The sequence below is a fragment of the Nakamurella aerolata genome, assembly GCF_013002705.1.
GTDB classification, from domain to species: Bacteria; Actinomycetota; Actinomycetes; order Mycobacteriales; family Nakamurellaceae; genus Nakamurella; species Nakamurella aerolata.
The window spans coordinates 401,383-516,725 of record NZ_JABEND010000002.1 but is presented as its reverse complement, the minus strand read 5'-3'; the positions used below and the strand labels follow the sequence as shown (position 1 = coordinate 516,725).

The following is a 115,343-nucleotide window of genomic DNA, read 5'->3' as shown; positions in this document are numbered from 1 at the left end:
GGACAACAACAGGAGCAACGGGCGGGTGCGCCCGCGACATCCGGGGCCGGGTGGCCCGTCGAGAAGCGATCCGAAGGACGGAGGCGGCGCGGCCCGGCGAAAGGTTCGACGGCCCGCTGATGTGCTGCCCCCGGGTGGCCGAGGCCAGGATCGTCGCGACGCTCGGACTCTATGCCGGATTCGCCGACGACGCACCAGCTGCGATCGATCGCCGAACGGTACGGCGGCAACGCCGCGTTGATGACATCAGCCGAACAGGGCATTGCGGGAGCGCTGCCTCAACCGATCGCGCCAGCGCCCGGACGGGTGGACGCCGTGTTGCGCACCGTCGGTGACCCCGGCTCCCCATCGCGATTCAATGGAGTGAAGTTGCTCAAAGAGCGGCTGAACGTGTCAGAAATTTACATCGGCGAGCTAGTCAGCTCGGTCCGGATCAACCGGCAAGCGCCTGCTGAATCTGATCGGCGATCAGCTGATGCCCCGCTGGTTGCGGATGCACGTCCTGTTGACTGCAGGCGAAGGTCAGCGTGCAGATCCGGGCGACCGGCACCGGGAGCGTGCCGATACCTTCCACCGGCTGTGTGTTGCCCATCGGCTGGTAGCCACCGAACGCCGCGGTCAGATCGACGAACCTGGCGTCGGCGGCGGCGTAGGCACGCTGCAACCGCGGGTTGATCTGGTCGCGGAAGACGCTGATGCTGGCCGTCGCCACCGCTCGGTTCCCGCTGGGATACACCCCGAGGAAGACATCCGGATAGGTCAAGCCGACGATGGTGACGTCCGGACCGGCCGCCGCGCGCAACTGGCCGACGATGTCGGCAAGGTTGGTCGACATGGCGGCCAGCTTCTCGTCCAGACAACGCTGGGCCGTGGCCTCGACATCGGTCGGCACCGCGGTGGCGCTGGATGCGGTGCCCATCGCCGACACCGCCCCGGTGAAGCAGGGTTGAAAGTCGTTGCCGCCGATCACCAGGGTGATCAGCTTGACGGCGCCGGGTCGCTGCCGGATCAGCTCCAGCGCCGCGGCCAGCTGCGGGGTCGAATACCGGGGCGCGCCAGGACCGAGCAGGTTCGGGTCACAACCGTTGCTGCTGCGCATGTCTTGGGTGGTCGCGCCAGAGCAGGCCAGGTTCACCAACTCCACCGGATTGCCGGCATCGGCGAGCGCTGCGGTGAGTCGGTAGGCGAACCCGTCCCTTGTGGTGCCGAAGCCGCCCTGTGGCAGGGGCCGGTAGCCGGCGCCGTAGGAATCGCCGAGCGAGAGGTAGACGTCGGCCGGGCCGGCCCCGCCGCTCGATGCGGGGCCGGGGCTGGCCGCACCGGTGCCGGTCGGTCCGGACGGCACGATGCCGGTGCCGCCCGCGGTGGCACTGCCGTCCGTGGTGGCACTGCCGTCCGTGGTGGCACTGCCGTCCGTGGTGGCCCTGCCGTCCGTAGTGGCACTGCCGCCCGGCGAGCAGCCGGCCAGCACCGCAAGGGCCAGCGCGGTGAGCGTCGCGGTGACGGTGCGCCGTCCCCTGCGCCGGCGGGCCGTCCGCTGAGGCGGCTGAGGCGGCGGTTGCGGTGTCGCCGCCAGCACCGTTGACCGCATCTGTCACACTCCTGCCGCTGGTTGGCGATTGTCTTCTCGCCCGGCCGACCCGATGCGGGCCTGGCGAGGCGGGGAACCCCCGCACCGGCGCGGCGGAACTGCGGGTCGCTGAGCGCGCGACCGAAGCGCCATGGTATGCGAAAATGGTAGGGCGTCCGATGCCGTGCGGGTGAGCTGCGACCGGCATGGCCCACCCGGGTGATCAGCACGGTGCCCAGCGCCGGTGCGTCGCACCGTGCGAGGCACCGCCGCGAGCTAAAAGACACACGGGGCCAGCAACAGTGGAGGGGAGCGTGGCGCACACATCGCCCGAATCAGCGACGGCGGCCGAGCAGGTGCCGGCGTCGGGGTCTGCCGACGCCGCCGTTGAGTCGGCGACGACGCCGCCACTGCCGTCCGACGCCTTCCCCGGCGCCGACCCTGCCCTCACCCGGCCCCGCCCGGTGCCGAACGCCGGCCTGCTGGCGCGGCTGCGCGACAGCGACCGGGTGCATGCGCTGCTGCCGACGCCGCTGGCGCTGGCCGCCACCGACCTGGTGTACGGGCTGGCCACCCGACTGCTTCCCGGTCGCCGGGCCGCGGCGGAGAACGCCATGCGCGCGGTACTGCCGCCGGACACCCCGGCGCCGGAGATCGCCCGGCTGGCCCGAGCCCAGGTGCGGGCCCTGGCCCGCGGCTGGGAGCTGTACTACCGACCGAAAGCCTTGCAGCGCATACCGATTCACGGTCTCGACCACCTCGCCGAGGCCCGCGCCAGCGGTCGCGGCATCATCATCTCGTTCGTGCACTACGGACCGGAGATGGCCTGGACCATTCTCGGTCGGCACGCACCCATAGTCGCCGTCAACGGCGACTGGGTCACCGAGGCCGTGCCGGACGGATTCGCCGGGCTGCAGGTGGAGAAGAAGCGCAGCATCTTGCGCCGCAACGGATTCGGCATCGCCTACTCGGGTGGCTCGGCGTCGGTGCTGCTGCGAGCGCTGAAGGCCGGCGGCATCATCATGCTGGCGATGGACCTGCCGGGCAAGCGGGTGACGCGCTACCTCGGCCGCGATGTCGAGATGGTGGACGGCACCGCACGGTTGGCCGGGCTGGCCAACGCGCTGATTGTGCCGGGAACTGCGCTGCCACGGGGACGCAGTTGGTACCTGCAGCTGTTCCCTGCGCTCGACCCTGCCGATTACCCGGACACCGGCGCGCTGCATCAGGCGCTAGCCGACGTGCACGACGCCGCCGTCTCCGGCGCGCCCGAGCACCTGAACAATCCCATCCGTCCCGGCATGTGGGCCAGGGCGACCGAAACCGCTTGGCTGCGAACATGATTCAACCGAAGCGCACGCAAAACAGCACCACCGACAACACCGATCACGGCGGGCCGACGCGGGGCAGCGCCGCGCGGTGGCGGCGGCGCCGCACGTCCGGCCGCGTCGCCGGGCTGAGTCTGGCCGGCACCGTTGTCACCCTGGTGGTGACCGCGCTGGTCGCGGCGGCCTGTTCCAGTGGCAACGGCGCTGCCCCGGCAACCGCACCGGAGAGTCACCGGGCGATCGGGGCGCTGCAGAACGGGCCGGCCATTCCCGGCCAGCAGAACGCGCCGGCCGCTCCGCCCGCCCAAACCCCAGCACAGACTGCCGCCTCGACAACGCTGGGCGAACCGACCTGGACCGGTCAACAACCGGCATCGCCACCGAGCAGCCTTTCCGAGCTCAACATGGCCCCCGGCCAGGGTTTGCACGTCGGGCTGACCATGTTCGCCGCCTGGCGGGACTGGGAACGGCTCGCCCCGTTGGCCAATGCGGCGGCGTCCACCGGGGTCAAGTGGATCAGAGTCGACATCGGCTGGTGTTCGCTGGAAGAGCGTGGTCCCGGCATCGTGTCCGGCTGGTATCAGCAGCGACTGGACACCATTGTCGACACCTTGCGCGGCAAGGGTTTCAACATTCTGATGACGGTCGGCTGCACCCCCACCTGGGACGGTCAACGCACCTATCACAACTTCCCCAACACCCCTGCGCAGTTTCAGCGCGCCATGGGCTACCTGGCCAACCGCTACGCCGGCCGGGTGCAGGCCTGGGAGATCTGGAACGAACCGGACTGCACCGAGCCGATGTGCACCAAGGTCACCGCAGACAGCTACCTTCCGGTGCTGCGGGCAGGCTTTGCCGGGGTCCGCGCCGGCGATCCGGACGCGCTGGTGGTGTCCGGCGGGATCAGCGGCAACGACGTCGGCTGGGTCCTGCGGCTCTACGAGCTGGGCGGCAACGCCTACTTCGACGTACTCGCCACCCACCCGTACATCGACCCGACCACCGGAGCGCCGGAACTGCCTGCCGCCCAGAACATCTACCGGATCAACCAGGTCGCCGCGGTGCGGCAGGTGATGGAGCAGAACGGTGATGCCGGCAAGCCGATCTGGTTCACCGAGTACGGCTGGAGCACCCCGACCGGCGGCGACCGACCCGGCGTCAGCGAGACCGTGCAGGCCGACTATCTGCGCCGCTCGGTCGCGGTGATGCAGCAGTATTCGTATGTCACCGCCGCGTTCTGGTTCTGCCTGCGCGACCGCGACGACTCCACTCCTTACGAGAACTCGTTCGGGCTGCTGCGCGTCGACGGAAGCCAGAAGCCGGCGTTCAGCGCCTTCGCCGGCGCCCTTTCCCAGTTCGGAGTCGCATGAGCCGCCCGGTAAAAGCGTTGCTGGTCAACGAGAACATCGGCGGCCACGCGACGGTGCACCACCACCTGCGCACGGTCGCCGCCCAGCGCGACGACATCAGCATCAGGATTGTCGAGGTGCCGCCACCCAATTTGATCCGCAAGCTTGCCGCCGCACCGGTGCCGCTGCTCTCGCGTTGGGACGCCGATGTCCGCCCGGTCCGTTACCAGCTGGCGCAGTCGGCGTGGGTGGCAAGGATGCTGCCCCGCTGGTTGGCCGAAGAGCCGGCCGACGTGGTGCACCTGTACACCCACAACACCGGATTGCTGGCCGGGAAAGCGTTGCGCGGCACGCCATACGTGGTGACCCTTGACTCCACCAACGCGCAGAGCAACCTGCTGCATCCGATCCGCCCGACCACCAGGTTCTCGGCGCTGTCCACCCCGCTGGTGACGCCGTTCGAGCGGCGGCTGTACCGCGGCGCCGCGCGGGTGGTGGCCAACAGTCGCTGGGCGGCCGACTCACTCACTGGGCACTACGGCCTCGACCCCGAGCAGATCAGCACCCTGCCGATGGGCGTCCCGCTGCCCGCGGCGACCAGTACCCCGCCCGGCCAGCAGTCGGCAAGCGCTCAGTCGGCGGGCGCTCAGTCGACAAGCGCTCAGCCGGCGAGCGGGGCACCGACCCTGCCGCGGGTGCTGTTCATCGGGCGGTCGATGCAGCGCAAGGGCGGCATCGACCTGCTGCGGGCCCACCAGCGTGACCTCGCCGATCGCGCCGAGCTGGTGCTGGTCACCGGCGACGATGTCGACGCCGTCGCGGCGGCCGCCGGGATCGACCGGCCACTGCGCAACGTCACCGTTGTCGGTGACGCCCGCCCCGGCGACGGCAAGGTGGACGCCCAGCTCGCCAACGCCGACATCATGGCGCTGCCCAGCAGCATCGACCAGTGGCCGAATGCGGTGATGGAGGCCATGTCTCACGGCGTCACGCCGGTGGTGTCCGGTGTCGGCGGGATGCCGGAGATGGTGCTGGACGGAGCCGCCGGCGTCGTCCTCGACACCGTCAGCGAAGACAGCATCAGCAGCGCGCTGACCCGGCTGCTCGACGATCCGGACGAGCGCCGGCGACTCGGCGAGCGGGCCCGCAGGCGGGTTCAGGAAGACCTTGACGTCACCATCACGGCCAACCGGCTGCTCGACGTCATTCGGGACGCTGCCGGCTGAGCTGCCTGGTGTCGTTGCCGCGCAACAGGTCTTTGACTCCCCAGAGCAGCACCGCGAGCAACACCACCGCCCCTACCCCGGTGCCGACCACAGGGGCGGCCGGATCGTGCCAGAGCTTGAACAGCACCAACCCGGTCGGAAGTCCGACCAGCACCGCGGCAATCCCTGCGCCGGCCAACAGCTTCACCCGGTGCTGGGCCAACAGCACCGGCCAGAGCACGAAGCTGAGCAGGATCGGCAGCGCGCTGATCGCCAGGTAGCGTACCGCCGGAATCGCGCCCTCCCACCTGGCACCGAACGGCACCTCGACCAGCCAGGGCGCACCGACGAAGCCGATCACCGCCACCGCAAGTCCGGCGATGGTGCCGAGCTTGAGATAGCGGATGGCGGCCCGGCGCAACGCTGCCGGGTCGTTGGACAGCGCCGACATCCCCGGCACCAGGCCGAATCCGACGGTATGTGCCACGGTGACGCCGGCGTCAAGGTACCGCGAGGCCACCACGTACGCGGCCAGTACCGCCGTCGATCCGGTCCCGGCGACGATGGTGCCCTGCCGCCACAGCACCACCATCGCGGTGCCGGCCACCGCCACCCAGATGCTTTGGCCCAGCAGCGATTTCCAGGCGAGGCTGGGCTCGTCCCTCGGCGGCAGCAGCACGATGCAGATCACCAGCACCACGAGCTCTTTGGCGAACACCACCACCATCAGCGCGGTGGCGCTGCCGCCGCTGTACACCACGATCAGGCCGCCGATCACCAGCGCGACGGCACCGCCCATCTGCAGCGCGCCCTCAAGCATCACACGTCCGGTGGCGCGCAGCAGCTCGGCCCACAGCCCGTTGAAGCCGCTCACCACCACGAAGGCGACGGTCAGCAACAGCGCAGAGACCGGCACCCCCTTCGGCCCGAAGAACACCGTGAGCAGCACGGTGGCCAGTGCCGCCGCTGCCACCGAGAACGCTTGCAGGGGAAGGGCACTGCGCAAGGCGCCACCGGCCGGCAACCGACCGGCGGCCACCTCGCGGCCGGCAATGGCGGCGACGCCGAGGTCGGTGAGCACCAGCACCAGCGTCGCGGTGCCGAGCAGATAGCCGTAGACGGCCACCGTCTCGTCGCTGGCCTCGCGGGCCAGGAAGATCACCAGAATGATGCCGACCAGCCGACCGAACACCCGCGACACCAGCGCCGCGATCAGCCCGAGTTTGGCCAGCCGGGAACCGGCCGCCTCACTTTCGCCGGTCGCCGCCGCGGCGCCGTCGGCACCGGCGGGTTCGGTGGACAGTTCGATCTCGGACGGCGGGGCGTCGGGCACGCCGGCCTGCCCGAGGTCCACCGCCGTCGGCCGGTGCGGCCGCTGGTCCGGCCGGTGGGGCGTTGCCGGGGTGCTGCCGTCGGGGTCAGCCATGTGCGTGGCTCGTCACGTCGATACTCGTTCCATCGTCAGGGGTTTGGGTAGCGGGCGCTCATGGGGGCGAGCGCGGGCGGCGACAACCGGTCGGGTTCGGACGGCGTCGCTGCCGGAGGACCGGGTCGGGGCTGGGTGCCCACCGCCGCTGCGGCCAGGACGCCGAGCACCAGCATGGTCAGGTAACCGGTGGTGTAGCTGGCCAGCGAGGCGCGGCCGATCCAGTCGATCGCGGTGGTCAGCAGCACGGCCAGCCCGGCCCAGGCGGCACGGACCGGCGGCGGCGGGCCGCGTCGTTGGATGCGGTCGGCAGGCCCGCGCAGCGGCAGCGGCCGGGCCCCGCGGAGCAACAGCCACAGCAGCGAGCCGAACCCGGCGATCAACGCGGCCACCCCGACGATGCCGACGTCGGACAGCACCTGCGCGTATGCCGAGTCCAGAAATGCCGTGTTGCCGGCGAAGACGGCGGTGGGAGCCTGGGTCGGGTCGTAGCTGGGCGCGTCGGCGATGGTGGTGTCCACCCTGGTGGAACCGATGCCCCTGTCCCCGACGCCGTTTCCCACCGCCACCGATTGCCAATCGGTGACGGCCAGCGCCCACGAGGTGGACCGGCCGTTCAGGCTGAGCAGCAACGGCTTTTCCGGCCCGCCGGGCGTCTCCGAGGTGGTGATGGTGGCCAGCGCCAGGATTCCGGCGACGGCGGCGACCAGCCCGGCCAGCAGCGCCTGCCGCCAGAACCCGCGAGAGATCACCCAGACCGCCAGCAGCACGCCGGCCTGCAGGAACGCGGTGCGCACGTCGGCGGCGGCCAGTACCGCCAGCGATGCGGCGCCGATCAGCAGGCCGAGCGCCGGACGGGCCAGGAACAGCGCAACAGCCAGGCCGATCACCGCCAGTGCGGCCAGCTGGAACGGATCCTGGAAGGTTCCCGAGGTGCGTAGTCCGCCGGTGCTGGTGAGCCGGACCTGCGAGCCGAACTCGTACCCCCAGGAGAACACCAGGGCGTCGGCACCGGCGAACTGTTGCGCCCAGGCGAACACCGCCTCGAACGGCAGCAGCACCGCGCAACAGCGCACCAGCGCCTGCACGGAGCGGCCGGGCGCCGCGGTGAGCAACCCGATCAGCAGCAGCGCAAGGGCGGACAGCAACAGCCTTGTCCCGAACAGCCACGGGGTGTCGTACGAGCCGGCGGGGTTGACAAGGTACAGCCCGACCAGCACCGCGAGCGGCGCCAACGCCGGCGCGAACCGGCGCACCCGTGCCAGTCGAACGTCCTTGCGCAGCAACGTGATCGCCGTCGCCAGTGCGGCCACCACCAGCAGTGCGTCCTTGACCAGCCCGAACGACGCTGACACCCGCAGCTGCAGTTCGCCGGACAAGGAGAAGAGCACCAGCGCCGCCCACACCAGCAGCTCCGGCCGGCGCACCAACGCCGCCGTCGCGGCGGCCGCGGCGCAGCCACCGAGCACCGCGGCCGCGACCAGGCGGGCGTGCTGCGGTGCCACCGCCACGGCGGCAACGGCCAGCGGCAACAACACCGCGCCGATCCCCAGCAACCAGCGCCGCGGCCAGTTCACCGGTAGCGCATGCCGGGCCCTGCCGGTCGGCAGGGCCCGCGCTGCTGGGGGCAGGACGGTCATCGGCGGTGGCTTACCGAGCAGCGTCCGCTCGGACGCTGGGCGCCGGTTCGGCGCCGCGCCGGCGGCCGAGGCTGAGCCCGATGGTGATCAGCGCGCCGGCGGCCAGCCCGACCACTCCGAGCGCGAGGGGCAGGGTGTTCCCCGGTACCGTCTGGGTCGCCGGATCGTCCGAGACTCGTTTGATCGGAACCAGATTGCCGTTGAGCAGCCCGGCCCGAACTCTGATCGCGGCTGCCGAATCGGTCCCGCTGCTCTGGCTGTCACCGGCCGCCTCGGTCGCCGCTGGCACGGCGCGCAGGGTGGCGGCGACCTGCCGTTGCTGCTCGGCCGCCAGGGCGTCAGCAACGGCCCTGGCATAGTCCTGCGAGCGGGTCGCCTCCGCGGTGGCGGCGGTGATGGTCACCAGGTGCGCGGCTGCTACCGCCTCGGCGCTGACGGCCGCCGAAAGGTCGGCGGCGCTGGTCGGCGTGCCGGCGGCCGACAACTGTTTGGCGGCCGCGTCCAGCACGGTGCTGGTGGTGGCCAGGTTGGTGACGTCCACCATGTCCCCGGGGTTGACCGGCTCGGCATTGCCGCCGATCAGGATGGCCAGCGCCGAGTTCGGGGTGGCCTGCACCTGCACCACCGACGAGGCCTCGAACTGCGGGCCGCGCACCCGGTCGATGACGAATCCGGCCACCGCCCCGAGCACCGCAAGCCCCACCAGCAGCACCGCCGCCAACTTCCACGGGAAACCGCGCGAGGCAACGGCTCCGGCCGCCGGCGCCTGCTCCACCGGTGTCGACGGCGGGTCCGAGGCTGCCGGCGCGTCCGGCATGCCAGGGGTTGCCGGCGCATCCGGGACGGCCGGGGAGTCCGGCGCGTCCGGGGTCACCTGCGCTGTCGGCTGCGGCGGTGGCGGTTCGGCAGCATCGCGCTGCTGGCGGTCAGTCATGCTGTGTTCCCCTCATCGGACCGGTCACTGAAAATCTCAGAACGCACCGGAATCTCGGCAATCTCATCGGCTGGGACGCTCACGGGCTGGTGGCGAACGCGCCTGCCATTGTCGCCCCCACCCCGGCCATGGCCGGGTCGGTGGTGACCTTTCGGCCGGAATCGCGGCGCCGGCCATCGGCAGCACCGCCGCCATGGGCGGCGACATCGTTGAACAGGTCCGTGGCCGCGGCCGACCAGTCCGCGAACCCGAACACCTCGCGGCCGCGCAGGTAGCCGGCCGTCCCCCAGGCCTTGGCCGCGGCGGCATTGTCGACAAGGCCCTCGATCAGCGCGTCGGCGAGGGCGCGCGGATCGTGCGGGGGCACCAGCCGCCCGGTGATGCCGTCGTCCACCATCTCGGGCAGGCCGGCGACATCGGTGCTCACCACGCCGCGGCCGGCGGCCATGGCCTCGAGTACGGCGTACGGAAAGCACTCGACCGCGTACGAGGCCAGCACCAGCAGGCTGGCCTGCGCGAGCTGGTCGTCGATGTCGCCCCTGACACCCAGAAACCTGACGCAGTCGGTGATTCCGAGGTCGGCGGCCAGCCGCTCGAGCTCGGGGCGGCAGGGTCCGTCACCGGCCAGCCGGAGCTGGGCACCCGGCACCGCGGCGCGCACGGCCGGCCAGGCCCGCAACACCGCTGCGTGGTCCTTGTCGGCCCGCATGGCGGCCGTCATCAGCACAGCAGGGCCGGCGAACTCGCCGGGCGCGGTCGGCTGGACCGGTGCCGGCGGCTGGGGAAGGTCGGCCGGGCTCGGCACGCTGTTGGCCAGCACCGAGATCTTCTGCGGCGGCAGTCCGAGCTCGTCGGTGAGGTAGCGCACCTGGGTGTGGCACACGGCGCCGTACCTGGTGACCCAGCCGCCGGTGGCCTTCTCCACCAAGCGCTCCCGCAGGCCGCGGTAGCCGATGTGCCCGTAGGTGTGCTTCCACGCCAGGTACGGCACTCTGAGCCCGCTGCCTGCCAGCTTCCGCAACGCGCCGCGCAGCGCCAGCTCGACCCGGAAGTGGTTGCCGGTCACCAGATCTGGTCGTAGTTCCGCCAGGGTGCTGCGCACCACCGCGACCGACGCCGGCACCGACCGCCAGCCGCCGGGCAGGTCGGCGATGCGCACCTCGACGCCGGCCTGCTCCAGCTCGGCCCGCCACGGGCCGTCCGCGAACGCCAGCACCACCGGTCGCCATTGGGCTCTGTCGATCTGGGTGGCCAGCCAGACACCGTGCCGTTCGGCGCCACCGCGCTGCAACGACGCCAGCACGATCAGCACCGTCCGCGGTTCGGTGATCTCGCCGTCCCTGCCGTTCACATCCACGTCCTGCTCCATACCGATCACGCTCATCACTTCGCTTCTTCCGCACCGGGGCGTCCATCTTCGGACGCGTCGCCACTGCCCGCCGCGGTACCGGTTGCCCGGCGCCGCCTGCGCCATTCCCCTTGCAGTGCACCGGCCACCTTGCCGAGATCCTTGACGGCCATCGCCACCGGCAGCAGCCCGATCGCCGCCGGGCCGGCTCCGACCCGCAGCGCCCGCACCACCGGCAGCGACAAATAACCCGCCGCGCCCGCGGCGGCCATCCAGCGGCCGCGGCGCGAGGCCAGCAGCGCGGGCGTGGCCAGGTAGGCCAGTGCTCTGGCGCCGTCGCGCACCAGCAACGCCCGGTCTCCCCCGTCGGTGGACGCCCGGCCGTAACCGCGGTACATCCGCCAGGTCGCTGCCACCCCGTCCCGCTGCTGCCACGCCACTTCGCCGTCGACAGCGCCGAGACAGTCGCCGTGCTCGGCGATGGCCAGGCCGAAGGACACGTCCTCCCCGGTGGCGAGGTGCTCGGGAAATCCGCCGACCTGGCGCCAGGCAGTCTTGGTGAATCCGACGCACCGGCCGACGGCGAACCGCGGGTCGAAGCCGGTGCCGAACACCGCGGTGTAGCCGCGCACCAGCAGGCTGCGGCGCCTCACCTCTGACGGTTGCGGGTAGCAGGCCAGCGCCTGGGCCAGCTCCATGGCGTTGCGGGCGGTGACCCGGTAAACGCCGGACACCAGCGCCGGCGGCTCCGGCAACGCGAATGCCCTTCGGTACGCCGCCAGGAAGCCAGGCACCGGGACACAGCCGACGTCGGTGCACACCACGAACTCGTTGCCGGCGGCCGCGATGCCGATGTTGCGTCCCTGGGAAATCCCGGCGCCGGGGTGCTCCAGCACCTGTAGCTGCGGGACGTCGGCCCGCAGCTGGCGCAGCTGCTGCAGGCTGCCGTCGGTGGAGCCGCCGTCGACGATGATCAGCTCGTCACCGGGGAGTAGCTGTGGCGCAAGGTCTTCCACCAGCGTCGCGGTGGCGTCACCCTCGTTCAGCACGGTGACGACGACGCTCAGCGGCTGCTCCCGTTCGGCTGTTCCCGGCACCCCGACGCCGGGACGCGCTGCCGCGATGGACGCGGCGACGGCGCCGGCCGTCGGGTCGTGGATCGGCGGCAGCACCGGGCCACCGATGGCGCGGGGCGGTTGGTTCGAGCGCGGGGGCTCCGAGCGCACCGAGCGCGGAGCCGAACCATCGGGTTCGGATGTCAGCTGCACCGGGTAGCCCAGCGCCGAGAGCAGCCCGGCGGCCAGCCGGCGGCGCTGCGGAACCTGCACAAGGTCGGCGCCGGTGAGGGCACCGCCGGCCAGCTGGCTGACCGGTTTGGTCAGCCGTACCGTGCGCAGTTCGGCCGGCGACCCGTCGGCCGGCACCGCCGGCACCGGCCCGGCAACCGGCCGGTCGGCGCCGGACACCAACGACCGCAACAGGTCTCGCCAGGCGCGTTGGCTGGTGCGCAGGTCGGTGCGCTGCTCGGCGCGGTGCCGCGCGGCCCGCCCGGCAGCCGCGGCGGCCGTGGGGTCGGTCAACAGCTGCACAAGGGCGTCGGCGAAGGCGGCGCTGTCGCCGGCGGGGATCACCCGCCCGGTGTCTCCGAGCAGCACGCTCACCCCGTCCACCTCGAAGGCGACGACGGGGCGGGCCGCCGCCATCGCCTCGGCGGCCACCAGCGAGGTGGATTCCCACCGGCTGGGCAGGGCCACCACGTCGGCGGCGGCGTAGTACCGGTCGACGGCATCGCTGGCGCCCACCAGCGTGACTCCATCGGAAACCATGCGCTGCAACGATTCCCGGTCGGGTCCGTCCCCGACGACAAGCAGTTGCGCGTCCGGCACCTGACGCCGCACCTGCGGCCACAGCTGCAGCAGCAGGTCTTGGCCCTTCTGCTCGGCCAGCCGCCCGACGCACACAACGGTGGGCGCATCGGCGAGACCGAGCTCGCGCCGGGCCGCCGAGCGATCGGCCGGTTGCCGGCGCTGCAGGTCGATCCCGTTGGTGATCACCTGCATGCGGGCACCGATGCCGAGCTGCTCGCCGCGGACCCGCTCGTCCGCGCTGACGCAGACGATCACATCGGTGCGGCGTCCGGCCAGGATCTCCCACTGCCCGGCGGCGGCCGCCAACGCGCCGGTGCCGGCCTCGAACGACCAGGCGTGCGGCACGTACACCACCGGCACCCGGCGGCGGGTGAGCCGGCGCAGTCGCCCGGCGAGCCCCGCCTTTGCCGAGTGCAGGACGATCACGTCGGGGTCGACGGACTCGGCAATCCGGCGCAACGCCCTGGCCTCGGAGAGCACACTCCGGCCCGGGTCGCGCACCGCCTCCCAGCGATGCACCCGGGCGCCGAGGGCGGCGGCCCTGGTGCCGAGGGTGCCGTCGGCAGGGCAGGCGAGGTGCACCTGGTGTCCCTCCGACACCTCGTCGGCCACCAGGTCCACCACGACCTGCGGCACTCCGGCCTCGACCGGCTGGCTGACATGCAGAATCCTCAACTGACTTCCTGTCGTTCTGTGTAGCGGCAAGACATGTGCGGGTTCGCCCTGTGGCTGGTGACCCGGTGGGTTCACCCGCTGCGGGTGATCACGGTGCTGGTCGAACCCTGTGCTGGTCAACACCCGTGCTGGTCAACACCCGTGCTGGTCAACCCTGACCAGATCGCCCGCCCGGCTCACACCGCACCGCCCGGCTCACACCGCACCGCCCGGCGCCGGCGGCGTCGGGCGGTACGGGTCGGTGTGCTGGCCGGTGTTGTGCTGGCGGGCAGGTCAGCGGCCCTTGCCGAACAGCACCTCGCTGAAGGTCCGCAGCACGATCTTGATGTCGAGGTAGGGCGACCAGTTCTCGATGTAGTAGTTGTCGGCCCTGGCCCGGTCGGCGATCGAGGTGTCCCCGCGCAGACCGCTGACCTGCGCCATCCCGGTGAGCCCCGTCCGCATCCGGTGCCGGCGCGCGTAACCGGTGTGCTCGGCGGAGAACTGCTCGACGAACGTCGGCCGCTCCGGGCGCGGGCCCACCAGCGTCATGTCGCCGCGCAGCACGTTCCACAGCTGCGGGAGCTCGTCGATGGACGACCGCCGCAGGAAGGCGCCGACCTTGGTGATCCGGTTGGTGTTGTTCGCCGTGCCCCAGGCCGCTTCCTCACCCTCACGCACCGGGCGCATCGACCGCAGCTTCAGGCATTCGAAGGTGCGACCGTCCCGGCCGACCCTGGTCTGCCGGAAGATCACGCTGCCACCGCCGTCCATCCGGACCGCGAGTGCGGCGACGCCCAACAGCGGCGACAGCACCAGCAGCGCAAGGCCGGACACGGCAATGTCGATGCTGCGCTTTGCGAATGCACCGAATCCGGACAGGTTCGGCGACGCGATCCGCATCACCGGGATGGAGCCGATGTGGTCGTCCATGCCGCCCTTGGTACGCAGCATGTGCATGCGCGGCACCACCAGCTTGTCGACGCTGGCCAGTCGCGGATTGTCCAGCGCGGCAACCATTTGCACCTCGTCGAGGTCGCCGTCGGCCAACAGGATCACGTCGGCGTGGGTGCGGGCGACCACGTCGTCGAGGTCGTCAAGGGCGCCGAGGCGCGGCGCGATCGCCCGATCGACGACGCCGGCCGAGTTGTCGACAAAACCGACAACACCGAGGCCGTACCGCGGCCGCTCCGCCAGGTAGCGGGCCAGATCCGCGGCCACCTGCCCGCCGCCGACCAGCACGGTGGCGTGCCGGGTGATCTTGCGGCGACGACTGGAGTTGATCACCGCCGTGGTGACGAACCGGCCGGCCACCAGCATCGCCATCGCGATGGCGGCGCCATGCAGAAAGATCATCAGACCGTCGGCGTCGTGCCGCAGCGCGACCACGATGCCGACCAGGGCAGCCGCGGTCAACAGGTTGCGCAGCAGCGCCGGCAGCTCGTCGAGCACCGACAGGTGCAGCCGGGCGCGGTACCGGCCGCCGCCGGTCAGCAGCACCAGCGCGACCGCGGCCATGGCGACGATGGCCTTCCACTGCTGCGGCGCCCAGAGGATCGGCGACAGCAGGATCAGCAGATCGACCGGCAGCACCAGCATCCAGGCCCGCAGCCGGCGCAGGACGCCGATGGCGCGAGCGGCCGGGGCGGGCTCGTCCGGATCTGTCGCCAGCGGCGCCGGCGTGGTTCGCGGCTGAGTTGTCAGCGGCTGACTTGTTGTTAGCGGCCGAGCCGACGCCGGACCGGCCGTCTGCTGGGTCGACGCCGGACCGGCGGTCGGCCGGGTCGACACCGGACCGGCCGTCGGCTGGGTCGACGTCGGGGCGCTGCCAGGGCGGGCCGGAGCCGGACTGGCACCGGTGCGCGCTGGGGCCGACGAGTCGGGGCTTCCGAGCGGGGAAGGGTGTGTGGTGACGACGTCGCTGTCGCGGGTGGACCGAGTCCTCTTCAGCGTGGGCAGGCTGACCATCACTACTCCGTTGCGACGGGGGCGTGTGCAGCCTTTACGGTAGGTCACCGTTGGTAGTCAGACAATCTCGTTCTTCATCCGAATGGCCTATGAGTGCTCACCCGGATCCGCAACAGATCCAACAAGAGTCACCATTCGTGACGCGTCACCTGCAGTAACGCGTTCTGAACTGATAGTGCAACGCCGTTTCACCTCATCGAGGTGTGATCAAGTCCACGAGAACTCTCCGTAACTATGGGTGTGACCTGCAGCGATTGGGAGATTCCCGGCGCCGCCACGGTCCGGCGCCTCGACAGGGACGCGATTGCGCGCCCACGTGGCCGCCCCGCGCCGACCGCTCACCCATGGGCGGATTCGAGTTCTTTATCGATCGAGTGAACGCTCGCGGGGCGCATCAGCGCCGCGTGCGCTCCGCGTATCGGCCTGCCATCATTCGTTAGAGTGACGTCACTAACGGGCTAATCGCATCGGCGACAATCACGCTTCGCGAAGCGGTGGATTTCCGGGGGCGGCGCGCCCGCCCGACCCGACTCCTGACATGACTGTCGACCCCGACTACTGGCTCTGCTGGGATATTTCGCTCATGCCGGAAACACCCAGCCCGGCGACGAACCGCGCCGTCACCGCGGTGAGATCGGTGATCGCCGTGCCGACCACCACCGCGCTGGCGCCCGCGGCAACCGCGGCGCCTACCTGATCCGGACTGCCGATCCGTCCTTCGGCGATCAGCGTCGCCTCCGGCTGCCGCCGCCGGATGTCGGCCACCAGATCGAGGTCCGGCCCCGCAGCCGTGCCGGGCACCGCCCGGCCCTGGGGTGCGGTGTCCGGGGTGTAGCCGGACAGCGTGGTGGCGACCGCGTCGGCACCGATGGCCAGCGCCGCATCCGCTTCCGCCGCGGTGGCGACGTCGGCCAGCACCAGCACTCCCAGCCGGTGCGCCAGCACGATCTGCTCGGCCAACGACGACCCGTCCAGCCGTGGCCGCGCGGTGGCATCGATCGCCACCATGTCGGCACCGGCGGCGGCGCACTCGCGCACCGCCTGCAGGGTCGAGGTGATCGAGACCGGGGCGTCCAGCTTGATCAGCCCGATCAGTGGAACGGTGACGGCGGCGCGCACGGCACGCAGGTCGGCGACTCCGCCGACGCCGCCGGCCCGGATGCCCACTGCCCCACCGGCTTCGGCAGCCGCGGCCAGCCGCGCCATGGTCGCGCTGTCCCGCAGCGGGTGGCCTGCGGACGCCTGACACGACACGATCAGGCCCCCGGCCAGTCGGTCCAGCAGCGCCGTGTTGTTCGACGCCTCGTTGTTCGACGCCTGGTTGTCGGGCTCCTGGTTGTCGGGCTCCTGGTGGTTCGCCGCCGCGCTGTCGGATCCAGCAGTGTCGGATCCAGCACTGTCCAACCCACTGCTGTGAGATCCAGTGCCGTGCAACGGATTGCTCATCGATCGTTTCCCTCCCTTGAGGTCCCTGGTGCTCGCTGTGCTCTCGGGTGTTCGCGGAGCGCGGTCACCGCGGCACCGACGATCGGCGCAGCTGTGCCAAGTGCGGCCGGCACCATCGTCAGCCGTCGGTCGGCCGGCCAGCTGCCGGCTGCGACGGTCAGCGCGAAATCCTTCCGTAGCTGCTCGCCCACCTGCCAGGCTCCGCCGGCCAAGATCAGGGTGTCGACATCGAGCACCGTGACCAGGCCGGCAATCGCGGTACCGGCGAGCGTTGCCGCCCGCGAAACCACCTGGGCGGCAACGGGATCGCCAGCAGCCAGGGCGATGCCGACCGCGCGCAGGTCGACCCCGGAGCCGGGGACCGGCGCCCCCGGACCTGCTGCCCCGGCGTCCGTCCTGGCCGCCATCGAGCCGGTTCGGTGCGCGTACTCGGCGGCGATCGCCGGACCGCTGGCCACCGCCTCCAGGTGCCACCGGCTACCGCACCCGCACCGGATGACGCCGGGCTCGGTAACGGCGAGATGCGCCAGCTCACCAGCGGTGCCGACCGCGCCCGTCTGCAGCGTCCCGTCAAGGACGACGGCCCCGCCGACCCCGGTCCCGAGGCTGAGCAGCAGCACCCGCCGCTGTCCCCTCCCGGCGCCGGCGGCCAGCTCGCCGAGGGCGGCCATCCGGACGTCGTTGTCGACCCTGACCGGCAGCCCGGTGCGCCTGCCCAGCTCGGCGGCTGCCGGGGTGCCGGCCCAGCCGGGGACGGTGCTGCCGGCCGCCAGTACGATCCCCCGCGCCGAGTCGATCACGCCGGGCAGACCTGCCCCGACGGCGCTGACTTGTTGTCCCTCTTGCGTTTTCGCGAGCTCGCGCAGCTCGTCGACCAGCGCGGCGCAGGTGTCCAGAATGGCGTCGGCACCCGCCGGCGTCGCTGCCTGCCGCCGTGCCAGCACCTCGGGTTCTTGCGGCCGTTCCGATCCCGTGTCGATCGGGGACGAGGTGCTGCATCGAACCAATCCGGCAGCGATCTTGGTGCCGCCGACGTCCAACCCGACGGCCAGCGCCGGCCGGCCGGGGCGAGCAGGTACCGGCCGGCGCGGACGGCACGCCGCCGGAACCGCTACTTCCGCCATTGCTGACCGTTGACCTCCGGGTACCGCGGGGTTGCCTCCGCGTTGCTCACCGTTGAACTCCTCACCGAATGCGTCGGGGCCTACTACCGATCATGCTGCTGTTCTCAGTGACCTCTGGATGTCGGACGTCCAACGTCCTATGATCACGGTAGCGCGCGCTTCGCAGGGCCGTCAACGAGCCGGCGGCGCCGAGCCGGATAGCCTGCTGCGAGGCAGCCATCCGGGCTCGGTGACCGGCGGTTCCCGGCCAGGCCGGGCCACGCCACCGCGGGCTCGATCGCGCACCACACCGGAGGGAGTTGCTGTGGCCTCTACCGCTGATCGCATCGTCGAGTTGCTGCGCGAGCGCCGGCTCTGCCCCGGAGATCCGGTGCCGACCGAACAGGAGCTGATCGCCGAGCTCGGCGTCGCCCGCAACACCGTGCGGGAAGCGATCCGCGAGCTACGCACGCTCGGCATCGTCGAAGTCCGGCACGGATTCGGCACCTTTGTCGGCGCGGCGGCGCTGGAAGCCGTCAGCCGGACCCTGGTGTTCCGGGTGATCTCGAACCCCTCCGGTGAGCTGATCGGCATGCGGGAACTGCTCGACATGCGCGAGCTGATCGAGGTGTCGATGGCCCGCCGCCTTGCCGGCACGCTGTCCGCCGAGCGGCTGGCCACCCTGTGTGAGCTTGCCGACCGGATGGCCGACGCGCAGCAGCGGGTGGCCGCCGACCGAGATTTTCACCGGACTCTGTATGCCGGGCAACCCAATTCGCTTGTCGGTGAGCTGGTCGACGTGTTCTGGGACGCCTACCACGTGGTGGTGCCGCAGCTCCGCGAGCTCACCGAGGCAGCGTTCGACGCCACCGTGCGCCGGCACCGGCGCATCGTCGACGCCCTGGAGTCCGGCGGCGCCGATGCGGCGGCCACCGCCATGACCGAACACTTCGCAGACCTGCACGAACGCGTCGAGTCGGCCGCGGCGCGGGCCGCGAAAACCCTGGCGGCAGAACGAGACTCGGCCAGCGGCGCCGGTCGGTAACCGGTCTCGGCCGATCCGCAGCCTCCTCCGCCAATCCACAGCCGGTCTCGGCCGGTATCAGCCCGGCTGGTCGCGATCGCGGACGACGGTCACGTCGTCGACGGTGATGCCGAGCGCCGCCTCGATTCCGCCGACTGCCGATGCCAGTTCGGCCGCATCGATGTCGGGTGCCGAGTCGAACAACACCACCTGCAGCGGACGGACTTTCGCCGACCCGCCGGCTCGCCAGTAGCCGCCGATGCGTCCGTCGATCAACACCGGCGGCAGCACCAGCCCGTTGTTCTGGTTCCACAACCGCCGATGCTCGTCGTCGCCGACGAACCGGCCGCGTCCCGCCGGGTGGTAGCCGCACAGCAGCGCGTCGAACTCGGGCAGCAACCGGACCCGCCGCCGGCTGCCGCCGGAAATCGGCGCGCCGGGAGCGTCGAACAGCTGCTCCGAACCAGGGCCATCGACCCGCTCGATCCGGCCGTCGGCCAGCAGCGCGGCGATCGCCGCGTCCACCACGGTCAGACCGAGGCCGGACCACCACGCCAGGTCGCGCCGGCTCGCCGGTCCGTGCGCCCGCAGGTGCAGAAGTATCGCGACCCGCACCGGGTCGGTGTCGCCGCCGTGCGGATCCGGCTGCGGCACAGTCGATTCGGCGGCAGCGTCATCGGTGACGGAGGCGGCAGCATCGGCACCGGTGACGGCGTGGTCGGCCAGCACCGCTGCCCGGTGGCGGTACTCGGCGGCCGTCTGTCCGGCCCAGTCGTCGTTGCTGGGGCGGCGGATCAGCCCGCCGTGCCCGAAGGCGAGATACCGGCTCATGCCCGGTGACGGCTCCGGCCTCGGCTCCGTCGTCGGCCCCGGCACCGCACCGGTTGAGCGGTGCCGGCGCAGCCAGCCGTGGAGGTGGCCGGTGAGTTCGTCGACGCTGCGCCAGTTTTCGGCGAAGGTCTCAAGGCTGGCCCACAGCTGGTGCACCTCGTCGCTCTGCAGCGTCAACCTGCGCTCCCATTCCCGGCGTTGGCCGATTCTGGTGATCCGGTCGAGCACCGCGAGTTGGGCCGGCGTGCCGGTGTGCACCGTTCCGCGAATCACGCTGCCGCGCAACAGCTGTGCCTGCCGGAAGGCGTCGCTGATCACGCGGTTGCTGACGCCGGGAGCCCGCGCCGCCAGCCCGAGAAACGTGGATCGCGCGGTTTGCGACTGGATGGGCCCGATGCGGTCGAGCAACTCGGCAACCGCCGCAACGCTTGCCGGTTTCCGCACCGCGGGGAACTGCCGGGCCAGGGTGCGCCGCCGGATCTCGGCCCATGGATCTGCCATCAGTCCATTGTGGACAACCCCACCGACAGCAGCCGGAGCCGGCCTAGCGTCGCGGGGTGGAAGGCGCCGCCGGCCGTGGTGGCCGCGGCCGAGGTGAACGGGATGTCATCAGCACATGCGCAGAGCACCGAATCTCAGGCGGGACCGATGGGGCAGGCTGCGTGGGTCGGCCACGCTGCTCGCGGCGCTCTGCCGGCGCCGGGCAACAGCGCCGTCGCCTGTTGTTCGAAGTCGGCCCGCCGCCCTCGCGCCGCCCGCTGCTCCCGCGCCGCCCGCTGCTCTCGCGCTGCCCGCTGCTCTCGCACTGCCTGATGGTCGTCCGCGGTCCGCCGTTCTCACCCGGACCGCCGTCCTCACGGTGTCTGCCGCGGTAGCGCTGAGCGCCTGCACGGCAACGGTTTCCGGCCAGGTCGGTGCCGTACCGGGCAACAGCCAACACAGCAGTCTGCAGGGCACCGCCGGTCACCGCGGCACGAGCCCGGCCGAGCGGCCCGACGCCGGGGGTCGCCCCAACGAGGTCGCCTGGGAGATGCCGCCGGACATCCCCGGCTGGAAGCGGTCGGACTACCAGGGGGACCTCACGCTCTACCAGCTGGACGCACTCCCGTGCGCCGTCGTCGTCGAACGAGATGACACACCCCAGCCCAGCGAGAGCACCGATCGCGACCTGTTGCGACGCGCCGCCGGGGCGCTCATGGACGCCGACCTGCGGCTGGCTCGTTTGTCTGAGATCCGCGCGCTGCCGCCGCGGGGGTTCGCACTGGCCTCGGACCCGAGCGCCACCGTCGACTTTTCGGCGCAGCTGCTGATCGGGGACGGTCTGAGCGCCTTCAGCTACGTCAAACAGATCGGCACCGTGGCACTGCTGGTCAGTGTCATGTGCACCTCAGGGGTGATCGGCGCTGCCGCCAATCCGCTGTCGGGTTACGCGCTGCTGGTCGAACCGGGCCTGCGCCGGCTCCGGGTCAGGTATCGGCCCTGAGCGCTACTTGAGCCCTGATGTCTTGATGGATTCGACGATCTGCCGTTGGAAGATGAAGAAGATCACCAGCGTCGGGACCGCTGCGACGGTCGCGGCTGCCAGCACGTAGTTGAAGTTCGAGGCGTACTGCTGCTGGAAGCTGGAGATACCCACCTGCACGACGGTGAGGTTCTGGTCGGCGATGATCGTCAACGGCCAGATGAAGGCATTCCAGTTGGCGAGGAAGAAGAACACCGCGAGCGCCGCCAGCACCGGCCGGCTGAGGGGAAGGATGATGCGCCAGTAGATCTTCCAGTAGCTGGCGCCGTCGACGTGGGCGGCTTCCTCCAGCTCGTTCGGGATCGACAGGTAGAACTGCCGCAGCATGAAGATGCCGAAGGCGTTGAACAACGCGGGCACGATCAGGCCGAGGTAGGAGTCGAGCATGCCGAGCTGACGCACCACCAGGAACAGCGGGACGATGATCGCCGGCAGCGTGATCAACATGGTCGAGAACATCAGCACGAAGATGGTGTCGCGGCCGCGGAACTTCAAGCGGGCCAACGAGTACGCAGCCATCGAGTGCAGCCACAGCGAGACGATGGTGACGATCGCCGAGACGAAGAAGCTGTTGAACAGGTACCGCAGGAACGGCACCTGGGTGAACACGTAGACGAAGTTGTCGAAGGTCGGCTTGGCCGGGATCAGCGAGCCGTTGGTCACCTCGTCGGCCGGTTTGAACGCGCTGGTCAGCATCCAGAACAGCGGGAAGATGGTGAACAGCGCGAGGATCAGCGCCAGCAGGAACCAGGCCCAGCGCCTGGCTCCGTTCCCGCGACCGGCGTCGGTGGCCTTGCCGGAAGGTGCTGTGCGGCGCGCGATCTCGTCGTCGGACAAACCGGCGAGCGCGGCAGTCTTGTCACCCCGGGAACCCCGGGGTGCGCGGCCGGCGGCATCAGTCGTTGTCAAAGCGGCCTCCCCTGGTCACGGCGAAGATCACCATTGAGATGGCCAGCATGACGAGAACCAGGAAGGTGCTCATCGCCGCGGCGTAGCCGAATTCGCCGTACTGGAACGCCTGCTGGAAGATGTAGAAGATCACCAGGGTTGTGGAGTTGGCCGGGCCGCCCTTGGTCAGCACGTAGATCAGGTCGAGCCCGCCGGTGAGCGCGGCGATCGTCGTGGTCAGCAGGACGAAGAAGCTGGTGGGCCGCAGCAGCGGCCAGGTGATCGACTTGAACGAGGCCCAGCCACCGGCACCGTCGATGGTGGCGGCCTCGTAGTACTCCTTCGGGATGTCCTGGATGCCGGCCATGAAGATGATCATGTAGTAGCCCATCTGGTACCAGACGGTCACCACGATGACGCTGGCCAGCGCGTACTTCGGGTCGCCCAGCCATGAGGCTTCGACGCCGATACCGGAGAACAACCGGCTCACCACACCGACCTTGTCGGTCAGCATGAACTGCCAGACCAGGCCGACCACCACAAGGCTGACCACGTACGGCACGAAGAACGCGCTGCGGAAGACGCCGATCATCGGGATCTTCTTGGTGACCAGAATGGCCAGCGCCAGCGACACCACGAACAGCAGCGGCACCAGGATCACGATGTACACCAAGCTGCGCAGCAGGCTCGAGGTGAACTGCGGATCGGAGAACATGCGCTGGAAGTTGGCGAAGCCGACGAAGTCGTAGGCGCCGAACCCGTTGACCCGGAAGAACGACAGCACAAAGGTGAGCACCATCGGGATGCCGAGAAAGATCAGCAGGCCGATCGCGTCCGGCAACACGAAAAGCCAGCCGGCGCGGCGTTCCCGGCGGCGCCGTTCGCTGGTGGTGCCACCGGCCGTCCCGGCTGGCGGGCCGGCCGTCGGGCTCGACCGATCGGCGGCGTCGGTGGGCGAGGTCGCGGTGGTCATTCCATCCTCGGTCCGTCGTAGGTCTTCAGGTAGGCGTCGATGGCCTTGTTCGCGGTCTCGGCGGCCTGCGCCGGATCGGCGCCGGCCAGCTGGCAGGCCTGCACGGCATCGGAGATCGCCTTGTACACCACCGGTGGGTAGCGGGGCTCACCGCGGCCGCCGGGAAAGATGTCGTCCTTGAACGTCTTCATCACCGGGGTGTCGTAACCGCCCTTGGCCGTCCCTCGCTGCAGCGCGGACTTACGTGGCGCGATGTCGCTCTTGGCATAGGTGCACCAGTCGACCATCCGGTTGATGCTGTGGTCCTCCATGGAGCCGAGCGCGTACACACAGAACTCGGCGGCTGCCTGCGCATCCCGGCTCTTGGCGTTGGCGACAAAGGCCCAGCCGCCGAGCGCCGTGGTGTACTCGCCGCCGGATGGCCACGGCGTCTTGAACACGCCGTAGTCGAAGTCGGGAGCATTCAGCTGAAATGCCACCACGTTCCAGATGCCGGAGTGCCACATGGCCGCCTGGCCGCCGGACAGCGCACCGACCAGATCGCCCGCTGCCGGCAGCGTCCGTGGCGCCACCCCGGTACGCACGGTGTCGGCCCAGAATCGCAGCGACTGCTCGCCGGCGGCACCGGCAAAGGTGGCTGCGGTCTGGTCTTCGTTGAACATCTTGCCGTTGGCCGCCCAGAACCACGGGTAGTAGGTGAAGTTCTGGTAGTAGCCGGGGACGGTTTCCAGCACCAAGCCTGAGCTGCTGGCACTGGTCAGCTTGTCGGCCACGTTGAGCAGCTGGTCCCAGCTGGTGGGGATGTCGCCCTCGGACAACCCGGCCCGCTCCCATGCCGGCCGACTGTAGAAGATGGTCAGCGGCTCAATTTCCATCGGCAATGCATAGACCTTGCCGTCGACGGTGCGGGTGGCCAACGCGTCGGGGAAGAAATCGTCGATCGCTTCCTGGGTCATGTAGGGCGTCAGATCGGCGAGCACGCCCCCGGTCTGGTACCGCAAGAAGTCGCCAGGACTGATCAGGAAGATGTCAGGACCGTTGCCGGCGGCGAAGGCGGTCGGCAACTTGCTGCCCGAATATGCTTGTCCTGGAATGTATTCCAGCACCACCTGGCGTTCGTGGCTGCTGTTCCAGTCGCTCACCAGCTTGGCGAACCAGTCGCTCTGCCGCTGCAGGTCTTCCTTCTCCTGGGTGACCGGCGAGTAGAAGTTCCAGAACCGCAACGGTTCGGACGCCGACGCCGAGCTGCACGACGAGATCAACGGGGTGGCGATACTGCCGGCCGCGATCGCTCCGCCCATCTTGAACAGCCGGCGACGATTCAACCCGCCCGAGAGATCGGTGCTCGGGTTCACATGCTGGGGTGTCTCAGGCACTCCGCTTCATACTCCTCATCGAGCAATCGATTTCTCGGCCGATGGTATGGAGAGTTCCGGCCAGGGTCAAGGACGGCACTGCGTCACCCGCACCGCACGGACGGCTGCCGGCGACCGGCCGCCGCCCGCTGTCGAGACTGCTGTTGGGTCCGCATCGTCGCCGGTCAGAGCGCGGAAAAGTGCTTCTGCGGCAGGCTTTCGGCAACCCCGCTGGCCGCAGGGGTTGGGAGCGGCCAGATTTCTTTTCCGCGAGTCGGCCCGGCACCGAGCCTGGTGTGCCCTGGCGAGTCCCAGGCACCGAGCCTGGTGTGCCCTGGCGAGTCCCGGCGCCGCGCCTGGTGCGCCAGGGCGGGTCGTCATCGGGGACGGCACCGAGCCGGGCGCGCCATAGCGGGTCCGTCATCGGGGACGGCGCTGCGCCTGCTGATACGCCGACGGCGGGCTGCCGAGTGCCCTGCTGAAATCCCGCGTCAGATGCGCCTGATCGGCGTAGCCGAGCTCGGCGGCAACGTCGGCCCACACCACGCTCTCCCCGGCGCGCACCCGTTCGGCGGCATCGATCAGCCGGTACCGCCGGATCACCCAGGTGGGCGAGGCGCCCGCGTACTCGGCGAACAGGCGCTGCAACGTGCGGACGCTGAGGCCGGCCGGGCGCGCCAGTTCGACCGCCGAGCGGATGGACCGATCGACCTCGGCCGCCCTGGCGATGCCGGCAACCTCACGCGCCGTCGCCAGCCGCCGCGGGTCGGCGGCCGCGACCAGCTCGGCGAGCGTTGCGGCCAGGGTCGCGGCCCGCTGCGCCGCGGTGGTGGCGGCCGCCATTGCTGCGGCCAGCGCTGCCGCGTCCACCGGCAGTACCCGGCTTATCGGCACGTCACGGTCGGTGAGTTCTGCCGTCGAGGTTGGCGGTGAACCGGTGGTTGAGGCGGCGGGCGTTCCCGGTGGCGCCGCGACCGCCGCTTCCGCGGCCCCGGCAAATGGCGCAACCTGCGCACCGCCCGTTGCCGCACCCGCCGCTGTCGTCGGTGCGGCATGGCGTTGAGCAGCGTCAGCTGCCCGCGGCGCCCGTCCGGCACCGGGCGGAGCAGCTTGGGCTGCCATCGTCGTCCGTCCGGCATCGGGCGGGGCGCCGTGAGCCGAGACCGGCACCGGTTCCGCAGCGGGCAGAACGACCTGAGCTGCCACCGTCGTCCGTCCGGCATCGGGCGGGGCGCCGTGAGCCGAGACCGGCACCGGTTCCGCAGCGGACGGAACGGCCTGAGCTGCCACCGGTGCCGTTGGCGCCGCGCTGCCGCGTCCGGCGAGCAGACCGCCGAAGCCGCCGGTGGTGGTCTTGGCGGCAACGTTCCAACCCGCGCCGGTGAGCAGCCTGATCTGGACGCGCGTCGTCACCCCGACCACCCGCGCCGCCACCGGGAAGGGCCCGCGCGGCGGCCGCTCGCCCTCCGGCGGTCCGTCACCCACGCTGATGTTCACCGACGGGTGCGACAACACCCGGGAGCGGTAGCTGCGGCCCGGCGGCAGGTCCCACCGCACACTCCAGAACCAGTCGACGATGCCGGCGAGCGCCTCACCTGCCGGAAACCGTTGCAGCTCAACGTATTGCTGCAGCTCCAGCGGGTCGAGAATGCCGCGGGTATCCGAACTCGGATCTCCGTGACGGTGGCCGTCCGGCCGGTCGTCGCCGCCGGCCGCGGTGTTGCGTTCCCGCACCCGGCAACCGTAATCCGCCGCCACGACAGAGCGGAGTCGCCGACCCCGGCGGCATCGCCACCGAACCTGTCGCGAATGTTCAAACCCTGCCCACACCGCGTTGGATAACGTCAGCACCATGACCGCAACGAGCACACCACCGCCCACCGCCGCGCAGCTGCACCCCGTGCTGGAAGACCTGGCCGCGCTACTGGACAACGTCTCCGAAGAGCAATGGAACGCACCGACGCCGTGCAGCGATTTCACCGTCGCACAGTTGCGCGACCACGTCGTGCAGTGGAGCAGCGCCTTCGCCGGAGGCCTGGCCGACCCGGACGGGCGCACTCCCGACGCGGACTCGATCGCCGTCGCCGGCGACGGCGCCGATCAGCTCAGGAGCAATGCCGACAAGATCTCCGACGCGGTCGACGACGGCGCCGCCGACCGGCCGTTGTTCATCGGTGACGAATCGCTGCCTGGCGACATGTCGCTGGCGATGATCCTGTGGGAGTACCAGGTGCACGGCTGGGACCTGGCCGTCGCCACCGGCCAGCCGTGGTCGCCCGACGAAGCCGGCGTGCGGGCCAGCCTGGCCTTTGCGCCCGGCATGTTGACGCCTGACTTTCAGGGCGAGGGCAAGTCGTTCGGGCCTCGCGTCGCGGTGCCGGCCGACGCGGCGGCGATCGACCACCTCGTCGGCCTTTCCGGCCGGGACCCGCAGTGGCGGCCGTGATGAGCGCACCGACTCCGGGCGCGCAAGCCGCGGGCGCGCAGACTTCCGGCGCTCCGTCTCCGGGCGCTCAGACCGCGGGCGCGCAGTCTTCCGGCGCACCGGCTCCCGGCGCTTCCGGCGTGCAGACTTCGGGGGCGCCGGCGGCAGATGCGCAGACCGCGGGCGGTCGCGCCGAAAGCACCTTCGTCGTCAGCGAATTCACCCCAACCGAGTGGAAATCCGAGGTGCAGACCGGGCTGCCCACCGGCACCGTGTTGATGCGCAAGGACTTCACCGGCGACATCGACGGCTGGGCACAGACCATGTTCTGCTACTCCTTCGACGAGCAGCGCGGCGGCACCTACGTCGCCATCGAGTCGTTCACCGGCGGCATCGGCGGCCACGCCGGCACCTGCAACATCGCCCATTCGGCCACCACCAAGGGAACGGACCGCACCGACGAGTTCCTGCTCATCGTCCCCGGCAGCGGAACCGATGCCCTGCAAGGAATCTCGGGCTCCGGTCGCATCGTCATCGATCCCGACGGCACCCACCACCTGCTGCTGGCCTACACGCTCGACCCGCCCGACTGACCCGCCGCACCAGCCCTGCCCGTTCGCACATGTTTCAGCACATCGCGCACCTGGTGGACGGCACCAGGTGTGCGACGTGCTGGAAGGTGCGCGATCCCTGGCACGGGACAGACTAAGGGGTCGCGGCATGATCGGCCGAGCTGTCCACAATCGAGCACGGTCACCGGTGAACGATCCACATTTTTCCGTCGACGCTTTCGAAACATGCTTCGGCGCAGCCATTCTCAGCTCATGACCACTGCGAACGGCCTTCATACTCGAACCGCATTACTAGCCCAGGGAGTCACCGACGCAGAGATCAAGGTGCACCTTCGCAAGGGCACGCTGGAGCTGGTGAGCCGGGGTACGTACCGCACAGTGAACTCCGGCGCACCCTGGCCGGTTCAACAGTTCATCGACCGTTCACTAGCGGCGGCCCATGCTGCCCCCAAGCTGATCCTCAGTCACCTGTCGGCCGCTGCGGTGTGGGGACTGCCGATGGCGCGAGACGCCAACATCTCACGCGTGCATCTCACCCGGATCGGAAGTAGCGGCAGGCGGCGGCAATCGGGCAGGCTTATCCATTGCGCCAACCTGTTATACGACGAGGTGACCATTCTCGACACCGCCGTCGGCACGGTCGCTATCACTTCGCCTGAGCGCACGATTCTCGACGTCGGGCGTACCGAGTCGAAGCTGACAGCAGTCACCATCGGCGACGCCGCTCTTCATGCTCGGCTCTGCAGCCCCGACGAGGTGGCTGAACAGCTACGTCGGCAGTCTCGCCAAGCCGGTATACCGGCGGCGCGTCGGGCGCTGGCGTTGTTGGACGGACGGGCAGAGAGCCCCGGCGAGACCTGGGTGCGAGTTCTTTTCACCGAAGCCGGATTGCCGCCCAGTCAATCGCAGGTGGAAGTGTTTGATGAGGCTGGTCGCTTCGTCGGTCGAGCAGATGGAGCCATCACGGACGCTGGGTTGATCTGGGAGTACGACGGCGGAGGGAAGTACCGGGAACTGCTGCGACCCGGAGAGGATGTGACTCGGGCGGTCTTGGACGAGAAGAATCGACAAGATCAAATGACGGAGCTCGGGTGGCTTGTGATGCGAATCGACAAGCGCGACCAGGCAGCCCCCGCCCAACTGGTACAACGCGCACGCCGGCTCGTTTCATCGCGAGTGGGGCTGCCCAGGCCACGGGGCTTCGCCCGCCCGCTGCCCTGGAACAGGATTCTCACCTGACGCTGCCCGACCAGGTGCACCAAGCCACTCCATCGCGCGCCGTGCGGCACGTCGCACACCCCCGGACGTTCTCCACGTGTGCGACGTGCTGAAACTTGCGCGAACCCGCGTGCCCGCCAGTTGCCCAGCGCGCCACATCAGCGCGCCAACAGGGCAGGCGAAGGGCACGGCAAATGACGAAGTCCCCCACCGGAACCCGGTGGGGGACTTCGTCTTACAAACTATCGATCGCGAACCGCCAACGCTCGGCGGTTCACGACCGGGTGCCGCTCACCAGAGCGGCGTCAGATCACTTGATGATCTTGGTGACGGAACCGGCACCGACGGTGCGGCCACCCTCGCGGATGGCGAACCGCAGCCCCTCCTCGATGGCGATCGGCTGGATCAGCTCGACCTTCATCTCGGTGGTGTCGCCGGGCATGACCATCTCGGTGCCCTCGGGGAGGGTCACCACACCGGTCACGTCGGTGGTGCGGAAGAAGAACTGCGGACGGTAGTTGTTGAAGAACGGGGTGTGACGGCCGCCCTCGTCCTTGCCCAGGATGTAGACCTGAGCCTCGAACTCGGTGTGCGGGGTGATCGAACCCGGCTTCACAACAACCTGACCGCGCTCAACCTCTTCGCGCTTGGTGCCGCGGAGCAGCAGCCCGGCGTTGTCGCCGGCCTGAGCGGAGTCGAGCAGCTTGCGGAACATCTCGATGCCGGTGACGGTGGTCTTGAACGACTTCGGTTTGATGCCGACGATCTCGACTTCTTCGTTGACATTGATGGTGCCGCGCTCGACCTTGCCGGTGACGACGGTGCCACGACCGGTGATCGTGAAAACGTCCTCGATCGGCATCAGGAACGGCTTGTCGGTGTCGCGCTGCGGGTCCGGGATCGACTCGTCAACGGCGTCCATCAGATCTTCGACGGTCTTGACCCACTCCGGGTCGCCCTCGAGAGCCTTCAGGCCGGAGGTGCGGATGACCGGGGCGTCCTCGTCGAACTCCTGGCTGCCCAGCAGCTCGCGGACCTCCATCTCGACGAGCTCGAGGATTTCCTCGTCGTCGACCATGTCGGCCTTGTTCAGGGCGACCAGGATGTAGGGCACGCCGACCTGGCGGGCCAGCAGCACGTGCTCCTTGGTCTGCGGCATCGGGCCGTCAGTGGCGGCCACCACCAGGATGGCGCCGTCCATCTGCGCCGCACCGGTGATCATGTTCTTGATGTAGTCCGCGTGGCCAGGGGCGTCCACGTGCGCGTAGTGACGCTTCGCGGTGGTGTACTCCTGGTGCGAGATGTTGATGGTGATACCGCGCTGGCGCTCTTCCGGCGCCTTGTCGATCTCGTCGAACGCCGCAGCGGTGTTCACATCCGGGTACTTCTCCGCCAGCACCTTCGAGATGGCTGCGGTCAGGGTGGTCTTGCCGTGGTCAACGTGACCGATGGTCCCGATGTTGACGTGCGGCTTGCTGCGGTCGAACTTGGCCTTCGCCACTGCTGTCCTCCTATAGGACGTCTAACCCGTTCCGCGCTCTTGGTTGTCGCGGTCACGGCTTGGGTGGATCTGGACCGGGCCTGCTGGCCCGGACCCGTTGCGGCCGGAGGCTTTTCGCCTCCGACCGCCACGCTGTTGGGGTGACGCTACGGGTGGGTGTTACTCGCCGGTGGTGACGGCGATGATTTCCTTCGCCACGTTGGCCGGCACCTCGGCGTAGTTGCTGAACTCCATCGAGTACACCGCGCGACCGGAGGTGCGCGAGCGCAGATCGCCGATGTAGCCGAACATCTCGCTCAGCGGCACCTGCGCCTTGACCACGCGCACACCCTGGGCCTCCTCCATCGACTGGATCTGCCCACGGCGGCTGTTCAGGTCGCCGATCACGTCGCCCATGTACTCCTCGGGGGTACGCACCTCGACCATCATCACCGGTTCAAGCAGCACCGGCTTAGCCTTGCGCAGGGCTTCCTTCATGGCCATCGAACCGGCGGTGGTGAACGCCATTTCGGAGGAGTCCACCTCGTGGTAGGCACCGTCGAGCAGGGTCAACTTGACCCCGACCATCGGGAACCCGGCGAGGATGCCGTAGCTCAGCGCGTCCTGGGCACCGCGGTCGACCGAGGGGATGTACTCCTTCGGCACCCGGCCACCGGTGACCTCGTTGACGAACTCGTAGGTGGCGCCGTCCGACTCGGCCATGTCCAGCGGCTCGAGCTTGATGATGACCTTGGCGAACTGGCCGGACCCACCGGTCTGCTTCTTGTGGGTGTACTCCAGCTTGTCGACGGTGCCGCGGATGGTCTCGCGGTAGGCCACCTGCGGCTTACCGATGTTCGCCTCGACCTTGAACTCCCGGCGCATGCGGTCCACCAGGATGTCAAGGTGCAGCTCGCCCATACCGGCGATCACGGTCTGCCCGGTCTCCTCGTCCCGCTTGACGCGGAAGGTCGGATCCTCTTCGGCCAGGCGCTGGATCGCGGTGCCCAGCTTCTCCTGGTCGGCCTTGGTCTTGGGCTCGATGGCGACCTCGATCACCGGCTCCGGGAACGTCATCGACTCCAGCACCACCGGCTGCGCCGGATCGGCCAGGGTGTCACCGGTGGTGGTGTCCTTCAGGCCGATCACCGCGTAGATGTTGCCGGCGGTCACCGAGTCGACCGGGTTCTCCTTATTGGCGTGCATCTGGAAGATCTTCCCGATGCGCTCCTTGCGGTCTTTGGTGGCGTTGACGACCTGGGCACCGGACTCGAGCTTGCCGGAGTACACCCGGATGTAGGTGAGGCGACCGAAGAACGGGTGGGCCACCACCTTGAACGCCAGGGCCGCGAACGGCTCGGTGGCGTCCGCCTGCCGCTCGACGACCTTCTCCAGATCGCGGACATCGTGGCCCTGGATGGCCGGGACGTCCAGCGGGGACGGCAGATAGTCGATCACCGCGTCCAGCATCGGCTGCACACCGCGGTTCTTGAACGCGGAACCGCACAGCACCGGGTACAGCTCGCCGGCGATGGTGAGCTTGCGGATGGCGCCCTTGATCTCGTCGACCGAGAGCTCCTCGCCGCCGAAGTACTTCTCCAGCAGCGCCTCGTCGGACTCGGCCACGGTCTCCAGCAGGGTGTTGCGGTACTCCTCGGCCTTCTCCTTGAGGTCGGCCGGGATTTCCTGCACCTCGTACTTGGCGCCCATGGTCACGTCGCCCTTGGCGTCACCCGGCCACACCAGGGCCTTCATGGTGACCAGGTCGACCACGCCGACGAAGTCGTTCTCGGAGCCGATCGGCAGCTGCATCACCAGCGGCTTGGCACCCAAGCGATTGATGATGGTGTCGACGGTGAAGTAGAAGTCGGCGCCGAGCTTGTCCATCTTGTTGACGAAGCAGATGCGCGGGACGTCGTACTTGTCGGCCTGCCGCCACACCGTTTCCGACTGCGGCTCAACGCCTTCTTTGCCGTCGAACACCGCGACCGCGCCGTCGAGCACCCGCAGCGAACGCTCCACCTCGACGGTGAAGTCGACGTGGCCTGGGGTGTCGATGATGTTGATCTGGTAGCGGTTCGCGTCGGTGTTCGGCGCGTAGGTGGGCGCCCAGAAGCTGGTGACCGCGGCGGAGGTGATGGTGATGCCGCGCTCTTTCTCCTGCTCCATCCAGTCGGTGGTCGACGCCCCGTCGTGGGTCTCGCCGATCTTGTGGTTCACACCGGTGTAGAACAGGATGCGCTCGGTGGTGGTGGTCTTGCCGGCATCGATGTGCGCCATGATGCCGATGTTGCGGACCTTGCTCAGGTCGGTGAGCACGTCTTGTGCCACGGTGCTTCCTTCCGGATAAAGAGAGGGTGTGCGCTGACCGCACGAGCGGGCAGCGGGCCAAATCCGCTGCGCCGCAGCGGATTACCAGCGGTAGTGCGCGAAAGCCTTGTTCGAGTCGGCCATCTTGTGGGTGTCCTCGCGCCGCTTGACGGAGGCGCCGAGGCCGTTGCTGGCGTCCAGCAGCTCGTTCATCAGCCGCTCGGTCATGGTCTTCTCACGACGGGCGCGCGAGTAGCCGACCAGCCAGCGCAGCGCGAGGGTGGTCTGCCGGGTGCCACGCACCTCGACGGGCACCTGGTAGGTGGCGCCACCGACGCGGCGGCTGCGCACCTCGAGTGCCGGCTTCACGTTGTCCAGCGCGCGCTTGAGGGTGACGACCGGATCGGTGCCGGTCTTCTCCCGGCAGCCTTCCAGGGCGCCGTAGACGATGGACTGCGCGATCGAACGCTTGCCGTCCAGCAGGATCTTGTTGACCAGCTGGGTGACCAGCGGCGAGTTGTAGACCGGATCGGCAACCAGCGGCCGACGCGGAGCGGGTCCCTTGCGGGGCATGTCAGCTCTTCTCCTTCTTCGCGCCGTAGCGGCTGCGAGCCTGCTTGCGGTTCTTCACGCCCTGGGTGTCGAGCGAGCCGCGGATGATCTTGTAACGAACGCCGGGCAGGTCTTTCACACGACCGCCACGGACCAGCACGATGGAGTGCTCCTGCAGGTTGTGTCCCTCACCCGGGATGTAGGCCGTGACCTCGATGTTGCTGGTCAGCTTCACGCGGGCGACCTTGCGCAGCGCGGAGTTCGGCTTCTTGGGGGTGGTGGTGTACACGCGGGTGCACACCCCACGGCGCTGGGGGGAACCCTTCAGCGCGGGGGTCTTGGTCTTGGTGACCTTGTCCTTGCGGCCCTTGCGGACCAACTGCTGGATGGTGGGCATGTGCTGGCTGCTTCTTTCCTCATCTGTAGCCGATCCGCGCTGGCGGATCTTTCAGGGTGTGACGCTCGGGTGACGCAGGTCGAGTGGCCGTTCGGCAGCGTCCGCTCGCCCTTGCGGGCTCTGGGCGCCGATGACGGCCGCTGGTCGCGACTGCGTCACCTGCTGGTCACCTCGCCGGAATCGCTTTCGACGCGGGTGACCTGGTCACGAGCATGCGACAAGGACCCAGCTTGTCTGGGCCGATCGCGGACATTACTCCACCACGGCCGGTGAGGGCCAATCCGGAGAGGTCCACGAGCGACCGGTGCCGGACGCGCGGGCCGACACGGTTACCCGGGGCGGCCACCCGTCGACCCGGCCTCCTGGTCCGCTCGCCGACCTTCATCATTTTCGCTCGACCTGTCGATCGACAGGTCTGCGATGTCTGTTGAGGGCAGCGATCCGGGGGCAAGCCGGGTCACAGCGCTGGGTGCTCACCGTCGATTCTACCGGCTCCGACGAGGGGATTCGACCGCGTTCGGCGCCCATCGCTTCCGGCGAGCTGGTTTCGCTGCTGGTATCAACCGGCCGAACAGTAAGTTCATTCCCCGTTCACTTGTTCTCGGGTTGTTCTCGGCCGCTTTTGGCCGGCGGCTGGGTCCGTCGGGCTCCAACTGGGGGCGGCTACCCCACCACCGGCAGCGTGACGGAGCTGCCGGTCGGATCGAGCGTGTAGTCCCCGGGGGCGACGCGCTGGTCGGGGCCGGTGGGACGCAGCGCCTCACTGCTCACCGTCACCACCACCGCCAGCCGGTGGCCGGCCGGGATGGTCTGGTCGACGGGGCTGAACCGCACCGTCATCGTGCTGAGCTCGCCGGGCCGCGGCGGCCGGGCCTGGGCGGACGGGGCGACGGCGGTGTCGATCCAGCCCTGGGTGAGCACCCCGGCCCCTGTGTTCTGCAGGTTGGGCGCCGCCTGCTTGAAGCAGCTCGCCGGGTCGGACGGGCCGCCGTCCTTGCCTGCCGCACCGCTCGCGGCGCCGTAGCAGTCGCGCTCGGCACCGAGCCGGTAGCCGTCGTTGGTCGGGAACTGCGGCGAGAGGACGGGCCGCCGGCCGGGCCCGACGTCAACCAGCGTCACCGCCACCGCGGCCCGGTCGACGCCGCCGAGGCGCAGCGACAGCACGGCGGACCCGGCACCCGACAACCGCAGCGGTGCGCGCAATTCGGGCGTCCACAGCACCGCGCGATCCGCGGTTGCTGAGGCCGAGCCCGAGCCGGACCCGGCGGCGGACTCCGGGTTCGCGGCGAACGACGGCAGCCAGGCATCGGTGTCCCAGTAGCCGGCGTCGGCGTCGGTGAAGCGCAGCCCCTTCGACGACGCCGCGCCGTCCCGCTCAGCGGTCAGCTGCTGTCGCTGCGGCTGCGAGCCGGCCGGCCACCGCGCCTCGGTGCGCCAGGTGCCGAAGTCGGCGCCCTGCACCCGCACGGTCGCCGGCGGCGTCGGGCCGCGGCCCAAGAGATAGTGGTCGAGCCAGGCGGTCAGGGTCTGCACCCAAGCCGTCCGGTCGACGTCGAACGGGTCGACGTGGGCGGCCTGGGTCAGCCACAGCTGGGCGGGTACGCCGCGCGCCGTCAGCACCCGGTACAGCTCGGTGGTCTGGCTGGGCCAGACGTTCCTGTCGTGCAGGCCGTGGGCGAACAGCACCGGCGCCCGCCACTTCTGCCCGGCCAGCCGACGGATGTCCCGCTGCCGCCAGAACTCGCTCCCGGCACCGGGCGCCGACGCCGCACCCGGCGGCACCTGCAGGCTGGCCAGCTCGTCGGTGCCGAAGCTGCGGTTGACGTCGGCGCAGGCGCGCTTGGCCGCCGGGTTCTCCTCCAGCTCGGTGTAGCCGCGGACCCAGTCGGCGGTGTAGACGGCGCCACCCGGGTGGGCATAGTCGAACGCCGAGCTGATCGCCGAGATCGGCACCACCGTGGCGACCTCTGGGATGCCTTGCGCGGCAACATAATTCGCGACGCTGCCGTCGTACGATTTGCCGACGAGGGCTACCTTGCCGTTCGACCAGTCGGCCCGGGCGAGGGCACGCACCACCTGGGTCGCTGCGCCGATGTCGGTCGGTCCGAGCACATCCGTGCAGCCGCCGCTGCGCCCGGTACCTGGGTTGTCCATCGCGACCACCGCGTAACCGCGGGGCACGAAGTGCTCGTCGTAGAACAGCGGCAGATTCCGCACAATGCCCTTGGCGTCCGGCTTCTTCAGCTGGGATTCGGCGCCCCTGCCCTGGGTGAAGTAGTACGGCGACACGTCGAGGATCACCGGGACCTTGGTTCCGGCAGGCACTTTCGGCCGGATCAGGTCGACGCTCATCCGGTCGGGTTTGCCATCGCGGTCGCTGTCCAGCGTCGTCGGGATCATCAGATGTTCGCGGATCGCGCTGTCGTAGGAGTACTGGGGCCGCGATGGCCCCGGCAGCCGTGCGGCCGAAGTCCCGGCAGCCGAGGCCACGGCAGTCGACGGCACGGCAGTCGACGGCGCCGCACCGGACGGCTGCCCGCCGGACGGGCCCGCGCCGGGCGTCGCAGCGGATGGGGTGGGGCTGCTGCTCGCCGGCCCCGGCGACGCCGGGGCGACGGCTGGTGACCGGTCGGTGCCGACTCCGCTCGACGGTTCACCCGCCACCGTGCAGCCGGCCACGACAACTCCGGCGAGTGCGGCGGCCACCACCGCCGATGGTGGTTTCCGGGCCGCCCACGGCCCCCGTCGGCGACTGCTGCTCCGCACCCGCACCATCACCGCAGCGTACGGGCCGGCCGGGTATCGGTCAGCCGGTTCGGCACTCCGAGCCGTCATCTGCGCGCCACCGGCCGTTCACCCGAGGTCGCTGTGATGGCCGGACGACCGGGCTGCGGCCCGGCCGGTTCCGGCGCGATCGGGGCGCTGCCGACACCCGTTCGACCACACCACCAGGAGACCTCCATGCACCGCACGTCCCGACGCTGTCTTTCCCTGGTGGCCGCCGCCGCGGTGACCATCAGCCTCCCACTGACCGTCGCGGCCGCGCCCGGCAAGAACGGCAACAACGGGCCAGCGGGCGCCGGTCCGCAGGGCAGAGCCAAAGATGTGCAGCTGCAGGCACTTGGCACCTTCCGTACCGGCCAGTTCGATCAGGGCGCCGCGGAGATCTCGTCGTTCGACCCGGCGACCAAGCAGCTGTTCGTGGTGAACGCGCAGTCGGGCGCCATCGATGTGCTCGATGCCAGCGATCCCGTTGTGCTGCAGCGGAGTTCGGTGATCGAGGTGGCCGGGCAGCGAGCGGTCGACGGCAGCGTCGTCGACGAAGGCGCCTCGGTGAACTCCGTCAAGGTGCACGGATCGTTCGTCGCGGTCGCCGTCCAGGCCGCCGACAAGGTCTCGCCGGGCTGGGCCTTGTTCTTCTCGACCGGCGGCGGGTATCTGGGCGGCGTGCGGGTGGGTTCACTGCCGGACATGGTGACCGTCACCGGCGACGGCCGATATGCGTTGACCGCCAACGAGGGTGAGCCGGCTGACGACTTTTCCGCCGACCCCGAGGGCAGCGTGTCGATCATCGACCTGAGCAAGGGGGTGGCCGGCATCGACCAGCGTCAGGTCCGTACCGCCCGGTTCACCGGCTACGACGCCGCCCGGCCCGTGCCCGCCGGAGTCCGGGTCTTCGGGCCGGACGTTCCGGTGCCGGCCGGTCAGCAGCCGGTCGGCCGGGTGGCGCGCAATCTCGAGCCGGAGTACATCACCGTGCCGAAGGGCTCGTCCAAGGCGTACGTCACCCTGCAGGAGGCCAACGCGGTCGCGACGGTGGACCTGCGGTCCGCCACGGTGTCCGACCTGTGGGCGATGCCGGGCAAGGACAACTCCTTGCCGCGGAACGCTTTTGACGCCAGCGACAAAGACGGCGCGGTCAACGTGAAGACCTGGCCGACCCACATGTTGATGATGCCGGACAGCATCGCCAGCTACCGCTACCGTGGCACCGACCTGCTGGTGACGGCGAACGAGGGCGACGCCCGCGAGTGGGGCGACTACGCCGAGCCGATCCGCGTCAAGAAGGCGAAGCTGTGCGCCGCCGACTTCCCGAATGCCGCCCAGTTGCAGTCCGATGCCAACCTCGGCCGGTTGAACATGACCAGCACCAGCCCGATGACCGGTGACTGTTACCGCCGGATCGACGTTTTCGGCGGCCGGTCGTTCTCGATTCTCGGCACCGACGGCACGCCGGTCTTCGAGTCAGGTGACCTGATCGAGCGCACCATCGCAAATCTGATCGCCGACGGCGCCCTGCCTCGCCAGGCCTGGAACGCCAACAACACCGACAACGACTCGTTCGACGGCCGCAGCGACGACAAGGGCCCGGAGCCGGAAGGGCTTGCCATCGGCAAGGTTTCCGGGCGCACCTACGCCTTCGTCGGGCTGGAACGCATCAGCGGGGTGATCACCTTCGACATCACCGACCCGCGGGCGGTGCGCTTCGTCGACTACGCGAGCAACCGAGACTTCTCGGCCGACAACACCGCACTCGAGCAGGACGGTGCCGGTGATCTCGGGCCCGAGGGCATCGAGTTCGTCCCGGCCGACGCCTCCCCCGACGGCACCCCGCTGGTGATCGTCGCCAACGAGATCTCCGGTTCCACCACCGCCTACCGGGTGCAGCCGAAGCGGTGACCCTCGGCGCCGACTAGCTCCGGCTACCCGCGATTGCGGCCGGCGGCACCGACAGTGTTGGTGGTGTTGGCGGTGCCTCCAGTGTCGGCGGTGTTGGCAGCATCGCCGGTCCCGACCCGGCAGCCGACACTCTCCCCGGCGCGTTGATCGGCGAGATCGTCCGCGCCGGCCGCGCGGTGTCCCGCCGGCTCGCCAGCACACCGGACTGACCCTCGCGCACCGCACGGATCAACACGGACCAACACACACCAACACGGACCGCACCAGTTGCCCGATTTCGGGCCGAAGCGAACGCCCGCAGTCCGGAAACGGGCATTCAACGGACCGGATCGAAACGCTGTAGCGAGCATCTGAGCACGCCAAGGCCCGATTCCGCACGCCCGGATCGACCGCACGCTTGGCAAATCGGTCCGCATTCGGTCATCACTCTCGCCCGTTTTCCACTCGACGGATGCGCCCTGCCGTGCGAATCTTGTTTATCTGTGATCCAGCCCACTGCGGCTCACTGTGGCTCCACGCGGTGCGGTGGCGGTTCAACGACGAGCGGAGGTGCTGGCGTGGCGATCTCGACCAAGCCGGGCGCCGAGCGGCGGCGCAGCATCCTCGATACCGCCCGCTCCAACGGGCACGTCCAGGTGGTGCAGATCGCCGACGAACTGCAGGTGGCCGCCGAGACCGTGCGTCGCGACCTGAAGCTGCTGGAAGATCACGGGCTGGTGCGGCGGACCCACGGTGGCGCCTACCCGGTGGAGAGCGCCGCCTTCGAATCCGGGCTTGACGCCAGGGCCGGTAACCGGGTGCCGGAGAAACGCCGCATCGCCACCGCCGCCGTCGAGCAACTCGGCGACGCCGAAACCGTTTATGTCGACGAGGGTTTCACCCCGCAGCTGGTCGCCGAGCAGTTGGCACTGATCACCCGCCCGTTGACGGTGGTGACCTCGTCGCTGACCGCGGCGGCACAACTGGCCGCACTCGGCACCCACACCACCATCATTCTCGGCGGCCGGGTCAGGGGCCGGACCATGGGAACGGTCGACCACTGGGCCACCGACATGCTCGGCGAGCTCGTCATCGACCTGGCTGTGCTTGGCGCCAACGGCATCTCACGCGACCACGGGCTCACCACCCCTGACCCCGCCGTCGCCGCCGTCAAACGGACCGTCGTCGAGAACTCCCGGCGCCGGCTGTTCGTCGGCGTCCACACCAAGTTCGGCATTGCCAGCTTTTGTCGATTCGCCGCCATCGGCGACTTCGAAGCGTTGATCACCGACACTGCCCTGTCCACCCATGAAGCTCAGCGCTACACGGCCCTCGGACCGCAGGTCATCCGAGTCTGACCAGCACCGCTTCACCGATCGGAAGGACCACCGCCGATGCCATCACGCCCGATGCCACCGCGCCCTAGCTCGCCCGGCCGCCGTGCGCGGCCCCGCCGTCGACAGGTCGGAATGTGCTTGCCCGCCAAGCTGATCGCCGGGGTCGGTGCGCTGAGTCTGGTGCTCAGCGGTTGCGCCGGCGCCGGCGGACACTCCTCCAGCGGCCGCAGCATCAACATTCTGATGGTCAACAACCCGCAGATGATCGACCTGCAATCGTTGACGGCCAAGTACTTCACCGCCGAGACCGGCATCGACGTCAACTTCACCGTGTTGCCCGAGAACGACCTGCGCGACAAGGTCGCCTCCGAGTTCACCAGCCAGGCCGGGCAGTACGACGCCGCCACCCTGTCGAACTTCGAGGTCCCGATCTATTCGAAGAACGGCTGGCTGCTCCCGCTCGACTCGCACATCGCCGGCGACCCGGAGTTCGATCAGAAAGACATCTTCCCGTCGCTGGCCACCTCACTGTCGGGGCCAGGGGTGAACGGCGCGGAAAGCTCGGTGTACGGCGAGCCGTTCTACGGTGAGTCCTCATTTCTGATGTACCGCAAGGACGTTTTCGCCTCGCTGGGGCTCACCATGCCGGAGAAACCCACCTGGGATCAGGTGGCCGACCTGGCCGCCAAGGCCGACCGCACGTTCGATCCAAACATGCGCGGCATCTGTCTGCGCGGGCAGCCCGGCTGGGGTCAGGTGTTCGCTCCGCTCACCACCGTGGTGAACACCTTCGGTGGCACCTGGTTCGACGCCGACTGGACCCCGCAGGTCAACGGCCCCGGCTTCACCGCCGCCACCCAGTTCTACGTCGACCTGGTGCGCAGGCACGGAGAGGTCGGCGCGCCGTCCGCCGGTTTCACCGAGTGCCTGAACGCCACCATGGGCTCGGCAGTGTCGATGTGGTACGACGCCACCTCGGCCGCCGGGTCGCTCGAGGCGGACGGGTCGCCGGTGAAGGGAAAGATGGGCTACGTCCAGGCCCCGGTGAAGGAAACCAAATCGTCCGGCTGGCTGTACGCCTGGTCGTGGGCCATCGAAGCCAGCACCAAGAAGGCCGACGACACCTGGAAATTCGTGTCGTGGGCATCGTCCAAGGAGTACGAAGCCATCGTCGGCAAGGAGTACGGCTGGGCGCGCACCCCGGCCGGCAAACGCCAGTCCACCTACGATAATCCGGAATACCTGAAGGCTGCCGGCGCGTTCGCCGACGCCACCAGAACGGCGATTCTGGAGGCGGACCCGACCAATCCAGGGGTGCAGCCGCGGCCCACCGTCGGCATCCAGTTCGTCGACATACCCGAGTTTACCGATCTGGGAACCAAAGTGTCGCAATACGTTTCCAGTGCCATTGCCGGCCAGACCAGCGTCACCGACGTGCTGAACCAGGGACAGGCGCTGGCCGAGAAGGTCGCCAAGACCTACCGGGAGGCATGAGATGACAACCGCCGTGCAATCGGACAACGCTCCCGGGCCCGACCAGGCGCAGCCTCCGCCGCAGGCAGCGCCGACCGCGACCGACCCTGAGGGTTACCCGCAGACCGCCAAGGAACGCTGGATCCGGCGGGCACCGCTGCTGCCGGCGCTGGTGTTCACCATCATCGTCACCCAGCTGCCTTTCGTTGCGACGCTGGCGATCTCGTTCTTCAACTGGAACGCCTTCCGGCCGGACGACCGCAGGTTCGTCTGGTTCGACAACTACGTCAACGTGTTCACCGACGCCGACCTGCGCAAGTCGGTGTTCACCACGGTGATCCTCACCGTCGTGGTTGTGCTGGTGTCGCTGGTGCTCGGGCTGGGCATCGCATTGCTGTTGAACCGCACCTTCTTCGGCCGCGGACTGGCCCGCACCATGATCATCGCGCCGTTCCTGATCGTGCCGGTGGCGGCAGCGCTGCTGTTCAAACACGCCATCTACAACTCCACCTTCGGTCTGCTGAACGGGGTGCTGCGGTGGTTCGGCATCGAAGGTCCCGACTGGATATCGCAGTTCCCGCTCACCGTGATCGAAGTACAGCTGATCTGGCAGTGGACCCCGTTCATGACGCTGATCCTGTTGGCCGGCCTGCAGTCCCGGCCCACCGACATTCTTGAGGCGGCCTCGGTCGACGGCGCCACCGGCTGGCAGACGTTCACCAACCTGACGCTGCCGCACATGCGCAGGTACCTGGAGCTGGCCGCGCTGCTCGGCGCCATCTACATCGTGCAGAACTTCGACGCCGTATTCACCATCACCTCGGGTGGGCTCGGCACCGCCAACCTCCCGTACACGATCTATCAAACCCTGTTCACGGCGCAGAACTACGGCCTGGCGTCCGCCCAGGGTGTTGTCGTGGTGATCGCCTCCCTGATCATCGCCACCTTCGCGCTGCGCACCGTGTCCGGCCTGCTGAAAGACGAGGGAGCGAAATGACCACCGCCGTCCAGACCGCTGCCGCCGCACCGACGACCGCGACCGCGACGCCGCCCGGCGGCAAGAAGTCGAACCTCGGTTGGCTGGCCACCACCGCCACCTGGATCATCGCGTTCATCTTCGCCGCGCCGATCCTGTGGATGGTGCTGACCAGCTTCCACTCCGAGAACGACGCCACCCAGCGCACCCCGCAGCTGTTCGCGCCGCTCACCGTCGAGGGCTACCGCAACTTCTTTGGTGCTGACGGCGGTGCCAGCCCGTGGCCGGCGCTGATCAACTCGGCATGGGCCGCCATCGTTTCCACCCTTGTGGTGATCGCGCTGGCGATCCCGGCGGCCTATGCGCTGTCGGTCCGGCCGGTGCGCAAATGGTCCGACGTGATGTTCTTCTTCCTGTCCACCAAGATGCTGCCGGCGGTGGCCGGGTTGATGCCGATTTACCTGATCGCCACCAGGATTCACATGCTGGACAACATCTGGTTCATGATCATCATCTACACGGCGATGAACCTGCCGATCGCCATCTGGATGATGCGCTCGTTCCTCGCCGACATACCGAGGGACCTGTTCGAGGCGGCCTCGCTGGACGGCGCCGGCCTGCTGCAGACGCTGCGCAAGGTGATCGCGCCCATCGTCTCGCCCGGCATCGCGTCGACGGCGTTGATCTGCTTCATCTTCGCCTGGAACGAGATGCTGTTCGCCAGGGTGCTGACCGGCGTGGTCGCCGAGACCTCTCCGGTGTTCCTGACCAGCTTCGTCACCTCGCAGGGCCAGTTCCTCGCCCAGGTCTGCGCCGCCGCAACCGTGATCTCGCTGCCGGTGCTGATCGCGGGCTTCGCGGCGCAGGACAAGTTGGTGCAGGGCCTGTCGCTGGGTGCTGTCAAATGACGGACAGCACTTCCCAGAACAAACTGACCTTCCAGAGCGAACAGACTTCCCATACTTCCCAGAGCGAACAGACACCCGAGAGCGACCCGACATCCGTGAGCGAGCACCCGACCGAGCCACGTCCTTCCGCCCCCGTACCGCTGCGGGGCGATCGGCTGGCCGACTTGCCGCCCGGCGTCGACCGGCCGGAGTACGACAGGGCCGCCGTCACCGCGGGGATTGTGCACTTCGGCGTCGGCGGATTCCACCGGGCCCACCAGGCCATGTACACCGACGTGCTGCTCGCCAGCGACGATGCGCAGGTGGCCGGTGCGGCCGCCGGCTGGGGCATCTGCGGGGTCGGGGTGATGCCGTCCGACGCGGCCATGCGGGACGTGATGCGCGCCCAGGACGGGCTGTACACCTTGGTCACCAAAGCGCCCGACGGTGCGCTGCACGCCAGGGTGATCGGCTCCATCGTCGACTATCGCTACGCTCCGGACGATCCGCAGGCGGTGATCGCCAAGCTCGCCGATCCGGCGGTACGGATCGTCAGCCTGACCGTCACCGAGGGCGGCTACTCGCTCAATCAGCTCACCGGGGAGTTCGACCCGTCACCGGCGGACATCCAGGCCGACCTGAATGCTGATGCGCTGCCGCGCACCACCTTTGGGCTGATCACCGCGGGCCTGCGATTGCGGCGCGAGCGCGGAGTCCCACCCTTCACGGTGCTGTCCTGCGACAACTTGCAGGGCAACGGCGACCTGGCCCGCAAGGCGTTCACCAGCTTCGCCACCCTGCTCGACCCTGAGCTGGGGCAGTGGATGCGGCAGCAGGTGCACTTCCCGAACTGCATGGTGGACCGGATCACCCCTGCCACCACCGACGCCGACCGGCAGTTGGTGGCCGAGCGGTTCGGCATCGACGACGGTTGGCCGGTGGTGTGCGAGCCGTTCACCCAATGGGTGCTGCAGGACGACTTCGCCGTGGCCGAACCGGACGCACCCAGCAGGCCGCAGTGGGAGCTGACCGGGGCGCAGATCGTCGACGACGTCGAACCCTACGAGCTGATGAAACTGCGGCTGCTCAACGCCTCGCACCAGGGCATCGCCTACTTCGGCCACCTCGCCGGGTACCGGCTGGTGCACGAGGCCGCGACCGATCCGGATCTCGCGGCATTCCTGTTGTCGTACATGGTGAATGAGGCCAGCCCGACGTTGGCGCCGGTGCCCGGCGTCGACCTCGATGCCTACCGCAAGGAGCTGATCGAACGGTTCGGCAACCCCGGCGTTCGCGACACCGTTGCCCGGCTGGCCGCCGAATCGTCCGACCGTATCCCCAAGTGGCTGGTGCCGGTGATCTCCGAGAACATCGCCGCCGGCCGCGATGTCACGCTGTCCGCCGCGATCTGCGCCTCGTGGGCCCGCTACGCGGAGGGGGTGGACGAGCAGGGCAAGCCCATCGATGTCGTCGACCGGTATGCCGACGAGCGCAGGGCCGCGGCAGCGGGTCAGCTACGCCGCCAGGACGGTACCGTCGCCGACCCGTTGGCGTTCGTCCGCAACCGCGACTTCTTCGGCGACCTCGCCGACCAACCCGAGTTCACCGAGCCGTACCTTGCGGCGCTGGAGTCGCTGCACCGCAACGGTTCCAAGGCCACCTATGCGGCGTTGGCACGGCACTATGCGCACCGGTGCGCCGCGCCGCAGCTGTAGTAGTGCCTGTACCTGAGGCTGTCGCTGTGGCGCCGCAACTGCGGGGCCGTGGCGCGCTGCCGCGCGCCGGGGTCTGCCCGGAGCGGGCGGTCGGTCAGCCCGGCAGCTGGGCGAAGGCTTGTTCCAGTTCGGCCAGCAGCGGGTCGCGCAGGCCGGCGCTATTGTGCCGCCACCACACGTCCGGGTAGATCACCCGGCCCGTCATCCAGTCGCGATGTCCCGGCCCGAAGACCACCTGGAACGCCGGTCCCGGGGTGCGATCGGAGGCGGGAAGGATGCCGTGCACCCTGGCGGGCGCAAAACCCCTGGCGCCGTAGTACTTCGGCGACCCTTCCAGCACCAGCATCGGGGTGTCGGCGATCGCGGCTTCGGTAGCGGCAGCGATCAACGCGGTGCCGATGCCGTTGTTCTGCAGCTCCGGCAGCACCGCCAACGGGCTGAGCACGGTGATGTCCACCAGTTCTTTCCGCGCGTCGAGCCAGGCGTGGCTGATCCCGACGTGCCCGACCAGCCGTTCGCCGTCGCCGGGGTCCGCGGTCACCGCCACCAGGCCCTGGTGGGGCAACTCCCCCGCGGTGATCTCCGCCCAGATGGCAGCAACCTCGTCGCCCTCGGCACCGAAGGCGGCGCGGATCACCGTCGCCACCGCTTCGGCGTCGGCCGGTCGTTCCGGACGGATCTGCAGGTTCCGCGGCGCGGTTTCGCTGGTCGTCATCGCGTCATCCTGCGCGCCGGCAACCGCTGCGCGCCAGTGGATATCCCCCCGGTGCCGCGGCGAGGCGGCTCAGCCGGGTGAACCGTCCACCAACTCGCGCATCTGCCGCAGCTGATCCACCGGATCGGTGCCAGGTGCAGGAGCCACGTTCAGAATCGTCACCCCCGCGTTCCGGTAGGCCGCGACCCGCTCGGCCAGCTGGGCCCGGTCCCCCACCAGGTTCGTCATCCGCAGCAGCTCTTCCGGCACCGCGGCGGCCGCGTCGCGGTGCCGGCCGCCGAGATATAGCTGCTGAATATGGTCGGCCTGCTCGGCGAACCCGTAGCGGGACACCAGCTCGTGGTAGAAGTTGGCGTTCTTGGCACCCATGCCGCCGACGTACAACGCGGCGTTGGGTCGGGCGGCATCCAGTGCCCGCTGCTGCGCCACCGGATCGTCACCGAGGTACAGCAGCCCGCCTGCCGCAATGTCCAGGGCACCCAAGCTTGGGTCGCGCAGCGCCGCACCGGCGCGTAAAGCGTTGCCCCACACGGCGTTCGCCCGTTCCGGCGCGAACAGGAACGGCAGCCAGCCGTCGGCAATCTCCGCGGTGGTCTGCACACTCTTCTCGCCGAGTGCTGCTACGTAGATCGGCACCCGGTCGCGCACCGGCCGAGTCAGCAGCTTGAGCGGTTTGCCGAGGCCGGTGCCGGTACCCGGCGGCAGCGGCAGTGTCACCGTGCGGCCGGTGTAGCTGAGTCGTTCCCGGCGCAGTCCGGCCCGCACCACGTCGATGGTTTCCCGGATCCGGCGCAGCGGCTGGGTATAGGGCACCCCGTGAAAGCCCTCGATCACCTGCGGCCCGGACGCGCCGAGCCCGAGAATGGCCCGGCCCTGGCTGACGTTGTCCAACCCGGCGGCCGTCTGCAGGATCGCCGCAGGGGTGCGCGAGTACACGTTCAGGATGCCGGCGGCGATCTGCACCCGATCGGTGCGCGCCGCGAGGTAGCCCATCAGGGTGGGAGCGTCGAAGCCATAGGCCTCGGCCACCCACACCACGTCCAGTCCGGCCCGCTCCAGCGCTGCCACCCCGTCGGCGGCCGCCCGCGGGTCGCCGGCGTAGTCCAGCGGATATCCCAGTCGCATGCGACTCAGCTAATCACGCTCGCCCCGGCGACCGGTGCGGCCACCGGCCTCGATGCCGTTGTGCCGGGCGCGGAGCGGCACGAACGCCCGGCAGCAAGGCTGCCGGGCGTTCGGGCGGGTTGGCGTTACCGCCGGCGGTCAGGCCCCGAAGGTCTCAGGGTCGGGGCCGGTACGGCGGTCGGCGTTGAGCCCGTCGATGGCGGCCATGTCCTCATCGGTGAGCTCGAAGTTGAACACGTCGAAGTTCTGCTCGATCCGCTCCGGCGTCACCGACTTGGGGAAGACGATGAAGCCGTGCTGCAGATGCCAGCGGATGATCACCTGGGCCGCTGTCTTGCCGAGCCTGTCGGCAATGGCGACAATCGTCGGATTCTCCAGATCTTCCTTGCCGCCCAACGGCGTCCACGACTCGGTCGCGATACCGAGGCGCTTGTCGTCCTCGACCACCGCGGTCTGGGTGAGGGTCGGGTGGATCTCGATCTGGTTGACCGCCGGAACGGTGTCCGACCCGTCGATGATCTTCGCAAGGTGGCCGGGGTTGAAGTTGCAGACACCGATGGACTTCGCCAGTCCGTCGGCCTTGATCTGCTCCAGCGCCCGCCAGGCGGTGAGGTACTCGTCCTTGGCCGGGACCGGCCAATGGATCAGATACAGATCCAAGTAGTCGAGTCCCAACTTGGAAAGGCTTTCCTCGACGGCCTTTCTGGCGTCGGTGTGCCTGTCGTTCCACAGCTTGGTGGTGATGAACAGCTCTTCCCGCGGCAGGCCGGACTGCCTGATCGCCTGCCCGACGCCTTCCTCATTGCCGTACGCCGCTGCGGTGTCCACATGGCGGTAGCCGACCTCGAACGCTTTGGTCAGCGATGGGACGATGTCACTCTCGGACACCTGCCACACGCCGATACCCAGCTGCGGAATGGTGTTGCCGTCGTTGAGGGTGATGGACGGAACCTGGCTCATTGTTCTCCTCGCTCGTGCTCGTGCTGCTGACTGCACACAGGTGCGGGCCACCGGGCAGAACCGCAGTCCGCTGCCGGTGAGCCGGCGCGATCTACGCTACTCGCGAACCTCGGGCCGGTGTATCGCCCGCCGATGCGACAGTGGCCGCCACGCCCGATCCGTCCGGAATCGCAGTGAATGTGCCCACAGTGCGGACAGTGCCGACAGTGCCGGCAAGGTTTGAGGTGTGGTGGACGGCGCGGCTCGGTACACGTGGCGGCGGGCCACCGGCACAGCCGCGGCACAGCCGCGGCCGGCGACTGATCAACCGCGCCGGCACTCGACATTGCTCAGCGGCACCCCTGGGCCGGTCACGGTGTTGTTGCACAGCACGGTGTTGCCGCCGTCCGGGCGCAGGGCGATCCCGAAACGCTCACCGTCGTTCTCGTCCGCCTGCTCCGGCGCCGGTGGGTTGGTCGCGTCGATCTTGTTGCCGGTGAACAGGTTTCGCTCGCCCCACCGCTCCTCGATCTGGTGGGTCTGGAAGCCGTCAAGGGGTGCCACCCGCCCGGTGTTGTCCTTGATGGTCCAGGCCGTGCCCTTGACGTCGACCCAGGAGTCCGCCGCGGTGGTGCCCGAACCGTCAAAGCTGTTCCCGATCAACAGGCCGCCGACGGTGCCCTCTTTGATGTCGACGGCTTCCGAGGTGGTGTCCGAGATCTGATTGCCGGCAACCACATTGAAGTCGCTGCGGTCCGGTTGGCAGCCGCCGTACCTGCACCAGTTGCTGACCGCGGAACCGATGTAGATGCCCTCGCCGAACTTGTCCCGGCGGTTGCCGGTGTCGGACACCTCGTTGCCGATCACCAGGTTGCGCTGCGAGGCGGCCCGCAGGTGGATGGCTTCGTCCCCGGTCTGCGAGACCTTGAGCTGCTGGATGATGCTGCCCGACGTGCCGTCGCCGATCACGCCCTTCTGCGCGTTCTGCACGGCGAACCCGACCAGCCGGACATTGCTCGCCTTGTCGAGATGGAACCCGTAACCGGACTTCACTCCGCCGGCGTCGATCACGGCTCCGCGTCCGCCGCACACCCAGATGGGTTGCTCGCTGGTACCGGAGGCGGTGAGGGTGAAGGTGCCTTCGTATACCCCGTCCTGCAGCCGGATCACCGCCCCTGGTCTGGCCGCGCCGAGCGCCGCCTTCAGGGTGTCGGCGTTGCTCACCGCGGTGCCACCGGCGGGACACTCCACCATCTGCACAGCCGGCAGACCGTCGGTGCTCGGTTTCGCGGTGGCCTCGATACCCGGTGTGTTCTGCGGCTTTCCGTCCCGCTGCTCCTCCTGATCCTCCTGATCCTTCTGGTCGTTACCGGTGCCGCCTGCGGTACTGCCGTCGGTGCTCTCGGTGCCGTTCTTGCTCGTCTCGCTGCCGGCCGTTCCGGTGGGGTCTTCCGTGCCGTTGCCGTTGCCGTTGCTGTTGCCGCTGCCGACACTGCCGGGCTGGGCGCCCCCGCCGAGCGCGCCGGTCTGCGGCGTCGGGTCGGCGCCGCCCTGCGTCATCGGGAAACTGCCCTGGGTTCGGGGGGTCAACGGGATGGACCCGACGGGCGTGGTGGTGGCGGCAGCCGGGTTGGGTCCGTCGTCGGATCCGTTGACCGCCATGGCAATGCCACCGGCGGCGAGCGCCGTCACCACAACGCCGACACCGAAACCGATCACCGCACCGGGAACCCGCCGGCGCGGTGGCGGTCCGGGCTGCGGGTAGTTGCTCGTCATGTGCCAGATCCTCTGCTGGGTCGGTGGAGTACAGGCGTGGTTCGGCGGTCAGCGGGAAGCTGCACTCGGGTGTGAACAGTGTGGCCGACAACGCCGAACCGTTGACGGCTTTGCCCGCGATTCATCGCCGGCAGCCGATGTTGCTGAGCGGGACATCGGCGCCGCTCACGCTGTTGTCGCAGGCAATCACGTTGCCGGCGGCCGGCCGGACGGCGATACCGTAACGATCCGCGGTACCGGCGGCCTGCACCACCGCAGCCGCGGGCTTGGCCGGCATGGCGATCGTGTTGCCGGTGAACAGGTTTCGCTCGCCCCACCGATCGAGGATCTGGTGGGTCTGCATGCCGTCGAGCGGGGCATGTCGGCCGGTGTTGTTCTTGATGGTCCACGCCGTCCCCTTGACGTCGACCAGCGAGTCGGCAGCGGTCGTGCCCTTGCCGTCGAAGCTGTTGCCGATCAGCAGTCCGCCGACGGTTCCTTCTTTGATGTCGACCGCCTCGGCCGCGGTCCGGCTGACGGTGTTACCGGCAATGGTGTTGTAGTCACTGCGGTCCGGGCGGCACTGGGTGATCGTGCACCAGTTGCTCTCCGCGGTGCCGATGTAGATGCCCTCGCCGAAGGTGGCACGCCGGAATCCGGTGCCGTCGACAACGTTTCCCGTCACCAGGTTCTTGGTGGAGTTCTTGCGCAGATGGATGGCCTCGTCGCCGGTGTTGGTGATCCGTAGCCCGCTGATCACGGTCCCGGTAGTCTGGTCGGTGACAACGCCCTTCTGTGCGTTCCGCATCGCGAATCCGCTCAGGCGCCAGTACTTGGCACCGTCCAGATGCAGGCCGTAGCCATCGGCGCCGCCGGCGTCCAGGATGCTGTCGGCGTTGCCGCACAACCAGATCGGCCGCTCCGGCGTCCCCGACACGCTGGTGGTGAAGGTCCCCGGGTAGACACCCTTGCGGAGTTTGATCACCGATCCGGGCAGTGCCCCGGCCAACGCGGCCTGCAGCTCTTCCGCACTGCCGACGCCGGTACCTCCTGCGGGGCAACGGATCTGTTGCACGACGGGGGTGGCAACGGCGCCCGGTCGTGCGGTTCGCTCGATTCCAGGCTGGTTGACGGCGTCCTTGGCGGCCTCGGTCTGTCGCTCCCACGGGTTGCCTGCCCCGGTCTTCGGCGCGTCGGGCGCCGGCGTGCCCTGCCCGGCACCGGGAGACGACGCCGGAGCGCCGGTGGGACCACTGGGCAGCGGTTCGACGGGGCGCGGCACCCGGCCGGAGTCCGGTGGTACGGCTGGCAAGCCGGACGGCGCCGCGCTCGGCGACACCCGGCTGGCCAGGCTGGGCGGCGGCGATGGTTGCCATGCGGTGACAGCTACTCCACGCTCGGTCGGCGCTGCCAGCACCCCAGGGTTGGCTTGCACCAGCACTACCGCCCCCGCCGCCAGCGCCACGCTGGCGGCCAGCCCGAGCACGGCTGCCAGCCGCGGCCGGCGCACGCTGCTCACCGGACCCGGCCGGCAATGCCGGCACCGGCCGGGCGCAGGCTCTGCGCCGGACGCGGCGGGTGGAGCGGCATGGGGGCGCCCGGCGGCGCCGGGAGCACCACGTCGTCGTCGGTGGTCACCGCACGCTTGTCCGCGTAGGGGTGCCGCTGCTGCCGGCGGGCACGCAGCCCGCGCAAGGCGGTGATCAACAGCAGGCTGAGCAGCGCCAGCCAGATCATCGTCATCGGCTGCAGGTACTTCTTCAGCGTCACCCACCACGGCGTGGTGTCGGACCAGCCGTCGGTGTTGTTGACGAAGCTGCGAGTGTCGGCTCCGGTGCTGCGGGCGGCATCCACCGCGCTGGGCCCCTTGCCGGCGATGGTGTTGTTCATGACGGTGCTGCCGCGCACCGAACCGATCAGTGAGACCGCATGCAGTTCGGCGTTGGTCAGGGTGTTGCGTTCCACCGCGGCGCTGCCGTCGCGGACGTAGACGCTGGTTCGCCCGCCGTCCACCGAGTTCCCGGTGACGACGGCGCCGCTGACCTGGTCGCGCACCACGATGCCTTGCTTGGCGCTGCCGGTCACCTGGTTGCCGACCACCCTGACGCCGTTGGCACCGGTCCGCACCACCACGCCCATCGCGTTGCCGGACACCACATTTGCCTGCACACCGATGGTCCGGCCGCCGATCACCTCGATGCCGTAACGGCCGTTGCTGGTGAACCGCCCGCTGACAACGGAGTTGTTGCCGTAGTCGCCGGTGGCGGTTCCGGTGGCGCTGGGCCCGGTGGCGAGCGGCAGCCCGATCATGCTCAAACCGTTGCGCGAGTTGCGTTGCGCGGTCACCTCGCTGAGCACGACTCCGGTGGTGGCCCTTGACAGAATCACTCCGTCGCCGGCGTTGTCCTGGGTCACCGAGCTCTGCAGCACCATGTTGGTGACGTAGCGGTGCATGACGATGCCGTCGACCTGGCTGCGCTGCACGGTGCTGTTGCGGATGTCGACACCGTTGGCTCCGGACAGGAACAGTCCGAACACATTGTCCGAGAAGGTGGCGTCGGAGATCGCGGCCGAGACGTACGAGTACTCGGGCTGGTCGCCGGTCACCTCGGGAATCTCGATCTTTCCGGCCGGTGCGACTTTGTCCTTGGAACCTGCTGCGGTGGAACCGGTTTGATCGGTTCCCGGCTGTCCGGGGGTGCCGGTGCCCGGCGCGGTGGCGGCGCCGCGCTCCTTGCGCTGCTGCTCGCCGATGTCCTTGCCGGTGCGGTCGAGCGCTCCCGGTGTCGGCCGGTCGGTACCGGTCAGCGATACGCCACCGGTACGCCCGCTCCAGAAGCCGAGCTGCTCGAACGTCACGTGCTGGAAGTCCACCTGGCCACCCAACGACCGCAGGTAGCCGCGTCCGTCGGTGGTGGTACTGTCCGGCTTTGCGTTGGCGCGGTCCCACGAGGTGATCTGCACCGGCGTGGCGTCGGTGCCGGCGATCTCCAGGCGACCTCCGTAGTTGACGATCGACACGAATCCCTTGGCGTCGCTGGCCAGCTTGATGACCAGCCGGGTCGGCGCCTGCAGCTTGAGCACGGCGCCGGCCTCGATCACGATGTTCTCGCTGAGCAGGTAGGCGCCGTCGGTCTGCCGCACGAATGTCTGCGGCGCAAGCTTGAGCAGATCCTCGATGGTGTAAGGGGTTTCCCTGGTGGTGAGGACCAGGGTGTACGAGCCGTTGCCGGCGATCCGATACGGGCTGATGAGCTGAACCTTTGACCAGCGCGAGAGCGACGCGACGGTGCGGGCTTCGGCCAGCCGGTCGTCCTCGCGCTCCACCAGGGCCGACTCGGCCTCGGGATCGCCCTGGTACGGGCGGCGTTCGCCGGTGACCTCTTGATCGACTCCCTGCGCGGTCCCGTCGGCGCCGTCGCCGGGGCCGCTCCCGCCGGCCGGAACCGGTGGTACTCCGACGCCGTTGCTGGGGACCGGTGCGGTCGATGCCGGGACGGCACCGGTCGTCTCACCGGTGCCGGTCTCCCCCGTGCCGGTCTCCCCCGTGCCGGTCTCGGCCGTGCCGGTCTCGGCCGTGCCGGTCTCTCCCGTGCCGTTGCCCGGAGCTTTGGTGCCGCTTGCTTGGCTCCCGGTTGCTTGGCCGCCGGTTGCCTGGCTGCCGGTTGCTTGGCTGCCGGTCGGCCTACTGGCGGACGTTTGACTGCCGGAAGCTTGCGGGCGCTTCGCCGTGGTTCCCTCGGCGGGCTGTGCTGGTGTGCGTGGGGCGGTACCGGTCGGCGGCGCGACCACCGCCGGCGCCGGGGCGGTCCGGCGAGCGTGACCGGCGGCGGCAGAACCGTTGTCGCCATTGGCATGCGCCGATGCTGCCGGGGCGGTTGCGATGACCGCCGCCACCGTCAGCCCGGTGAGCGCAGCAGCCAGGGCGAGCCGTCGCGCGGGTCGTCGCCGGCCGTTGACGCCGAGACCATCCCGGCCACGGCCGATCCGGCGCGGTGCTGGCGTTGTCATCTGGAGGTCCCCCTGAGTCGGATCGGAACACGTCGGGTGATGTCGGGATCGTCGGCCTGCGGGCCGGATTCGATCCTCTTGGGTGCAGCGGCCTGGGGCGCCCGAGCGGCCTGGACCGGGTGGTTGCGCGCTGAGCTCGCCGGTCCTGCGATGGCGGCGGGCCCGGCATGCGAAGCGGATTCGGCCGTCGCCAGCACCGGAATCCGGTTCGCCGCGATCCGCATGGTCTGGTCGCCGGCGCCGGAGTTTGCGTCGGCAACCGGACGCCCGGGACGCTCAGCGGCGCGGTGCTGCGCCCGGTCGCGCTGGTGCGGCAACCTCGGCTGCGCCCCGTGCTGTGACTGGCCGGCGACTGTCGCCGGTGCCGGTCGGTGCGGCGTCGGCCCGTGCCCCGCAAGGCGGGGCTGGACCGGGCGCACCGGCAGCGGCCGTTGCGGGACGGGCCGCTGCGCAGCCGGTCGCTGCGGGACGGGTCGCTGCGGAACAGCTCGTTGCCCGGTGGCGTGCGGCGGGACAGCATGCTCGACCGGACCGACCGGCACCGGTGAAACAGGCTGCGGAAGAACCTGTTTCACGCGCTGCGGCGCGGCACCGGCCGACCGGTTCAACGATGCGGCGTTCTGGCCGTCGCCACCGACCCGGTCGGCGTGCCGGGTCAGCCAGCCCTGCTTGTTCATGGTGACGAACGCGTACAGCTTGATCGGCAGGGCGACCATGATGACCACCAGCGCCGTCACCGGCAGCAGGAAGATCTCCAGCGGATGCCGGCGCAGATGCGACGCCCCGCGGATACCCCGGCCCAGCAGCACCCAGCCGACCGTCATGCCGATGCTGAGCATGGTGCCGTCGATGCGGCTGAAAGCGATGTATCCCAAGGTGATTGCCATGGTGACCGGCGTCAACAAGATCTGCAGCACGGTCACCTTGGTGACGAACGGAACCCGCCACAGCCAGCCCTTGTAGACGGCGGTCAGATAGCACCGATAACTGTTGCGCGACCAGCGCACCCGTTGCTTGACGAACGCCCGGAAGCTGGCCGGGAACATCGACAATGCTTTGGCCGAAGACTGGTGCACCGTCTTGTAGCCGGAGGCGATCACCAGCCAGGTGAGCCGCCCGTCGTCCCCGGAGACGCACCGCCTGCCGAGGAAGAACTCGTTCTCCAGATTGTCGAGCACCGGCAGCACCACGCTGCGGCGGTAGACGCCGGTACGGCCGGAGACACAAGCCACCGCACCGGCTCTGCCCATCGCGGGGACGTAGTCGTAGTAACGCAGGTTGACCAGCCAGTCGGCGATCCGCCGCCAGATGCTGGTGTTGCGCTCGTAGACGTTCTGCTGCGTCGAGCAGGCACCGACCTGCGGATCGGCGAACGGCATCTGTACGTTCTGCAACAGCTCCGGCTCCCACTGGGTGTCGGAGTCGGTCAGCACCAACAGTTCTCCGCGCGCGGCTCTGATGCCGACGCCGAGCGCCGAGCGTTTGCCCGCGTGCCGGAACATGATCGGGCGGACCCGTGGATCGTTGAGCTGCTGAATGGCCTGCAGTGCCTCGGTATCGGCGACGTCGAGAACGATGATGACCTCAGAGGGGTTCTGCGCCAGCCAGGTACCGAGGCAACGCATCAGGATCGGCACGTCTTCATGGAACGAGGGCACCACAACAGACGTGCTGGTCCGGAAGCTGGTGACGATCGGCTTGGCCCGCCTCGACAGGATGAACCGGTAGAGCCAGAGTGCCCACACCACAATGCCGGCCACCGCGATCGGGAACCACCGCCACACGGAGTGCCAGTCGATGTCGCTGAAGCTGAAGTTCGAGATGGCTTCGCCGATGCCGCTGCGGAACGAATGCTCCATCAACGCCGGCATCGCGTTCGGGGTGTCCATCGCTGCCGAACCGTCCTTTCGGTGTCAGAGTCGGCGACGGCCGAAGCTGAACCGCCCGGGCGCCGGCACCGACGGTGATCACGGATGGTGTCCCCCGCGCAGCCCGGTTCTCCCCGGGCATGCACCGTTGGTGGTACTGCCACTGACGCAGCGTCACTGGATCCGGTTCCGATATTTCCGCTCCAGCTCGTTCCGGCACGGAACGGATCGCGAGACGGCCACGTCGGTGTGATTGATGAAAACCTTCGAGTCGCCCCGCCGAGCCGTACTCGCGGCCCTCGCGGCCGCCGTGATCGGGGCCGGCGGGTGCGCGGTGCCGGACAGCGCGGTGCCGGACAGCGCAGCGCCCGCGCCCGCAGCGGCCGGCGGTGCCGGCCAAGCGGTTACCGGGGCCGACCGTGCCGCCGCGGCGACTACCGGGGCCGACCCCGCTGCCCCGGCGACAGCGGCTACCGGGGCCGACCCTGCTGCCCCGGCGACAGCCGCGGCCGCGTCCACCCCGTCGGGAAAGGCAACCGGCGACGCCGGCCGGACCGCTTCCGCTGCCAGGTCGGCCGGCGCGGCCACCTTGGCCCCGGCATCCGGGCCACCCACCGCTGCAACGTCAGCGCGAACATCGCGCGTCGACGGCACTCAGCCGCCCAAGCCCGTCCCGGCACTCAGCAAGGAGCAAGCCCGCGGCGCCGGCGCCGAGGCCGCCCGGCTGCTGACCGCCGCCGCCCCCGGGCTGGCCGGAACCGGCTGGATTCCGTGCGGCGGCCACGATGCGCCGTACCGTTCCGGCGCCGAGCTCATCGTCCGCGACCCCAAGGGTGGCGCCACCCAGCGCGGGCTGGTCGCCGGCTACCGCGACTGCTATTACTTCGAGAACCCGCAGAACGCTGCCGTGCTGACCCTTTCGGTGCTCGAGTACCAGGACGTCGCATCGGCCAGCACCGCGGTGTCGGCCCTCGACGCCAAGCGGCGCCAGAAACTGACCGACGTCCGATCGTTCGCCATCGGCGCCAGCCGCAGTTTCGGTGGCGCCGCACGGGCTTTCGAGGTTGATCCGCGCTTTTACCTGTCAACGATCAGGCGGCAGGACCGGCTGGTGCTGGTGCTGGACCACTCCACGTCGATCGTGGACTCCCCCGACGGCGGGGCCGGCCCACCCACCGTGCGGGTGCTCGCCGGACTGCAGCAGCGGGTGAGCCGCGCACTGACCGGTTTCCGCCCGACCCCGCCGGGAAGCCTGGCGACGCTCAACCCAGATCCCACCAAGCTGGCCGCCCACACCATTGCGGCCGGGCCCGGCGGCGCCCGCTACCCCGGCGGCAAGCTCGGCGCCTTCCCGGCCGCCGCCGCACCGGCGCTCACCATCGACGACGCGACCAGCCCTGAGGAGCAGAAACTGATCCACAAGGCAGAGGTGGACACCATTGCGCTCGGCGGCGCCCGGGTGTACCGCACCGTGCACCCGGCGGCCGCCGTCTCGCTGCGCGAAGGCCTCTACCGGCTCGCCTACGAGCAGAAAACCATTGCCGGCCAACGCATCGCGGTGAAGGCACCGACCAAGGACACCGTGTGCTTCGCGGCCACCAGCAGCTCGGTCGATCCGACCGATGTGCCGGCCACCACCTACGTCTGTGCCGGCAACGTGGGCCGCTACGCCTTCCTGTTCACCGCGAGAGCACTGGTGGCACCGAAACCGGACGTCAACAAGATGGTGATCGGGCCGGTGCGCAAGCAGGCCGAGCTGCTGGCCAAGCTCGGCTGAGACTCCCCGGCCGGTTCAGTGCGCTGCGGCGGTGCCCGGCACCGCTCGCACGTCCACCAGATGATGGGCCAGGTCGTGCAGCAGATACTGTCCGAGGGTGAGCACGGTGAACTCTGATCCGTTGCTGCGCAGACCTTTTCGCCCCCAGGCTCGGTCCGGCACGCCCCGGTACGCGACCGCGAGGGATTCGGCTGCCGAGCGAATGTCGCCGGCCACCACCAGCGGATCCTGCTCGGCGTAACGGGACTGCTCCGCGGTGGCGTCCTGGTCCCAGTTGGTGAACCGGGCGTCGTCCTCGGTGAGCAGCTGCCGCAACCGCACCGCGAAAATCTGGCAAACGTCGCGGATGTGCGCGCCGTACTCCAGCGGAGACCACACCTGTGGGTCCGGCCGGTCCGCGACGTCCCGGCGCCGCAGCACCTGCTGCCATGGCTCGGTCAGCCGCAGCACCGCATCGCCGATGTCGCCGGCCGGCACAGCGCCGGCGTCGAAACCGCACTCCGGGCAGCTGCGCTCGATGGTCCAGGTCCAGTCTTTGGTGTCGGCCACGATCAGCACCCTACTGAGCTCGGCACCCACGGATCGGGGCGAGCCGGGCTGCGCGGCCGATCAGTCGGAGTTGTCGAGCCCGATGGCGATGAGATCGGCGGTGTGGCCGTGGTTCCAGGCAAAGCGCATGGTGGTGACGTGCGGGCCGGTGTCCCAGGCCGCGAGGCAGGTGGCGGCGCGGTGCACACCGCACACCAGGGTCAGCAGTTCGCCGGGGCGGGCGGCCCTGGCGATGACGACGGTGCCGTCGGCGAAGCAGATCCGGGCGGTCCCGTGCGCTGGGGCGGGCTGCACCGCGCGCAGCGGCACCCGGCGGTGGGCGAGCACCCGCAGCCGCATGCCGATGGCGAAGCTGTGTGCCCTGGCCTGCTCGGCCGCAACGGCGGCGAAACGTTCGGCAAGCTCAGCGATGTCGGCCGGATCCCACTGGGCAGGGGCGTCGCCGGCCGGTGCTGGACGGGCGGGGTGCGTTGACCGCGCGGGACGCACAACCGTCGCCGACGCCCGAGTCTTCTTCGGCGCTGCCGGCGGACGCCGGTCGTGAAGCAGCCGCACCGCGTGCGCCGCTGTCGCCGCGACGGCGATAACCATGGCCACCAGCAGGCACAGCATCACCCACTGCATCGGATGAGTGTGCGCCCATTTCCGTGGCATTGCCAGGGGTTTGCCACGCTCCGGGGCCGCCGGCCACTGCGCGGGAAGGGCCGTTGCCGAGTTCAGGAACGCTGGGAAATCAGGATGTTCTCGACGCTGCCGGCGGTGATCGGTCCACGCGTCCAGTCTCCGTAGCTGCGCTCGATGCTGAAACCGGCCGCTTCCACAGTGCTCTTGAGACGGGCCAGCGGGCGGAAGATCAACGTCTCGTCCGGGCTGGTTCGGCTGGAGCCGGCGTACTCCGTGACGGAGCGGTGCGTCTCGATGACCGCGCCGGTGGCGTCCTCGTCAACGTCGACAAGCTCGTGCCAGGTGGTGAAGTCACCGCCGTCGGGGTGTGGGACGGTGCGCAGCGAGTGCTCAGGAACCCAGCGCTCCCAGGCCCGAGCGCCGACATTGCGGCTCTCGAAGGCCAGCCTGCCACCGGGGCGCAAGGCGTGGTAGGCGTTGCGGAGCACCTCGGCCCACGCCTGGTCGGTGATGAAGTACTGCGCGACGTGGCCTGTCATGATCGCCAGATCGGCGATGCCCTCCCCCACATCGCCGGCATACCCGTGGATCCAGGTGACCCGGTCGCCGCCCGGCCGGTTCCGGGCAACGTCGAGCATCGCCTGCGCAGGGTCGACCCCGGTGACGCGATAGCCGGCCTCGGCGAGGTCGACGCCGAGCGCCCCGGTGCCGCATCCGATGTCAAGGACGGCGAAGTCGCCCGCGCTGTCCTGGCTGAGTTCGCCGGCGAGGTCGAGGTAGAACTCGAAATCGCTGCGCCCGCTGTTCTCCAGGTCGTACGTGCGCGCCGCCACCGGGTTCTCGTATCCGCTCTCCGTCACGCGGCCGAGGCTAACGAGACCGGTTGCGCGGTACTACCGAATATCTGCGGTGCCGTAGCTGCACCGCCCGAAGTGTGTACCCGAGCTGCCCACAGTGACGCGAATCCGGCCCGTAGCCAGGAATCTGGCGCACTGGAGGCAGCTCAGGTCGAAACTGCGACCGGCTCAACGGCGGCGCTGCCGCAGGGTGACGGGTGGCCGCGTCTCTGCAGCCGCTGCTGCCCGGCAAGCCTGCGCAGCCGGGCAGGCGCGGCGAAGCCAAGCGGCGCCCGCCACCCGCAGGCGGCGCCGACGAGCACAGCGGATAGCAAAAGGCCGGTCCCCCAACGAATGTCGGGGAACCGGCCTTTCACGTCAGTGCGGCATCAGGGCCACTACGAGCTCATGGTCAGCGGTAGTCGCGGCCCAGGTCGTAGTCGTCCAGCGGCACCGCGGCACCGGTGGCGGCACCACCGAAGTCGCCGGAGTAGTAACCGTCGTCGAAGCTGGGCAGCGCATAAGCGGCGGCCCGCGCCTCCTCGGTCGGCTGCACCTGGATGTCGCGGTACTTGGCCAAGCCGGTACCGGCCGGGATCAGCTTGCCGATGATCACGTTCTCCTTCAGGCCGACCAGCTTGTCGCTGCGCCCGTTGATCGCGGCATCGGTGAGCACCCTGGTGGTCTCCTGGAAGGAGGCCGCCGACAGCCACGACTCGGTGGCCAGCGACGCCTTGGTGATGCCCATCAGCACCGGACGGCCGGCGGCCGCCTCGCCGCCCTCGGCCATCACCCGACGGTTGGTCGCCTCGAACTCACCGCGCTCGATCACCGCGCCCGGCAGGAACTCGGTCGAGCCGGAGTCGATGACGGTCACCCGGCGCAGCATCTGCCGGACGATCACCTCGATGTGCTTGTCGTGGATGGATTCGCCCTGGCTCTGGTACACCTTCTGCACCTCGCGCACCAGGTGCAGCTGCACCTGGCGGGCACCCATCACCCGCAGCACCTCGTGCGGGTCTGCGGTGCCTTCCAGCAGCTGCTGACCCACCTCGACGTGATCGTTGTCGGCCAGCAGTCGCTCGGAGCCGTCCACCGCGATGGTGGCCAGCCGCTGGGTCTTCGGCAGCTTGTCGTAGACAACCTCCTCGCTGCCGTCGTCCGGGACGATGGTGATCTTCAGGAACTTGTCGGAGTCGTCGATGCGCACCCGTCCGGCGGCGTCGGCGATCGGCGCGCGGCCCTTGGGCACGCGAGCCTCGAACAGCTCCGTCACACGCGGCAGACCCTGGGTGATGTCCATCGAGCCGGAGGCGGCACCGGTGTGGAAGGTACGCATGGTCAGCTGGGTACCGGGCTCACCGATCGACTGCGCCGCGACGATGCCGACGGCCTCGCCGACGTCGACAAGGTTGCCGGTGGCCAGGCTGCGTCCGTAGCAGACGGCGCAGGTGCCGATGGCAGCCTCGCAGGTCAGCACCGAGCGGACCTTCACCGAGGTCACCCCGGCGTCGACCATCTCGGTGATGTGCTCGGCCCTGATGTCCTCGCCGGCCGACAACAGCACCTCACCCTTGCGCGGTCCCTTGACGGCGACAACGTCGGCGGCCAGCACCCGCGCCTCGATCGAGGTGTCGGCGTGCTCGTGCACCGCAACGGTGCCGTCGGCGTAGGTCTCGGTGATCGGCAGCTCGATGCCACGCTCGGTGCCGCAGTCGGCTTCCCGAACGATGACGTCCTGGCTGACGTCCACCAGACGACGGGTCAGGTAACCCGACTCGGCGGTCCGCAACGCGGTGTCCGCCAAGCCCTTTCGCGCGGAGTGGGTGTTGATGAAGTACTCGAGCACCGACAGTCCCTCGCGGAACGACGACCGGATCGGGCGCGGGATCTGCTCGCCACGCGAGTTGGCGACAACGCCCTTCATACCGGCCAGCGACCGCAGCTGGATCAGGTTCACCGACGCGCCGGAGGCCCGCAGCCGGGCGACCGGGTTGTCGTCGGGGTACGCGTCCGGCAGGGCCTGCTCGATCGCCTTGGTGGCGTTCTCCCAGATCCGGACCAGATCGGCGTTGCGCTCGTTGCGGGACAGGTTGCCGCGCTGGTAGGCCTTCTCCACCTTGGTGGCCTCGGCCTCGTGCTGGGCGAGGATCTCCTCCTTGTTCGGGGGGATCACCACGTCGTTGATCGCCACCGTCATGCCCGAGCGGGTGGCCCAGTAGAAACCGGCCTCCTTGAGCTTGTCGAGGGTCTGCGCGACCAGGCTCATCGGGTAGTGCTCGGCGAGATCGTTGACGATCGCCGCCTGCTTCTTCTTCGGCATCTCTTCGTTGACGAAGGGGTAGCCGTCGGGCAGCAGCTCGTTGAACAGCACCCGGCCGAGGGTGGTCTGCGCCACCCAGGACCGCGGAGCCTGGCCGTCCTCGGAGACCTCAACGGTGTCGTTGGCGCCGGGGGTGACCCCGGTGAGCCTGACCTTGATCGGCGAGCGCAGGTCGATCTGACCGGCGTCGCGGGCCATGATCGCCTCGGCCGCCGACGAGTACACGTTGCCGGCACCCTTGCCGTCGGCGTCCAGCCCGCACAGGTAGTACAGGCCGGTGATCAGGTCGAGCGACGGCATCGCCAGCGGGCGGCCGGACGCCGGGGACAGGATGTTGTTGCTGGACAGCATCAGCACCCTTGCCTCAGCCTGCGCCTCCACCGACAGCGGCAGGTGCACGGCCATCTGGTCGCCGTCGAAGTCGGCGTTGAACGCCGCACACACCAGCGGGTGCAGCTGGATGGCCTTGCCCTCGACCAGCTGCGGCTCGAACGCCTGGATACCCAACCGGTGCAGGGTCGGTGCCCGGTTCAGCAGCACCGGGTGCGCCCCGATGACCTCCTCGAGCACGTCCCACACCTGGGGGCGCTGGCGCTCAACCATCCGCTTGGCCGACTTGATGTTCTGGGCGTGGCCGAGGTCGACCAGCCGCTTCATCACGAACGGCTTGAACAGCTCGAGCGCCATCAGCTTCGGCAGGCCGGCCTGGTGCAGCTTCAGCTGCGGGCCGACGACGATCACCGATCGGCCGGAGTAGTCGACGCGCTTGCCGAGCAGGTTCTGGCGGAACCGGCCCTGCTTGCCCTTGAGCAGATCCGACAGCGACTTCAGCGGACGGTTGCCCGGTCCGGTGACCGGGCGGCCGCGGCGGCCGTTGTCGAACAGTGCGTCGACGGCCTCCTGCAGCATCCGCTTCTCGTTGTTGACGATGATCTCGGGCGCGCCGAGATCCATCAGTCGCTTCAACCGGTTGTTGCGGTTGATCACCCTGCGGTACAGGTCGTTCAGGTCGCTGGTGGCGAACCGGCCGCCGTCCAGCTGCACCATCGGGCGGATCTCCGGCGGGATCACCGGAACGCAGTCGAGCACCATGCCGAGCGGCGAGTTGCCGGTGGCCTGGAACGCGGCCACCACCTTGAGCCGCTTGATGGCGCGGATCTTCCGCTGGCCCTTGCCGTTGGCGATGATGTCGCGCAGCTTCTCGACCTCGGCGTCGACGTCGAAGTCGGCGATCACCTTCTGCAGCGCCTCGGCGCCCATACCGCCGGTGAAGTAGTCGCCGAAGCGCTCCTCCAGCTCGCGGTACAGCAGCTCGTCGACGATCAGCTCGCCGACCTTGAGCTTCTTGAAGGCGTCGAGCACCTCGTCAAGGCGGTCCAGCTTGCGCTGCGCCGCGTCCCTGATCTGACGCTGCTCGCGCTCGCCACCGTCGCGCACCTTGCGGCGGGCGTCGGACTTGGCGCCCTCGGCCTCAAGTGCGGCCAGGTCGGTCTCCAGCTTCTTGGCCCGAGCGTCGAGGTCGTTGTCGCGCTGGGTCTCGATGTTCTTCCGCTCGACGCCGATCTCCGCCTCGATGGTGGGCAGGTCGTCGTGCCGCTGCGCCTCGTCGACCGAGGTGATCAGGTAGGCGGCGAAGTAGATGATCTTCTCGAGATCCTTGGGTGCCAGGTCGAGCAGGTAGCCCAGCCGGCTCGGCACGCCCTTGAAGTACCAGATGTGGGTGACCGGGGCGGCCAGCTCGATGTGGCCCATCCGCTCGCGCCGCACCTTGGCACGGGTCACCTCGACGCCGCAGCGCTCACAGATGATGCCCTTGAACCGCACCCGCTTGTACTTGCCGCAGGCGCATTCCCAGTCGCGGGTCGGGCCGAAGATCTTCTCGCAGAAGAGCCCGTCCTTCTCCGGCTTCAGGGTTCGGTAGTTGATGGTTTCCGGCTTCTTGACCTCGCCGTGACTCCAAGCCCGGATGTCGTCGGCGGTGGCCAGGCCGATTCGCAAGTCGTCGAAAAAGTTGACGTCCAGCACGTGTGTTACGTCCCTTGCTATGAGAAATGGTGTCCGGTCACGCATCCGCAATGTCCGGACGGAGGAGTCGGGTGGTGCCGCGCCGCGAAGCGCGGCACCACCGTTGTCTAGTTGTTCGGCTCCGCAGCCGCTCAGTTGACGAGGTCGTCGACGCTGGCCGACTCGTTGCGGGACAGGTTGATGCCGAGGTTCGCGGCGGCCCGCTCCAGGTCGTCGTCGTCGCTGTCACGCATCTCGATGGCGACGCCGTCGCTGGAGAGCACCTCGACGTTCAGGCACAGCGCCTGCAGCTCCTTGAGCAGCACCTTGAACGACTCGGGGATGCCGGGCTCTGGGATGTTCTCGCCCTTGACGACGGCCTCGTAGACCTTGACCCGGCCGACGATGTCGTCGCTCTTGATGGTCAAGAGCTCCTGCAGCGTGTAGGCCGCGCCGTAGGCCTGCATGGCCCAGCACTCCATCTCGCCGAACCGCTGGCCACCGAACTGCGCCTTACCGCCCAGCGGCTGCTGGGTGATCATCGAGTACGGGCCGGTGGACCTGGCGTGGATCTTGTCGTCGACCAGGTGGTTCAGCTTCAGCATGTACATGTAGCCAACCGCGACCGGGTACGGGAAGGGCTCGCCGGAGCGCCCGTCGAACAGCTGCGCCTTGCCCTCGACGTCGACCATCCGGTCACCGTCGCGGTTGGGCCGCGCCGATTCCAGCAGGCCGGCGATCTCGGACTCGGTGGCGCCGTCGAACACCGGGCTCGCGGTGCGGGTGAACGGCTCGGCCTCGCGCGCCGAGATGTTCTCGGCCCACTCCGGCTCGCCGACGATCTCCCAGCCCTGCGCGGCGACCCACCCGAGGTGGGTCTCCAGGATCTGGCCGATGTTCATCCGGCGCGGCACACCGTGCGGGTTCAGCACGATGTCGACCGGGGTGCCGTCCGGCAGGAACGGCATGTCCTCCACCGGCAGGATCTTGCCGATGACGCCCTTGTTGCCGTGCCGGCCGGCGAGTTTGTCGCCGTCCTGGATCTTGCGCTTCTGGGCCACGTACACCCTGACCAGCTCGTTGACGCCGGCGGGCAGCTCGGCATCGTCCTCGTCGCGGGTGAACACCCGGACGCCGATCACCTTGCCGGTCTCGCCGTGCGGCACCTTCAGGGAGGTGTCGCGGACCTCGCGGGCCTTCTCACCGAAGATCGCGCGCAGCAGCCGCTCCTCAGGGGTCAGCTCGGTCTCGCCCTTCGGGGTGACCTTGCCGACCAGGATGTCGCCGTCCTGCACCTCGGCACCGATCCGGACGATGCCACGCTCGTCGAGATCGGCGAGGACCTCTTCGGAGACGTTCGGGATGTCCCTGGTGATCTCCTCGGAGCCCAGCTTGGTGTCGCGGGCGTCGATCTCGTGCTCTTCGATGTGGATCGAGGTCATCACGTCGTCCTGCACCACGCGCTGGGACAGGATGATGGCGTCCTCGAAGTTGTGGCCCTCCCACGGCATGAAGGCGACCAGCAGGTTGCGGCCGAGCGCCATCTCGCCGCCCTCGGTGCAGGGACCGTCGGCGATGACCTGGCCGGAGTGCACCCGGTCACCCTCGGCCACGATCGGCCGCTGGTTGATCGAGGTGCCCTGGTTGGACCTGACGAACTTCTGCAGCCGGTAGGTCTTGTGGCTGCCCTCGTCGCTCATCACCGAGACGAAGTCGGCGGTGACCTCCTCGACGACGCCGTCGACGTCGGCGAGCACCACGTCACCGGCGTCCACCGCGGCCCGCAGCTCCATGCCGGTGCCGACCAGCGGGGATTCGCTGCGCACCAGCGGAACGCTCTGCCGCTGCATGTTGGCGCCCATCAGCGCCCGGTTGGCCTCGTCGTGCTCGAGGAACGGGATCATCGCGGTGGCCACCGAGACGGTCTGCCGCGGGCTGACGTCCATGTAGTCGACGTCGGCCGGGGTGACCTGGTCGACCTCGCCGCCCTTGCGGCGGGCCAGCACAACGCCCTCGGAGAACGCACCGTCGGCACCCAGCTTGGCGTTGGCCTGGGCGATGACGTGGCGGTCTTCCTCGTCGGCGGTCAGGTAGTCGATCTGGTCGGTGACCTTGCCGTCCTCGACCTTGCGGTACGGCGTCTCGATGAAGCCGAACGGGTTGACCCGCGCGAAGGTGGCGAGCGAGCCGATCAGGCCGATGTTCGGGCCCTCAGGGGTCTCGATCGGGCACATCCGGCCGTAGTGGCTGGAGTGCACGTCGCGCACCTCGAGGCTGGCCCGGTCGCGGGACAGACCGCCGGGGCCGAGCGCCGAGAGTCGCCGCTTGTGGGTGAGCCCGTCCAGCGGGTTGGTCTGCTGCATGAACTGCGAGAGCTGGCTGGTGCCGAAGAACTCGCGGATGCTGGCGACCACCGGACGGATGTTGATCAGGGTCTGCGGCGTGATCGCCTCGACGTCCTGGGTCGTCATCCGTTCGCGGACCACCCGCTCCATGCGGGAAAGACCGACCCTGACCTGGTTCTGGATCAGCTCACCCACGGTGCGCAGCCGGCGGTTGCCGAAGTGGTCGATGTCGTCCACCTCGACCGGCAGCTCCTGGCCGCGGACGGTCCAGGTCTCCTGGCCGTCGTGCAGCCGCAGCAGGTACTCGATGACGGCCACCAGGTCGTCCTCGGTGAGGGTGCCGACGGTGGTCGGCTCGTTCAGGCCGAGCTTCTTGTTCAGCTTGTACCGGCCGACCTTGGCCAGGTCGTAGCGCTTGTCGCGGAAGAACAGGTTCTGCAGCAGGTTCTCGGCGGACTCGCGGGTCGGCGGCTCGCCGGGACGCAGCTTGCGGTAGATGTCGAGCAGGGCTTCGTCCTGCCCGGCGATGTGATCCTTCTCCAGGGTGGACAACAGCACCTCGGACCAGCCGAACTTCTCGCGGATCCGAGCCTCGTCCCAGCCCAGCGCCTTCAGCAGCACGGTGACCGGCTGCCGACGCTTGCGGTCGATCCGGACGCCGATGGTGTCGCGCTTGTCGATGTCCAGCTCGAGCCAGGCACCGCGGGACGGGATCACCTTGACGGCGAAGACCTCTTTGCCCGCGGTCTTGTCGAGGTTGCGCTCGAAGTAGACACCTGGCGAGCGCACCAGCTGGGACACCACGACACGGTCGGTGCCGTTGATGATGAAGGTGCCCTTGGACGTCATCATCGGGAAGTCGCCCATGAACACGGTCTGCGACTTGATCTCGCCGGTTTCGGCGTTCATGAACTCGGCGGTGACGAACAGCGGAGCCGAGTAGGTCATGTCTTTCTCGCGGCAGTCCGCCTCGGTGGCCTTGACCTCGTCGAACCACGGGTCGGAGAAGCTCAGCGAGAGGTTGCCGGAGAAATCTTCGATGGGGGAAATCTCGGCCAGGATCTCGTCCAGGCCGGAGGCCACCTCGCCGTCCTGCTTGGCCCGCCAGTCCGGGTGGCCGATCAGCCACTGGAACGAATCGGTCTGCAGGTCCAACAGGTTCGGAACCTCAAGGGGCTCACGAAGTTTGGCGAACGACACCCGCTTAGTGTTGGGGGCCGGATCGGTGGACTGGGTGGTCTTCTTGACTGGGGTGCTGACTGCCAAGGTGCGTCCTTCCAAGGACCGGGGCTGCCGGATGTAGTTGTGCTCTGTATCCCGCGTCAGCTCTTCCGTAGCCGCTCGCAGCACTGGCAGACACCACCTCGGCGCAGTTGACGGCGATCAGGCTGGGGAGCCTGGCGCCGCGCACGGATCGGCATCGATCTGCGGGCTGCTGGTGGCGTTCCGGACGGTCTGTGAGCGCTGGACGGAAGGAGGGTCGGCGGAGGACAGCGCAACCTAAGAGACTACCAGCATTTGGGCACGCCTAGCAAGACGTGCCTTCCGAGGAGCAACATTTCCGCCCGTGACGTTGCTCACACCGCCGTAACGCCACTGGTCAGGCCCGACTTGCGGGCCTTGCAGCGCGGCGGGAGTCTGCCCGGGCCGGGCCTGCTCACTCGCGAAGGACGCGGCCCTCCATATGACCGACGTCGCTGGGCTCAATGCTGGTACGCCGGCGCCGAATCGTCAAGCACCGACGCCGCCGATGTGTACAACCTCGCCGGTTCGCTCCGTTATTCCACCCGGTTCTTCCACTCGGTCGTTCCACCCGACCGTTGCCCTGTCCGTTGCACGGCCCAGTTGCGCCGCCCGATTGCGCCGCCGATTGCGCGCCGCCGGGTTGTTCCGCGTGTTGTTCCCCGCCCGGTCCCCCGTCGGTTGTCGCGCTCGGGACGCACCCGCCGATGACGGACGCCGGCGCAGATGGGGAGAACTCACCGTCGGTGCCGGGAGATCGGGCGGAACGGTTCGACGGGGGCCGCGTCGTATCTGCAGCGAGGTGGTCAGCGACCGCCTCCCGCCACAAGGGGCACATACGCGGGAAACCGAATAGCAAACGAGGGGAAACCATCATGAACCGCTTGGCTCGCCGCATCGTCACCGCCGCCACCGGCGTGGCAGCAGCCGCTGCCATCGGGGGCGTCGCCATCGCCACCGCCGGCTCAACCGGAACGGCTTCGGCTCCGACGAGCACCGCGGCAGCGGCCGTCCAGCCGCAGAAGTTCGCCGGCATCTCCGTCTCTCCCGAGGTCACCATGGCGCCGGTGGCGCCGGACCCTGACAAGGCGGGGGTCCGCATGAACGGTGACTTCGTCGGCTCGCTGCCGACGCTGAAGCTCGGGCACAACGGTGAGTACGTGATGGCACTGCAGGTGGGGCTGAAACTGCAGGGTTACGAGCTCGACGGCACCGGATACTTCGGCATCGTCACCCAGGAGTCGGTCAGCGACTGGCAGAGCAAGAACGGCCTGCAGCCGACCGGCGTCGTCGACACCCCGACCTGGGAGACCCTGGTCAACGGTGACATCACCACCAAGCCGGCCAACCCGCAGCTGTCGCCGGGCCAGGCCTGGAGCGACAGCAGCTGTGAGCTGCGCGGTCAGATCGCCCAGCTCGGTGAGCTGCTGGACGGGGTGACGAACCTGAACGAGCAGTCCTGCCTCGACGAGGGTTCCACCGATGTCTACGAGAACTCCGAACTGCAGGTGGTGAAGAACCTGCAGAAGCGTTCCGGCATCAACCCTTCGGGCATCATCGGCGAGCGCACCACCAACGCGATCTACGTCGCGAGCGTGCTCTACTCGTCAAACTGCAACTGCGGCTAAGCTTTTCGCGGTTCGGCAGCGGGTTCGGCAGCGGCTCGGTAGCGAGCCGCACCGACCCAGCCCCGGTAGTCGCAAGCGCAGCAAAGTCGTTCAGGCCCGGCCGGTTTCATCCGGCCGGGCCTGACTGCTGTCCGCGGACGGGTGCCGGCTTGCAGGCTGTTCTTGGGGCTGTACTCAGGGCAGTTCGCAAGGCTGGTGTCGAGTCTGTTGTGGAGCCGATCCGAGCGAATCCGGGATCCGACGCAACCTGCGGGCGGCCCCGGCGTCATGTCCGCAGAGGGTGGTCGTCGGGGTCACCCACTCAGCATAGGGATCATCATCATGAACAGCTTGACTCGCCGAATCGCCACCGCCGCAACAGGTTTCGGTGTCGCCGCCACCATCGGTCTTGCCACCGTCGCCGCCGCTTCCGGATCGACAGCGGCGGCCGCGCCGGCGGCGCCGAAGTCCGAGCGCGTCGTCTCCGCAGCGGTGGCGCCGGCCGCACAGGTACAACAGTTCACCGCAGCCGCGTCCGCCGATACCGACCGCAGCGCGTTCGTCCGTTCGCTACCGGCAGTGCGCGAAGGGCAGCGCAACGAGTACGTGCTGGCGCTGCAGGTGGGGCTGAAGTTGCGCGGCTACGGGCTCGACGGGACGGGGTATTTCGGGCCGGCCACCAAGGCCGCGGTCAGCGACTGGCAGCGCAAGCACGGCATCACCGCCTCCGGTCTGGTGGGCGTGCAGACCTGGAACAGCCTGGTCGGCTCGCCGGTCTCAGCGAAGCCCGGCAACCCCCAGCTGTCTCCCGGTGGCACCTGGACGTACGCCTCCTGCGACCTCCGCAGCGGCATCGCCGAGCTGGGCGAGCTTTTCGGGACGTCGGCCGGCCTCAACGTGCAGTCGTGCCTGGACGAATGGTCGCGCGCGCCCTACCGCGGCGCCGAGGTGACGGCGGTCAAGGCCATCCAGTCGCGGGCCGGCATCAACCCGTCCGGGATCGTCGGCGAGCGCACCACCAACGCCATCCACGTCGCGAGCGTGCTGTACTCCTCGAACTGCCGCTGCGGCTGAGTGTGCTCCGACCAGCAGCGAGCGGGCCCGATCGATGATCGGGCCCGCTCGTGTGTGTGTGCTGTCTGGACGCTACTGCTGCGCCGGTTGTTGCCGTTGCAACGCCTGCCGCACCAGCTCGGGGTCGGGGTTGGTCGCGGCCTTGCCGTCGACGACGACGGTGGGCACCGTCTCGTTGCCGTTGTTGACGCTCCGGACGAACGCCGCCGCGTCCGGCTCCTCCCAGATGTTGTGCCACTCGGCGCGGTCCGCGAGGTCGCCCAGGGTCTCGATGAGCTGGTGGCAGTACGGACACCCGGGACGCCAGAAGATCTTGACAGCGCCGTCCGCGCCGTCCGCGCCGTCCGCGCCGTCCGCGGCGTTCGCAGCGTCCGGCGTCGGCCCGGCTGCCGTTGGCTCGGTCACTGGTTCGCCGCGGCCTTGCCGGCGCGCACCTTGTCGCCGAGGTAGGAGTCGCCCACCGCCACGGCGCCGCCCAGCGCCGTCGCCTTCAGCACCTTCGGCAGCGGGATGAGCTGGGCCAGGTGTCCGAGCACGGCGCCGATGCCGATCCAGCTCGCGGTGCCAACCGCCAGGTTGCCGTACTTGGTGATCTCGTCGGTGGGCGCGTCCGGCTCCGCCGCCTTGGGATCCTTGAACGTCATCAGCGTGTAGTGGCTCGGCTTCTTGTCCGGCTCGACGGCAAAGCTGCCAAGGTAACCCGCGGCAACGGCGCCGGTCCGGACCAGCCGGCTGAACCGGTTGTGACCTGGCACCAACATTGCGGCGGTGACGCCGGCTCCCCGCACGATCGAGGGGGTCGTGACCTTAACTTCCATGGCGCTGTGCTCCCTTTCGGCCGATCAGCGCGTCCTCGCGCTGAAGATCGTTTCCAGCCTAACCGGCGCCGTCGCGCGCAGCCCGACCGCCGCTACCGACCGGGGCTTACCGCCTCGGTGCCCGAAACACCCTGCGTTGGTGTCGATGTCGGAGTTGTGCCCGCCGACCGAGCCGGGCCCACCGATCGCCCCAACGTCAGCAGCGGCACCGACACCAGCATCAGCACAGCGGTCAGGGCATGCACGGCCAACGCGATGACCACGCTGCCGTCGTGCACGAGCACGTTGATGGCGTCGCCCAGCGGAATCAGTGTCGTCGCGCCCATCACCACTGAGGCGGCCGCCGACCGCCGGGCGGCCAGCTGGTCACCATCACCGTCGATGACGTGAACGCGGCGCGGCCCCAACCGATACCGATACCGGAGCCGGAGCCGGATGCCGCCCCCGGTGCCAGGTGCCGGTCCGGTGCCGGGTGCCGGGTGCCGGGTGTGCGGTCCGTCAGCGAAACCCGTTACGGCACCGGCACATCGGCCGGCGCTGCGATCAGCGAAGGGCCTGGCCGGCCCACAGCGCCGGGTCGCCGTTGCGCACTCGTCCGGGCCGCTGCACCGCGCAATCCAACCCGAAGTACACCTCGCCCGCCCGGCGGCGGTAGGTGGCCAGCGCCGCCATCAGCCGCCGGTCGCTGCGGCCGCCGGCGCCGATGTCAATGACCGCGCAACGCGGGATTCGGCCGCGCACCCGCAGCACCGCCTCGCCCAGCTGCACCAAGGCGCCGGGAACCGCGTTGCCCAGCCGGGGCGACTCCCCTGCCGTAACCCCGTCGTCGACGGTGATGGTCGCCCGGAAACGCCAATCCTCTTGCGCCACAGCGGGATCGCCCACCCGTTCCGCCAGCTCGACCAGGTCGGAGGTGGTGACGACGGTGACGGCGCCGCCATACACCACGTCGCCGGCCGGGGCGGCCGCGAGCACCACGTCGGTGCCGAGATAGTCGGACATCGCGGCGGCATGCCGCGACCGCAGCAGCCGGAGCTTGGCAACGCGTCCCCAGTAGTCCGCGGCAAACTCCGCGCCGGGGGTCAGCTGATCGGAAACGACGCTGCCGTCGGGGAACCTCAAGGTCAGCAACGGTTCTCGCCACTGGGCCCGCACCGCCACCAGTGCCGGATTGGCGATGGTGTGCAACACCCTGGAACGGTCGGCGGCACAGAAGGCGAACCGCCGGTCGCCGTCCGGCCCACTGCCGGTGATCGCCAGCTCGGCCAACTCGGTGTGCCGTGTCCCCTTGACCGCGGCCAGCCCGAGCCGCCGAACCGTGCCCGACGGCAGGTGCGGCGCCGCGGATCGGTGCGGCGCTGCCGCCGGCGGCAACGGTGACGGTGACGGGAACGCCGGGGGCAGTGACACCGGGGACGACGGTTGGGAAGACATCGCGGCCACCGTAACCGACTCCCGGGCCGAACCGAACTCGTCACCGGCGCCACCAGGCACCCGCGCCGGATTCAGCACCAGTGACAAACGTGGCCCGATCTACGGTCGTGACGGCCGGATTCGGCCCGCTTCTGTCGGTGGTGCTGAATTCACGATCAGCACTTCACGATCAGCACATTCACCGTCGACAAACTCACCGTCGACACACTCACGGCCGGCCAGCAGCCCATCGCAAGGCCTGAAACGACAAACGCCGAGGGCGGACTCCCGTGTGGGAGTCCGCCCTGGGCGTTGCTACTGCAGTTGACCTGCTGGTGCACCGTTGCGGGGCGGCCGAGCCGCCCGCAGCGGGTGCTTACTTGACGGTCGCGGTGGCGCCGGCCTCTTCCAGCTTGGCCTTGGCGGCGTCAGCGGCAGCCTTGTCGGCCTTCTCCAGCACCGGCTTCGGGGCGGAGTCGACCAGGTCCTTGGCTTCCTTCAGGCCGAGGCCGGAGACGATCTCGCGGACCGCCTTGATGACCTGGACCTTCTTGTCGCCGGCAGCCTCGAGGATGACGTCGAACTCGTCCTGCTCCTCGGCAGCGGCCTCGCCGCCACCGGCGGCACCAGCGGCACCCGGGGCGGCGGCAACCGCGACCGGAGCGGCGGCGGTGACGCCGAAGGTCTCCTCGAACTGCTTCACGAACTCGCTCAGCTCGATGAGGGTGAGCTCCTTGAACGCGTCGAGCAGCTCTTCGCTAGACAGCTTCGCCATGATGGCATTCCTTCCTGCTGTGTCCCGCCCCAGATTCTTTGCGGGACAGGTGGTTTGTGGTGGTGTTCGCGCCGGCCATCGGTAGCCGGCCGCGGTGGTTCAGTCCTGCTTGTCTTCGGAGGCGGCTTCCGGCGCCGCCTCGGCGGCACCATCGGCGTCGGCCTCGGCAGCCGGAGCCTCGGTCGCCTCCGCGGCCGCGGCGTCGGCAGCCGGCTCGGCGCTCTCGCCGGCCTCTGCCTTCTTCTCCTGCAGGGCCGCGGCGAGGCGCGCCACCTGCGAGGGAAGCTGGTTGAACATGACGGCGGCCTGGCTCAGGCTGGCCTTCATGGCGCCGGCCAGCTTGGCCAGCAGCACATCGCGCGACTCCAGGTCGGCGAGCTTGTTCACCTCGGTGGGGTTCAGGACCTTGCCGTCCATCACCCCGCCCTTGATCACCAGCAGCGCGTTGGTCTTGGCGAAGTCGCGCAACGCCTTGGCGGCGTCGACCGGTTCACCGTTGACGAACGCGAGCGCGGTGGGGCCGTTGAACAGTTCCAGCAACCCGTCGACACCGGCCTCGGCGGCAGCCCGGCGGACCAAGGTGTTCTTGGCGACCGTGTAGCTGACGTCGTTGCCCAGCGACCGCCGGAGCTGGGTGAGCTCGGACGTGCTCAGCCCGCGGTACTCGGTGACGACGGTGGCGGTGGCATTGCGGAACCGCTCGGTGATCTCCTTGACCGCGGATTCCTTTGCGGGAGTGACCATCTGCGCCTCCTTCCTCGAAACTCGTGAGACTCTTCGGAAATCTGTGCATCCGGAGCACCGGATGGAGTTCACCGAGTTGCGCCGGGCACAAAAAAGCCCCGAGCGCAGGCGCACGGGGCTTGACAACGCACCATCCGCGGCCGGCATCGAGCCGGGCGGTGGTGCGTGAGCTACCTCGTCCTCCTGCGTTGGTCGCCGGAACCTGACGGTCCCGGACCTTCGTTCTGACCGCGTCCGGGATCCGGGCGCAGCAGAAAACCGACGGTCTTCGGTGGATTCGCAGTTCAGCGTACGCGACCGCGGTCGCGCTCACCAAATCCGCTCACCGCTCCGGACTCACCGCACCGGACTCACCGCACCGGACTCACCGCCCCAGGGACTCACCGCGCCAGAGCCCGGCGCACCGGAACCCGACGCACGCCGGGCCCGACGCGAGCACTGCCCGCGCCGGACCGCGCGTCAGTCGCTGTACACCGCTGCGGCCGGCGGGGCCGTGATGGAGACCGGCGGGTTGAACGCGTCAACGGTGAACGTGAAGGACGACTGCTGCCCACCGGTCAGCGTTGTGGTCTGGGTGGTGCGCAGCCAGCGGTGGTCGGGCAGCATCCAGAAGTCGATCACCAGCGACGTGATCCCGTTCACCTGCTCCAACCCCGAGCTCCCGGACGCCTGCTCGATCAGCTTGAGGTCCGCCGTCTCCCGGTAGTGGGTGGTTTGCTGGCCCGAGATCTCTTCGGTACCAATACGTTCCACCTTGGCCGGCACCTCCTGCGGGAGCAGGAAGGTGTCGGACTCGTTCAGCTCGAAGGTCGGCAGCACCGATTCGGCGAGCTGGGCGACCACGCTGTTCTTCGACTCCCGGCGCAGCTGCGCCCAGGTCTTGCCGGCGGGCAGCTTGAGTTCCGCGAGCAGCGGGCCGTCACCGGTCATGAACACCTTGCCGTCCACCTGCACGGTGCGGGCGCCGACCCCGGCGATCTCCGAGCGGTAGTCGGAGGCGACGATGCGTCCCTTGTCGAGCTTCCGCTGCACGGTGCCGCCGGTGGTCTGCGCCCCGTTGTTCTGCTCGAGGGTGCCGCTGAGCGACGTCAGCGCCTGCTCGGCGGCGGTGGCCTGCCGCGACCACTCCTTCATCTCAGCGGCGCTGAGCTGAGTGCCGCGCTCGACACTCTTGGTCGGGACGGCGGTGGTCGCCGGGGTCGGTTGCTGCACCGTTGCGGTCTGCGAGGTGCTGGTCGGGCTGGGCGTGGTGACGCCGGGTGTCGGGCTCGGCGGGTCGTTGGTGGTTCCCGGGTCGGTTGCGCCGGCTCTCGTTGAGCCAGTGGACGGCGTCGCCGTACCGGTGACGGCGGTGCCCTCCGATGCGGTGTCGGTGGCGTCGGCGCCGGTGCCCTCCGATGAGGTGTCGGTGGCGTCCGCCCCGGTGCCGGCAGATCCCTGTGGTGCAGTGGCATCACCGCCGATATTGCCAGAGCCGGTGTCGGAACCGGTGCCGTTGGAGCTGGTCGCGCCGGGCGGCGGCGAGCCCACCTCGGCAGTCCCACTGACGGTTTGCGCGCAGCCGGCGAGCAACACCCCGGCCGCGATCATCCAGCTGGCCGCACGGGCGGAACGCGAGAGGCTCATGCCTCCATCATCCCTGCCCGCGTCCGCTGCGTCACGGACGGTACGGCGGGCCGGAGAACGCCGAAAGCCCCCGGCGGGGTGCAAGGGGCTTTCGGTGAGTCGAGGTGGTCGTCCGGTCGGCTGCCGTCGGGACGAGCCGCGACGGGCTACTGCTGATCGCTAGTGTCGCCGTCGGCGCCGGCGGTGAGCAGGTTGCGGGTGACGCTCGGGTCGACCGGAATGCCCGGCCCCATGGTGGTGGAGACCGCGATCTTCTTGATGTAGCGGCCCTTCGCCGCGGCCGGCTTGGCCCGCAGGATCTCGTCGAGCACGGCGCCGTAGTTCTCCACCAGGTGCTCGGTGGAGAACGAGGCCTTGCCGATCACCAGGTGCAGGTTGGCGGCCTTGTCGACGCGGAAGTTGATCTTGCCGCCCTTGATGTCGGCCACCGCCTTGGTGACGTCGGCGGTGACGGTGCCGGTCTTCGGGTTCGGCATCAGACCGCGCGGGCCCAGCACCCTGGCGATCCGGCCGACCTTGGCCATCTGGTCCGGGGTGGCGATGGCGGCGTCGAAATCCAGCCAGCCACCCTGAATCCGCTCGATCAGGTCGTCGCTGCCGACCACGTCGGCGCCGGCGGCCTCGGCCTCGGCGGCCTTGTCGCCGACGGCGAAGACGACGACGCGGGCCGTCTTACCGGTGCCGTGCGGCAGGTTGACGGTGCCGCGGACCATCTGGTCGGCCTTGCGCGGGTCGACGCCGAGCACCATGGCGACCTCGACGGTGCCGTCCATCTTGGTGCCGGAGGTCTTGCGGGCCAACTCGGCCGCCTGCAACGGGGTGTACAGCTTGTCGCGGTCGATCAGTTCGGCCGCGGCGCGATAAGCCTTGCTGCGCTTCATGTTTGTCTCCTCGTACTGCTTGATGATGGATCCCGTGGCCATGCCGAGCCGCGGGTGGAGGTCGTGGTAGCGGACCGAAGCGGGCCCTCCCACTGGTGGCGCCGGACCAGAGCCGGCGCCCGGTGTTACTCCTTGACCGTGATGCCCATGCTGCGGGCGGTGCCGGCGATGATCTTCGCGGCGGCGTCAACGTCGTTGGCGTTCAGGTCGACCTGCTTCTGGGTGGCGATCTCGCGCACCTGGTCCATGGTGACGGTGGCCACCTTGGTGGTGTGTGGGGTGCCGGAGCCCTTCTCGACACCGGCGGCCTTCAGCAGCAGCTTCGCGGCCGGCGGGGTCTTGAGCTTGAAGTCGAACGAGCGGTCTTCGTACACGGAGATCTCGACCGGCACCACGTCGCCCCGCTGGGACTCGGTGGCTGCGTTGTAGGCCTTGCAGAACTCCATGATGTTGACGCCGTGCTGGCCGAGCGCCGGGCCCACCGGCGGGGCCGGGTTGGCCTGGCCGGCCTTGATCTGCAGCTTGATGATCGCTGCAAGCTTCTTCTTCTTGGGAGGCATGTGACTCTCTTCTTCTGGGGCTTACCTGCTGGGTTGGTGCTGGGCGCGGCGCCGCGAGCGGCACGGCACTGCGTCCTTCGGTGGTGCTGGGGCGGGTCGGATCCGGCGCGCTTGCGCACCGAGATCGGTAACGCTGATCCGCGCCGGGCGATTCCTGCGGCCGGTGCCGGGCGACGCGTCACGGTCCGGCTCGGCGCAGCCGTCGGCGCGGCGGATCGCGCAATCGACCCCAAGCATGGTACCGCCTGCGCCGAGGCCTGTGCACCGCCCGCGGCGGCCGCCGGCGCGGGCGCTAGAGCTTGGAGACCTGCGAGAAGCCCAGCTCCACCGGCGTCTCCCTGCCGAAGATCGACACCAGCACCTTGAGCTTCTGCCCGTGGGCGTCGACCTCGCTGATGGTGGCGGGCAGGGTGGCGAACGGGCCGTCCATCACGGTGACCGACTCGCCGACCGAGAAGTCCACCTCGGTGCGGACCGGCTCGCCCTCGGACGTCGCAGCGGCGGTACCGGCCGTCGCGGCCGCCTTGGGCGCCGCCGGCGCCAGGATCTTGACGACCTCGTCGATGCTCAGCGGCGACGGCCGTTGCGCGGTGGCGCCGACAAACCCGGTGACGCCAGGGGTGTTGCGCACCGCGCTCCAGGACGCGTCGGTGAGCTCCATCCTGACCAGGATGTAACCCGGATACACCTTGCGCTGCACCTGCTTGCGCTGGCCGTTCTTGATCTCGGTGACCTCTTCGGTCGGCACCTCGATCTGGAAGATGAAGTCCTCCATATCCAGCGAATGGATACGGGTCTCGAGGTTGGCTTTCACCTTGTTCTCGTAGCCGGCGTAGCTGTGCACCACGTACCAGTGACCGTCGGCGGCCTTGAGGCTCTCGCGCAGTTCCGCTGCCGGGTCGCCCTGCTCGTCGTCGGCGGGAGCTTCGGTGTCAGCTTCGGTAGCAGCCGCGTCGGACCCGTCCTGCTCGGTCTCGGTTTCGGTCTCGCTGGCCTGGGCGGACGCGCTGTCCGGCTCGCTGTCCGACGTGCCCTCGGGCGCGGTCTCGGTGCCGGATTCGGTTTCGGTGCCGGATTCGGTTTCGGTGCCGGACTCGGCTGCGGTTCCGGAGTCGGCAGTGTCGGTGCCCGCGACGGCATCGGTGTCGGTCTCGGCCTGCGGATCGTCGACGACATCGGCCGGGTCTGCCGCCTCGGCGGCCGCGGCGGCCTGCTCATCGCTCAGCACCGCACCGGTGAACTCGGTGCCGGCGGCCGGATCGAAGCCGTCGCCGGAGATGGCGTCGGCGTCGCGCGCGGTCACCGCGGCGTCGGGGGTGGCTTCGCCTTGGGGGCTGGACACTGTCTTCTCACTCCTCATGTGGACACTCATGCGCAAAACACTGAGCCGAAAGGCTCCCCTGACGGCGTGGGATCGGCCCACTGCGCTGCCGTCGCCGCGGGGGCGGTTCAGACGTGGCGTAGCCGGATCAACCGAAGATCCACAGCACGCCCTGCGCGAACAGTGCGTCGAGCCCGTAGACCAAGGCGACCATCACCACCACGAAAACGATGACGACCGTGGTGTACGTCAACATCTGTTTCTGGTTCGGCCAGAGCACCTTGCGGAGCTCGGCAACGACCTCGCGGAAGAACAGCCGGAGCCGGGCGAACCAGCCGAGATGATCGGTGTCGTCCGAGTCCCGCGACGCGGTCGCGCGACCCTTCTTCTCGGTGACGCCGGTCCGGGTGATCTGCGATCGGCGGGCGGCGGCTCGAGCCGATCCGGCGGCACCGACGCCGGCACCGACCAGCGCGGGATCGTCACTGTCGGTGCCCTCAGCGTTGTCGGCGTTGTCCCTGCCGTCACCGACGGCGTCGTCACCGGTGTCGGCACCATCGGTGTCGTCGCCGGCGCGGCGGGCGGCACCGTCTTCGGCGCGGGCACGACGACGGGCCCGGCGCTTGCGCCCGGCTCCCGCTGCTGCTGTTGCGTCGTCGGACGGGTCCTCGGCCAGCTCAGGGTCCTGCACCGTTACCTCGTCGGCGCTGACCTCGGTCACCGAGCCGTCGGGGTTGGTCACCAGCTCGGTGTCCGAATGCTCGGAGATCGACAGGTCAGCGGCGTCGGCGGCCGAATCTGCCGGCCGGTCTTCGGCACCGAAGCCAGGCCTGCCGCGGTCGGCGGTGTCGTCAGCGCCGGCGTTGCCCGCCTCGCCGAAGCCGTCCGGCTGGTCGGCGCGGTCGGTGCCGTCGTGCTCGTTGCTCACACGTCTCCCTTTGCTCACCTGCGTCGGTGCCGCTGTGCCCGACGCCCGTGGTACCCGTCACTGCCGTTGGCCGTCCGGCGGTCTGGACGGGGCCGGCCGTCGGCGTTGCACCGCTCGGCGACCGACGTTCGCCGCTACCGCGAAGGCTGACCTCCGGGTGCGGAGCAGGGGCGACAGGACTTGAACCTGCAACCTGCGGTTTTGGAGACCGCTGCTCTGCCAGTTGAGCTACGCCCCTCTGCTACTACTGGTACTGCTGTCACTACTGGTACTGCTGACCTGCTGGTACTGCACCTCGCCTGCCACTCGGCCGCACTGCATTTGCTGCACTGCGTTGCCCGCGGCCTGAGTCGCCGGCCTGAGGTCGCGTGTGCGGTACGGCCGCCAGGTCACCCTTTCGGAGCCCCGACACGCGTCCGGGATGTGCTCGCCGCCTGATCAGACCGCTCGGCGGTGCTGGCGGGCAGGCTTCAGCACACCCCAGATGGTCAAGTGTAGGCCACCGCCCGACGCCCTGACGAATCCCGTCACCGGATCCGCCCGTGCGCGGCGTCCTGCCCGGCGCCGTCCCGCTCCGCACCCAGCAGTCCGCACCCAACAGTCCGCAGGCCGGGCGGCCCCGCATCCCGGGGGACGCCTTACCCCGCACCGACCAGATTCAGCATCAGCGACAGAACCGGGCCATTTCCGACCGGATCGAGCCGGAAATCACTCACTGCTGCTGGTGGTGCTGAATGTTCGGCGGCGGCACGCTCAGAGATCGTCAACGCCCCCGCGTCTGAGAAGCGGCTGGGAAGATGGAGCAATGACCGAAACCGGGCAGCCGATGCCCGCACCCAGCCCGGCATCCGCCGCAGCCGACACCGCTGCGGCCTCCGGCGGCCGGGTCTCGGCCCGGGTCGGCGGCATCGCCCCGTCGGCGACCATGCGGGTGGACTCGATGGCCAAGCAGCTCAAGGCCGCCGGCCGGCCGGTGATCAGCTTCGGCGCCGGCGAGCCCGACTTCCCCACCCCGGGCGAGATCGTCGAGGCCGCCGTCGTGGCGGCGCGCGACCCGGCCAACCACCGCTACTCCCCCGCGGCCGGGCTGCCAGAGCTACGCGCCGCGATCGCCGCCAAGACGTTGCGCGACAGCGGTTTTGCCGTCGACCCGAGCCAGGTGATGGTGACCAACGGGGGCAAGCAGGCGGTGTACAGCGCGCTCGCGACGCTGCTGAATCCCGGTGACGAAGCGCTGCTGCCGGCGCCGTACTGGACCACCTACCCCGATGCGGTAGCACTCGCCGGCGGGGTTGCGGTGCCGGTGCTCGCCGACGAGCGAGCCGGCTATCAGGTGACGGTCGAGCAGCTGGAGGCGGCCCGCACCGAGCGCACCAAGGTGCTGATCTTCTGCTCTCCGTCCAATCCAACCGGCGCGGTCTATCCGCCCGAGCAGGTCGAGGCGATCGGCCGCTGGGCGGTGCGGCACGGGGTTTGGGTGCTCACCGACGAGATCTACGAACACCTGGTGTACGACGGCGTCAGCGCGGTGTCGATGCCGGTGGCGGTGCCGGAGCTGGCGGACAGCTGCGTCGTGGTGAACGGCGTCGCCAAGACGTACGCGATGACGGGCTGGCGGGTGGGCTGGTTGATCGCGCCACCGGACGTCGCGCGGGCCGGCATCAACCTGCAATCACATCTGTCGTCCAACGTCGCCAATGTGTCCCAGCGCGCCGCGCTGGCCGCGGTCGCCGGATCTCTGGACGCGGCGGAGCGGATGCGGCTGGCTTTCGATCGGCGCCGCCGCACCATGGTCGAGCTGCTCAACGAGATCCCCGGTGTCGCCTGCCCTACGCCGCAGGGTGCGTTCTATGTATATCCATCGATAAAAGCTTTGCTAGGCAAAAGCTTTCCGACCACCGATGGCGGGCGGGCGACACCGACGAGTAGCGCGGATCTCGCTGAGCTGCTCCTGGACAGTGCCGCGGTGGCCGTCGTCCCCGGTGAAGCCTTCGGGACCGCTGGCTACCTGCGACTGTCCTACGCACTGGGTGACGATGACCTGCGCGCCGGTGTTCAGCGCATGGCTGCCCTCCTCGGCAAGGCACGCTGACCAACCGGCCATCTCACCCAGGCGCGACTATCTGCGCACGACGTAGGGCGCCGGCTGGCCGTCCTTGCCGCGGACGTCGTAGTGCGCCATCCCGTCCCGCTTTTGCCAACCCCTTGAGGTGAACATTTTCACCACCAACGGGGGATTACATCCATCTGGTTGGTTACTTTCAGTAGTATCTGTTCTACCGTTAGTCCGAATGAGCGATAAGGACTCACCATCGCTGGACGGCCGCGTCCGACCGAACGTCGGTGCGGTGGGCCGCGGGGCAGGCCACCATCGCAGCAGAGTCAGCAGAGTCAGCACCGTCAGCAGAGTCAGCACCGTCAGCAGAGTCAGCACCGTCAGCAGAGTCAGCAGACCGGCCATCGGCAGCGGCGCACGGACCTGGCTGGTTCGGGCTCGACCGGAGCCGAGCCAGCCGGGTTCAACCGCCTGATTCACCTGCGGGGTACCCGCGCGAGTTCGAGCGGCATCGGGAGCCCCAGTACACAGAAGCTGGCCGGGTCGGCGCCCCGAGCGCCACCCCAGCGTGCGGTCCAGCCCGGCGGCAGACGACCGGACAGCGGGCTACAGGCGAACGGTGGCGCGAGCCTTGCCGAGTACCGTCTGGCCGTCGAAGGTCGCGGTGAGATCGACCCGAGCGGTGCCGGCGGCGGGGTCGATGGCACCGACCTTGCCGGTGATCTCGATGTCGGCGCCGTCGTGATCGAGCGAGCCGGCCGCATCGGTGACGACGACGGGCCGGGTGAACCGCACCCCGTAGTCGATCAATCGGCTCGGGTCGCCCAGCCAGTCGGTGACGACGCGGATCGCGGTGGCCATGGTGAACATGCCGTGGGCGATCACGCCGGGCAGCCCGACGGAGGCCGCGAAGGCCGGGTTCCAGTGAATGGGGTTGAAATCGCCGGACGCGCCGGCGTAGCGCACCAGGGTCTCGCGGTCGACGTGCACCGTCAACGGCGGAAGTTCGGTGCCGACCGACACCTCGGCCGCGGCGGCGCTCATCCGGACGATCCGGTGGTCGATCCGGCTGGCTCCCGGCTGCCGTGGTCTTCGGGGCGCTCTGAGGTTTCGGCAGCTCGCGACACCAACATCGCCCGGCCGGTGACGACGGGTTCGCCGTCGGCACCGGTGATGTCGGCGCGCAGGGTGATCATGTCGTTGCCGGCGACGTTGCGGATCTGCTCGATCTCCATCACACAGGTCAACTCGTCGCCGGCGACGATCGGGCGGTGGTAGCTGAAGCTCTGGTCGCCGTGCACCACCCTTGAGTAGTCGAGGCCAAGTTCGGGATCGAACAGCACCACTTCTTGGGTGCGGTTGATCACCGCAAAACTGAAGGTCGGCGGGGCGACCACATCGGCGAAGCCGGCGGCCCGCGCCGCTGCCCTGTCGTGGTGGATCGGCGCGGTCTCGCCGACAGCATCCGCGAACTCGCGGATCTTCTCGACGCCGACGGCGTAGCTTCCGGGCAGCGGAAAACGGCGTCCGACGAAAGACGCGTCCATGGGCACGACGGCGGGCCGGGTGCGGAACTACTAGCGGGTTTCTTTGTGCACCCGGTGGGTGCCGCAGTTCGGGCAGAACTTCTTCAGCTCGAGACGATCGGGGTCGTTGCGGCGGTTCTTGCGGGTGATGTAGTTGCGGTGCTTGCACACCTCGCAGGCGAGGGTGATCTTCGGGCGAACGTCGGTGGCGGCCACGGTGGCGTGCCTCTTTCTTGCGGTCTGTCGGGCTACTACGAGTGGTGGCACCACCCGCGGGCGGAGAGTCCGCCCGGCGGGCGGTGGTGGTAGCGGTGGCCGGACTTGAACCGGCGACACAGCGATTATGAGCCGCTTGCTCTACCGACTGAGCTACACCGCCACGAGCTGGGCTGGTGCCACCGCCGGTGGCTGCTGCCCAGTTCAGAACAATGGCCGCGGCCCATGCTGCATGGCCACGGCCGGATTGTCCCGAGCCCCTTTACGGAATCGAACCGTAGACCTTCTCCTTACCATGGAGATGCTCTGCCGACTGAGCTAAAGGGGCGCGCTGAGATGACGCTCTCAACGGGCGTTGACCACGATACAGCACCGGTCAGCGTCGGCTAAATCGCCTGTTGGGAGCCGGCAGCACGGCGCCGCCCAGGCCGGTGTCCGACCGCCGGGCAACCGGTGTCCAGCCGCCGGGCAACCGATGCCGGGCCGCCACCCGGCCCCAATCGGACCAGGCGCTGTCGCGGCGGGTCCGCTCGGCGGGCCGGGTGCAGGTCAGCTCACCGGCGCTGCAGTCACCTGGAGTCGACCTGGACGTTGTCCAGGTAGTAGATGCCGCCGTAGTACTTGGGATCGCCGGTGGTGAAGGTCAGCGACGAGAACTGCCCGGCGTTGCCGGCGCGGGCCGAGGTGGTGAACTTCTCGCCGTTCAACTCCAGCGTCGCCGACGTCGCGTCGGCGGTGATCCGCATCGGCACGTAGGTGCGGCCCGGGATGAGCTTGCTGACGGTGCCGATCCTCTGCCAGGCCGCGCCGTCCCAGGCCTGGATCTGCTGCGGCGCCGTTGTGGTGGCCTGAATGATCTGGAACTTGACCTCGGGGGTGGCGGAACCGTCGCCGCCGGCGGTGTTCAGTTCGACGGTGAACGGTGCCCGCGGATCGCTGGTGCCCCACTGCATCCGCGCGTCCACCGTGCCGGTGGGCGCGCCGAGCGGCCGGGTGATGGTGGCGTTCTGGTCTTCCCACTTGTCCCACAGCCGCAGCGCGGTGGCCGACTGGTAGCCGCCGAAGTCGCTGTAGCCGACGTTGTCAGGAACATCGGTGATCCACGAGTTCTTGGCCGCTGTCCAGCCACGCGGCACCTCGAAGGCCGGGTCGTTCTCGAAGGTGTCGATCGAGTCGGCGTACAGCTCGAGTTCGGTGACGGTGGTGTTGGCGCCGCGCGCCCCGGTGATCCGAACGTATTGCGCCGTCGTGGTTTTGACCTCGTCGTAGCGCATGGCGCGGTCCTTGGTGTTGGTGCGGGTCACGACGGCACGACCCCAGTTGACGCCGTCGGACGACAGCTGCACTGTTGCCGACTGGGCCTGCCCGTGGCCCAGCATCAGCCCGATCCGGTTGATCGGGTAGGCCTTGTCGAGCTTGATGGTCATGCTCGGCGCCCTGGCTGTTGTCGGCTGCAGCACGGCTTCGGCTCCTGGCGCGGAGCTGCCGTCGAACACGCCCTCGGGACGCTGTTCGGGGAAGGCAGGGTCGGCGGGTGCGAAGTCGCCGCTGAAGGTGACGTTCTTGTTGTGCGCCAACGTGTTCAGGTCGAGCCGGCCGACGCCCTTTGTCACCACGCTGAGGTAGGTGGCGGCAATGCCGAACTGCTGGTTGTACGCGCCGCAGCCCCACATGTGGCACTGGTCGAAGAACTGGATGGTGCGGTTGCTGGCGACGTTCTCCAGGCTGGTGTTGCCGCTGGTGCCGTCGTACCGGCCGTTATTGGTGTCCGACGGATAGTTGGCGAACACCGTGCGCTGCACGTCCCAGGTGCTTCCGGTGCCGTCGTACGAAATCAGCGCTCGGACGTCCGGCCGACCGGTGGCCAACAGCAGGATTCCGTTGGGCTGCAACACCAAATCGGGGAAGATGCCCTGCACATGTTTGCCGTCGGGCCCGAGCAGCTGAGTCAGATTGGTCCACGTCTTGCCGTCGTCGCTCGAGTAGCTGTAGAAGAGCATGTTCGGGCTGGGGGCGCCGCGGACCACCGCCAGCAGCCGGCCGTCGGCGACGTAGCTCCAGCCGACCTCGTTGACGCCGCCGACCGCCTCGGCGCCGCTGATGGTCGATCGCAACGTCCAGTTGTTGCCGCCGTCGGTGGACTGCAGGATGATCGACGATCCGTAGCGGTCGCCGACAAAGGCGCCGTAAGCCGGCACCATCAGTGTGCCGTCGGGCAACTGCATCGGGCGTCGATGCACCCGCAGCGACACCATCCGCTTGCCGCCGGCCGGGAACGTCACCGGTGCGTCCTGCGTCGTCCAGGTCTTGCCGTCGGCGGAGCGGCTGACCTCGATGGTGAGCGGACGGGTGCCGCTGGCGGCCTTCGGGATAAACCCGATGGCGAGCTGCGACCCGTCCTGCAGCCTGATCATGTTGATGGCACTGACCGGATAGTTGTGCTCACCTTTCATGTAGGTGATGCCGGAGTCGTCGGAGAAGAACATGTCGGTCTGGGTGGCGGCGGCGGCGACGTCGGCGTTGGCCCCGCTGGACACGTTGATCTTCTTCTTGGTCCACCCGTCGGGGGTGACGTAATTCCGGGAGAAACTGGAAGCCACCGCCGATGCGGCACCGGGCCCCCAGTTGTAGACGTTCCACTGCGGGCCGACACCGTAGGTGGAGGTACCGGGTGATTCCCCGTCGCCGGCGGCAAACTCGCTGCCCACCAACGGTAATGAGCCCGTGCCGGCCGTCAGCGACGGCCCGGCCAAGTTCAGCCCACCCATCACCAGTACCGCGACACCGAACCCGGCGGCGGCACCACGCGCCTGCCAGCCCAGTTTGTGTGCGGTGCTCTTCTTGCGGGAGTGCATACCCATGGCGACCTCCGGGTCAGGGCCGCCAGAGCCCGGGCGTCAACCGAACGACGGCAGCGTCGAGGAACAGATGAAACCTGGTTCCAGGAACGCTAGGCAGGCGGCGGGCCACTGTCAATGCCCCTTCCGGGGGCCAGCACAAGCCCCACGGCAAGCTGCGGGGGTCATCGCCCCGCGTCCCGTCCGCGGTCGCCGGAGGAACCGCAGGACTCCGGGCCAGCGGGCACCCGCCCCTTGCCAGGTTTTCTGAAAATGGATTTCACAAAATCGTTGACATGCCTAACGTATTCGGTTTCGATCGAGGACGAGAGGCCGCGGGGCCGGCCCGCTACCTCCGACGAGGGAAAGGGAGCCGCAATGTTGCAGCAGACCTCACACCGTCTCGGCAGTACAGCACCACATGCGCGTGGTCGCCGATGGGTCACGTCTCGACATGTGATCGGGCTGGTTGCTCTGTGCGCCACCGGATTCGCCGGCGTCGCCGCGGCAGCACCGGCGCCGTCGCCACCGGATGTCCTCCGCAACAACCTGATCTGGAACGGCAGCTTCGACGTGGCCAATTCGGCCGGCCATCCCCTCGGGTGGGCCGTCGAGGGCAACGAGAGCGGGGTGAACGTGGTCAACCGCAGCGCTTACCGCGGCACCGGCCTCACCTCGCTGCAGATCGTCGACGACAGCGCGTCCTCCGGGATGACCGTCACCAGCAAGCGGGCGGTCGCGGTGCCAGGCACCAGGTACACGCTGAACTGGTTCCAGAAGTCAGAGAAGGGCAAAGCGGGCACATCGCCGTCGGTGCACCTGCAGTTCTTCGCGATGTCGCCGCCTTCACCGCAGACCCAGGGCCCGATGATCGGGGATCAGACGCTGCAGCCGACGGCCAGTGAGGACGGGCAGGAACTGGAGATCTCCGCGATCGCCCCGGAAGGCACCGTCCAGGTGCGGGTGCAGATCGTCTCGGACGACCCGACGATCGGCAACACCCACTTCGACAACTTCCGACTCAAGGAAGAGGGCATCGCCTACGACCCGAAGGTGGACAGCGACCGCGAGCTGTTCCTCGACGACTACCGGATCGAGTCCCGCACCGACATCGGCCGGGTGATCCACCCCGCCAAGAAGTCGCCCACGCCGTTGATCCAGGCCGACAAGCCGTGGGAAAAGACCGTCTACACCTACGGTTCGGTGATGCAGCCGGAGGACTCGAAGACCTATCGGATGTACTACACCTGCTTCACCCCCGACAACCGATACGGACTGTGTCTGGCCGAGAGCCGCGATCTCAAGAAGTGGACCAAGCCGAACCTCGGCCTCATCGAGTACGACGGATCGACCGCCAACAATCTGGTCGGCATCAACAAGGGCAACCACGTGGCGTACAACCCCGACGCCCCCGCCGATCGACGTTACGCGATGCTCGCCTTCAACCAGGGGCCGGCCTTCGGCTACTACCTGCTCACCTCGTCGGACGGGCTGCGGTTCACCCTGGCCGACTCGAAGCCGGTGCTGCCCGGCGGCGACGTGGTCGCCCTGACCTACAACGCCGAAGACGATCTGTACGTCGCTACCTACAAGGATCGGCTGTTCCAGTCCGACACCCCTGGCACCTACGACCGATCCGCCTTCATCTCCACCAGCAAAGACCTGAAAACCTGGACCGCGGAAACCCTGGCGGTCAGCGGTGAGGTGGCCGACGACGCCACCGCCTACGAACTGGGCGGGGTGGAGACGCAGATCTACGGCATGCCGGCCATCAAGTACGAGAGCCAATACATCGGCATTCCGTGGGACGTTCAGCTGACCGGTTACGACTACGGTGAGTACGCGCAGGCCGGCGACGGCCCGGTGGTACCAGGCATCGCCTCCACCCGCGACCTGCTGCACTGGGACCGGATGGCCCGCGGCCCGATCATCGAGCCGAGCGATCCGGGCGCCTGGGACGACGGTGCGCATTACACCGCAACAACTCTCAACGTCACCAAGGACACCGTCGAACTGTTCTACGGCGGCTTCAACACCGGCCACGGCGGCTCCTCCATCCCCGGCTACCAGAAGGCCAGCGTCGGCCTGGCGACCTGGCGCCGGGACGGCTGGGTGTCGATGACCAACGCCGCCCGCGACGGGCTCGGCAACCCGGGAACGATCGTTACCAAGCCACTGGCGTTCGGCGGAGACTCGTTGTACGTCAACGTGAACACCAAGCGCTACGGCGGACAGGTCACCGTCGACGTGCTGGACGCCGGCACCGGCGAGCCGATCCCCGCGCTGTCCGGGAACAAGGCGATCCCGGTGCGTGGTGACCACACCGCGGTCCAGGTGAAGTGGCGCGGGTCCTCGCTGAAGAACGTGCAGGGACAGCAGATCAAGCTGCGGTTCAACGTGACCGGAGCGGACCTGTACTCGTTCTGGTTCCAGGACTGACTCGCCGGTAGCTCCCCGCAGCTCGGTGAGCGCCGGTGGGCGCCGCGCTGGTTCCGGCCGGCGCCCACCGCCAACCGCGCATCGTCGTCCTGGCAGTTCCGGTCCGCCGGCCTCACGGCGGCAGCGGGCGCGCGTCCGGATGACCGGCGGGTTCGCTGACATGCAGTACCCGGTACCGAGTGGTGTCGGCCTCGCTCGCCGGCGCTGCCAAGGCGGCATCGCCCGCGCCGGCCGAAGCACCCGATGGCCAGGCATCGGCACCGCGGGCAGTCGTTCGGATCAGCACGGCACGCCACGCAGTGACATCGATACCTGTTGCCGTCCAATGCATCTCGTCGTCGCCACTGCGCACCTCGGCGCGCATCCACTCCGCGACGCCGGCCGGGTCGACGTCGGGCGCCAGCAGCCATTCCCGCAGCTCCAAGGTGTCGACCCGGGCGGCGGGAAGACCGCCACGACGAGCCGCCACCGGCAGCCAGGTGCGCACCGACGGCCGCCCGAAATCGCTGACGATTCCAGCGAAACCACCGCCGCCGTAGTGGAAATGTGCGGCCGCGCGGGTACTGCCCCACAGATAGAACGGGGCATAGCTGTTGATGGCGGCGCCGTCCACTCCGCGCTCGGTGACGGCATAGGCCTTGACGGTCAAGCCGTCTCGGTGGTCCAGGGCAGCACCGCGGTCGCACACGCGGCGGCGGATGATGTCCATGTCGTAATCGGCGGGCAGACCGATCGGGTATTGGGCGAGCAAAGCTACCCGCTCGGTGCCGGCGCCGGAGATCAACACGACGCGGCCTTGATCAGCGCGACCGCACCGGCTACCGCCCGGTCGAACGGAACCGGTGATCCCTCCGCGCGAGCCAGCACGTACCCGCCCTGCACCACGGCAAGGACGGTCTCCGCCAACTCGTCAGGGTCGACGTGCTCTGGCAGCTCCCCCGATGCCACCCCCTCGGCGGCGGCCGCGGCGGCCAGCCCGCGGAGCTCGGCGAAGGTCTCGCGCAACACCGCCGCCAGTTCTGGCGTGTCGAGTGCCTCGGCGTCCTGCGCCATGCGGCCGACCGGGCAGCCACGCAGCACCTCGCGGCGGCGGTTGAGGTAGCCGATCAGTCGTTCGCGGGCACTGCCCGCGCCTGCCAGGCTGCGCCGGGCGGCGGCAAGGGTGCGCTCGGCGTTGTCGGCGAACGCGGTCGCCGCCAGGTCGGCCTTACCGGTGAAGTGGTGGTACATCGAGCCCTGTCCGACCTCCGCCCGCTGCATGATGGCCCGCGGGCTCATCGCCGCGTAGCCGCGCTCCCAGAGCAGCTCCCTGGTGCTGTCGATCAGTCGAGTTCTGGCGTCGGCATCGCTCATGTCGTACATACTAGTTGTTACGGCCAGGTGCTGTCACCCCACTGCGGTGCGAACAGCGGGCACACGCACCCTCCATAAGCCAAACGGCGGGCCCGTGGTCAGGGCCCGCCGCTGGATGCGTGGCAGGTGAGAGATTCGAACTCCCGTAGGCAATGCCGGCTGATTTACAGTCAGCTCCCTTTGGCCGCTCGGGCAACCTGCCGTGCCCAGCAAGCGTACTACGAGCGGTGGCGCCGCCCGAAATCGATGCGGCCGCCAGTCGGCGGTCTCGCCCGGCTGCCGCTGCCGGCAGTACAGCGGGCAAGATGGGAGGCCGCAGCAGGTAAGCAAGTCGCGGTGCCAGCAGGGCTGGTGGCCGCCCGGAAGGAGACCGTCATGGCAGATCCGTCCTTCGATGTGGTGAGCAAGATCGACCGGCAGGAGGCCGACAACGCGCTCAACCAGGCCGCCAAGGAGCTGAGCCAGCGCTTCGACTTTCGCGGCACCAACACCACCGTGGAATGGGCCGGCGAGCACAACGTCACCATCACCTCGTCGACCGACGAGCGTGCCAAGGCGGCGATCGAGGTGTTCAAGGAGAAGCTGGTCAAGCGCGGCATCTCGATGAAGGCGCTGGAGATCGGCGAGCCGGAACAGTCCGGCAAGATCTACAAGGTCACCGGCACCCTGATCGACGGCATCTCCAGCGAGAACGCCAAGAAGATCGCCAAGAAGATCCGCGACGAGGGGCCCAAGGGTGTGCAGGCGCAGATCCAGGGCGATCAGCTCCGGGTCTCGGCCAAGAAGAAGGACGACCTGCAAGCCGTGATCGCGATGCTCAAGGGCGCCGGCGATCTCGACGTTGCACTGCAGTTCACCAACTACCGCTGAGCCCAAGCGCTGCACGCCGGGTCCCTCCCGGCGATGGGAAACCAGCCGGCCGGGCACGTCCGGCTGGAACTCGGCGAGGTTCACAATGTCGGCTCGCCGGTGATCACTACGCCATCCCGGAAGCGCTGCGGCCCAGCGTCGCGCGGATGCGTGAGCCTCAGAGCAGGCCGGCTTCCACCAGACCGGCCTTGATGCGGACTTGCTCGTCCGCGGTCAGCGGCAGCTGCGGCGGGGCGAGGACGGCGTTGTCGATCACGCCGCGGAGCTTCATCCCGTACTTGAAGGCGCCGAGCGCGGCCGAGCTGCGGCCGATGCGGGCCGGGTCGCCGATGCCGACGATGGTGAACAGCCGCAGCAGTCTGTCCTGTTCGGCGTTCGCGGCGGCCTGGTCGCCGCAGCGGACCCGGTCGAAGATGGTGACGTAGCCCGCAGGGTCGACGTTGCCGAGACCGGGCACGGCGCCGTCGGCGCCGATGCTCAACAGATTGTCGACCACCAGCTCAGAACCGGTGAAGACGGCGAACCCGTCAAGGCCGCGATCCTTCTTGCCCTGCAACACATATCGGAACGACGAATCGTCCCCGCTGGAGTCTTTGAGCCCGGCAAGCACTCCCTCCTGCGCCAACTTCAGGATCATCGCGGTGTCCAGCTTGGAGTGCACCGCCACCGGGATGTCGTAAGCGAAGATGGGCAGGCCCGTCGCCGCGTGCAGCAACCGGAAGTGCTGCTCGATCTCGGCAACGTGCGTCCTGGTGTAGAACGGCGCGGTCACCACAACGGCATCGGCGCCCGCGTCCTGCGCCACCGCGATGTGCTCGGCCACCCGCAACGTCGTCATGTCGATGCAGCCGGCCAGCACCGGCACCCGGCCGGCCACCTGCCGCACGGCGGTCTCGATCACGGTGCGGCGCTGGGCATCCGGCAGGTAGGCCACCTCGCTGGTGGACCCGAGCACGAACACCCCGTCGACACCGGCGTCGAGCAGGAACTCAAGTGCCCGCTGCAACGACACCACATCGACGCTGAAATCGTCGTGCAGCGGCGTGCACACCGGCGGGATGATGCCGCGGAAAGCAGGTGTCATCATGCTTGTTCTTTCTTCAGTGATCCGGCCTTGGGTGACTCGGCGTTCAGAGATTCGGCGTTCAGAGATTCGGCGCTCGGAGATTGCGCATCAGACGCGTGGGTATCCGCCGAGTGCGTATTCGCCGAGTGAGTGTCGGTCGAATCGGTCTTCAATGGTTCGGCGGCGTCCGACGGAGCGTCGGGCAGCTCCGGATGCCAGCAGCGATACTCGTGCAGCGGCAACGGTTCTGCGGTCTCGTCCGCCTGCGCGGCGGCCCCGACCCTGGTGAGCGGGGGCAAGGCGTTGGCACATTCATCGGTCGCCTTCCAGCAGCGGGTGCGGAAGTTGCAGCCGCTGGGCGGGTTGGTGGCCGACGGCACCGCTCCGGACAGCACGATCGGCTCGGTGGGACGCAGCAGGCTGGGCGTCGCCGAGAACAGCGCCCTGCTGTACGGGTGGTAGGCCCGGTCCGGGATGTCGTTCGCCGGTGCCTGTTCTGCGATCCGGCCGAGGTACATGGTGACGATCCGGTCGCTCATCGCCTGCACCGTCTGAATGTCGTGCGAGACGAAGACCATGGCCAGCCCGAGCCGATCCTTCAAGTCCATCAACAGGTTCAGGATCTGCGCGCGCACCGAAACGTCCAGCGCGGACGTCGGTTCGTCCGCCACCAGCAACGCAGGGTCGAGCGCCAGCGCGCGGGCGATCGCCACCCGCTGTCGCTGTCCGCCGGACAGCTGGCCCGGCACCGCATCGGCCACGCTGGTCGGCAGTCCGACCAGCGCCATCAGTTCCTGGACGCGTTCTCGGCGTTGCCTGCTGCTGCCGACGCCGTGCACGTCCATCGGATCAGCAATGATCTTGGCGATGGACAGCCGCCGGTTCAACGCGGTGGACGGATCTTGGAAGATCATCCCCACCTCGCGGCCGAACTGCCGGGCCCGCTGCTTCTGGCTCATCTCCCACAGCGACGTGCCGCGGAAGTTCACCGCACCCTCGGTCGGCCGCTGCAGGCCGACAATCACCTTGGCCAGCGTCGATTTGCCGCACCCGGACTCGCCGACAATGCCGACGGTCTCCCCTGCCGCGATGCTCAGGTTGGCATCGGTGAGCGCGTAGACGTTGCCGTGCCCGATCAGCTTGCGCGAGCGAATCCGGTGCACCACGTGCACACCCTGCACCCGCAGCAGCGGTTCGGAACCGGTGGCGGCGGCTGCGCCAGGCGGCGCGGCAACGACGTCCGTCATCGCCGGTCACCCCCGCCGGTTCCGGCGAGAACCTTTGCCGCCGAGTCGGTTTCAGCCGGGAAGTGGCAGGCCACCAAATGCTGCAGCGGATCGCCGTCGGGGGCCGGCTCCTGCTCACGGCACAGCCGCTCGGCCGCCGGGCACCTTTCGGAGAATCGACAGCCGGGCGAGAAGTTCGCCGGCGACGGCACCACACCCTTGATCTGGGTGAGCGGCCGGCGCTCCTGTTCCAGCGACAGCACGGCGCTGAGCAGTCCCCTGGTGTAGTGGTGCTGCGGTGTCCCCACCACGCTGGCGGTACTGCCGGCCTCGGCGACCTGACCGCCGTACATCACCACCACCCGGTCGGCGATCTCGGATACCAACGCGAGGTCGTGGGAGACCACGATCAGCGCAAATCCCAGCTCATCCTTCAAGCGCAGCAACAGTTTCATCACCTGCGCCTGCACCGTCACGTCCAGCGCCGTGGTCGGCTCGTCCGCGACGATGAGCTTCGGGTCGCGGGACAGCGCCATCGCGATCAGCACGCGCTGCCGTTGCCCACCGGACAGCTCGTGCGGATACGCCCGCAGGGTGCGCTCCGGGTCAAGATTCACCAGCTCCATCAGTTCGGTCGCGCTGCGAGTTCCCTTGCGGCGGATGAACTGTTTGAGCTGCGCGGCGATCGTCATCGCCGGATTCAGCGAGCTGAGCGCGTCCTGATAGATCATCGCGATGTCGTGCCCGAGGTGAGCCCGGCGGGCCCTGGCGGACAGCGCGAGTTGGTTGCGCCCGGCGAAGGTGATGGTGCCGGTGACCTCGGCCTCCCGCGGCTGCAGCCCCATCACCGAGAGTGCGGTCAACGACTTGCCGCAGCCGGACTCGCCGATCAACCCGAGCACCTCGCCCTTGCGCACGGTGAACGAGATGTTCTCCACCACCTGTACACCGTTGTGCCGGTGGGGAAAGCGGATCGACAGGTCGGCCACCTCGAGGATGTTTTCCGCTCCGCTGAGATCCCTTGCGGTGCGGGCCAGCCGCTCGCCGGTCTGCTGCAGCCCCGCGATCGGCAGCACCGGTTCGCGGTTCTCCTTGCCTTCTTCGACCACCTCGGCCTTGGCCGCTGCCGCAGCCCGAGCGGTCCGTGCCGACGGTGCCGCCCAGGCGTCGGAAATACCCTCGGACAACACGTTCAGCGACAGCACGGTGATCAGGATCAGCAGGCCGGGGAACAGCGTTGCCCACCAACCGCCGGTCAGCACCATGTTCTTGCCGTCGGCGATCACCGATCCCCACGACGGGTTCGGCGGCTGGATTCCCGCGCCGATGAACGACAACGATGCCTCGAACACGATGGCGTCAGCCACCATCACCGTGCAGAACACCAGGACGGGGGCGGCGCAGTTCACCGCGACGTGCTTGGCGATGATGTAGATCCGCCTCGCCCCGATCAGCCGTTCCGCCTGGACGTAATCCTCGCTGTACTGAGCTTGCACGTTGGCGCGTACCACCCGCGCGATGGATGGCATGTACAGGAACGCGATCGCGCCGATCAGCACCGGGATGGAGCGGCCGAACACCGCCACCAGCACCGCGGCCAGCGCGATCCCCGGAAAGGCCATCACCACATCGAGAATGCGCATGGTGAGCTCGTCGGCCCACCGCTTGGAGGTGGCCGCGAACGCGCCGACGGCCGCGCCGACCACCAGTGCGATCAGGGTGGCGCCCAGACCGATGGTCAGCGACCAGCGGCTGCCGTACACCAATCGGGAGAAGATGTCGCGACCGTCGGAATCGGTGCCGAGCCAGTGCTGCGTGCTCGGGCCGGACACGCTTGTTCCCAACGCATTCGGGTCGTGCGTGGCCACCAGCGGCGCCAGCAACGCCGCCAGCGCGATGACGGCGAGCACGCCGATGGCAACCCACGAGCTCCACCGCAGCCGCCGGAACCTGATGCCGGGCCGGGACAGTCGCCTGGTGAGCCCTGGCCGGATCATGTCCGACTCCGCAGCCGCGGGTTGGCAATCAGATAGAGCACGTCCACCACCAGGTTCACCAACACAAATCCGATCGCAATCACGATGACGAAGCCCTGCACCTTGGCGGTGTCGCCGTCCAGTACCGCCTGAATCATGTTCTGCCCCATGCCGGGAAGCGCGAACATGGTCTCGATGACGACCGCGCCGCCCACCAGGTAACCGATCCGCAGGCCCAACACCGTCAGGGGCGTGACGAGCGCGTTGCGCAGGACGTTCCGGCCGACCACCACCACCGGCGGCAGCCCGCCGCCGCGGGCGGTGCGGACGTAGTCCTTGTCGAGTTCCTCGACCATCGAGGTGCGGACGATCCGCGCCAGCTGCGCGGCCACCGGCAGCGCCAGCGAGACCGCCGGCAGCGTCATGGAGTTGAGCCAACCGGAGATCGAGTCGGCCGGGTTGACGTACCCGCTGCTCGGGAACCAGCCCTTGCCCACCGCCAGCCACTGCACCAGCAGCAACGCGATCCAGAATGCCGGCGCCGCAACACCTGCCAGCGACACCAGCCGGATCAGCTGATCCGGCCAACGGCCGCGGAACAGCGCGGCGATCACTCCGAGCGCCACCCCGAGAACCAGGGCGATCAGCAGTCCGAGCACCGTCAGCTGAATGGTCAGTGGCAGCGCCGACGCGATCGTGCCCCAGACCGGCTGCTTGGTGATCACGCTGGTGCCGAAGTCGCCGTGGCTGAGCGCCACCACAAAACGCACGTAGCGCACCGGAAGCGGATCATTGAGCCCGTTGGCCTCGCGGAACTGTTCCAGTTGCTCGGCGGTGGCGTTGGCGCCGTCGAATGCGGCCAGCGCCGGATCGGTCGGCGCGAACTCCATGACAACGAACACGAACAGCACAACGCCGAGGATCAGCGGGATCAGGGCCAGGATGCGGCCAACCAGCATCCGTACGACAACGACCATGGCGTAAGGGTTCTCAGACCGTCTTGACCTGGAGCAAGTTGATACCGGGGTAGCCCTGGGCCTTCACCCCGCTGATCTTCTTCGGGTCCCATGCGGTGCCCATCTTGGTGAAGACGATCGGGTAGAAGACGGCCTGGGTGCTCAGCTCGTCCATCAGCTTCTTGACCAGGGCGGTGCGCTTGGTCTCGTCCGGCTCCTTCGCCGCGGTGTCCTGCAGCGCATAGAACGCCTCGGCGTCTTTGCTGGTCCAGCGGGCATAGGTCTTGGACCACAACGATTCGCGCCCGTAGAACGCCCGGACCAGCAGGTCAGGGTCGACGCCGAATTGCTGCGGGTTGCCGGTGGACACCACCACCTGGAAGTCGGCGCCGCCGTCCAGCTTGGAGAACAATGCTTTGGTGTCCGCAGCGTCGAGGGTGGTGTTGACGCCGATGGCATCCCAGCCTTCTTTGATCACGTTGACGCAGGAGGCGACCACGGTGGTGTTGGACGTATTGAGGGTGACCTTCAGGTTCGACACCCCCGCCTGCTTCAACAACGCCTTGGCCTTGTCCGGGTCGTAGCCGAAGTCGAGCGCGGCCGGTTGGGAGGCGGCCAGTGCCGGGTTGATGAACGAGGTTGCCGGCGTGCCAGCACCTTTCAGCCCGATCTTCACCATCTTGTCGGAGTCGATCGCGTAGTGCAGTGCCTGCCGGACCAGCTTGTCGTCGAAAGGTGCCTTGGCGGTGTTGAACAGCATCCACAGCATGTTCATCCCCTCTGCCTGCTCCACCGTGCGACCGGCCTTGGTTAGCGCGGCCACGTTCTCGGCGGGGATGTTCTCGGCGATCTGCGCCTGCGGGGTGGCGCCGGAGATGGTGGCGACGCGAGCCGGCGCCTCAACGATCGACTTCCACAGCATGGTCTCGAACACCGCCGGCCGCGGGCCGTTGTAGTCGGCGAACTTCTCGAACGAGGTGTGGCTCAGCGGGGCCTGCTCGGTGACCTTGTAGGGGCCGGAGCCGACCACCTTGCCGGCGGTGGCGTCGTCCCACTTCCCATCGAAGACGTGCTTCGGCATAATCTTGGCGATCTGAATCCGTTCCAGCACATAGGGAAACGGGAACTTGAGCACGAACTCGACGGCGTTGTCGCCGGCCTTCTTGACCTCCTGGAGCCACAGCGAGAAGTAGGCGCGGATCGCGACGTTCTCCTTGGGGTCGAGCACGCGCTGGTAGGTGAAGACGACGTCGTCGGCGGTGACGGGTTTGCCGTCGTGCCACTTGGCGCCGTCGCGCAGTTCGAACTTGAGGCTCGTACCGGAGACGTCGGCCGGCAGCGCTTTTGCCAGCGCGGCATACGGCTCCCTGGTGATCGGGTCGCCCTCCACCAGTGCCTCGTAGCTGTGCAGGATGGCCGCCATGGAGAACGCCGAAGCGGTCTGGGTCGGATCCCAGCTCTGGTTGTTGCCGTAGCCGATCACCGCGGTGATGGTGGACTTCTGCTCGCCGGTCGCGTTGGTGGACTTGGGTCCGCCGCACGCCGACAGTGTCGTCCCGATCCCGGCGGCGACGCCGAGCAGACCGGCGTACCTGAGCATGGAACGCCGGCTCATCACCGGGGTGGACTCGCGAAGATGGTTCGTCATTGAAATCTCCTGAGGATCCGCGGGGGCCGCAGAATTCGGCTGTCTCCGTCGACTGGTGGACGTCGCGGTGGCCAGTCCGGTATCGCTGGGCATAGGACGTCCAATGTCCTACGTGGACAGTAGGAGGCGCGCGACCTCAGGTCAAGGCCTACGGCACAGCCGGGTGCCGCTCGGCCGCGCACCTAGGATGAGCGGCGCGGGCGCTGCCGTCGCGGCTACCCACCGGCGCCCGGTGTCACGGAAGGCAGACAGATGCGACCGCAGCGAAGCGAGGAACTGGCGAGAGCCATCGCCAACCTGATAGTGGAACGTGGCCTGCCGCCAGGAGCGCCGCTGCCCACCGAGCTCAGCCTGATGAACGACCTCGGGGTCAGCAGGAACTCCATCCGCGAGTCGGTGAAGGCGCTGCAGGCGCTCGGCATTGTCGAGATCCGCCACGGCCACGGGACTTTCGTCGGTTCCGCCAGCACTTCGGCGCTGCAGCCGTGGCTGCTGTTCCGGACCAGGGCAGGCGAGGCGACCGGACAGCGCCGGCTGCCCGACCTGCTCGAGGTGCGCGAGATCATCGAGACTGAGCTCACCCGCCGGGTGTCACTGGAGCGCAACGAAGCCATGCTCGCCGAGCTGCAGGACTGCGTCCGGCGAATGCGGGGTACCACGGTGGAGGCGGCCAGCAAGGCCGACCGCGACTTCCACGAGGTGCTCTGCAACGCGGCCGGCGTCGAGCTGGCAAGTGATCTGATCGGGCTGTTCTGGGACGTCTACCGGATGGCCGAGGCCGAACTCGAGGTGCCAAGGCCCAGGCGGGTGGCTGCCGCCATCCACCAACGCATCATCGACGGAATCGCCAGTGGCGACCCGGATCTCGCCGAAGCCGCCGTGCACGCGCACTTCGAGGAGGTCAGGCGGCGGACCAAGGCAGGACCCTACGGCGGCCGGGCCGGGCACACGGTCGGCGCCGCCAACGGCTCGGCGACCTGATCGACCGCGGCCCGGACACCGGCTCAGCGAATCAGCTCGGCGAGGTCGATCTTGCGGAAGACGATGGTGTCGGTGGACGTGCGAGCTCCGGTCTCGTACAGCAGCCCGATGGTGGAGTTGTTGAGCTGCACCAGATCCGAGTAAGCAGCCGGCAGGCCGGAGATCGGGTACGGGTCGCTGAAGGTGACACCGGCATCGCGGGACACCCGGATGGTCATCGCCGCCCGCGCCCCCGGATCCGCCGGGCCCGAGTACAACAACGGGGAGCGGGACTTTCCACCACCCTTGACCTGCAGCACACTGCCCTGCACCACCGGCCCGACCAAGGTGGCCTGCGGGGCGAACGGCGCCACCAACGTCTGACCGCCGTCGGTGGAATAGGCGTCGGCCCGGTTGCCGGGCGCACTGCCGTTGTGCTCGCGGGTGTTGAAGTACATCCGGCCGTCCAGCAACTGCGTCGCCGCGGTCTCGTTGACGTTGATGAAACCGTCGGGATTGTCGTCGACGTAACCGATCTGCCAGGTCTTGCCGCGATCGTCGCTGTAGATGCTGTGGCCGCCGTAATACTTTGCTTCGTCGCCCTGATCGCCGGACCCGGCCGGCGGGGCGATCGAGTGGTTGGCCGGCACCACGATGCGACCCCGGTGCGGCCCGGTGGTCAGTACCGTGGCGTGCCCTGGACCGCTGGCATACCAGCGCCAATCGGCGCGTTTGGTCGATGCGGTGATTTCTCGCGGAGCGGTGAAGTTGACCCCGTCGTTCGCACTGGTCTGCACGAACACTCTGCGGGAATCCTCGGCGGCCACCTCGCCCTTGAGAATCTGCTTCTCGGTGACGTTGCCGCCGTTGAAGGTGGTGACAAGGACCACCGCTCCGGTCGCCGGATCGACTGCGGGAGCGGGGTTTCCGCGCGTGTCGCCGTCGCCGTCGCTGACCACTGCCAACTCGGACCAACTGCAGCCACCGTCGGACGATCGCTTCAGCACCACGTCGATGTCGCCGGAGTCCGCGGTGCCGGCGTGCCGCCCCTCGGCGAACGCGAGCACCGTCCCACGGGTGGTGGTGACCACCGCGGGAATGCGGAAGCTGGCATAACCGTTGTCGCCGGCGGGGTACGGCACCGACTGGGTGCATCGGCCACCGGGTTTGGCGGCCACCAGCTGCCCGCCATCGGCGCTTCGGTCGGCCCGCAACGGTTGCGCACCTGCGCTGCCGGATCGGGCGTCGGCAGCCGCCGGGGCACCCGTCACCGACGAGGCCGGGGCGATGACGGCGGTGGCGCACACCGCGGTCACCGCGGCGACCACGGACACAACGCTGATCTTGCGAGAGTTCATCGGACAGCTCCTCGTTGAGCACGAACACGGGTAGATAGGACGTGGGACGTCCTGCGTTCGTACCGTAGGCGGCTTCGGGAGCGCCCACAACCGGGACGAGCCGATTCGATGGCTGTTGCGCCTCGGCCGGCGGTCACCACCACGGGACGCCGCCATGCGCCGGCCGGCCTCTCGCCGAGGCGTACCGGCCGCTGCCACGGATTGGCGATGCGGACAAACTGGCTTGGCGTCAACACCCGCCACCCGTCCGACCGCGCGAAGCCGGGCCGGCTGCGTTAGGAATGGAGCATGGACAACTCCGCGACCACCAGTCCCGTGCCGCCGAGCGAGCGGGCGATCGACACCGAGCCGCAGTATGTGGATGCGCCGCTGACCCGGGCCGCCGGGTTCCTGGTGCTCACCATCAACGACGGGGACCCGGCCGCCGCCAAGGCCCGGTCGGTGCTGGCCAGCACCGAAGACCTGATCAAGGACATCCAGATCCGTGCCGACCGCCAGTTCTTCACCGCCAACGTCGGTATCGGCCAGCGGGTGTGGGAGCGGGCCACCGGCAAGCCGCAGCCGGCCGAGCTGCGTCCGTTCAAGGAGATCAAGGGGCAGACGCACACCGCCGTCGCCACTCCGGGCGATCTGCTGTACCACCTGCGGGCCGATTCGATGGACCTGATCGTCGAGTTCGAGAAGCTCCTGCTTGAGGCCTTCGGCGACGCGGTGACCGGAGTGGACGACGTGGCCGGCTTCCGCTATTTCGATGGTCGCGACCTGCTGGAGTTCATCGACGGCACCGCGAATCCGATCGGGCTGTCGCTGCCGGCGGCGACGCTGGTGGGTGAGGAAGATCCCGACTACACCGGCGGCAGCTATGTGGTGATCCAGAAGTACCTGCACAACCTCGCCGGCTGGCGCGAGCAGAAGACCGAGGAGCAGGAGAACATCATCGGGCGGACCAAGTTCGACAACGTCGAGCTGCCCGACGCCGGTGCGGACCAGCAGAAGTCGCACAAGACGCTCTGCACCATCACCGATGAAAACGGCGAGCACGACATCCTGCGCGACAACATGCCTTTCGCTGTCCCCGGACGCGGCGAGTACGGCACCTACTTCATCGGCTACAGCCGGCACCTGTGGGTGACGGAGAAGATGCTGGAGCGGATGTTCATCGGCGATCCGCCGCCGCTGCACGACAAGATCCTCGATTTCTCCAAGGCCGTCACCGGCGTGACGTTCTTTGTGCCGGCCCGGCAGTTCCTCGCCGACCTGGACGACTGAGCGCCGACCGACAGCCAAGCGCCGGGGCCGGTGACGAGCGTTTCGTCACCGGCCCCAGCGTCAAGTCCCGGTTACCAGTTCGCGATGGCGGCATCGACCGCCCGGACGTAGGCCTGCTGTCCGTACGGGTTGGGGTGGAACAACTCCTGGACGGCGATGTTGGTGAGACCACCTCGGGGGTTCAGGCCCCAGGCACCGTTGATCCAGGCCTGTTTCGCACTGAGCGAGCTGCACGCTCCGTGGCCCTTGAACGGTTCCACCATGTCGACGAACTTGATGTCGACACCCTCGCTGCGGAGCTGCTCGGCGGCCGCCCGCATCTCACCCGACAGCCAGGCGGCCAATCCGTCGAGTCGCTCAACTTCTTCCTTCTCGATGGTCGGACACCTGTCACCCTGCATCAGCTGCGGGTACCCGGTCCACACGATCCGCGCGCCGCCGGTGTCCTGCGAGATGCGCCGAATGGTCGGCAACACATTGTTCTGCAGCTCCGTGCTGACTCTATTCTCCGCATCCGCCACCACCGGTTCTCCCAGGCATTCGGACGTCAGGCACGTCGTGACGATGTCGCCGAAGCCGAAGTTGTTGCCGCCAAGGCTCAGCAACACGTAATCAGCCTTCTGCCCCAACGCTTTCGACTGGAGTCCCTGCCCGGCCTGTGGAGCGCGGTACAGCTCCTCCTTGGTCACCAGGTTCTGCACGACAAGTTCCTGCTCGACGTCGTAGACGTTCTGCGCCACCGCGCCCGAGCAGGAGACAAAGGCGTAGTCGATCGCCGAGTTGTTCTCGTTGGTCACGCCCAAACCCGGGATCGTCACGTTCTGCTGCCAAGAATTCCGGCTCCGGTGACACATGTTGGATTTGCGGTCGTTGGTCTCCGGTTGGTAGTCACCACCCGCCTCGCCGGAGGCGTACGAGTCGCCCATGGCAACGACCCGCGGTTTGCCCGCCGGCGGCTGTTCGGCCGGTGGCTGTTCGGCCGGTGGCTGTTCGGCCGGCGGAGCCGGCTCCGGGTTCGGCTCGGGAGCCGGCGGCGGACCGACATTGGGCTGGCCGTCGTTCGGGTCGCACTTCGGCACACCGGGGGCGAACCCGTCGGAACCGGTACCGACGTAACGGTCGGGCACCCACAGGTTGTCGCTGGTCTTGTCCCAAATCGTTGAACCGTAGGCATTCTCACCGTCGGCCTGGCACACCACCTCCACCTCGCTGCCCTGCTTGTACTCCTTCACCCGCTCCCCATTGAGCTGCTTGGTGGTGCGGCCGTCAAGATCGGCCCGAACCGGAAACACATGCTTGCCCTGGTCGTTGGCCGGCGGCTCGGGGGCCGGTGGGGCCGGCGGCTCCGGCGCGGGCGGCTCCGGCGCGGGTGGTGGTGGGGTGATCGGCTGCTGCGATGCCGGTTCCTCCGGCAGCGGCACGGGCGGCACGTCAGTGCACCGCGGCAGTTCCGGCGCGAACCCGTCACTTCCGGTGCTGATGTAGGCGTCCGGGACGTATCCGCCGTCGATGGTCTTGTCCCAGATGTCGCTGCCGTACGCCGGCGAGCCCGTGGTCTGGCATTCGATGCTGACCATGGAGCCGGCCTGGTAGGCGTCGGCCTTGACGGTGCGGCTGTCGAGGCTGGGCGCCTCCCGCAGGTTCAGGGTCGCCTTGACGCGGTAGTCGAGCGCTATCCGCATCGGGTCGAACTCGGGCAGGTTGTCGACAATGCTGCCTGGGTCGTTCCCCGGGTCCTGCGGAACCGTTGGCGCCAGCAGGTTCTGCGGCCCCTGGTCCGTCGCGGCTGCCGGCTGCGGGCCGGCCGCCTGCCCTGACGTCCCCTGACCAAGAACCACGCCGCCGGCAACGATGACGGTGGCCGTGGCGACGGCTCCCCCGGTCCACCACCATCGACGCTGTGCTGAGTGCGGGTACGGCTGAAACATGACGTTCTCCCCCGTGATTTCCCCTGTGCTGCTGTGCGGCTGCACAGGCGCGTCGCTGGAATGCGGCGCCCTCTCACCATGGGCGGGTCGAACGTACGGTGTCGATGGTCTGCGCTATCCATCCTGACCGCGGAACCGCAGCGGCGCGGGCAGCGTCGAAGCGGTCAGCCGAGCCTGCGGCAGACCAGCCGGCCCGGCGCAGCGGGTCCGACGGGTCATGCTGAAGGCGGCAACGAGAAGGCGCTCAGCCGCGAAGTTCAAGGGTGCAGCACTTGATGCCGCCGCCGGCCTTGCGGAACTCGGAGACGTCCACCGGCACCGGAACATACCCTGCGGCCGCCAGTGCCTGCTGCATGCCTTCGGCCTGCTGCGCCACCACCACATTGCGTCCGTCGGAGGTGGCGTTGAGCCCGAACCACTGCGCGTCCGGCAGCGACACGTGAATCGCCTCCGGATACAGCTCGGACAGCACCCGCTGCGACTCGTCACTGAAAGCCTCTGGGATGTAGGCGATCTCGTCGTCGCCGAGAATCGTCAGCGCGGTGTCAAGGTGGTAGAAGTACGGGCTGACCAGCTCGAGCGGCTGCACCGTGACGCCCAGCGCACCGGCGAGCTCGTCATGCGCGCGGGGATCGGTACGGAAGCCGCTGCCGGCCAGCAATCGACTGCCCGTCCAGAGGTAGTCACCCTCGCCCTCGTTGACGAACGTGGGCTCGACCACCGAGTCGAAGTGCTCACGGAACCATGCCGTGTACGGCGCTTCTTCGCCGGCGCGCTCACTGTTGAGGAACTTGGCGGGAACCACGGTGCCGTCGATCACGGTGCCGGCGTTGGCGGCAAACACCATGTCGGGCAGGCCGGGCGCGTTCTCGATCACCTCGACCTGGTGCCCCAGATCCAGATAGGCCTGCCGCAGCGTCTCCCACTGCCGCATGGCCAGCGCCGGGTCGACCGGGACGTCGGAGTCCATCCAGGCGTTGATCTCGTACGTCACCTCGAAATGGGTCGGCCGGCACATCAGATACCGGCGCGGGCGCGCGATCTTGCCGGTGGATGCGTCCGGGGTCGCCGTCCCGGGGGCCGCCGCTGGGACGGCAGCCGCCGGGGGCTCGGTGGGCTCGGCAGCCCCGGCGACGACGGTGGTGGCGGGCGAAGCAGCAGTCATGCTCACGACGATAGGATCTGACCGAACGGAACGACAAGCGACTCACGGGACGAAGGGAGCACGGTTCGTTGCAGATGGACGAGATTGACCGGCATATCGTTTCGTGTCTGGTGAAGCAGGCCCGCAGCTCGTTCCGCGAGATCGGTCTTGAGGTGGGTCTGTCGGCACCCGCCGTGAAGCGGCGCGTCGACCGCCTCCAGGACGAGGGCGTCATCACCGGTTTCACCGCGCAGATCGACCCGGCCCAGCTGGGCTGGACCACTCAGGCGTTCGTGTCGGTGACGTATTCCGGCAACATCACCCCGGCGCGGATCCGGCAGATCCTCACCCCCATCCCCGAGGTGGTGGCGGCCTACACGGTGTCGGGCGACGCCGACGTGCTGGTTCACCTGCGGGCGGCCGACATGGCCCAGTTCGAGCAGGCCCTCGAGCAGATTCGGGCCTCCGGCGCGGTGGCGCGCACCGAGTCGACCATCGTGCTGTCGTCGCTGCTGGACCGGCCAACCATCGGCAATGCCGGGAGCGGCCGGGTCGGCTGAGCCCACCCGGCCGGGTCGCGAGCGCACCACGGACGGCCGCCGCAACCGGCATCGGCTGCCGCGCAGCGCCGGCGTCGGCGGGTAGGGCAAGATGGCGGTTCGTGTCCGCCGCACCCGCTTCGCCGGCCTCCGCGCCGGCCATCCCACAGGCCTATGTGTTGCTCGTCGCCGGGCCGTCCGGCAGCGGCAAGTCGCGGCTGGCCGACCGCAGCGGGTTGCCCGTGCTCCGGCTCGACGACTTCTATCGCGCCGCGGACGACCCCGGCCTCCCGCGGCTGCCCGGCGGTCAGGTCGATTGGGATCACCCCGACTCCTGGCACGCCGACCGGGCGCTGGAGGCGGTGATCACGCTGTGCCGCACCGGGTTCACCACGGTGCCCGACTACGACATCGCCACCAGCTCCGTTGTCGGCGCCCGCGAGTTGCGGCTCGGCGGCGAACACATCGTGGTGGCCGAGGGCATCTTCGTCTCGGAGATCGTCCGCGGCTGCCGGCAGGCCGGGGTGTTGCTGGACGCCTGGTGCGTGCACCGGCCGCGGCTGGTGACCATGGTGCTGCGGTTGCTGCGCGATCTGCGTGAGCACCGCAAGTCGCCGTTGTTCCTGCTGCGCCGCGGCATCCTGCTCGCTCGGCGCGAACCCGCGATCGTGCGCAGGTTGGTCGCCGCCGGTTGCCGGCCGATCCGGCCCCGGGCCGCCGCCCGGCAGCTGCGCCGCTACCTCGTCGCTCAGCCGGCGAACAGCCGTTTGCCGAACCAGTCGCCCGCGGAGTGAACGCCGGGCGGACAGGCAAAGGTACCGCCGCCGAGGTGGGTGACGTACTCGTTCATCAGGTCGCCGGCGCCGAGCTTGGTCTGTAAGGCCTTGAACTGCGCCGGATCCCGCTGGAACGAGACGAAGAACAGTCCGGCCGCCAGCCGGCCGCTCACCGGATCCTGGCCGTCGGTGTAGTTGTAACCGCGGCGCAGGATCTTCACGCCGTTGTTGTTCTCGGGGGCTGCCAACGCCATGTGGGAGCGCACGTCGATCAGCGGTTTGCCGTTGGCTCCGGTCTTGTGGAAATCGGGGACGGTGAACTCCTGTCCACCGGACAGCGGTGCCCCTGAGTCCTTGCGGCGCCCGAAGATCCGTTCCTGGTCTGCCAGGAAGTCGGCATCCCATGACTCGATCACCATGGCGATCTTGCGGGCCACCAGATACGTCCCGCCCACCATCCATGGCTGGTCCGTCGCGGCGTCGTCCACCCACACGTACCGATCGATGTCGGCGGTCTGGTCGGCGTGCAGGTTCCGGGTGCCGTCCTTGAAGCCGAACAGGTTTCGCGGCGTTGTCTGCCCGGTTCCGGTGGCGGAGGCGCGGCCGAACCCCAGCTGCGACCAGCGCAGCACCGCGGTGCCGCGGGCGATCCTTGTCAGGTTGCGGACCGCATGGAACACCACCTGCGGGTCGTCGGCGCAGGCCTGAACACACAGGTCCCCGCCGGTGAGCTCTGGCCGCATGTCGCCCTCACCCGGCAGCTTCCCGAACGGCCGGAGCGCGGCCGGCATCTTGTCCCGCAGGCCGAACCGCTCGTCGAACATGGATGCGCCGAACCCGACGGTGATGGTCAGTGAATGTGCCCCGAGATCAATGCCTTCCCCGGTGTCGGTCGGCGGACGGTTCGCCGGGGTGCTGCCGCCGCTGACCGGCTTGCCCTGGGTGAACCTGGCGGCGGCAGCGGCCCAACGTCCCAGAAGTTGTTGCACGGCAAGCGGATCCATGGTGGTCAGGTCGAAAGCGGCGAACATCATCTGTTCCTGTTGCCGGGTGGTCACCCCGGCCTGACGCTCGCCGTAGAACGGCACCACCGCGTCGTCGGCACCCGCGGTGTTCACCGCGTCGGCGCCGCCGCCGGAGCCCGGCCGGGCGGACGACACCGCACCTGATGATGCTTCGGACGCGGCCGGTGCCGAACCTGAGGATCCGGCCGGCACCGGGTTGGTCGCCGCGCCCACCTCGGCCGGCTTCGACCTGCCCACCGCGTACCCGCTTCCGCCGCCGATCAGCAGCCCGGCCGCGCCGAGCGCAGCTCCGGACAGCAAGCTGCGCCGGGACGGGGCAACCGATCTACCGGGTTCGGGCGGCGAATCGCTGCCGCCGGCGCGGTTGTCGTTGCCGGACGCCGGTGCCGGCTCGCCAGGCGGCTCGGGAAGTTTCGGGGTGCTCACCCTGCGGACGCCACCTTCGCGGAAACCTGCGACAGCGGCTCCTGAACGGCCAGCAGGGCATCGGACAGCTGCTTGATGTCGGCCTGGGTGAGCTTGTCGTACGGCTGATACCCACCGAGCGCCTTGGTGTCCGCGTGCTTGTCGAGTTGCTTGTTGAGCGCGGCGAAGGCCGCGGTGATCGGTGCGGGCCGCTGCGGGTCGATGGTCTTCAGCGCCGGCTCCAACGCCGCGAACGCCTGCTGCGAACCCTCGACGTTGGCGGCGAAGTCAACAAGGTCGATGCGCGAGTAGCGCTCCTCCTCGCCGGAAATCTTCGTCTTCTGCACCTCCTCCAGCAGTGACGCGGCACCGTTGGCGACCTCGTCCGGCTTGTAGCCCTTGCCGTTTCCGGCCTTGGTGTCGGCCGCCAGCTGCGCGGTGAGCTGCTTCAGCTTGGCAACGTTGCTCACCAGCTCAGCAATGAAAGGTGTTGCGGCTGCGATCTTTTTGTCGGTGAACAACGCCTTCTCGATCTGGTGGAAGCCTTTCCACCCCGCGGCCGGCACGTCGCCGTCGCGGGCGTCGATGTCGGGGTCGAGGTCGCCGAACGACTCGGCAACCGGCTCGATCCGCTCGTAGAACGGTCTGGCGGCGGCGTAGGCCTGCTGCGCGGCTGCAAGATCCTTGCCCTGCAAGGCTTTCTGCAGCTTTGCCACCGCCTCCACCAGGAATCCGGCCTGGTCGTCGACGTAACCGGCGTACTCGACGGTCGCCTGCTGCAGCTGCTGCGCCACGTCGCCGGTACTGGTGGCCGCCTTCCCGGTGACGGTGAACGGCTGGTTCTCGGTCACCGCGCCCGGACAGTAGATCTGGTACGAGCCCCCGTCCAGCGTCGCCGAGAACTCGGAGTCGAAGCCCGGCGCCAGGTTCTCGCGCTCGCCACGGATCCGGTCGCCGTCCATCAGGTGCACCTCGTTGACGGCGGTGGCGTCGAGGTTGGCGATCTTGAAGGTGACGGGGCCGGCCGGCACCGTCACCGGATCAACGGCGCAGCCGCCGTCCGCGGTGATCGAGATCTTGACGGTGGCCGGCGCGCCGGCAGCGGTCGCAGACGCCTGCGTCGCAGCACCTGCCCCGGCCGGCGCAGCGGCGGACGAGCCGGCAACCGACTGGGCGGCAACGGATCCGGCCGGACCGGCCACCGTTGCCGCAGCTGGTGCGGCTCCGCTCGTACCGCCGGCGGCGGGGGTGGCAGCGGCATTGGAGCCGCTGTCGGAGCTGCATGCGGTCAGCAGCAGCGCCGCAGCACAGCCGGCCGCAACGAGGGCCACACCGCGGCGGCGTTGCCCTGCGGCCGCCCGCGTCGGCTCGGTGGACGGGCGCGACGCTGGACCTGCCGGGCGGCGGGGCGAACCGATCATGCTGAGGCTCCTTCGGTACTGGCTGGCACGGGAGAGGTAGTCGATGCGGTAGTAGTTGGCGGCACGGTTGACGTTGCTGGTGCCGTCGAAGTTGCTGGTGCTGCCGAGGTTGTTGGCACTGTCGAAGTTGTTGGCACTGTCGAAGTTGTTGGTGCTGTCGACGTTGTTGGTGCTGTCGAAGTTGTTGCTACTGAGACGTCTTCGCGACGTCCGGTGGCCGGCCGGCGCAGCACCAGCACCATCCCGGCGGCCAGCACCAGCACCGCCCAGACACCCAGCACCCACGGCACCACGACGCCCCACAGCTCGGATCGCTGACGGTCGGCGGCGATCGTCGCGGCGGCGGCCGCGGCCGCGTCGGTGCTGGCCGGGTCGGAGCCGATCGGGCCGCCGCCGGCGTCGACGCGGAACGTGCGGCCGGCGGCAGTCTCGGCGATCACTCCGTTCACGACGGTGCCGCCCACCGTCAGCGGGGCTGCGGTGCGCACGTCCAGCACCAGCGACGGCGTCCAGGTCAGGGTGCGGGTTGCGGTGAGATCGCCAGTCGCGCTGCGCAGGCCGATCGGGTAGCGACCACCGTTCAGCTCGGCCACCTGCGCCGCGCTGAGCGTTGTCGCTCCCGGTGCGGCCAGGCCGACCGCGGTGCCGGTGTAGTGCTGACCGGACCGGCCGGCAACGGCTTGCGCCCCAGCCAGTTCCACGGCAGCGGTGCGGTCGACGGGGAACTCGCCGTCGGCGGTCCGGACGGTGCCGCGCAGCGTGAGGGTTGCCGACGATCCGGCGACCCGGTCGACGGTGATCTGCACGTCGCCCTTGGCGGCACCGGTCAGCGTGAAGCCGGCGGTGGCGGGGCCGCTCGGCGGGGCGACCACCAGCGCCAGCGTCACCGCAGCAGCACCGGTGACCGCCCCGGCGCCCAGCAGCAGCCGGGCCACCACCGGCCGGCGCAGCGGCCGACGCGGTGGCCAGCACACCACCACCAGCATCGGCAGCACGTACAGCAGCCAGGCGAGCAGGTCGATCGCGGTGAGCTGGGCGCGGATTCCGAGTACCCCGGTGAGCAGTGATTCCTGGACGGAGCCGGGCGCGATGAAGCCGGAGAAGTCGAGCCAGACCGTGCGTCCGATGGTGATCCAACCGGCTTCGTAGGCATGTTGAACGGCCGACATCAGCACCCCGCCGGCCACCAGAACCAGCACCACGCCGGTGATCCGGAAGAACCGCGAGAGGTTGAGTCGGACCCCGCCTCGATAGATCAGATATCCGAGGGTCACGGCGATCGCGACGCCGAGCGCCGCCCCGATCAGGGTGGACGCCGCCGAGCCGGTCTGAGCGGCCGCGACCAGAAAGACGGCGGTCTCGATGCCTTCCCTGATCACCGCCAGAAAAGCCATGCCCACCAACGCCAATGCGCTGCCGCTGGCGAGTGCCCCGCCGACCGCCGCGCCCAGATCGCGCTTGAGATCTTTGGAGTGGTTGCGCATCCACAGCACCATCCAGGTGACCATCGCGACGGCGACGAAACCGATGCTGGCTTCCACCATCTCCTGCTGCCGCTGCGGCAGGCTGCCGGACAGCACACTGAGCGTGACGCCGATGCCGAGGCACAGCGCCACGGCAAGGCCGACGCCCAGCCACATCCGGCGGAGCGCGGCGGCGTTGCCGTCCTGGTGCAGGAAAGCAGCAATGATGCCGACGATCAGCGCCGCTTCCAGGCCCTCACGCAGGCCGATGACGAAGGTGGCAAGCATCGGTGACGACTTCTCCTGTCCGCGCCGGATGGCGGCCGTCGGTGCCGGCACGGCAACGCGACGTCGGCGACGCGGATGGAGTGTAGGCAACCCTTAGTAAGGTTACCCTGACCGATGGGACCGGCCCGCGTCAAGCCACACCTGGCTCGGACCCGGGCCGGTCGAGGTGAGACGGCTCACGGCCGCAACAGCCAGCGGCCTCGCTGTCCGCCGGAGGCCAGCGCGTCGTAGGCGGTGCGGAAGTCCTTCAGCGGCACCGTGCCGGCGATCCGCACCGTCAACCGGCCGTCCGCCACCAGTTCCAGCAATTCGGCAAGCCGTGCGGCGTCCGGTTGCACCAACACCGCGCTGGTCTCGATCCCCCGCTCCGACGTTGGCACCGCCACCGGCATCACGCCGTGGAACCGGCCACCGTCACGCACCGCCGCGAGCGCGGTTTCCTGCAGCCCGGCGGCGTCGAATACCACATCGAACTCGGCCCGCGGCAGCGTCGTCAGCAGGTCGGTCGCGCCGGCCCCGATGACGAAGTCCTTGTCGGTGGGCCGGGCAAGCGCGCTGACCTGCCACCCGCGGTCGGCAGCCAGCCGAACCGCGAAACCGCCGACACCGCCCGCCGCACCGGTGATCAGCAGCGACCGGCCGGCCGGATCACCGAGATCGTCGAGCGCCTGATCCGCGGTGAGGGCGGTGAGCGGAACGGTTGCGGCCGCGGTCAGCTCAAGCCCTCGCGGAACCGGTGCCACCGAATCTCTTGGCACCGCAACGATGTCGGCGTGCGCACGGGGTTTGCGGCTGAGGTCGGCGGCCAAGCCGGCCACCCGGTCGCCGACGGCAAGGTCGGTGACGCCGGCGCCGAGCGCGGCTACCTCGCCGGCGAAGTCGTAGCCGTCGCCCACCACGTCCGGAAGGCCGAACGGCTCCCGCAGAACACCCTGCTCCACCAACAGATCCGCCGGGTTGACGGCGGCGGCACCGACTCGTACCAATACCTCTCCGGCCGCCGGTGTCGGCTCCGGCGACTCTTCCAGCTCCGCGTACTGCCGACCGGCTCGTGCCACTACTGCCTTCATGTCTGCTCCTACCAACGAGTTCGCTGCCCGGTGGCCGTAACTCCACCACCTCCGGGATGAGCCGCTCCGGCCCACAACTCCATACTGGTAACGTTGCTCTCTTATGGGGAGTGGGCACTTCAGAGTGCCCTAGGTTCACGGAGGTGCCGATGGCAACGCAGACCGCGCAACATCGTCGCGAACTGGCTGCCGAAGCATTTGATGCCTATCTGGCGCGGTGTCCCAGCCGCCGGCTGCTCGACCGGATCGGCGACAAGTGGGTCTCGCTGGTGATCTGCGCCCTCGGCGAGCAACCGATGCGCTACTCGCAGCTGCGCGACCGGATCGCGGCGGTCAGCCAGAAGATGCTCACCCAGACCCTGCGCAACCTGGAACGGGACGGCCTGGTGCGGCGCTCCGTCACCCCGTCGGTGCCGGTGCGGGTGGACTACGCGCTCACCGACCTCGGCCTTTCACTGTTGGAGCCGATCGAGCATCTCAAACGCTGGGCAGAGCAACACATGCCAGCGGTGGACGCCGCCAGAGCCCGCTACGACGACGCGGCGCTCTCGTGATCGCTACCGGTCGAGCCGATCGAACATCCCTGCCGCTCTGACAGATGCGCCGATGCAGTGATGCAGTAACATCAGATGAGGCGAACCACGTTGGACATCGACGACGACCTACTCATCGATCCTGGCGGATGCGGTGCGTCGAGTTCGCCTGATCGAGCAGACCCCAGGGGGAGTGGGTATTGAGCGGGCGTTTCCCCTTCAGACGGAGGTCGCCGAAGAGCTACTCCGCCTTGCGCGGCAGACACGCAACGAGCCCTGGTGATCCAGGGCACCCCGTCTTATTTGACGATCGTCAAACGAGGCATCTGATAGCCCGGACATGTAGCCGCGTGCCTCTGGCCCTTCTACGGTGTCCTGATGAGCGCTGGCGATGCAGGGCCACGGAAGCCGAATACGAACTACACCGCGCCCGTCGGTTCGATCGACCTTGCAGCAGAGGACGAGGATGGAACGCCATACGCGATCTGGCCGTGCGCGAGTTGTCTTCCATGGCACGCCGAAGTGATTCGTGACGGTGATGATGTGCTGGTTCGAGAGTGGCATGCCGTCGACTGCGAGGCTTTCCAGGAACTCCTAACTGACGACTGATTCGGCTGACGGAGCCTGGTCGAGGTAGCGGTAGATGGTGGGTCGGGTGACGCCGAATTCGGCGGCGATCTGGGCGACGGTGTAGCGGTGCCGGCCGTGGTCATCGGTTTCGTCGTACATCTGCCGGGCCATCTTCGCTTGACGGGTACCGAGCTTGGGTTTCTGACCGCCGGTGCGGCCCCGTTCCCGGGCGGCGGCGAGGCCGTCGCGGGTGCGTTCTGACATTAAGGCGTGCTCGAATTCGGCGATCGCGCCGAGGATCTGGAAGAACATGCGGCCCACTGCCGTGGATGTGTCGATGCCCTGGTCGAGCACGACCAGGTCGACACCGCGCTGTTGGAGGTCGTTGGAGAGGTCGATGAGGTGTTCCAGCGATCGGCCGAGTCGGTCGAGTTTGGTGATGATCAGTTGGTCGCCGGTTCTGCCGGCGGCAACGAGGGCCTTGTCCAGCTCGGGTCGGCGGGCGAGTTTCCCGGAGGCGTGATCGAGGTAGATCTGTTCGCAGCCGGCGGCGGTGAGTGCGTCGTGTTGCGCTTCTGGGTGTTGGTCGCGGGTGGAGACCCGTCCGTAGCCGATCCTCATGAGCCGGACTGTAACGCGAACCCCTGACAGCGTGACATTGATGTCTACACGGGTTTCTTTACACTCGCGAACTGCGGAGACACCCAACCAGTCTGGGTGTAACGCGAACGATCGTTTCTCGACTATGTCCGGCTGCGTCGTTCGACCAGGATGGTGTCGCGCCAGAGGCCGTGGTATTGGGCGATGCGTTCGCGGGTGCCGATGGTGCGGAAGCCGGCTCGGTGGTGCAGGGCGAGGCTGGCGGTGTTCTCGGGGAAGATCGAGGATTGAACGGTCCAGATCCCAGCAGTCTCGGTCGAGGCGATGAGCGCTTGGAGGAGTGCGGTGCCGATGCCTCGGCCGGCGTGCGCGGGGTCGACGTAGACGGAGTGCTCGACGACACCGGCGTAGACGTCCCTGGTCGAGACCGGCGATGCCGCGACCCAGCCGAGGATCCGGGTGCCGTCGGTGGCCACGAACCGGTGGTCGCGCAGCTTCCCGGCGTCGAACTGTTCCCAGGTGGGTGTGGTGGTCTCGAAGGTGGCGTTGCCGGCGGCCAGGCCCGCTTCGTAGATCGCCTCGACGGCCGGCCAATCACCGGCAGTCATCGGACGGATGGTCACCGGCTGGTGCACGTCAGCGGGTGATGAGCTGGGTGTGGGCGTCCAGCACGCTGGCGAGCGGGCCGAGGGCGCCGGGAACGGCCCAGTAGTACACCCAGGTCCCGCGGCGCTCGCAGTCGATGAGGCCCGCGTCGCGGAGCTTGCGCAGGTGGTGGGACACGGTGGGTTGGGAGACCCCGACGTCCTGGATGTCGCAGACACAGGTTTCGCCGCCGGTGGCCGCGATACGCGAATAGAGGCGGAGCCGGACCGGGTCGGCGAGAGCTTTGAACACTGCGGCGGTTCGCTCCGAGTCCGGGACGGTCATCCCGGCCGCGCCGCAGACTCCGTCGTCGCAGGCCGGGGTCGACGAGCGGGTGGCGAGTTGTTCTGCGGTGGTCATGCCCTCCATATTGACAACTGTCGATCCAGTGCGCAAGATGGGCGCATATCGATAAGCGTCTATTCAAGGGATGTGGTTGCGGTGTCGTCGTCGAGTGCGGAGTTGCCGGTCGTGGTGATCGGGTCGGGGCCGATCGGCCTGGCCGCCGCGGCCGAGCTGGTCGGCCGCGACCAGCCGGTCGTGGTGCTGGAGCAGGGCGAGCACACGGCGGCCGCGGTGCAGTCGTGGGGGCATGTGCGGTTGTTCTCGACCTGGGCGGAGCTGGTGTCCCCGGCGGCGGCGGACCTGCTGGCGCCCACCGGCTGGCAGGCGCCGGAGTCCGACCGGTACCCGACCGGCGCCGAGTGGGTGAGCGCCTACCTGGCGCCGCTGGCCGACGCGCTGGGTGCTCGGGTGCGGACCGGGGCCCGGGTGATCGGGGTGGCCCGGCGGGATCGGGACCTGCTGGTGGAGTCTGGTCGCGACGCGCAGCCGTTCATGGTGCACGTCGAGCGCCCGGACGGATCGATCGAGCGGGTCGCGGCGCGTGCGGTGATCGATGCGAGTGGCACTCTCGGTCGGCCGAACCCGTTGGGCGCGGAGGGATACCCGGTCGCCGGCGAGTCCGCCCACGCCGACCGGATCTTGTACGGGATGCCGAACCCCGCGGCCGACGCGACGGTGTACGCCGGCCGTAAGACGGTCGTGGTCGGATCCGGTGCGTCAGCGCTGACGGCGCTGATCGCGCTCACCAGCGAGCCGTTGCACACCAACGATTCTCGGGTGGTGTGGGCGCTGCGCCGTGGCCAGATCGGCGACTCCTACGGCGGCGGCGAGGCCGACGAACTACCCGCGCGGGGCGCCCTCGGCGTCAAGGTCCGGCAGGCCGTCGACGCCGGCCTGATCGAGGTTGTCACCGGCTTCCGCACCACCGCGATCGAGGATGCGGCCCACGGGCAGGTGGTTCTGGTCGGCGGCGACGGCCGCCGGATCGACGACGTCGACCAGGTCATCGGCGTGACCGGGTTCCGGCCGGACCTTTCGTTCCTGTCGGAGGTGCTGCTGGACCTGGATCCGCGACTGCAGGCCCCGGCCCGTTTGGCCCCGGGGATCGACCCGAACGTCCACTCCTGCGGCACGGTGCAGCCACACGGACACGACGTGCTGGCCCAGCCCGACACTGGGCTGTACCTGGCCGGGCTCAAGTCCTACGGACGGGCACCGTCGTTCCTGGCGATGACCGGCTTCGAGCAGGTCCGCTCGATCGCGGCCGCGCTGGCCGGCGACCTGGAAGCGGCGAACGCCGTACAGCTCAGGCTGCCGGACACCGGCGTCTGCCACGGCGCCGGCCTGTTCGACGACGACACCGACAGCGCCGCCAGCGCAGGAGGGTGCTGCGGTACCCCGGCCGGTCCGCAGCCGATCAGCATCGGTGCCCGCGCCCAGTGACCACCAGCACCGCGGCGGATCGGCACGATCCGGTCATCGCGAAACTGTCCACGCTGGACCGGTTCCTGCCGGTCTGGATCATCGCGGCGATGCTCGGCGGGATCCTGCTCGGCCGCCTGGTCCCCGGCCTGGACCAGGGTCTGAGTGCCGTCGAGATCGACGGGGTATCCCTGCCGATCGCGCTCGGTCTGTTGGTGATGATGTACCCGGTGCTGGCCAAGGTCCGCTACGACCGGCTCGGCACCGTCACCCGCGACAAGCGGATGCTGGTCTCCTCGCTGGTACTGAACTGGATCGTCGGGCCGGCGTTGATGTTCGCCCTGGCCTGGCTGCTGCTGCCGGATCTGCCCGAATACCGCACCGGGCTGATCATCGTCGGCCTGGCCCGCTGCATCGCGATGGTGATCATCTGGAACGACCTGGCCTGCGGTGACCGGGAGGCCGCCGCCGTCCTGGTCGCGATCAACTCGGTGTTCCAAGTGGTCGCCTTCGCCGCCCTCGGCTGGTTCTACCTGTCGGTGCTGCCCGGCTGGCTCGGCCTGGCGCAGACCCAGCTGGACGTTTCGGCGTGGAAGATCGCCGGCTCCGTGCTGATCTTCCTCGGCATCCCGCTCGTTGCCGGCTATCTGTCCCGCCGGCTCGGGGAGAAGGCCAAGGGCCGCGACTGGTACGAACACCGCTTCCTGTCAAAGGTCGGGCCGTGGGCGCTGTACGGGCTGCTGTTCACCATCGTCATCCTGTTCGCGTTGCAGGGCCGGCAGATCACAGCGCATCCGCTGGATGTCGCCCGGATCGCGCTGCCGCTGCTGGTCTACTTCGCACTGATGTGGGGTGGCGGCTACCTGCTCGGCAGGACGATCGGCCTGTCCTACGAGCGGACCACCACGCTGGCGTTCACCGCCGCCGGCAACAACTTCGAACTCGCCATTGCCGTGGCCATCGCAACCTTCGGCGTCACTTCCGGGCAGGCCCTGGCCGGCGTCGTCGGCCCGCTGATCGAGGTCCCGGTCCTGGTCGCGCTGGTCTACGTGTCCCTCGCCCTGCGCAAACGCTTCCAACTCTCCCGGGAGTCCAGCCATGAACCCACCTGACGTCCACG

General features: G+C 68.9%; 91 protein-coding genes, 4 tRNA genes and 1 pseudogene (1 of these 96 running past the window's edge). 29 read left to right on the top strand and 67 right to left on the bottom strand.

What is annotated here, in order from left to right; genetic code table 11:
• Positions 1-433: 433 nt before the first annotated feature.
• A complete protein-coding gene (locus HKD39_RS05505) occupies positions 434-1,591 on the bottom strand; it encodes a GDSL-type esterase/lipase family protein (RefSeq protein WP_171198788.1) in 1,158 nt (385 codons plus the stop codon).
• 293 nt (positions 1,592-1,884) lie between these two features.
• On the opposite strand from HKD39_RS05505, the gene HKD39_RS05500 reads away from it, so the two are divergent.
• From HKD39_RS05500 to HKD39_RS05490, 3 genes are read left to right on the top strand one after another with little or no spacing between them, the layout of a single operon-like run.
• Positions 1,885-2,913: an LpxL/LpxP family acyltransferase gene (locus HKD39_RS05500; RefSeq protein ID WP_171198787.1), complete on the top strand. Its 1,029-nt coding sequence runs from the start codon at positions 1,885-1,887 to the stop codon at positions 2,911-2,913.
• Entirely contained in the window at positions 2,910-4,268 is a 1,359-nt protein-coding gene (locus tag HKD39_RS05495; protein ID WP_171198786.1) for a GH39 family glycosyl hydrolase, read from the top strand. Before HKD39_RS05500 ends, HKD39_RS05495 begins: the two co-directional genes overlap by 4 nt.
• On the top strand, positions 4,265-5,473 hold the full coding sequence (locus HKD39_RS05490; protein ID WP_171198785.1) for a glycosyltransferase family 4 protein: 1,209 nt from the start codon (positions 4,265-4,267) through the stop codon (positions 5,471-5,473). The genes HKD39_RS05495 and HKD39_RS05490 overlap by 4 nt, the downstream gene beginning before the upstream one ends.
• On the opposite strand, the gene HKD39_RS05485 is transcribed toward HKD39_RS05490, so the two are convergent.
• The 8 genes from HKD39_RS05485 to HKD39_RS05450 all read right to left on the bottom strand — a co-directional run bounded on the left by HKD39_RS05485 (position 5,451) and on the right by HKD39_RS05450 (position 17,860).
• Positions 5,451-6,878: an oligosaccharide flippase family protein gene (locus tag HKD39_RS05485; RefSeq protein WP_171198784.1), complete on the bottom strand. Its 1,428-nt coding sequence runs from the start codon at positions 6,876-6,878 to the stop codon at positions 5,451-5,453. The genes HKD39_RS05490 and HKD39_RS05485 overlap by 23 nt on opposite strands.
• Before the next feature lie 35 nt (positions 6,879-6,913).
• A complete protein-coding gene (locus HKD39_RS05480) occupies positions 6,914-8,518 on the bottom strand; it encodes a hypothetical protein (RefSeq protein ID WP_171198783.1) in 1,605 nt (534 codons plus the stop codon).
• Between the two features lie 10 nt (positions 8,519-8,528).
• Complete coding sequence (locus HKD39_RS05475; RefSeq protein ID WP_171198782.1) at positions 8,529-9,452, bottom strand: hypothetical protein; 924 nt, start codon at positions 9,450-9,452, stop codon at positions 8,529-8,531.
• A 79-nt stretch (positions 9,453-9,531) separates the two neighbouring features.
• Positions 9,532-10,836 carry a glycosyltransferase gene (locus tag HKD39_RS05470; RefSeq protein ID WP_171198781.1) on the bottom strand — a complete coding sequence of 435 codons (1,305 nt, stop codon included), beginning with the start codon at positions 10,834-10,836 and terminating at the stop codon, positions 9,532-9,534.
• A complete protein-coding gene (locus HKD39_RS05465) occupies positions 10,836-13,343 on the bottom strand; it encodes a glycosyltransferase (protein WP_171198780.1) in 2,508 nt (835 codons plus the stop codon). Before HKD39_RS05465 ends, HKD39_RS05470 begins: the two co-directional genes overlap by 1 nt.
• 273 nt (positions 13,344-13,616) lie before the next feature.
• The gene (locus tag HKD39_RS05460) at positions 13,617-15,290 is read right to left on the bottom strand and encodes a sugar transferase (protein ID WP_212754013.1); all 1,674 of its coding nucleotides are present in this window, start codon (positions 15,288-15,290) and stop codon (positions 13,617-13,619) included.
• Positions 15,291-15,845: 555 nt separating this feature from the next.
• Entirely contained in the window at positions 15,846-16,736 is an 891-nt protein-coding gene (locus tag HKD39_RS05455; RefSeq protein ID WP_171198779.1) for a putative N-acetylmannosamine-6-phosphate 2-epimerase, read from the bottom strand.
• A complete protein-coding gene (locus HKD39_RS05450; protein ID WP_171198778.1) occupies positions 16,733-17,860 on the bottom strand; it encodes an ROK family protein in 1,128 nt (375 codons plus the stop codon). The genes HKD39_RS05455 and HKD39_RS05450 overlap by 4 nt, the downstream gene beginning before the upstream one ends.
• Before the next feature lie 304 nt (positions 17,861-18,164).
• Here HKD39_RS05450 and HKD39_RS05445 point away from each other — a divergent pair, with 304 nt between their 5' ends.
• On the top strand, positions 18,165-18,884 hold the full coding sequence (locus HKD39_RS05445) for a FadR/GntR family transcriptional regulator (protein WP_212754011.1): 720 nt from the start codon (positions 18,165-18,167) through the stop codon (positions 18,882-18,884).
• 57 nt (positions 18,885-18,941) lie between these two features.
• Here HKD39_RS05445 and HKD39_RS05440 read toward each other — a convergent pair whose 3' ends face one another.
• Positions 18,942-20,195, bottom strand: a complete 1,254-nt coding sequence (locus HKD39_RS05440; protein ID WP_171198776.1) for a DNA glycosylase AlkZ-like family protein — start codon at positions 20,193-20,195, stop codon at positions 18,942-18,944.
• A 358-nt stretch (positions 20,196-20,553) separates the two neighbouring features.
• Here HKD39_RS05440 and HKD39_RS05435 point away from each other — a divergent pair, with 358 nt between their 5' ends.
• Complete coding sequence (locus tag HKD39_RS05435; RefSeq protein ID WP_171198775.1) at positions 20,554-21,177, top strand: hypothetical protein; 624 nt, start codon at positions 20,554-20,556, stop codon at positions 21,175-21,177.
• Positions 21,178-21,180: 3 nt separating this feature from the next.
• On the opposite strand, the gene HKD39_RS05430 is transcribed toward HKD39_RS05435, so the two are convergent.
• The 4 genes from HKD39_RS05430 to HKD39_RS20330 all read right to left on the bottom strand — a co-directional run bounded on the left by HKD39_RS05430 (position 21,181) and on the right by HKD39_RS20330 (position 26,166).
• Entirely contained in the window at positions 21,181-21,912 is a 732-nt protein-coding gene (locus HKD39_RS05430) for an ABC transporter permease subunit (protein ID WP_171198991.1), read from the bottom strand.
• Positions 21,913-22,111: 199 nt separating this feature from the next.
• Entirely contained in the window at positions 22,112-23,077 is a 966-nt protein-coding gene (locus HKD39_RS05425; RefSeq protein ID WP_171198774.1) for a carbohydrate ABC transporter permease, read from the bottom strand.
• A complete protein-coding gene (locus HKD39_RS05420; protein WP_212754008.1) occupies positions 23,074-24,453 on the bottom strand; it encodes an ABC transporter substrate-binding protein in 1,380 nt (459 codons plus the stop codon). The genes HKD39_RS05425 and HKD39_RS05420 overlap by 4 nt, the downstream gene beginning before the upstream one ends.
• Before the next feature lie 399 nt (positions 24,454-24,852).
• Positions 24,853-26,166, bottom strand: coding sequence for a helix-turn-helix domain-containing protein (locus HKD39_RS20330; protein WP_171198773.1), 1,314 nt, complete (start codon positions 26,164-26,166; stop codon positions 24,853-24,855).
• A gap of 118 nt (positions 26,167-26,284) precedes the next feature.
• Between HKD39_RS20330 and HKD39_RS05410 the strand changes: the two genes are divergently transcribed.
• The 3 genes from HKD39_RS05410 to HKD39_RS05400 all read left to right on the top strand — a co-directional run bounded on the left by HKD39_RS05410 (position 26,285) and on the right by HKD39_RS05400 (position 28,668).
• Complete coding sequence (locus HKD39_RS05410) at positions 26,285-26,878, top strand: TIGR03086 family metal-binding protein (protein ID WP_171198772.1); 594 nt, start codon at positions 26,285-26,287, stop codon at positions 26,876-26,878.
• Positions 26,878-27,450 (top strand): DUF3224 domain-containing protein, encoded by a 573-nt coding sequence (locus HKD39_RS05405; protein ID WP_171198771.1) that lies wholly within the window; start codon positions 26,878-26,880, stop codon positions 27,448-27,450. Before HKD39_RS05410 ends, HKD39_RS05405 begins: the two co-directional genes overlap by 1 nt.
• A 231-nt stretch (positions 27,451-27,681) precedes the next feature.
• Positions 27,682-28,668 (top strand): type IV toxin-antitoxin system AbiEi family antitoxin domain-containing protein, encoded by a 987-nt coding sequence (locus HKD39_RS05400; RefSeq protein ID WP_171198770.1) that lies wholly within the window; start codon positions 27,682-27,684, stop codon positions 28,666-28,668.
• Positions 28,669-28,957: 289 nt separating this feature from the next.
• Here the strand turns inward: HKD39_RS05400 and tuf are convergent, their stop codons facing one another.
• From tuf to HKD39_RS05375, 5 genes are all read right to left on the bottom strand, one after another.
• The gene (tuf, locus tag HKD39_RS05395; protein ID WP_171198769.1) at positions 28,958-30,148 is read right to left on the bottom strand and encodes an elongation factor Tu; all 1,191 of its coding nucleotides are present in this window, start codon (positions 30,146-30,148) and stop codon (positions 28,958-28,960) included.
• A 159-nt stretch (positions 30,149-30,307) separates the two neighbouring features.
• A complete protein-coding gene (gene fusA, locus HKD39_RS05390; RefSeq protein WP_171198768.1) occupies positions 30,308-32,458 on the bottom strand; it encodes an elongation factor G in 2,151 nt (716 codons plus the stop codon).
• An 81-nt stretch (positions 32,459-32,539) separates the two neighbouring features.
• On the bottom strand, positions 32,540-33,010 hold the full coding sequence (gene rpsG, locus HKD39_RS05385) for a 30S ribosomal protein S7 (RefSeq protein WP_171198767.1): 471 nt from the start codon (positions 33,008-33,010) through the stop codon (positions 32,540-32,542).
• 1 nt (position 33,011) lies between these two features.
• On the bottom strand, positions 33,012-33,386 hold the full coding sequence (gene rpsL, locus HKD39_RS05380; RefSeq protein ID WP_171198766.1) for a 30S ribosomal protein S12: 375 nt from the start codon (positions 33,384-33,386) through the stop codon (positions 33,012-33,014).
• 663 nt (positions 33,387-34,049) lie between these two features.
• Positions 34,050-36,092 (bottom strand): CocE/NonD family hydrolase, encoded by a 2,043-nt coding sequence (locus HKD39_RS05375; RefSeq protein ID WP_171198765.1) that lies wholly within the window; start codon positions 36,090-36,092, stop codon positions 34,050-34,052.
• 255 nt (positions 36,093-36,347) lie between these two features.
• Between HKD39_RS05375 and HKD39_RS05370 the strand changes: the two genes are divergently transcribed.
• The 6 genes from HKD39_RS05370 to HKD39_RS05345 all read left to right on the top strand — a co-directional run bounded on the left by HKD39_RS05370 (position 36,348) and on the right by HKD39_RS05345 (position 44,433).
• On the top strand, positions 36,348-38,066 hold the full coding sequence (locus tag HKD39_RS05370) for a choice-of-anchor I family protein (protein ID WP_171198764.1): 1,719 nt from the start codon (positions 36,348-36,350) through the stop codon (positions 38,064-38,066).
• Between the two features lie 563 nt (positions 38,067-38,629).
• Positions 38,630-39,403: a DeoR/GlpR family DNA-binding transcription regulator gene (locus HKD39_RS05365; RefSeq protein ID WP_171198989.1), complete on the top strand. Its 774-nt coding sequence runs from the start codon at positions 38,630-38,632 to the stop codon at positions 39,401-39,403.
• Positions 39,404-39,514: 111 nt separating this feature from the next.
• Positions 39,515-40,876 (top strand): extracellular solute-binding protein, encoded by a 1,362-nt coding sequence (locus tag HKD39_RS05360; RefSeq protein ID WP_171198763.1) that lies wholly within the window; start codon positions 39,515-39,517, stop codon positions 40,874-40,876.
• Position 40,877: 1 nt separating this feature from the next.
• Positions 40,878-41,852: a carbohydrate ABC transporter permease gene (locus tag HKD39_RS05355; RefSeq protein ID WP_171198762.1), complete on the top strand. Its 975-nt coding sequence runs from the start codon at positions 40,878-40,880 to the stop codon at positions 41,850-41,852.
• Positions 41,849-42,739, top strand: coding sequence for a carbohydrate ABC transporter permease (locus HKD39_RS05350; protein WP_171198761.1), 891 nt, complete (start codon positions 41,849-41,851; stop codon positions 42,737-42,739). Before HKD39_RS05355 ends, HKD39_RS05350 begins: the two co-directional genes overlap by 4 nt.
• A gap of 95 nt (positions 42,740-42,834) precedes the next feature.
• Positions 42,835-44,433 (top strand): mannitol dehydrogenase family protein, encoded by a 1,599-nt coding sequence (locus HKD39_RS05345; RefSeq protein WP_425488416.1) that lies wholly within the window; start codon positions 42,835-42,837, stop codon positions 44,431-44,433.
• 94 nt (positions 44,434-44,527) lie between these two features.
• On the opposite strand, the gene HKD39_RS05340 is transcribed toward HKD39_RS05345, so the two are convergent.
• The 7 genes and pseudogenes from HKD39_RS05340 to HKD39_RS05315 all read right to left on the bottom strand — a co-directional run.
• Entirely contained in the window at positions 44,528-45,148 is a 621-nt protein-coding gene (locus HKD39_RS05340; RefSeq protein WP_171198759.1) for a GNAT family N-acetyltransferase, read from the bottom strand.
• Between the two features lie 69 nt (positions 45,149-45,217).
• A complete protein-coding gene (locus HKD39_RS05335) occupies positions 45,218-46,273 on the bottom strand; it encodes an LLM class F420-dependent oxidoreductase (protein WP_171198758.1) in 1,056 nt (351 codons plus the stop codon).
• A 138-nt stretch (positions 46,274-46,411) separates the two neighbouring features.
• Complete coding sequence (locus tag HKD39_RS05330; protein WP_171198757.1) at positions 46,412-47,233, bottom strand: aldo/keto reductase; 822 nt, start codon at positions 47,231-47,233, stop codon at positions 46,412-46,414.
• A 303-nt stretch (positions 47,234-47,536) separates the two neighbouring features.
• Complete coding sequence (locus HKD39_RS05325) at positions 47,537-48,988, bottom strand: right-handed parallel beta-helix repeat-containing protein (RefSeq protein WP_171198756.1); 1,452 nt, start codon at positions 48,986-48,988, stop codon at positions 47,537-47,539.
• 121 nt (positions 48,989-49,109) lie between these two features.
• Positions 49,110-50,486, bottom strand: a complete 1,377-nt coding sequence (locus HKD39_RS20325; RefSeq protein WP_212754002.1) for a NosD domain-containing protein — start codon at positions 50,484-50,486, stop codon at positions 49,110-49,112.
• Entirely contained in the window at positions 50,483-52,978 is a 2,496-nt protein-coding gene (locus HKD39_RS18655) for a right-handed parallel beta-helix repeat-containing protein (RefSeq protein ID WP_212754000.1), read from the bottom strand. The genes HKD39_RS20325 and HKD39_RS18655 overlap by 4 nt, the downstream gene beginning before the upstream one ends.
• Before the next feature lie 596 nt (positions 52,979-53,574).
• A pseudogene (locus HKD39_RS05315) lies at positions 53,575-54,837 on the bottom strand (glycosyltransferase); the annotation flags it as partial.
• A 265-nt stretch (positions 54,838-55,102) separates the two neighbouring features.
• On the opposite strand from HKD39_RS05315, the gene HKD39_RS05310 reads away from it, so the two are divergent.
• The gene (locus tag HKD39_RS05310) at positions 55,103-56,623 is read left to right on the top strand and encodes a hypothetical protein (protein WP_171198755.1); all 1,521 of its coding nucleotides are present in this window, start codon (positions 55,103-55,105) and stop codon (positions 56,621-56,623) included.
• A gap of 15 nt (positions 56,624-56,638) precedes the next feature.
• On the opposite strand, the gene HKD39_RS05305 is transcribed toward HKD39_RS05310, so the two are convergent.
• From HKD39_RS05305 to rpoB, 5 genes are all read right to left on the bottom strand, one after another.
• On the bottom strand, positions 56,639-57,181 hold the full coding sequence (locus HKD39_RS05305; protein ID WP_171198754.1) for a DinB family protein: 543 nt from the start codon (positions 57,179-57,181) through the stop codon (positions 56,639-56,641).
• A 51-nt stretch (positions 57,182-57,232) separates the two neighbouring features.
• Positions 57,233-57,796, bottom strand: coding sequence for a hypothetical protein (locus tag HKD39_RS05300; RefSeq protein WP_171198753.1), 564 nt, complete (start codon positions 57,794-57,796; stop codon positions 57,233-57,235).
• A 92-nt stretch (positions 57,797-57,888) separates the two neighbouring features.
• Positions 57,889-58,656 carry a methyltransferase domain-containing protein gene (locus tag HKD39_RS05295; RefSeq protein ID WP_171198752.1) on the bottom strand — a complete coding sequence of 256 codons (768 nt, stop codon included), beginning with the start codon at positions 58,654-58,656 and terminating at the stop codon, positions 57,889-57,891.
• A 388-nt stretch (positions 58,657-59,044) separates the two neighbouring features.
• Positions 59,045-62,980 (bottom strand): DNA-directed RNA polymerase subunit beta', encoded by a 3,936-nt coding sequence (locus tag HKD39_RS05290; RefSeq protein WP_171198751.1) that lies wholly within the window; start codon positions 62,978-62,980, stop codon positions 59,045-59,047.
• Between the two features lie 131 nt (positions 62,981-63,111).
• Positions 63,112-66,570 (bottom strand): DNA-directed RNA polymerase subunit beta, encoded by a 3,459-nt coding sequence (rpoB, locus tag HKD39_RS05285; protein ID WP_171198750.1) that lies wholly within the window; start codon positions 66,568-66,570, stop codon positions 63,112-63,114.
• 851 nt (positions 66,571-67,421) lie between these two features.
• On the opposite strand from rpoB, the gene HKD39_RS05280 reads away from it, so the two are divergent.
• Together HKD39_RS05280 and HKD39_RS05275 are read left to right on the top strand one after the other, a co-directional pair.
• Positions 67,422-68,174 (top strand): peptidoglycan-binding domain-containing protein, encoded by a 753-nt coding sequence (locus HKD39_RS05280; RefSeq protein ID WP_171198749.1) that lies wholly within the window; start codon positions 67,422-67,424, stop codon positions 68,172-68,174.
• Between the two features lie 321 nt (positions 68,175-68,495).
• On the top strand, positions 68,496-69,227 hold the full coding sequence (locus HKD39_RS05275) for a peptidoglycan-binding domain-containing protein (RefSeq protein WP_171198748.1): 732 nt from the start codon (positions 68,496-68,498) through the stop codon (positions 69,225-69,227).
• Between the two features lie 72 nt (positions 69,228-69,299).
• Here HKD39_RS05275 and HKD39_RS19315 read toward each other — a convergent pair whose 3' ends face one another.
• The 12 genes from HKD39_RS19315 to HKD39_RS05215 form a co-directional block, all read right to left on the bottom strand.
• Entirely contained in the window at positions 69,300-69,632 is a 333-nt protein-coding gene (locus HKD39_RS19315) for a glutaredoxin domain-containing protein (RefSeq protein WP_171198747.1), read from the bottom strand.
• Positions 69,629-70,045, bottom strand: a complete 417-nt coding sequence (locus HKD39_RS05265) for a hypothetical protein (RefSeq protein WP_171198746.1) — start codon at positions 70,043-70,045, stop codon at positions 69,629-69,631. The genes HKD39_RS19315 and HKD39_RS05265 overlap by 4 nt, the downstream gene beginning before the upstream one ends.
• Before the next feature lie 92 nt (positions 70,046-70,137).
• Positions 70,138-70,452, bottom strand: coding sequence for a DUF4267 domain-containing protein (locus HKD39_RS05260; RefSeq protein ID WP_171198745.1), 315 nt, complete (start codon positions 70,450-70,452; stop codon positions 70,138-70,140).
• 136 nt (positions 70,453-70,588) lie between these two features.
• Positions 70,589-71,479, bottom strand: coding sequence for an MOSC domain-containing protein (locus HKD39_RS05255; protein ID WP_171198744.1), 891 nt, complete (start codon positions 71,477-71,479; stop codon positions 70,589-70,591).
• 355 nt (positions 71,480-71,834) lie between these two features.
• The gene (gene rplL, locus HKD39_RS05250) at positions 71,835-72,233 is read right to left on the bottom strand and encodes a 50S ribosomal protein L7/L12 (protein WP_171198743.1); all 399 of its coding nucleotides are present in this window, start codon (positions 72,231-72,233) and stop codon (positions 71,835-71,837) included.
• Positions 72,234-72,332: 99 nt separating this feature from the next.
• The gene (gene rplJ, locus HKD39_RS05245; RefSeq protein WP_171198742.1) at positions 72,333-72,977 is read right to left on the bottom strand and encodes a 50S ribosomal protein L10; all 645 of its coding nucleotides are present in this window, start codon (positions 72,975-72,977) and stop codon (positions 72,333-72,335) included.
• A gap of 459 nt (positions 72,978-73,436) precedes the next feature.
• A complete protein-coding gene (locus HKD39_RS05240) occupies positions 73,437-74,603 on the bottom strand; it encodes a hypothetical protein (RefSeq protein WP_171198741.1) in 1,167 nt (388 codons plus the stop codon).
• A gap of 146 nt (positions 74,604-74,749) precedes the next feature.
• The gene (gene rplA / locus HKD39_RS05235) at positions 74,750-75,484 is read right to left on the bottom strand and encodes a 50S ribosomal protein L1 (RefSeq protein WP_171198986.1); all 735 of its coding nucleotides are present in this window, start codon (positions 75,482-75,484) and stop codon (positions 74,750-74,752) included.
• A gap of 125 nt (positions 75,485-75,609) precedes the next feature.
• Entirely contained in the window at positions 75,610-76,044 is a 435-nt protein-coding gene (rplK, locus tag HKD39_RS05230; RefSeq protein WP_171198740.1) for a 50S ribosomal protein L11, read from the bottom strand.
• A gap of 292 nt (positions 76,045-76,336) precedes the next feature.
• Entirely contained in the window at positions 76,337-77,272 is a 936-nt protein-coding gene (gene nusG, locus HKD39_RS19310) for a transcription termination/antitermination protein NusG (RefSeq protein WP_425488423.1), read from the bottom strand.
• A gap of 241 nt (positions 77,273-77,513) precedes the next feature.
• Positions 77,514-78,293, bottom strand: a complete 780-nt coding sequence (gene secE, locus HKD39_RS20755; RefSeq protein ID WP_425488415.1) for a preprotein translocase subunit SecE — start codon at positions 78,291-78,293, stop codon at positions 77,514-77,516.
• A gap of 165 nt (positions 78,294-78,458) precedes the next feature.
• Positions 78,459-78,531, bottom strand: a tRNA-Trp gene (locus HKD39_RS05215).
• A gap of 588 nt (positions 78,532-79,119) precedes the next feature.
• Between HKD39_RS05215 and HKD39_RS05210 the strand changes: the two genes are divergently transcribed.
• The gene (locus HKD39_RS05210) at positions 79,120-80,385 is read left to right on the top strand and encodes an aminotransferase class I/II-fold pyridoxal phosphate-dependent enzyme (RefSeq protein ID WP_171198983.1); all 1,266 of its coding nucleotides are present in this window, start codon (positions 79,120-79,122) and stop codon (positions 80,383-80,385) included.
• 570 nt (positions 80,386-80,955) lie between these two features.
• Here the strand turns inward: HKD39_RS05210 and HKD39_RS05205 are convergent.
• From HKD39_RS05205 to HKD39_RS05180, 6 genes are all read right to left on the bottom strand, one after another.
• Complete coding sequence (locus HKD39_RS05205; protein WP_171198739.1) at positions 80,956-81,393, bottom strand: MaoC family dehydratase; 438 nt, start codon at positions 81,391-81,393, stop codon at positions 80,956-80,958.
• Positions 81,390-81,902 (bottom strand): FAS1-like dehydratase domain-containing protein, encoded by a 513-nt coding sequence (locus HKD39_RS05200; RefSeq protein WP_171198738.1) that lies wholly within the window; start codon positions 81,900-81,902, stop codon positions 81,390-81,392. The genes HKD39_RS05205 and HKD39_RS05200 overlap by 4 nt, the downstream gene beginning before the upstream one ends.
• Positions 81,903-81,926: 24 nt before the next feature.
• Complete coding sequence (rpmG, locus tag HKD39_RS05195) at positions 81,927-82,091, bottom strand: 50S ribosomal protein L33 (RefSeq protein WP_171198737.1); 165 nt, start codon at positions 82,089-82,091, stop codon at positions 81,927-81,929.
• Between the two features lie 87 nt (positions 82,092-82,178).
• Positions 82,179-82,254: transfer RNA gene (locus HKD39_RS05190), tRNA-Met, on the bottom strand.
• 92 nt (positions 82,255-82,346) lie between these two features.
• Positions 82,347-82,419: transfer RNA gene (locus HKD39_RS05185), tRNA-Thr, on the bottom strand.
• 241 nt (positions 82,420-82,660) lie between these two features.
• Positions 82,661-84,952 (bottom strand): exo-alpha-sialidase, encoded by a 2,292-nt coding sequence (locus HKD39_RS05180; protein WP_171198736.1) that lies wholly within the window; start codon positions 84,950-84,952, stop codon positions 82,661-82,663.
• A 432-nt stretch (positions 84,953-85,384) separates the two neighbouring features.
• Between HKD39_RS05180 and HKD39_RS05175 the strand changes: the two genes are divergently transcribed.
• Positions 85,385-87,367 carry a glycoside hydrolase family protein gene (locus HKD39_RS05175; protein WP_171198735.1) on the top strand — a complete coding sequence of 661 codons (1,983 nt, stop codon included), beginning with the start codon at positions 85,385-85,387 and terminating at the stop codon, positions 87,365-87,367.
• Between the two features lie 112 nt (positions 87,368-87,479).
• Here the strand turns inward: HKD39_RS05175 and HKD39_RS05170 are convergent, their stop codons facing one another.
• The 3 genes from HKD39_RS05170 to HKD39_RS05160 all read right to left on the bottom strand — a co-directional run bounded on the left by HKD39_RS05170 (position 87,480) and on the right by HKD39_RS05160 (position 88,922).
• Positions 87,480-88,154, bottom strand: a complete 675-nt coding sequence (locus tag HKD39_RS05170; protein ID WP_212753990.1) for a DUF4865 family protein — start codon at positions 88,152-88,154, stop codon at positions 87,480-87,482.
• A complete protein-coding gene (locus HKD39_RS05165) occupies positions 88,148-88,720 on the bottom strand; it encodes a TetR/AcrR family transcriptional regulator (protein ID WP_212753988.1) in 573 nt (190 codons plus the stop codon). The genes HKD39_RS05170 and HKD39_RS05165 overlap by 7 nt, the downstream gene beginning before the upstream one ends.
• Before the next feature lie 120 nt (positions 88,721-88,840).
• Positions 88,841-88,922: transfer RNA gene (locus HKD39_RS05160), tRNA-Tyr, on the bottom strand.
• A 173-nt stretch (positions 88,923-89,095) separates the two neighbouring features.
• Between HKD39_RS05160 and HKD39_RS05155 the strand changes: the two genes are divergently transcribed.
• The gene (locus tag HKD39_RS05155; protein ID WP_171198733.1) at positions 89,096-89,590 is read left to right on the top strand and encodes a YajQ family cyclic di-GMP-binding protein; all 495 of its coding nucleotides are present in this window, start codon (positions 89,096-89,098) and stop codon (positions 89,588-89,590) included.
• 157 nt (positions 89,591-89,747) lie between these two features.
• On the opposite strand, the gene HKD39_RS05150 is transcribed toward HKD39_RS05155, so the two are convergent.
• From HKD39_RS05150 to HKD39_RS05130, 5 genes are read right to left on the bottom strand one after another with little or no spacing between them, the layout of a single operon-like run.
• On the bottom strand, positions 89,748-90,677 hold the full coding sequence (locus HKD39_RS05150) for a dihydrodipicolinate synthase family protein (protein ID WP_171198732.1): 930 nt from the start codon (positions 90,675-90,677) through the stop codon (positions 89,748-89,750).
• A complete protein-coding gene (locus tag HKD39_RS05145) occupies positions 90,674-91,903 on the bottom strand; it encodes an ABC transporter ATP-binding protein (protein WP_171198731.1) in 1,230 nt (409 codons plus the stop codon). The genes HKD39_RS05150 and HKD39_RS05145 overlap by 4 nt, the downstream gene beginning before the upstream one ends.
• On the bottom strand, positions 91,900-93,879 hold the full coding sequence (locus HKD39_RS05140; RefSeq protein ID WP_171198730.1) for a dipeptide/oligopeptide/nickel ABC transporter permease/ATP-binding protein: 1,980 nt from the start codon (positions 93,877-93,879) through the stop codon (positions 91,900-91,902). The genes HKD39_RS05145 and HKD39_RS05140 overlap by 4 nt, the downstream gene beginning before the upstream one ends.
• Positions 93,876-94,835 carry an ABC transporter permease gene (locus HKD39_RS05135; protein WP_171198729.1) on the bottom strand — a complete coding sequence of 320 codons (960 nt, stop codon included), beginning with the start codon at positions 94,833-94,835 and terminating at the stop codon, positions 93,876-93,878. Before HKD39_RS05135 ends, HKD39_RS05140 begins: the two co-directional genes overlap by 4 nt.
• Positions 94,836-94,848: 13 nt before the next feature.
• Complete coding sequence (locus HKD39_RS05130; protein ID WP_171198728.1) at positions 94,849-96,462, bottom strand: ABC transporter substrate-binding protein; 1,614 nt, start codon at positions 96,460-96,462, stop codon at positions 94,849-94,851.
• Positions 96,463-96,714: 252 nt separating this feature from the next.
• Here HKD39_RS05130 and HKD39_RS05125 point away from each other — a divergent pair, with 252 nt between their 5' ends.
• Complete coding sequence (locus tag HKD39_RS05125; RefSeq protein WP_171198727.1) at positions 96,715-97,443, top strand: FadR/GntR family transcriptional regulator; 729 nt, start codon at positions 96,715-96,717, stop codon at positions 97,441-97,443.
• A 23-nt stretch (positions 97,444-97,466) separates the two neighbouring features.
• On the opposite strand, the gene HKD39_RS05120 is transcribed toward HKD39_RS05125, so the two are convergent.
• Positions 97,467-98,780: a sialidase family protein gene (locus tag HKD39_RS05120; RefSeq protein ID WP_171198726.1), complete on the bottom strand. Its 1,314-nt coding sequence runs from the start codon at positions 98,778-98,780 to the stop codon at positions 97,467-97,469.
• A gap of 288 nt (positions 98,781-99,068) precedes the next feature.
• Here HKD39_RS05120 and HKD39_RS05115 point away from each other — a divergent pair, with 288 nt between their 5' ends.
• On the top strand, positions 99,069-100,049 hold the full coding sequence (locus HKD39_RS05115) for a Dyp-type peroxidase (protein ID WP_171198725.1): 981 nt from the start codon (positions 99,069-99,071) through the stop codon (positions 100,047-100,049).
• A gap of 71 nt (positions 100,050-100,120) precedes the next feature.
• Here the strand turns inward: HKD39_RS05115 and HKD39_RS05110 are convergent, their stop codons facing one another.
• Together HKD39_RS05110 and ddaH are read right to left on the bottom strand one after the other, a co-directional pair.
• The gene (locus HKD39_RS05110) at positions 100,121-101,977 is read right to left on the bottom strand and encodes a GDSL-type esterase/lipase family protein (protein WP_171198724.1); all 1,857 of its coding nucleotides are present in this window, start codon (positions 101,975-101,977) and stop codon (positions 100,121-100,123) included.
• A gap of 244 nt (positions 101,978-102,221) precedes the next feature.
• Positions 102,222-103,142 carry a dimethylargininase gene (ddaH, locus tag HKD39_RS05105; RefSeq protein WP_212753986.1) on the bottom strand — a complete coding sequence of 307 codons (921 nt, stop codon included), beginning with the start codon at positions 103,140-103,142 and terminating at the stop codon, positions 102,222-102,224.
• 74 nt (positions 103,143-103,216) lie between these two features.
• Between ddaH and HKD39_RS05100 the strand changes: the two genes are divergently transcribed.
• Positions 103,217-103,681 carry an Lrp/AsnC family transcriptional regulator gene (locus HKD39_RS05100; protein WP_171198723.1) on the top strand — a complete coding sequence of 155 codons (465 nt, stop codon included), beginning with the start codon at positions 103,217-103,219 and terminating at the stop codon, positions 103,679-103,681.
• Between the two features lie 101 nt (positions 103,682-103,782).
• Entirely contained in the window at positions 103,783-104,454 is a 672-nt protein-coding gene (locus tag HKD39_RS05095) for a uridine kinase family protein (protein WP_212753984.1), read from the top strand.
• Here the strand turns inward: HKD39_RS05095 and efeB are convergent.
• The 4 genes from efeB to HKD39_RS05075 all read right to left on the bottom strand — a co-directional run bounded on the left by efeB (position 104,409) and on the right by HKD39_RS05075 (position 110,108).
• On the bottom strand, positions 104,409-105,887 hold the full coding sequence (gene efeB, locus HKD39_RS05090; RefSeq protein WP_343074603.1) for an iron uptake transporter deferrochelatase/peroxidase subunit: 1,479 nt from the start codon (positions 105,885-105,887) through the stop codon (positions 104,409-104,411). The genes HKD39_RS05095 and efeB overlap by 46 nt on opposite strands.
• Positions 105,884-107,287 carry an iron uptake system protein EfeO gene (gene efeO / locus HKD39_RS05085; RefSeq protein ID WP_171198722.1) on the bottom strand — a complete coding sequence of 468 codons (1,404 nt, stop codon included), beginning with the start codon at positions 107,285-107,287 and terminating at the stop codon, positions 105,884-105,886. The genes efeB and efeO overlap by 4 nt, the downstream gene beginning before the upstream one ends.
• The gene (gene efeU, locus HKD39_RS18645) at positions 107,284-109,089 is read right to left on the bottom strand and encodes an iron uptake transporter permease EfeU (protein WP_212753982.1); all 1,806 of its coding nucleotides are present in this window, start codon (positions 109,087-109,089) and stop codon (positions 107,284-107,286) included. The genes efeO and efeU overlap by 4 nt, the downstream gene beginning before the upstream one ends.
• Positions 109,090-109,214: 125 nt before the next feature.
• Positions 109,215-110,108, bottom strand: a complete 894-nt coding sequence (locus tag HKD39_RS05075) for an NADP-dependent oxidoreductase (protein ID WP_171198721.1) — start codon at positions 110,106-110,108, stop codon at positions 109,215-109,217.
• Positions 110,109-110,257: 149 nt separating this feature from the next.
• On the opposite strand from HKD39_RS05075, the gene HKD39_RS05070 reads away from it, so the two are divergent.
• Both HKD39_RS05070 and HKD39_RS05065 read left to right on the top strand, forming a co-directional pair.
• Complete coding sequence (locus tag HKD39_RS05070) at positions 110,258-110,662, top strand: winged helix-turn-helix transcriptional regulator (RefSeq protein WP_171198720.1); 405 nt, start codon at positions 110,258-110,260, stop codon at positions 110,660-110,662.
• 357 nt (positions 110,663-111,019) lie between these two features.
• Positions 111,020-111,250: a hypothetical protein gene (locus HKD39_RS05065; protein ID WP_171198719.1), complete on the top strand. Its 231-nt coding sequence runs from the start codon at positions 111,020-111,022 to the stop codon at positions 111,248-111,250.
• Here the strand turns inward: HKD39_RS05065 and HKD39_RS05060 are convergent.
• The 3 genes from HKD39_RS05060 to HKD39_RS05050 form a co-directional block, all read right to left on the bottom strand.
• Entirely contained in the window at positions 111,236-111,832 is a 597-nt protein-coding gene (locus HKD39_RS05060) for a recombinase family protein (RefSeq protein WP_171198978.1), read from the bottom strand. The two genes, HKD39_RS05065 and HKD39_RS05060, sit on opposite strands and share 15 nt — an antisense overlap.
• A 122-nt stretch (positions 111,833-111,954) precedes the next feature.
• Entirely contained in the window at positions 111,955-112,419 is a 465-nt protein-coding gene (locus HKD39_RS05055) for a GNAT family N-acetyltransferase (protein WP_171198718.1), read from the bottom strand.
• Positions 112,420-112,447: 28 nt separating this feature from the next.
• Complete coding sequence (locus HKD39_RS05050) at positions 112,448-112,816, bottom strand: ArsR/SmtB family transcription factor (RefSeq protein WP_171198717.1); 369 nt, start codon at positions 112,814-112,816, stop codon at positions 112,448-112,450.
• An 81-nt stretch (positions 112,817-112,897) separates the two neighbouring features.
• Here HKD39_RS05050 and HKD39_RS05045 point away from each other — a divergent pair, with 81 nt between their 5' ends.
• The 3 genes in view from HKD39_RS05045 to HKD39_RS05035 are tightly spaced (each overlapping or abutting the next) and all read left to right on the top strand, a layout consistent with a single transcriptional unit that may run on beyond the window.
• On the top strand, positions 112,898-114,244 hold the full coding sequence (locus HKD39_RS05045; RefSeq protein WP_212753980.1) for an NAD(P)-binding domain-containing protein: 1,347 nt from the start codon (positions 112,898-112,900) through the stop codon (positions 114,242-114,244).
• A complete protein-coding gene (gene arsB / locus HKD39_RS05040) occupies positions 114,241-115,335 on the top strand; it encodes an ACR3 family arsenite efflux transporter (RefSeq protein ID WP_343074602.1) in 1,095 nt (364 codons plus the stop codon). Before HKD39_RS05045 ends, arsB begins: the two co-directional genes overlap by 4 nt.
• Positions 115,322-115,343: the start of an arsenate reductase ArsC gene (locus tag HKD39_RS05035; RefSeq protein WP_171198716.1), read on the top strand. 605 nt of this gene lie beyond the right edge of the window; only the first 22 of its 627 coding nucleotides appear in the window; it begins with the start codon at positions 115,322-115,324; its stop codon lies beyond the right edge, outside the window. The genes arsB and HKD39_RS05035 overlap by 14 nt, the downstream gene beginning before the upstream one ends.

What these genes read in the sequence shown, in the direction of transcription:
- ddaH (WP_212753986.1), bottom strand. Translation starts at nt 103,142, where the DNA reads ATGACTGCTGCTTCGCCCGCCACCACCGTCGTCGCCGGGGCTGCCGAG.
- HKD39_RS05330 (WP_171198757.1), bottom strand. Translation starts at nt 47,233, where the DNA reads ATGAGCCAGGTTCCGTCCATCACCCTCAACGACGGCAACACCATTCCG.
- HKD39_RS05475 (WP_171198782.1), bottom strand. Translation starts at nt 9,452, where the DNA reads ATGACTGACCGCCAGCAGCGCGATGCTGCCGAACCGCCACCGCCGCAG.
- HKD39_RS05440 (WP_171198776.1), bottom strand. Translation starts at nt 20,195, where the DNA reads ATGGCAGATCCATGGGCCGAGATCCGGCGGCGCACCCTGGCCCGGCAG.
- HKD39_RS05050 (WP_171198717.1), bottom strand. Translation starts at nt 112,816, where the DNA reads ATGACCACCGCAGAACAACTCGCCACCCGCTCGTCGACCCCGGCCTGC.
- rplA (WP_171198986.1), bottom strand. Translation starts at nt 75,484, where the DNA reads ATGAAGCGCAGCAAGGCTTATCGCGCCGCGGCCGAACTGATCGACCGC.
- HKD39_RS05165 (WP_212753988.1), bottom strand. Translation starts at nt 88,720, where the DNA reads ATGAGCGATGCCGACGCCAGAACTCGACTGATCGACAGCACCAGGGAG.
- HKD39_RS05370 (WP_171198764.1), top strand. Translation starts at nt 36,348, where the DNA reads ATGCACCGCACGTCCCGACGCTGTCTTTCCCTGGTGGCCGCCGCCGCG.
- HKD39_RS05060 (WP_171198978.1), bottom strand. Translation starts at nt 111,832, where the DNA reads ATGAGGATCGGCTACGGACGGGTCTCCACCCGCGACCAACACCCAGAA.
- HKD39_RS05125 (WP_171198727.1), top strand. Translation starts at nt 96,715, where the DNA reads ATGCGACCGCAGCGAAGCGAGGAACTGGCGAGAGCCATCGCCAACCTG.
- HKD39_RS05490 (WP_171198785.1), top strand. Translation starts at nt 4,265, where the DNA reads ATGAGCCGCCCGGTAAAAGCGTTGCTGGTCAACGAGAACATCGGCGGC.
- HKD39_RS05075 (WP_171198721.1), bottom strand. Translation starts at nt 110,108, where the DNA reads ATGAAGGCAGTAGTGGCACGAGCCGGTCGGCAGTACGCGGAGCTGGAA.
- HKD39_RS18655 (WP_212754000.1), bottom strand. Translation starts at nt 52,978, where the DNA reads ATGACAACGCCAGCACCGCGCCGGATCGGCCGTGGCCGGGATGGTCTC.
- HKD39_RS05425 (WP_171198774.1), bottom strand. Translation starts at nt 23,077, where the DNA reads ATGACCACCGCGACCTCGCCCACCGACGCCGCCGATCGGTCGAGCCCG.
- rpsG (WP_171198767.1), bottom strand. Translation starts at nt 33,010, where the DNA reads ATGCCCCGCAAGGGACCCGCTCCGCGTCGGCCGCTGGTTGCCGATCCG.
- HKD39_RS05310 (WP_171198755.1), top strand. Translation starts at nt 55,103, where the DNA reads ATGAAAACCTTCGAGTCGCCCCGCCGAGCCGTACTCGCGGCCCTCGCG.
- HKD39_RS05155 (WP_171198733.1), top strand. Translation starts at nt 89,096, where the DNA reads ATGGCAGATCCGTCCTTCGATGTGGTGAGCAAGATCGACCGGCAGGAG.
- HKD39_RS05120 (WP_171198726.1), bottom strand. Translation starts at nt 98,780, where the DNA reads ATGAACTCTCGCAAGATCAGCGTTGTGTCCGTGGTCGCCGCGGTGACC.
- HKD39_RS05485 (WP_171198784.1), bottom strand. Translation starts at nt 6,878, where the DNA reads ATGGCTGACCCCGACGGCAGCACCCCGGCAACGCCCCACCGGCCGGAC.
- HKD39_RS05355 (WP_171198762.1), top strand. Translation starts at nt 40,878, where the DNA reads ATGACAACCGCCGTGCAATCGGACAACGCTCCCGGGCCCGACCAGGCG.
- HKD39_RS05115 (WP_171198725.1), top strand. Translation starts at nt 99,069, where the DNA reads ATGGACAACTCCGCGACCACCAGTCCCGTGCCGCCGAGCGAGCGGGCG.
- HKD39_RS05130 (WP_171198728.1), bottom strand. Translation starts at nt 96,462, where the DNA reads ATGACGAACCATCTTCGCGAGTCCACCCCGGTGATGAGCCGGCGTTCC.
- efeO (WP_171198722.1), bottom strand. Translation starts at nt 107,287, where the DNA reads ATGATCGGTTCGCCCCGCCGCCCGGCAGGTCCAGCGTCGCGCCCGTCC.
- rplL (WP_171198743.1), bottom strand. Translation starts at nt 72,233, where the DNA reads ATGGCGAAGCTGTCTAGCGAAGAGCTGCTCGACGCGTTCAAGGAGCTC.
- HKD39_RS05255 (WP_171198744.1), bottom strand. Translation starts at nt 71,479, where the DNA reads ATGTCTTCCCAACCGTCGTCCCCGGTGTCACTGCCCCCGGCGTTCCCG.
- HKD39_RS05400 (WP_171198770.1), top strand. Translation starts at nt 27,682, where the DNA reads ATGACCACTGCGAACGGCCTTCATACTCGAACCGCATTACTAGCCCAG.
- HKD39_RS05150 (WP_171198732.1), bottom strand. Translation starts at nt 90,677, where the DNA reads ATGATGACACCTGCTTTCCGCGGCATCATCCCGCCGGTGTGCACGCCG.
- HKD39_RS05180 (WP_171198736.1), bottom strand. Translation starts at nt 84,952, where the DNA reads ATGGGTATGCACTCCCGCAAGAAGAGCACCGCACACAAACTGGGCTGG.
- HKD39_RS05335 (WP_171198758.1), bottom strand. Translation starts at nt 46,273, where the DNA reads ATGCGACTGGGATATCCGCTGGACTACGCCGGCGACCCGCGGGCGGCC.
- HKD39_RS05205 (WP_171198739.1), bottom strand. Translation starts at nt 81,393, where the DNA reads ATGAGCGCCGCCGCGGCCGAGGTGTCGGTCGGCACCGAACTTCCGCCG.
- HKD39_RS05240 (WP_171198741.1), bottom strand. Translation starts at nt 74,603, where the DNA reads ATGAGCCTCTCGCGTTCCGCCCGTGCGGCCAGCTGGATGATCGCGGCC.
- HKD39_RS05065 (WP_171198719.1), top strand. Translation starts at nt 111,020, where the DNA reads ATGAGCGCTGGCGATGCAGGGCCACGGAAGCCGAATACGAACTACACC.
- HKD39_RS05430 (WP_171198991.1), bottom strand. Translation starts at nt 21,912, where the DNA reads ATGCTGACCAGCGCGTTCAAACCGGCCGACGAGGTGACCAACGGCTCG.
- HKD39_RS05340 (WP_171198759.1), bottom strand. Translation starts at nt 45,148, where the DNA reads ATGACGACCAGCGAAACCGCGCCGCGGAACCTGCAGATCCGTCCGGAA.
- HKD39_RS05460 (WP_212754013.1), bottom strand. Translation starts at nt 15,290, where the DNA reads ATGGTCAGCCTGCCCACGCTGAAGAGGACTCGGTCCACCCGCGACAGC.
- HKD39_RS05410 (WP_171198772.1), top strand. Translation starts at nt 26,285, where the DNA reads ATGACCGCAACGAGCACACCACCGCCCACCGCCGCGCAGCTGCACCCC.
- HKD39_RS05325 (WP_171198756.1), bottom strand. Translation starts at nt 48,988, where the DNA reads ATGACGAGCAACTACCCGCAGCCCGGACCGCCACCGCGCCGGCGGGTT.
- rplK (WP_171198740.1), bottom strand. Translation starts at nt 76,044, where the DNA reads ATGCCTCCCAAGAAGAAGAAGCTTGCAGCGATCATCAAGCTGCAGATC.
- HKD39_RS05275 (WP_171198748.1), top strand. Translation starts at nt 68,496, where the DNA reads ATGAACAGCTTGACTCGCCGAATCGCCACCGCCGCAACAGGTTTCGGT.
- HKD39_RS05450 (WP_171198778.1), bottom strand. Translation starts at nt 17,860, where the DNA reads ATGGCGGAAGTAGCGGTTCCGGCGGCGTGCCGTCCGCGCCGGCCGGTA.
- HKD39_RS05300 (WP_171198753.1), bottom strand. Translation starts at nt 57,796, where the DNA reads ATGCAGTGGGTGATGCTGTGCCTGCTGGTGGCCATGGTTATCGCCGTC.
- HKD39_RS05480 (WP_171198783.1), bottom strand. Translation starts at nt 8,518, where the DNA reads ATGACCGTCCTGCCCCCAGCAGCGCGGGCCCTGCCGACCGGCAGGGCC.
- HKD39_RS05265 (WP_171198746.1), bottom strand. Translation starts at nt 70,045, where the DNA reads ATGGAAGTTAAGGTCACGACCCCCTCGATCGTGCGGGGAGCCGGCGTC.
- HKD39_RS05135 (WP_171198729.1), bottom strand. Translation starts at nt 94,835, where the DNA reads ATGGTCGTTGTCGTACGGATGCTGGTTGGCCGCATCCTGGCCCTGATC.
- HKD39_RS05110 (WP_171198724.1), bottom strand. Translation starts at nt 101,977, where the DNA reads ATGTTTCAGCCGTACCCGCACTCAGCACAGCGTCGATGGTGGTGGACC.
- rpsL (WP_171198766.1), bottom strand. Translation starts at nt 33,386, where the DNA reads ATGCCCACCATCCAGCAGTTGGTCCGCAAGGGCCGCAAGGACAAGGTC.
- HKD39_RS05055 (WP_171198718.1), bottom strand. Translation starts at nt 112,419, where the DNA reads ATGACTGCCGGTGATTGGCCGGCCGTCGAGGCGATCTACGAAGCGGGC.
- HKD39_RS05350 (WP_171198761.1), top strand. Translation starts at nt 41,849, where the DNA reads ATGACCACCGCCGTCCAGACCGCTGCCGCCGCACCGACGACCGCGACC.
- rplJ (WP_171198742.1), bottom strand. Translation starts at nt 72,977, where the DNA reads ATGGTCACTCCCGCAAAGGAATCCGCGGTCAAGGAGATCACCGAGCGG.
- HKD39_RS05360 (WP_171198763.1), top strand. Translation starts at nt 39,515, where the DNA reads ATGTGCTTGCCCGCCAAGCTGATCGCCGGGGTCGGTGCGCTGAGTCTG.
- HKD39_RS05455 (WP_171198779.1), bottom strand. Translation starts at nt 16,736, where the DNA reads ATGAGCAATCCGTTGCACGGCACTGGATCTCACAGCAGTGGGTTGGAC.
- HKD39_RS05470 (WP_171198781.1), bottom strand. Translation starts at nt 10,836, where the DNA reads ATGAGCGTGATCGGTATGGAGCAGGACGTGGATGTGAACGGCAGGGAC.
- HKD39_RS05140 (WP_171198730.1), bottom strand. Translation starts at nt 93,879, where the DNA reads ATGATCCGGCCAGGGCTCACCAGGCGACTGTCCCGGCCCGGCATCAGG.
- HKD39_RS05405 (WP_171198771.1), top strand. Translation starts at nt 26,878, where the DNA reads ATGAGCGCACCGACTCCGGGCGCGCAAGCCGCGGGCGCGCAGACTTCC.
- HKD39_RS05070 (WP_171198720.1), top strand. Translation starts at nt 110,258, where the DNA reads ATGGCAACGCAGACCGCGCAACATCGTCGCGAACTGGCTGCCGAAGCA.
- HKD39_RS05495 (WP_171198786.1), top strand. Translation starts at nt 2,910, where the DNA reads ATGATTCAACCGAAGCGCACGCAAAACAGCACCACCGACAACACCGAT.
- HKD39_RS05145 (WP_171198731.1), bottom strand. Translation starts at nt 91,903, where the DNA reads ATGACGGACGTCGTTGCCGCGCCGCCTGGCGCAGCCGCCGCCACCGGT.
- HKD39_RS05210 (WP_171198983.1), top strand. Translation starts at nt 79,120, where the DNA reads ATGCCCGCACCCAGCCCGGCATCCGCCGCAGCCGACACCGCTGCGGCC.
- HKD39_RS05100 (WP_171198723.1), top strand. Translation starts at nt 103,217, where the DNA reads ATGGACGAGATTGACCGGCATATCGTTTCGTGTCTGGTGAAGCAGGCC.
- HKD39_RS05280 (WP_171198749.1), top strand. Translation starts at nt 67,422, where the DNA reads ATGAACCGCTTGGCTCGCCGCATCGTCACCGCCGCCACCGGCGTGGCA.
- HKD39_RS05505 (WP_171198788.1), bottom strand. Translation starts at nt 1,591, where the DNA reads ATGCGGTCAACGGTGCTGGCGGCGACACCGCAACCGCCGCCTCAGCCG.